Origin of the sequence: Arcobacter sp. CECT 8983 (genome assembly GCF_004118855.1) — a bacterium.
In the GTDB taxonomy this organism is placed as follows: domain Bacteria; phylum Campylobacterota; class Campylobacteria; order Campylobacterales; family Arcobacteraceae; genus Halarcobacter.
In genome coordinates, this window is record NZ_PDKF01000004.1 from 159911 (window position 1) to 275253 (window position 115343).

The following is a 115343-nucleotide window of genomic DNA, read 5'->3' on the forward strand; positions in this document are numbered from 1 at the left end:
TAATCCACATAGTATGGTAAGACATAAAGATATGCCAAAAAAAGCATTTAAAAGCCTTTGGGATACAGTTCAAAAAGGTGAGACATGGACAGGCTATGTAAAAAATGCAACAAAAACAGGAGGTTATTATTGGGTATTTGCAACAGTATATCCCTTTGAGAGTTGTGATGGTACTAAAGGGTATTTGTCTTGTAGAAGGAAACCATCAAGAGAAGAAATATCAGAAGCTGAAGTTTTATATGCAAATTGGAATAAAGAAGAAGGAAGGTAAAAAAAATGGAAAGAAATACAGTAAACAATAATGAAGAAGAAATCGTAAATTATGCTAATACAAGTGAGTATATGACATTTGAATTAGGAAAAATGAAGTATGCAATTGAATTGCCAAAAATAAGAGAAATTTTAACGTATCCTGAGTTAATTACAACATTGCCAAACACAAAAACTTGGGTAAAAGGTTTAATCAATCTAAGAGGTGAAGTTGTTCCTATTTTAGATATTAGAATCAAGTTTAAAACTGGTGAAGTAGTTTACAATGATAGTACAGCAGTAATTGCTGTAATAACTGAAGATAAAAGAATGATTGGTCTTGTTGTAGATAAAGTTGATGATGTACAAAGAATAGATATCTCATCTTTAGCGCCTGTGTCTGATATGGGATCTGCAATTCCTTCAAAATATTTAAAAGGATTTGTACGATTAGAAAATAATCAGATGCTAGTTATCATGGATGTTGAGTCTGTTGTTGCTAAAGAAGAACTAAAGTAATAAGGTAATAAATGCAAGATAAAATTGAAAAACTCAGGGCATTAAAGCTGCTTTTCGTAGAGGATGAAGATGATTTAATAGAAATTATATCTGATACATTAGATAAATTAGATACAAATTATCTTACAGCAAAAAATGGGGAAGAAGCACTTAAAATAATAGAAGAAAACCCTGATTTATCAATGGTCATAACTGATATTAATATGCCAGTAATGAATGGTCTTGAAATGATTGAAGAGTTGAAAAAAAGAGATATAAATCTTCCAATTATTGTAATGTCCGCTCATACTGAAATAGAGTATATAAATAAAGCAAAAGATTTAGGGGTAAATGACTATTTATTAAAACCTTTTGATTTTATCAAATTTATTAACTTAATAGTATCTTTGGATAGAAGTAACTAATATGCAAACAGTTGATAAAAATCTTTTAAAAAGACTAACAGTTCTTTATGTTGAAGATGATGAAAGTGTTAGAAATGAATTAGTATCTTTATTATCTAAATTTTTTCAGAATGTTTTTTCTGCTAAAGATGGAAAAGAAGGTTTAGAAATATATCAAAAAAGAAAAGATGATATTGATGTAATCATCGCTGATATTAATATGCCAAATCTAAGCGGAATAGACATGGTTAAAAAAATTAGAGAAACAGATAAAGATGTTTCTATTATTTTTGCCACTGCGTATTCTGATAATGAATTTTTAAGTGAAGCAATTAAACTAAAGGTTTTTGAGTATATTACAAAACCAATAGATATAAGAAAATTAATGTCTGTACTTAATGAGTTGGCATTAACAAAATATCAAGAGTTTTTAATTGCACAACAAACAAAAGAGTTAAAAAAGTATAAAGATATCATGTATAACAATAATATTGTTATTAGAACTGATAAAGATTTTAAAATCAAGCATGTAAATGAACTATTTTGTGATATCACTGGTTTTGATAAGGATGAACTTATTGGAAAAGATATAGATATAACAAGACATCCAGAAACTGACAAAAAAATATACGAAAAAATAAAAAAAGTAGTTCCCGTAGATAAAAAGTTTGAAGATAGAATAAAAAACCTTAAAAAAGATGGTACGTACTATATTTCAAATACTACGGTAGTAGCTGTATTAAGTGATACAGGTGAGTTTATTGGTTCATTAATGATTCAAAAAGATGAAACTCAAGAAGCAATAAAAAGAAGAGAAGTTCAAAGTCACTTGATTAAAGATAAAGGTGAAATTTTCATTAAAGGTAAAGAAGCAAGTGCTGAGTTACAACATGAAATAAATAGATTATTATATGAAATTGAAAACCTTAAAAAAGAACTAAAAACAGCAAAAAGTGATAAAGATAAATATGTTTATACTGTTGAAAAATATAGAGTAGAAAATAAAAAAATAAATCAAGAATATAAAAGACTTAAAAAAGAAACAGACACTATAGAAGAAAAACATAATCTCGTTAAAAAAGTAAATAAAGAAAATGCTGATTTAAAAATAGAGAATAGAATGTTAAATAGAAAAATAGAAAATATTGAAAGTGAGCATGAAAAAGAGTGTAAGCAAATAAAAGTTAATTTTGAAGTTGAAATTGATGATTTAGAACAAGAACTAAGTGAGTTAAAAGAAAAACTCCAAAATGTAGAGAATGCTGAAGCAATATCACAAAAGCTTTCTTATTGGAAAGAAAAAGCAAAAGCAGAAGCTAAAAAAGTAGATAGATTAGAAAAAGAGCTTTTAAATATAGCTCCTAAAGATGTGTTAGTTAGAATTTTTGGAAGCTCGTAGGCTTCCTAAAAATTAGTTTATTTCAATAGAGATAATCTTTTGTTCACTTAAAGGTTTATTTCCTTCTTCTCTTCCTGAGGTTGGTACATTTTCTATTTTTCTTACCACATCCATTCCTTCTTTAACATATCCAAAAATTGTATGTCTTCCATTTAACCAGTAAGTTGGAACTGTAGTTATAAAAAATTGACTTCCATTTGTATTTGGTCCTGCATTTGCCATTGCTAGAACGCCAGACTTATCAAAAAGTGCTTTTGATGAGAATTCATCTTTAAAAGGTTTTCCCCAAATTGATTCTCCACCTCTACCTGTTCCAGTTGGGTCTCCACCTTGAATCATGAAGTTTTTAATAACTCTATGGAAAATAGTTCCATCATAATATCCATCTTTTGCGTGTTTTACAAAGTTTTCTACAGCTTTTGGAGCAAGATCTGCTCTAAGTTCAACTTTGATATTTCCTTGTGAAGTTTTAATTGTAGCAATTTGATTATTTGCTTCTAAAAACAATACAAGCGAAAATAAAAAAAGAAATATCTTTTTCATTTAACCTTATCCTTTAGTAATTTTATAAATAAAAAGTATATTCTTTGAAGATTTAAAACATTATTAAAACTTATGCTTTAGATGACTTTAATAAATATTTGTTAAAATTCAATCAAACAATTAATAGGTTCAAAAGGATTAACTATGATGCCTCAAATGCCTCAACCAACATTTTACATTTTTAAATGTGAACAAAGTTCACCTCCTGGAATGCCAAAGCCTTCATGTGTAGATGAACAAACTCAAGATTTATTTAATCATCTTGGTCAAACACTGATGAAAAAAGGTATTATGGGACCAGTTCAAGCAATAAGAACTTCATGTTTAGGAAGATGTCAAATTGGACCAGTAATGATGGTTGAACCAGGGCATTATATGTATTGTAATCTATCTAAGGAAAAAGTAGATAAAATAGTAGACGAACATATTATAGGTGGTACTCCTGTTGCAGAATATTTAATTCCAGAACAATTCTGGGGAGAACCTATAAATTTAGCTCAATCAGAGTAAAAGGGAAAAGACAAAATGACATTTGATATGCTGTATAGTAAAATACATAGGGCAACTGTTACAGATGCAAATTTAAATTATGTTGGATCAATTACAATTGATGAAGATTTAATGAAAGCTTCAAAACTTAGAGTAGGTCAAAAAGTAGAAATTGTAAATGTAAACAATGGTGAAAGATTTGCTACATATGTTATTAAAGGTAAAGCTGGAAGTAAAGATATGTGCCTAAATGGTGCAGCAGCTAGAAAAGTAGAAATTGGTGATAAAATTATTGTAATATCTTATGCTTCTTATTCTGAAGAAGAGTTAGAAAATTATAAACCAACAGTAGTAATTGTTGATGATGAAAACAATATTAATACAATTACAAATGAATTAGTAGGAAGTGACCATGTTTGATGGAATTGATTTAAGTAAAATTAACTTAAATGATGTAATGGGACAAGTTCAAGAGATGGCTGATAAAGCTAAAGAAGATAATGCAAATAAAATCTTTACTGCTAAAGCTGGTGGTGGCATGGTTGAAATCTCAATCAATGGTAACTCTGAAGTAATTGATTTACAAATTGATGATTCATTACTTGAAGATAAAGACTCTTTACAAATTCTTTTAATCTCTTGTATGAATGATGTAATAAAACAAAGTGATGAAAATAAAAAAGCAATGGCAATGAATATGATGGGTGGATTTGGTTCTTTTGGACAAAAATCTTAACTATGAATAAACTATTACAAACTTTTGAAAATCATCTTTTAGAAAACCTTCCAAAATCTGAAACTTTTCATCCCCATTTTGAAGAAGCATTAGCAAATATGCTTCAAGCTGGGGGTAAAAGATTTAGACCTATGTTACTTCTTAGTGTAGTAAAGTCTAAAAAACCTTTATTGGTTCCAAATTCTCTTGATGTTGCATTAGGTTTAGAAATGCTTCATACTTATTCTTTAATCCATGATGATTTGCCTGCAATGGATGATGCTGATTTAAGAAGGGGTTTTGAAACTTTACATAAAAAGTATGGAGAAGTAACTGCTATATTAGTAGGTGATGCTTTAAATACAGAAAGCTTCAATAAAATAGCAAATGCACCTTTACATAATGATGTAAAAATTGAATTAATCAAAACTTTAAGTAGTGATGGTGGAATTAATGGTATGATTATCGGTCAAGCAATTGATTGTTTTTATGAAAATAAAAAACTTGAACTTAGTCAGCTAGAGTTTTTACATACAAATAAAACTGCTAAGCTTATTGCAGGAAGTTTAAAAATGGGTGCAATAATTGCCGAGTATGATTTACAAACACAAGAAAAACTATATAACTTTGGAATTGATTTAGGATTACTATTTCAAATCCAAGATGATATTATAGATGAAACTAAGTCTAGTGAAGAAGCGGGAAAGACTACACAAAATGATGAGGCAAAAAACTCTTTTGTAAATCTTTTAGGATTAACAGGTGCAAAAGAGGCAGCGGATAAATTAGCTAAAAAATGTGGAAATACTTTAAATACTTTTGATAAAGATCTAGAAGAAAATTTAGATAAACTACTTACAAAGTACCTTTATAGGCACAATTCATAAAACTTTAGTCAAATATACTCACACCTCTTGACAAATTAGCAAAAATTTTATAAAATTTGGCACTCTAAATTTTTGAGTGCTAAATTTATAAATTAAAAAAATTTATAGGAGAATTAAATGAATTTTAAACCATTAGGAAAAAGAGTTCTTGCTCAAAGAACTGAAGTTGAAGAAAAAACTGCGAGCGGAATTATCCTAGTTGATTCTGCAAAAGAAAAACCAAATACTGCAAAAGTAGTTGCTATTGGTTCTGAGGTATCAGAATTAAAAGAAGGTGACATTATTGTATTTGAACAATTTAGAGGGACTGAGCTTTCATTAGAAGGTGAAGATTACTTAGTATTAGATATTGAAAACGTTATAGGAGTTATGTAAGATGGCAAAAGAAATTACTTTTAGTGACAACGCAAGAAACAGATTATTTACAGGTGTTGATAAATTAGCTGATGCTGTAAAAGTTACAATGGGACCAAGAGGTAGAAATGTACTTTTACAAAAGTCATTTGGTGCTCCAAATATTACAAAAGATGGTGTATCTGTTGCAAGAGAAATTGAGCTTGAAGATACTTTAGAGAATATGGGTGCTCAACTTGTAAAAGAAGTTGCATCAAAAACTGCTGATGAAGCAGGTGATGGTACAACTACTGCTACTGTTTTAGCTCAATCAATCTTCAAAGAAGGTCTTAGAAACGTAACAGCAGGAGCTAATCCAATTACTTTAAAAAGAGGTATGGATAAAGCAACAGAAGCTATTTTAACGAACTTAAAAGCTTCTTCAAAAGAAGTTGCAAATAAAACAGAGATTGAACAAGTTGCTACTATTTCTGCAAATTCAGATAAAGCTATTGGTGCAATGATTGCTGAAGCTATGGACAAAGTTGGAAAAGATGGTGTTATTACTGTTGAAGAAGCAAAAGGTATTTCTGATGAATTAGATGTAGTTGAAGGTATGCAGTTTGATAGAGGTTATTTATCTCCATATTTTGTAACTAATTCTGAAAAAATGATTACTGAAATGGAAAACCCATTTATTCTTTTATATGATAAAAAAATCTCTAATTTAAAAGAGATGTTACCAATTTTAGAATCAGTTAACCAAGCTGGAAGACCATTATTAATTATTGCAGAAGATGTAGATGGTGAAGCTTTAGCTACATTAGTTGTAAATAGATTAAGAGGTTCTTTAAATATTGCAGCGGTTAAAGCTCCAGGTTTTGGTGATAGAAGAAAAGCTATGTTAGAAGATATTGCTGTATTAACAAATGGTACAGTTATTTCTGAAGAGATGGGAATGAAACTTGAAACTGCTGATTTCTCTTGCTTAGGAAGTGCTGCTAGAGTTGTTATTGATAAAGATAACACAACTATCGTAGATGGTACTGGTGAAGCTGAAAAAGTAACAGGAAGAGTAAATCAAATTAGAGCAGAAATTGAAAATACAACTTCTGATTATGATAGAGAAAAATTACAAGAAAGATTAGCAAAACTTTCTGGTGGTGTTGCAGTTATCAAAGTTGGTGCTGCTACTGAAACTGAAATGAAAGAGAAAAAAGATAGAGTTGATGATGCTTTATCAGCAACAAGAGCTGCTGTTGAAGAAGGTATTGTAATTGGTGGTGGAGCTGCATTAATTAGAGCTGCTTCTAAAGTAAAACTAGAATTAGATGGTGATGAGCAAATTGGTGCTGATATAGTTCTTCGAGCTATTAAAGCACCTATGAAACAAATTGCTACAAATGCTGGATTTGATGCTGGTGTTGTTGTAAATGAAGTTGAAAAAGCTAATAGTGATACTTATGGATTCAATGCTGCAACTGGTGAATATGTTGATATGTTTGAAGCTGGAATTGTTGACCCAGCAAAAGTTGAAAGAGTTGCAATGCAAAATGCTGTATCTGTAGCATCTTTACTTTTAACAACTGAAGCTACAGTAACTGATATCAAAGAAGACAAAGCAACTCCAGCTATGCCTGACATGGGTGGAATGGGCGGAATGCCTGGTATGATGTAAGTTGGGGTTAAAAAATCGTGAATAGTTTCACGATTTTACCCAACGCAGTCAAATATAGTTTTCAAACTTTAATTTGAAACATGTTTGACCGAAAGAAAAGGAATAAATGAAAGCCAATAGTTTGGCTTTCATCCTTTTCGCAGACTAAGGTGATGTGCTTTAGCACCACCATGTCCGTAAGGAAGTCCGAAAAAATATTAAACACAGTTTTCAAATTTTTGTTTGAAACATGTTTGACCGAAAGAAAAGGAAGAAAGTTTAACTCTTGTCCTTTTAAAACTTTAAAAATTCCCCCATAAAAAAAGGGAAAAGATTTCAAACCTTTTCCCTTCTTCTCTTATCTTTATAAATAAAACTTATATTTATAAAATTCACTTTATAGTAAATTTTTTAAGTCTTAATTTTTAACAATACTAAAATAGAAGATCCTTCGTCATTTGCACCTCCAAGATTGTTTTCTTAAGAACAATTATGCTCCTTGTAAACTTAAAAACTAATAAAATTAATTTAAAAAAACTATAGATATTTTTGAAGATTTTCAAGAGATTTTTTATGTAATTTTATATATAAAGAATCTTCTTTTCCTATATATTTGTAAAAGTCTACATTTTTCAGTGTAATAGCTTCTTCAAAGTCATCTATTTTAAGAGATTCAAATTCAAAATGTGTATTTATATATTTATCTTGATAATTTTCAAAGATAGAGTTTTTATATGAATCTATATTGATGTTTTGATTCTTTATTAAAAACTCTTTTCCTTTATTTACTTCAGGACATGTAATATCTATATAAATTTGATTATCTAAATTTGGACTAAGAGGATAAGTTCTACATACAGTTGGTCTATTTTCATAGATACTGCACATATGATCTTTTTGATAAAAACAAAACTCTTTTCCATTTGTTAAAAGTACAACTGGTTTACAATAACCAAGCTCCCCAAAAATAAATAAAATTGGAAAGTTCATATAAACTCTTTCAAACTCTTCTTTTAAAATTTGAGAATAGATAGTTCCTTTTCTTCCATCACAACAGTTAGCATTACAATTAGAACATGAATCAAAGGTAAAATTATTGTCTGAAATTGGAATAAAGCTTTTCATAGAACCTCATAATAGTAATATTAATTTTAGTGTAACAAATTTTTGTTAAAATGCCTAAAATTATTTTAATGGAAGATAAAATGAAAGAAAAACTAATAGAAATCATAAAAGAAGCAGGAACGATATTAAAAGATGGCTACTTTTCTAATAAAGAAGTTAATTTTAAAGCAAAAAAAGATTTAGTAACCAAATATGATGTGGCAGTTGAAAACTTTTTAAAAGATAAATTTACTAATGAGTTTAAAGATTTTAATGTTATTGCAGAAGAGTCTGATAATTCAAATATTGAATTTAATGATTCAATCATAGTTGATCCCATTGATGGAACTACTAATTTTGTAAATCAAGTTCCTCATACATGTATTTCTGTTGGTGTATATAAAGGTAAAAAACCATATATAGGAATAGTTTATAATCCAATATTAGATGAATTATATGAAGCTCAAATTGGACAAGGTGCTTTTTTGAATGGCAAAAAACTAGAAGTTTCAAAAGAAAATAATTTTGAAAAATCTTTAGTAGCTACAGGATTTCCATATAGTAATAGTACTAATCAAGATGATTTAAATGATGTAATTGAGAAAATAAGGACTATTCTTCCTCAATGTCAAGATATAAGAAGACTTGGAAGTGCTGCTATTGACTTGTGTTTTATTGCACGGGGAACTTATGAGGCTTATTATGAGATGAATTTGAAAGCTTGGGATGTAAGTGCAGGAATTATTATTTTACAAGAAGCTGGAGGAAAATTTACTAGTCTTGATGGAAGTAATTATAAACTTTTTGAAGATAAATATATTGTGGCATCTAATGGTTTAGTTCATGATGAGCTAATAAAATTATTAAATTAATAAAGTAACAATTTAGAACTTTTTCGGTAATATATTTGATTTTAAAAAAGTTTAAGGTAACAAAATAATGTGTGGAATAGTTGGATATATAGGAAAGCAAAATACTACAGAAATTTTACTAGATGGTTTGAAAGAGCTTGAATATAGAGGATATGATTCTGCTGGAATAGCTCTTTTAAATAAAGAAAAAATAGATGTATTTAAAGCTTTAGGTAAATTATCAAACTTACAAGAAAAAATTAATAAAGCCAAACTTGATACTTACTCAATAGGAATAGGTCATACAAGATGGGCCACACATGGTAAGCCAACAGAACTTAATGCACACCCTCACTTGGGGGAGTTTTCATATGTAGTTCATAATGGAATTATAGAAAACTACAAAGAGATAAAAGATGAACTTCTTGAAAAAGGACACAAGTTTGTGTCTCAAACAGACACTGAGGTTATAGTTCATCTTTTTGAAAACTACTATAATATTTCTAATGATGAAGATAAAGCTTTTAAACAAACTATTGAAAGATTAGAGGGTGCTTTTTCTATTCTTTTAATAACAAAAGCAAATATAGAAAAAATATTCTTTTTTAAGCATGGAAGCCCATTAATTGTAGCACGTGGAAATGAAGAAGATGAAGTTTTATTTGCTTCTTCTGATGCTCCCTTAATTGGTTTAGCTAGTGATGTTGTTTATTTAGAAGATGGCGTTGGAGGAATTGCAACTTCAAAAGGAATTGAGTTCTTTTCTGATGATTTTTCATGGAGTACTCTTCCAACTTCTAAACAATTTGCTCAAAAAGATGGATTTAGATTCTTTATGGAAAAAGAAATTTATGAGCAAAGTCATGTTGTAAGTGATTGTATGCTTGGAAGAATCCAAGATGAAGAGATTTTATTTGATGAAATTGATTCTTCAATTTTAGAAGAAGTTGAAGAGATAAATATATGTGCATGTGGAACTTCATATCATGCAGGACTTACAGCTTCATATCTTTTTGAAAGATTATCAAAAATTAGATGTAATGTAGTAATTGCAAGTGAATTTAGATATAAAGAACCACTTTTAAATAAAAATGGTTTATTTATTGTTATTTCACAAAGTGGTGAAACAGCAGATACTTTAGAAGCTTTAAAAATGGCAAAAAATGCAGGACTTAAAACTTTAGTAGTATGTAATGTTGATAATTCATCTATGACTAGACTTGCTGAATATACAATTTTAACAAGAGCAGGTATTGAAAAAGGTGTTGCTTCAACAAAAGCATTCTCTACCCAAACAGTTGTTTTATGGATGCTTTCTTTGTATTTTGCTAAGCAAAATGGTAAAATCTCAAAAGAAACTTTACAAAAAGAGATTCATGCATTAAGGGAAGTTCCTAAGTCACTTATCGTAAGTGATAAAATGCATGAAAAAACAAGAAGATTATCAAAAAGATATCTTCATGGCCATGGTTTTTTCTTTATAGGACGAGATGTCTTTTTCCCATTAGCACTTGAAGGTGCTTTAAAATTAAAAGAAATTTCATATTTACATGCAGAAGGTTATCCAGCAGGTGAAATGAAACACGGTCCAATTGCATTAGCTGATCCTGAATTATTCACGATTGCACTAATGCCTGAAAATTTATTATATGACAAAATTAAATCTAATGTTGAAGAATTAAGTGCTAGAGACTCTACTATTTGTACAATCTCTCCACTTGAATTTGAACTTAGTGATGATTTTATAAAAACTCAAATGACTGATCATTATATGTTAGAGTTTTTTGAGATGTTAGTTGTATTGCAACTTCTATCTATGGAGATTTCAGTACGATTAGGAAATGATGTTGACATGCCAAGAAATTTGGCTAAGTCGGTAACTGTTGAATAAATATTAATTTTTTATTTTTTTAGTGTAGTTTAAAGATAAAAGATAAGTATGGATTTGATGGAAAACAAAAATGGAAAACAAGATAGGAAAACAAAAATGGAAAACAAAACAAGCTACTTATTTACAAGTGAAGTTGTAAGTCCTGGACACCCAGACAAATGTGCAGATATAATTGCTGATACTATAGTTGATAAACTTATTATTGAAGACTCTAACTCAAGAGTTGCTTCAGAGGTTTTTGTAGCAGGAAAGCACGTTGTTATTGGTGGAGAGGTTAAATCAAAATGCCAACTTACACAAGAAGAATACGAAACACTAGTTAAAGATGCTTTAGCAAAAATTGGATATGACGGTAAATCTGCTTTTACAAAAGAGCAATGCCTTCATCCAGATGATGTAAAAGTACAAGTGCTTCTAAATCAACAATCTCCTGACATTTCTCAGGGTGTTGATCAAGAAACAGGTGATATTGGAGCAGGGGACCAAGGAATTATGTTTGGTTTCGCTTCAGATGAAACGGCAGATTTAATGCCTGCAGCAATTACTTATGCAAGAATGCTTTGTGATAAAGTATATAACTATGCATTAAAGCATAATCAAAAACTTGGAGTTGATATTAAAACTCAAGTTACAGTTGATTATGGTACAAAAGAGAATTTTGAGAATTGTAAACCTCAAAAGATTCATACAATTGTTGTAAGTGCTCCTTCTGTAGAAGGTATGCCAATTGAAGAGGTAAGAGAGTTAATTCAAGGTTTAATTGATGATACTGGATTACCAACTGATATGTATGACAAAGAGAATACGATTATTCATATTAACCCAACAGGAAGATATGTGTCTCACTCTTCATTACATGATTCAGGATTAACTGGAAGAAAACTTATTGTTGACTCTTTTGGTGGGTATTCACCAATTGGTGGTGGAGCACAATCATCAAAAGATTATACAAAAGTTGATAGATCTGGGTTATATGCTGCTAGATGGATTGCAAAAAATATCGTTGCAGCTGGACTTGCTAAAAAAGCAATTGTTCAAATTTCTTATGCAATTGGAGTTGCTAGACCAACATCTGTTGCAGTAGATACAATGGGTACTTATACAAAACATAATGATGATAAATTATCTCAAATTGTAATGGATTCGTACTCTTTAACTCCAAGATGGATTACAGAAAAATTTGGTTTAGATAAACCAAGTGAAAAAACTTTCCTTTATGCTGATGTAGCTTCTAGAGGACAAGTTGGTCAAAGTGATTATCCTTGGGAAAAACTTGACGAAGTTGAGAAACTAAAAAATATTTAAAAAGATAAATTTTAAGAAGGATTTATAATGGATTTAAAAAACTTATTTAGTAAAATTTCATTTGATAATAAAGAACAACAAGCAACTAAAAAAGATGCACCAACACACTGGATTAAGTGTCCAGAGTGTTCATCTTTAATGTTCTTTAAAGAGGTTGAGAATCAAAACAATATATGCCCTAAGTGTAACTTTCACATGAGAATAGGAGCAAAAAGAAGAATAGAGATTTTAGCAGATAGTGACTCATTTGTTGAGTATGATGCTGATTTAAAACCTATAGATCCTTTAAAATTTGTTGATAAAAAATCTTATAAAAAAAGAGTTGATGAAGCTGAAAAGAAAACAGGTAGAACATCTGCTGTAATAAGTGGAGAGTGTACAATCAATGGAACACCTGTACAAATAGTTGTATTTGATTTTGCATTTATGGGGGGATCTTTAGGTTCTGTTGAAGGTGAAAAAATTGTAAGAGCTGTAGATAGAGCTATGGACAAACACCAAGGTTTAATTATTGTTTCTGCTTCAGGAGGAGCAAGAATGCAAGAGTCAACTTTTGCTTTAATGCAAATGGCAAAAACATCTGCTGCTTTAAAGAAAATGGACCAAGCAAAACTTCCTTATATCTCAATTTTAACTGACCCAACTATGGGTGGTGTTTCTGCTTCTTTTGCCTTTTTAGGCGATATTATTATGGCAGAACCAGGAGCTTTAATTGGATTTGCAGGGCAAAGAGTTATTAAACAAACAATTGGAGCAGATTTACCAGAAGGTTTCCAAAGAGCTGAATTCTTATTAGAAAAAGGTTCAATTGATATGGTTGTTAATAGAAGTGATATGAAGAAAACTCTGTCTGATCTTTTAACAATGTTCTACAAAGATAGCCAAGTTAGCTAACTTTTAATAGAATCCCTTTTGGGATTTCTATTTTATCTCACATGAAAATAAATATCTACGCAATAGTAAAACCTAACAATGATGATTTTGATAAACTAAATAAAGAGTTTATTAAAATGTGTTCAAAATATGCAAAAGTCGAAGTTCATCATATCTTTGATAAAAATATTGCAAAAGCTCAAAATATATCTCAAAATGAAGCTCAAAAGTCTTATACTCAAGCTTTTGAAAAATACTTGACTGGACACTGCATTGCCCTTGATGTTCTTGGGAAAAAAGTTGATAGCTTTAAGTTCTCAAAGATGATTTCAAATGATAGTGAAGTAAACTTTTTTATAGGTGGAGCATATGGTTTTGAAAGAGATTTTTTAAACAAATGTCAAAGTGTAATTAGTCTTAGTGATTTAACTATGGCTCATAAAGTTGTAACTGTAGTTTTACTTGAACAGATCTTCCGAGGCCTAGCTATAAAGAATAACCATCCATATCATAAATAATTTATAATATTTTCAGTATAATTGCAAAATTTTTTAAATAAGGTATAATATGGCTAATGCAAAACAGATTGAAGAGTTGAAAAATATTCTTGTAGAAAGAAGAGATTTAATTACTCAAAATATTCAAGGTAGTAGAGATAGTATCGATTCTTTAAAAAACTCTGAGTGTAATGATGAATATGATTATGCAGAGGTTTCAAGTGATAGTTTCAAAGAAGGAATTATTGCTAACCAGCAAATAAAAGAGTTAAAAGAGATCGAAGATGCATTAAAGAGAATTGAAAAAGGTACTTACGGTACTTGTGAAATGTGCGATGAGTCAATTGCTATTGGAAGACTTAGAGCTAAACCTTTTGCTAAGTATTGTACTCCTTGTAGAGAGATTCACGAAAAAGAACAATAATAAAAAGGATTTTATGTGGGACTTAAAAAATATATAGGGTTTTCCCTTCTATTAATAATTGCTGTATCACTTTATATTTATAGTGTAGAAAGTGGTAGTTATGAAATTAAAGTTTTAGATTATACTATGCAGTTACCAATTGTTTTATGGGTAATAATTCCAGTTTTAGTATTATTCTTTTTTTCAGTTCTACATTTAATGTTTTATAGTTCACTAAATTTTTTAAAAGCTAGAAATTTTACAAAAGATGAAGAATCAATTGTTGAAACAATAAAATCTTTATTACTTCAAAAAGAAGAAAAAAGAAGATTTAAAACAAAAGGTTACAAAAGACTTGCATCAATTTTAAAACAATTAGATGTATCTGTAAAAGAAGGTACATTTACTTCTTCAAATGAAGAATTAAATAACATTGTATCTTCAATAAAAGATATTGAAGCAGGAAAATATGTTGCCGATAAAAGTCTAAAATTAAATCCAGATTCAAATTTAGCTAAAAAGAATTTAATAAATAAAGTAAATGAACAAATGGATTATGCTGTTGATGTATTAAAAAAACATGACAATTTTTCAGAAGAAGTTGTTAAAGCAGCATTTTATACTGTATTAGAAAATAAAAGTATGACTACTGTTAAAAAAGTTTACTCAGATGTAAAATTAACAAAAGACATGGCTTTAAAACTATTTTTAAAAGATATAGATAATCAGGAATTTGGATTATCAAAAGAAGAGATTCAAAAGATTACTAAAAGTTTAAACTATACAGAACAAGAGTTTTTAATTCTTGCAAAATTATATAAAGATGCATTAAACCCAGACAAATTATTAGACCTTTTTGAAACATTATCAAATGATAATGAAACAGCAGCTGGTGCATACTTTTATATTCTATTAGAGCTTGAAATGATTGAAAAGCTAAAGGATCTATTATCAGGATATAATGATAATGAACATAAAGCTATTAGAGCAGTATTAGATTTAAAAGATGCAGGGAAACACTACTCTTTAGAAGATATATCTAAAATAAATTAATAATGACAAAAAAAATTGACTTTAGCCAGCCACTTATTGTGCTGGCACCACTTGCAGGATATACAGACTTACCCTTTAGATCTGTTGTTAAAAAATTTGGTGCTGATATAACTATTTCAGAAATGATTTCATCAAATGCCCTTGTTTATAAATCAGAAAAAACAAGAAAAATGATTGAAAAATCACCCCAAGAAGATCCTTATATTGTACAAATTGCAGGAAATAAACCAGAACTAGTAAGAGATGCTGTTGAAATTCTTAATGATATTGAAGGAATTGATGGTATTGATTTAAATTGTGGTTGCCCAGCTCCCAAAGTTTTTAATCATGGTTCAGGTTCTAACCTTTTAGGTGATTTAAATAAGTTGGAAGAAATTTTAAGTACAGTAAAAAAATACTCTAAAAAACAATATACAAGTGCAAAAGTAAGATTAGGGGTTGATACAAAAATTCCAGTTGAAATTGGAAAAGCAGTTGAAGCTTGTGGTGTTGATTTTGTATCAGTTCATGGTAGAACTAGAGCAGGTAAATACAAAGCTCCTGTTGATTATGATGCAATTAAAGCAATGAAAGAAGCAGTTTCTATTCCAGTTATTGCAAATGGAGATATCAAAGACTACACGAAAGCTCAAGATGTATTAAAGTATACTAATGCTGATGGTGTAATGATTGGACGTGGTGCAATAGGAAAACCTTGGATATTTTATCAATTAAAGCATGGAATAGAAGACATTAGTTCAGATAAAAAAAGAGAAATTATTTTAGAACATTTTGATGCAGTAATTGATTTTCATGGTATTCATGGAGCAGTAATGTTTAGAAAACTGTTACATTCATACTCTAAAGGCTATCAAGGTGCAGCAGAATTTAGAGATATAATTAATCGTATAGATGATAAAAAAGTTATGCGAGATATGATAGAAAACTTTTTTTAAAAGCTATTTCGTTAGAATAGTTGTTATTTAAAATATAAGGAAAAAATTGACAGATTTTTATTATGAGCTAATAGTTGAACCAGAAAATGAATATGAAGTATTTCTAGATTTAGTTGTATCTTTAACTAATGAAGCAATAGAAGAGTGTAATGGAAAAATTATTGCAAGAAGTGAAGATGATTTAGAAGATATAAAAGAAGGAATTGAAAAATTCTCAAAAGCTATTAATATAAATTGCAAAATGACATTAACAAAAAAAGAGAATGAAGACTGGATAAAGCAATATCAAGAATCTGTGAAATCAGTTGAAGTTGGTAAATTTTTTATTAGACCATCTTGGGAAGAAAAACGAGATGATAAAATAGATATTATTATTGATCCAGCTTTATCATTTGGCTCAGGACATCATGAAACTACGTCATCTTGCCTTGAAGCAATTAGTTCTTATGCAAAAGAAAATTATGATGTAGTTGATGTAGGAACAGGAAGTGGAATTTTAGCAATTGCTGCTTCAAAACTTGGATGCAAAGTAGATATTTGTGATACAGATGAAGTTTGCATAAAAGATACTGCGGCAAATTTTATATTAAATAATGCAAAGTTTAATGATTCATGGGTGGGGTCTGCAAATAGTATTAAAAATAAAAAATATGATATGGTAATAGCAAATATTGTTGCAGATGTATTAGTATTTATTCATAATGATTTAAAAAAATGCTTAAAAGATGATGGTATACTAGTTATATCAGGTATTTTAGATAAACATAAAGATAAGGTACTTAAAAAATTTGAAAAACTAGAACAGTTAGAGCTTATTCATAAAAATGAGTGGATAACAGTAATATTTAAAAACAGGAGTTAATTTAAATGAAGAATCGACCAGATAAAAATGGCCAAGACAATAATAATAACAATAATAACTTTTTTAACAATAATCCATTATTAGTATTTGTTATTTTTTCAATAGTTACTATTTTTGTATTTAAAGCAGTTTTCCCTGAGGGAAATTCTCAAATGGGAAATGTTGCAAATCAAAATATAGCTTCTTATGGACAAGCTAAAAAGAAAACTGTTGCATATTCAGAACTTAAGAACTTAATTTCTGAAGGAAGTATTCAATACGTAGGAATTGGAAATACTCAAATTAAAGCAGTAAGTAAGCCAACTAATGGACAAGTTACTACTTATACAGCAAGAAGAGTAGTACCTGATGAAACATTAATTTCTACATTAGAAAAACAAGGTATTTCTTATGGTGGTATTAATGAAGAGAATTTATTAGCTGATGTATTATTTGGATGGGTTTTACCAATCTTTATATTCTTTGCAATTTGGATGTTCCTAGCAAGAAGAATGTCTAAATCTATGGGTGGAGGTTCAGGAGGAATCCTTGGAATTGGAAGCTCTAAAAAAATGATTAATTCAGAAAAGCCAAAAGTTAAATTTGAAGACATGGCTGGAAATAAGGAAGCAAAAGAAGAAGTACAAGAGGTTGTTGACTTCTTATCTGACCCAGAAAGATATGTGAAACTTGGAGCTCAAATTCCAAAGGGTGTTCTATTAGTAGGACCTCCAGGTACTGGTAAAACATTGTTAGCAAAAGCAGTTGCTGGTGAAGCAGATGTTGAATTTCTTTCTGTTTCAGGTTCTGCATTTATTGAAATGTTTGTTGGTGTTGGTGCATCTAGAGTTAGAGACCTTTTTGAACAAGCAAAAAAAGCAGCTCCTGCAATTATTTTTATTGATGAAATTGATGCAATTGGTAAAAGTAGAGCTAGTGGTGGTCCAATGGGTGGAAATGATGAGAGAGAACAAACACTTAATCAACTTCTAGCAGAAATGGATGGTTTCTCAACTGAGTCAGCACCTGTTATTGTATTAGCTGCTACAAATAGACCAGAAGTTCTTGACCCAGCACTTCTTAGACCAGGAAGGTTTGATAGACAAGTATTAGTTGATAAACCTGATTATGAAGGAAGAATTGAAATTCTTAAAGTTCATATTAAAGATGTAAAATTAGGTGAAAATGTTGACTTAAAAGAAGTTGCAAAGATGACAGCAGGTCTTGCAGGAGCAGACTTAGCAAACATTATCAATGAAGCAGCACTTTTAGCAGGGCGTGCAAAAAAAGAAGTAGTTGAACCAAGTGATTTTAAAGAAGCAGTTGAAAGACAAATTGCAGGTTTAGAGAAAAAATCAAGAAGAATTTCTCCAAAAGAGAGAAAGATTGTTGCATATCATGAATCTGGACATGCTTTAATTGCTGAGATTACAAAAGGTGCAAAAAAAGTAAATAAAGTATCTATTGTACCAAGAGGTTTAGCAGCTTTAGGATATACATTAAATACTCCAGAAGAGAATAAATACTTAATGCAAAAACATGAGTTAATTGCTGAAGTTGATACATTACTTGGAGGACGTGCAGCTGAAGAAGTATTTATTGGTGAGATTTCAACAGGGGCAGGAAATGACCTTGAAAGAGCGACTGATATTATTAAATCAATGGCTTCTATTTATGGTATGAGTGATGTTGCAGGTCTTATGGTTTTAGAAAAAAGACAAAATCAATTCTTAGGTGGTCAAACACAAAAAGATTTCTCAGATGAAATGGCTAAAAACTTAGATGATTTTGTTAAGTCATTACTAAATGAAAGATATCAAGCTGTTTTACAAGAGTTAAGAGATCATAAAGAAGCAATTGAGCAAATGACTAAAGAGCTTCTTGATATTGAAGTTATAACGGGTGAAAGAGTAAGAGAAATCATTAAAGAAAATGGTGGAGAGGTTTTTGAAGATGAAGACTTACACACAGAAGCTTTAAATGAAGATGATAGTAAAGAAAATTCAGAAGAAAAAACTGAAAATTCAGAAGAAAATAAAAAAGAAGATAATTTAACTGAAGAATCAAACTCTTCAGATACTGAAAATAATACTACTAAAGACGATACTAAATAAAATCCTTCTAAAATATATCCTGATTAAAAAGTAAGGTTTTCCTTACTTTTTATTATAAAATAAAAATATCTTTAAACTGTAAATAAACATGTTACATTTATTATGGTACTATTATCTATAAATAAATTGGATTAGCATATGATTAATAAATTAAATACAGTCCGTGATTTAATAATAGTCCTTTTATTAGGATTATTTTTTTGGGTTATTCTAGGACACTATGATGGTTTTGAATTTCTTATAGAGTATCTAAATACCCATGAAGAGTATGAATTAGATGAAGTATTTTTATTATTATTAATACTTTCACCTTTTTTAATAGTGTATGCACTTTTAAGAGTTAAAGAAGCACGCAGATTAAATAAGCAGTTAAAAGAGCTTAATAAAAACTTGACAAAAAAAGTTCAAGAAGAGTTATCAAAAAGCCAAAGAAATGAAGCTTTATTGATACAACAATCAAGATCTGCTGCTTTAGGAGAGATGATATCTAATATTGCACATCAATGGAGACAGCCCTTAAATGCAGTTAGTTTAATTATTCAAAATTTAAATTTTTTATACAAAAATAATCAATTAAATGATGAACAAATGGAAAAAAGTGTAAAAAAAGTAATGTTTCTCACTTCAAATATGTCTCAAACAATTGATGATTTTAGAAATTTCTTTAAACCTGAAAAAATTAAACATAAGTTTTCTGTAAATGATACAGTAGAAAAAGCAATAAGAATTGTCGATGCATCTTTTGAAACATTAAAAATAAAAATTGATTTTGATCCACGGAATATAAAGTGTGAAGCTTATGGTTTTGAAAATGAGTTTTCTCAAGTGATAGTAAATATTTTAACAAATGCAAAAGACTCTTTTGTAGAAAAACAGATAAATGAGCCATTGATTAATATTGACTTTTTTAATAGTGATGATGAAATTACTATAATAATTAAAGATAATGCAGGGGGAGTTGAGGATGAAATATTTCCAAAAATTTTTGATCCATACTTTTCTACAAAAGAGAATGGTACTGGTATTGGATTATATATGTCTAAAATGATAATTGAAAATAGTATGAATGGAAAATTAATTGCAGAAAATATTGATAATGGACTTAAGTTTAATATTAATATTCCTATTTCTAAGGAGAAATAAATGCTTCAAATGAAAAAAGAGTTAAGCTTTTTAAATGAGTTAAATGTCCTTTATGTAGAGGATGATAAGTTTATTCAAGAAGAGTTAGAGTTTTTCTTGTCTGGAAAAGTTAAAAATTTATTTATTGCATCAAATGGTGAAGAGGGTTTAGAAACTTATAAAAACAATAAAATTGATTTAATTATTACAGATATTCAAATGCCTAAAATGAATGGTTTAGAGATGAGTTATGCCATTAGAGAAATTAATAAAGATGCAAAGATTATTATTACAACTGCATTTAATGATACTGAATATTTATTAGAAGCAATTAAACTTAACTTAGGAAATTATCTAACAAAACCTTTAGATCTAAATTATCTTATTGAAATTATGATTGAAAGTGCAAAAAACTTAATTTTGGAAAAAGAGAATAAAAGAATTTTAAATACTTTTGAGCAGTATAAAAGTATTGTTGATGAAAGATCAATTGTATCAAAAACAGATATCAATGGAGTTATAACCTATGTAAATAAACCTTTTGAAGAAATATCAGGTTATAAGATTGGAGAACTTCTAGGTAAATCTCATAATATAATTCGTCATGAAGATACTCCAAGTGAAATATTTAGTGATATGTGGAATACAATTTTAAATAAAAAAGTTTGGCAAGGTAAAATCAAAAATAAAAAGAAAAATGGTGACTACTATATTGTGGATACTATTATTAAGCCCATAGTAAATATTGATGGGGAAATAGATGAGTTTATTGCTTTAAGAAATGATATTACTGAACTTGAAATGTCAAAAGAGTATTTTAAAAATAGAAATGAAAAGTTTACAACTAATTTAAAAGATTCAATAAGAGTTGCTAAAACTTATAAAGATATTGTTGATAAATCTAATATGATAATTAGAATAGATTTAAATAGAAATATAAGCTTTGTAAATGAAGCCTTTTGTGAAGGGAGCGGATATTCAAAAGAAGAACTTATTGGGAAACCTTATTCTATCTTAAGAAACAAAAATATGAGATTAGAAGAGTATGAAGAAGATATAGATGAAATGTTTAACGCAATGAGTGAAAAAAAAGTTTTAAAAAGAAAAATTATAAATCAAAAAAAAGATGGCTCTTTATTTTATTGTAATGCCATTTCATATCCACTTTTAGATAGAAATGGTGAAGTATATGAATATATGGGAGTTAGGCACGATATTACAGATATAGAGATACTTCATAAAGAAATAGAAGATACTCAAAGAGAATTAATTTATAGATTGGGTGAAGTAGGAGAAACAAGAAGTAAAGAGACTGGAAATCATGTAAAAAGAGTGGCAACTTATTCTAAGATACTAGCACATAAATATGGTTTGTCTCTTGAAGAAGAAAATCGTTTATTTGCTGCTTCTCCTATGCATGATATAGGAAAAGTTGGAATACCCGATGAGATTTTAAATAAACCAGGAAAACTAGATGAAGATGAATGGAAAATTATGAAAACACATTCTGAAATAGGTTATGAAATTCTAAAAAACTCAGCAAGACCTATTTTACAAGCAGCAGCAATTGTTTCTTATACTCATCATGAAAAATGGGATGGTTCTGGGTATCCTTTAGGTTTAAAAGGTGAAGAAATTCATATTTATGGAAGAATAACAGCAATAGCAGATGTTTTTGATGCACTAGGAAGTGATAGAATTTATAAAAAAGCTTGGCCTTTAGAAAAAATATTAAAGCTCTTTGAAGAACAAAGTGGAAAACATTTTGATCCTAAATTAGTAAAAATATTTTTTGATAATTTAGATGAATTTTTATATGTTAAAGAAAAATATAAAGATGAATTTGAAAGTAACAAATGAAAAATCTAAGTATTAAAATTAAATTAATACTAATATTTGTATTTATAAAAATAATACCTTTATTACTAATCTCATATTTAGCCTATAAAGGTGTTATTCAAATAGATAAGTATATTAAAAATAGTACAGATTATCTTTTTACACAGAGTGAAAATATTATTAATCAAACTGCAAAATTATCAATTGATGATAGTATAAAACACTTAGATAAAAAATCTCAAAAATCTTTAGAAAGCTTATCCCATCAAATAGCAAATAGTGTAGCACAATTTCTTTATCAAAGAGATGAAGATTTATTATTCTTATCTAAAATGAATATAAATCAAAAGCTTTTAGAAAATTTTTATAAATCTAAAAACAAAACTATTATTTTACATGATGAGTATGTTTATGATGATAATATAAATGAATGGGTACCTAAAAATGTCTCTATAAAAAATAAGCTTGATACTTCAAGAAAGATTTTAAATGAAAATAAAAAGGAGTTTAGTTTTACTGACCCTAAAGAGTTAATAAAAAGAAGTATTCCTTTATATAAAGAGATTACGTATTTTACTTTAAAAGGAAAAGAAGTTTATAAAGTCTCTTCAATTAATAAAACGTTAAAAGATATTTCTAAAAAAACAAACACATATATTAAAGCGGAAAACTATTTTGATAAAGTTAAAGAACTAAAAGAAGGGGAAATATATGTTTCTAATGTAATTGGTAAATATGTAGGTTCTAAAATAATAGGAAATTATAGCAAAATAAAAACAAAAAAATCTAATATAAAGTTTGAGCCTACAAAGTCAGCTTATGCAGGAAAAGAAAATCCTATAGGTAAAAAATTTGAAGGAATAATTAGATTTGTAACTCCTGTCTTTAAAAATGGAAAAAAAGTAGGATTTCTTTCTTTAGCTTTAGATCACGAGCATATTATGCAGTTTACTGATACGATTAATCCTACAAGTAAGAATTTAGTTCAAGACATAGTAGATGCTGGGAGTGGAAATTATGCTTTTATGTGGGATAGTAAAGGAAGAAATATCTCACATATAAGAGACTATTTTATAAGTGGTTATGATGAAAATAGTGGCAAAAGAGCAATGCCATGGATAAGTAAAGATTTAGCATTAAAATATAAGGCTTCAGGTTTAGAAATAAATGAGTTTTTAAACAAATATCCATCTTTTGATAATCAATCTTTGGATAAAAAACCAAATTTAGAACAAGTATTAAAAGATGGGAATATAGGTCTTGATTGTAGATATTTAAATTTTGCTCCACAGTGTCATGGTTGGATGGAGCTCACAAAAAATGGTGGTTTTGGTTCTTTTATAATATATTGGAGTAATGTTTGGAAGTTAACTACAGCAGCAACTATTCCATATTATACTGGGCAATATGCAAATTCAAAAAGAGGTTTTGGTTTTGTAACAATTGGAGCAAATGTAGATGAATTTCATGCTGCTGCAAATGAGACCAAAAGAAGTGTAACTAAGATTTTGAATGAACAAAAAGAGAACATGAAAAAAGTAGTAAGTCAAAATGGACTTGAAATTCATAAATTTATTTTAATGTTAATAAATGAACTCTCTATTGTTACTGTAATTATGGTTATTATGGTTGTTTTGATTGCTTTATGGTTATCTTCTTATATTAGTAAAAAAATTGAAAAGCTTTTACTTGGAACAAATAAGTTTGCAAAGAATGAGTTAGATTATAGAATAGATGTTACAAGTAATGATGAAATAGGGAAACTTGAAAAATCATTTAATAATATGGCTTCAAAAATTCAAGAACAAATTCAAAAAGAGAAGTTATTGATTGAAAGTTTAGAAAAAAAAGTTATTCTAGAAGTTAATAAACAAAGAAAACAAGAACAATTGCTTGTACAACAATCAAAAAATGCTGCTATGGGAGAGATGATTTCAAATATTGCACACCAATGGCGTCAACCTTTAAATGCTTTATCTTTAGTTATTCAAAATATAAAGTTTTCTTTTTATACAGGAACTTTAAATGAAGAAAATTTAGAGAAATCAGTAAATAAAGCTACAATGCTAACAAATAATATGTCTAAAACAATTGATGATTTTAGAGACTTTTTTAAACCCAATAAGCTTAAATTAGAGTTCTCATTAGAAAAAAGTATTCAAAAAGTTATTACTTTAGTGGAAACTAGTTTTAGTAATAGTGATATAAATATTATTAAAGATTTTCCTGATTATAGAATAAATATCATTGGTTATGAAAATGAGCTTTCACAAGCTTTACTTAATATTATCAATAATGCAAAAGATGCTTTAATTGAAAATAATACAAAAGATAGTTTTATAGAAATTAAACTATTTAAAGATAACTCTTTAATAGTTATTGAAATCTCAGATAATGCAGGTGGAATCAAAGATAAAAACAAAGATAAAATTTTTGAACCATATTTTACCACAAAAGAAGAGGGTAAAGGAACAGGAATAGGTCTTTATATGACAAAAACAATTATTGAACAAAACATGGGTGGGAAACTATATTTAAAATCAAGTTCTAAAGAGGGAAGTATTTTTAGAATAGAGTTTAAAAATTCTTAACCTTAGATACAAAGTAATTATTAAAATATAAGATGATAATATCAAACTAAAACTTTAGGGAAAAAATATGTTAAATAGTTTTATTGCAAAAGAGGGACAAAATAAAATTCTATATTTATTTGTAGCCTTTTTTATATTTTTAGTTTTAGATTGTGAGTTTCTTACTTTTGTATTTTTTGTACTAACTATAGTTTTTACATACATTTACAGAAATAAAAAACTACAAAAGGATTACGATATCTCTGATATTTTAAGTCCAGTTTCTGGTAATGTCTCATCAATAGATAAGCAAGGAACAAAAACTTTAGTTTATATTGATGTTTCATTATGGGATAATCATATATTAAGAGCACCTAAAAATGGTAATTTTGTAGTGAAACAAAAAAAAGGTTTACATACTTTACTTGATTCTTTAAAAGCAAAAAAATTAAATGAAACAGCTACTTTAATTTATTCAGATATGAAAATAGAATTAATCTCTTCATTATATGGAACTGATATTGTTTTAAATACTAATGAAGCACTAATGGGTGATAAACTTGGTGTATTTTTACATGGACAAGCAATTATTGAGATTGATAAATCAAAAGAGCTATTAATAACTCTTAATAAAAAACTAGAAGCTGGTAAAACAGTTATTGCAAGGGCAAAGTAGCTCTTGACAAAAAAATATTAAAAGATTATAATAGCTTCACAATTTTAAAGGGAGAGTACAATGAAAATATTTGATTTTTATAAAAACTATTTTATAAAAAGTGTTAACACTCTTCTACTTCTTAAAAATTTCCTCTAATATATAACATATTACAAAATAACAATCTTACGTTTTAGTTTTTCTTTTTTTAAATAAAAAAAGATATAATATTTTACATTTTAAAAGGTTACACACTATGGATAAGAATAAAATTATAGTTTTTGATACTACATTAAGAGATGGAGAACAATCTCCTGGTTGTTCAATGAACACAGAAGAGAAAATCAAAGTTGCATTACAGTTAGAAAAATTAGGTGTAGATGTAATTGAAGCAGGTTTTGCTGCTGCAAGTCCTGGAGATTTTGATGCAGTTTCTAGAATAGCAGAGCAAGTAAAGAAATCTTCAATCTGTTCTTTAAGTAGAGCAATTGAAAATGATATTAAACAAGCTGGTTTAGCAGTACAAAAAGCTCCTTTACATAGAATTCATACATTTATTGCTACTTCACCAATACATATGAAATATAAGTTAAAGATGAGTGAAGAAGAGGTTATTAAAAGAGCAGTTCATGCTGTAGAATATGCAAGAACATTTGTTGATGATGTTGAGTTCTCTTTAGAAGATGCAGGTAGATCTGAAATACCATTTATGAAAGAGGTTATGGATGCAGTTATCTCTGCTGGTGCTTCAACTATTAATTTACCAGATACAGTTGGTTATAGATTACCAACAGAATTAGGTGCAATGGTAAAAGAGTTATCTGATTTTGCAGGTGATAGAGCAAGAATCTCTGTTCACAACCATAATGACTTAGGATTAGCAACAGCAAACACTTTAGCAGCAGTTATGAATGGTGCTAGACAAATTGAGGTTACAATCAATGGTTTAGGTGAAAGAGCAGGGAATTCAGCATTAGAAGAAGCTGTTATGGCTATTAAAACAAGACGTGATGCCTTTGGTGATTTATATACAGATATTAATACTCCTGAAATCTATGCTACATCAAGATTAGTTGCAACTATTACAGGTGTAGAACCACAACAAAATAAATCAATTGTTGGTAAAAATGCCTTTGCCCATGAAAGTGGTATTCACCAAGATGGTGTATTAAAACATCAAGAAACATATGAAATTATGAGACCTGAAGATGTAGGTGTTATTAAAGATTCTACATTAATCTTAGGTAAACACTCTGGACGTGCAGCATTTAGAGATAAAATCAATCAGTTAGGATTTGATAAAGTAAGTGATGAAGAGTTAAACTCTGCATTTGAGAAGTTCAAAATTTTAGCTGATAAGAAAAAAGATGTTACAGATGATGATGTAAGAATGTTAATTACAGATGAGTCTTTAAATCAAGCTAAGATTTATGAATTAGTAGGATTACAAATCTCTGATTGTTCAAATGGTGTTCCAACAGCAGCAGTTTCAATTAAACACAATGATGAGATTTTAACTGATGCAAATATTGGTAATGGAACAATGGATGCAATCTTTAAAACAATTGACAGACTTACAGGATATAGTGGTGAATTACAAAGTTATAATGTAACTTCAGTAACAGAAGGTAAAGATGCTTTAGCAAAAGTTACTACAAGAGTTGTTTTTGATGAAAGTTCACCATCATTTGTTGGGCATGGTTTAAGTGTTGATACAATGCTTGCAACAGCTAATGCATATGTAAGTGCATTAAATTCTTATCTTTCTCAAAAACAGAGATTAGCAAAAAACACTGAGCATCAAATATAAAACAAGGGATTCTTTCCCTTGGTAAAATATATGAAAAATAGTATAGTAAATGGTTTTTATAAATTAGACTCTTCACTTAAGTATACTTCTTTTAAAGAGTTTACAAGAAATATACTTGAAAATAATCACTACAAATACAAAAAATATTTCGATTTTTGTATGATTTTCTTAGTTTTAAGTACTATTGGAATCTTAATTTATGAAGTAAATCATACAAAAGTCGATGTTTTAAATAGTTATGAATATTTTGCAATAGTTGTCTTTCTTTTCGAATGGATTGGAAGACTCTGGGTTTATAGTGATGTAAGAAAAAGAGTAATATTAGACTATGAAGAATCACTTTTTTTAGCAAAAAAATATAAACTCTCAAAATCTTTAAAAAAAGCTTTTAAAGAAAAGCTTGAATTTATTTTTTCTCCCATGTCAATAATTGACTTATTAGCAATCCTTCCTGCATATAGACCTCTTAGAGTTTTAAGAATATTTTTATTATTTAGATTATTTAAAATCATTAGATATACCAACTCTTTAAAAGAGTTTTTAAGTATTTTTGTTGAGAGAAAGTTTGAATTATATACTTTAGCAATTTTAAGTGGTATTGTAATATTTTTTGGTTCAACAATTATGTTTGTATATGAAGGTCCTTCTGGTGTAAATGACCAAGTTAATAACTTTTTTGATGCAGTTTATTGGTCTTTAATTACAATTTCAACAGTTGGTTATGGTGATATTGTTCCTATTACTCCTGAAGGAAAGTTTGTTACTTTAGTACTTGTAATAAATGGTTTTTTAGTTATTGCTTTTAGTACTTCTATTGTAACAACAGCTCTAGCACAAAGAATGGAAACAATAAAAAAGAATAGAGTTGAAAATGAAGTTAATAAACTAACTGAATTTGTGATAATTTGTGGCTACAGTATTATGGCAAAAAATTTGGTAAGAGAGCTTACAAAACATAAGAAAAAAGTTTTAATAGTTGATGATAATGAAAAGAATATAAGTTTTGCCCAAAATGATAATTTATTAGCAATTTTAGATGACCCTACAAATATGGATTTTCTAAAGAAAATTGGAGTAGGCAATGGAGCTTCTACTATTATTACTCTATATGAAGATGACGCTACAAATCTTTCTATTGTTTTAGGTGCAAGAGCATTAGATAGAAAGATTAAAATTATAACCTTAGTAAATGACCAAGAAGTAGAAAATAAATTAAGACTTGCAGGAGCTGATTTTACAATAAATTCAAATGAGATAAGTGCATATGTTGCAGGAGAATATATTGGACAACCAGTTGCATTTGAAGCAGTAGATGGTATTTTATTAAATGATGAACTTTCTGCTGAAGTTGATGAGATAGAAATTGTTGAAGAGATGGATATTATTGATAAAAGTATAAATTTAATCAACTTTGAAAACTATAATTTAACTCTAATTGGTATAATAAATAATTCAAATAGATATAATTTTATTTTTAATCCTATAAATGTAAATTATACGCTAAAAGAAAAAGATATATTAATTGTAATTGGTTTTAAAGAATCACTAAAAGATTTAAGAAGTGACTTATTATCAAAAAAATTTAAAAGAGAAAAATGAAAAAAAGTGTTGTTATCTATGGATATTCTATATTAGGATCTAAAATAGCAAAAGTCTTAGAAGAAAAGGCTTATAAAATTATTATAATAAGTTTTGAAGAAGAACAAATTATTAAAGCTAAAAAAGATGGATATGAAGTTATAACTTCAACACTTTTAAATGATAATGAATTAATAGAAATTGGAATTGGTAAAAATGTTGATTCTTTATTTTGTGTTAGCAATAGTAATAAACACAACCTTTTTGTAACTTTATCAGCTAGAAATCTAGATAAAAATTTAAAAATTATTTCAACTTCAAAAACAAAAGCCGAAGCAAAAAAACTAATAATTGCTGGTGCCACAAAAATATTAAATCCAAATGAACTTACAGCTCAAAGAATATTTAGATATATGACTAAACCTTTGATGTTAAAAGTTTTAGATGAAATTTTATTTAGTAAATCAGATTTAAATATTTCAGAAATATATGTAAAAAAAGATTCTATTTTAAATGGAAAACTTTTAAAAGATATAACTATTCATAAAAAGTACAATATTTTACTTATTGGTACAATGGATAAAGAATTAGGGGAGAAGTTTATTTTTAATTCAAAAGGAATAAATCATAAAATTGATGAAGGAGATATATTGGTTGTAGTTGGTCAAAGTACTGAACTAAATAAGTTCAGAAAGTCTATAGGGGGAGTTGAAGTATGATGCAATTTAACTTTTTTTTAAAGTTATTAAAAGAGTCATTTAGGGATTTATTACCAATAATAATAGTTATCTTATTCTTTCAATTAGCTATTATTCAAGCAGTACCAGAAGGTTGGGTATCTACTGCTATTGGTTTAGGTATAGTAGGAGTTGGACTTGCGATTTTCTTACAAGGTCTAGAAATAGGAATATTTCCTATTGGAGAAGGATTAGCTAGAGACTTTGCAAAAAATGGTTCAATGGTTTGGGTTCTTATTTTTGGATTTTTAATTGGTTTTGGTACAACAATAGCAGAACCAGCACTTGCTGTAATTGCCGATAAAGCAGCATCTATTTCAAGTGGTAGAATTGATGCTACTATTTTAAGATTAGTTGTTGCAGGTTCAGTTGGTTTTGCAATTCTTCTTGGTGTATTTAGAATCTATAAAGGTCACGGAATTCACTATTATATTATCGCAGGATATATTTTAGTTGTAGGTGTAACATTTTTTGCTCCAAAAGAGATTATTGGTTTAGCCTATGATTTAGGTGGAGTAACTACATCAACGGTAACTGTACCTTTAGTTGCTGCACTTGGAATTGGATTAGCATCTTCAATTAAAGGAAGAAATCCTGTAATTGATGGTTTTGGTTTAATTGCTTTTGCTTCATTAACTCCAATGATATTTGTACAAATTTATGGAATTGCAGTTTATAATCTTGTGGATGCTAAAGAAGTTGCACAAGTTGTTATTGAAGCTAATGTATCAGTTTCTACTACTATAACTATTGAGTCTATAATTCATGGCTTAGGCTCTGTTATAAAAGATGTTGCTCCTATTTTATTAATTATTCTATTTTTCCAATATGGAGTAATTAAAAAAAGAATTGATAACTTAAAAACAGTAATATTTGGATTCGCATTAGTAGTTGTTGGTTTATATGCTTTTATCCTTGGGTTAGAAATGGGATTATTCACCCTTGGTGAAACAATGGCTTACCAACTTACAAAAAGAGATTCTGTTTTTGTAATTTATGCTTTTGCTTTTGCTATTGGTTTTTCAACAACAATGGCAGAACCAGCACTTATGGCTATTGCAAAAAAAGCAAAAGAGATAAGTGATGGTAAAATCAACGATTTTGCTTTAAGAATTTTTGTTGCTTTTGGTGTTGCAATAGGTATTGCTCTTGGTGCATTTAGAATTGTTGATGGTGGACATATTCACTACTATATTATTTTTGGATATATATTAGTTATTACATTAACGTGGTTTGCACCAAAATATATTATTCCAATCGCTTATGATAGTGGTGGGGTTACAACTTCAACTGTAACAGTTCCACTTGTTGCTGCACTTGGTATTGGACTTGCAACAAATATTGAAGGTAGAAGTCCTTTAATTGATGGTTTTGGGCTTATAGCTTTTGCTTCACTTTTTCCAATGATAACAGTTATGCTATATGGAATTATCACTGAAAAACTTGGTGTTAAATCTGATACTGAAATAGAAGCTGCAAATATCTTAAAAGATGCACTTATTGACGCAGAAAATATGGATTTAGCAACTGTAAATATTGATGGAAGTGATAGAAGACACTCTTTACCAATGGACTTCTCAGCTGTTGTAATTATTGTACCAAAAGATAAAAAAATTGATGCAATTCAAGCTGCAAATAAAGCAGGTGCTCCTGGTGTTACAGTTCTTAGAGCAGATGGAATTGGTTTAGGACAAATTGATAACTTCTATAGAACATCATTTGAAGCTAATGATGCCTTATTACTATTCTTATTACCTCAAAGTTTAGTAAACCCAGTTATTAAATCTATTATTCATTCTTTACATATTACTACAACAGGAAAAGGTATAGCTTTTGCTTTCCCATTAACTCATATGAAAGGGATTAGTTTAAGTAGGCATGACATTTTTGTAAATAGAAAAGATCATAAAAATCCTGAAAATGATGTAGAAAAACTAATCAAAGAAGAAGAAGAGAAAGTATTAGAAAAAATTAAAGAACACAAAAAAGTAGCCAATGAAGAGTCTTAATAGTTTGGAAGAAACTAAAAATATAATAAGTACAGTTGATGCTGTACTTATATATTTTTCAGGTGAAAATTGTTCAGTATGCAAAGCACTTAAACCTAAAATAGAACAACAAGTAAATCTTCACTTACCTAAAATTGAAACTTATGAAGTAAAAGCTGACATTTATAAAGAGATAGCAAGCAATTTTTCGGTATTTTCTATACCAACTATTTTGGTATTTTTTGACTCAAAAGAGTTTAAAAGAGAGGGAAGGAATATCTCTGTTTTAAATTTTATAGAGGAGTTAAAAAGACCATACAATTTATTTATGGATTAGGAAGTATGAAAAAAACGCTTTTAATATTCTTAGTAGTATTTATTGTAATACAATTTATACAAACAGATAAAATAAATAGTGAAACAAACCCCAATTTAGAGATGAAGACTCCATCAGAAATAAAAACTATCTTTAAATCTGCTTGTTATGATTGTCACTCTAATTCTACAAATTGGCCTTGGTATTCACATATTGCTCCTTTTTCTTGGATAATTGATTCTCATGTTACAAATGGTAGAAAAGCACTTAATTTCTCAATTTGGGAAACATACAGTGATGAGAAAAAAGAAGAAAAAATGAAAGCTATTTTTAGAACAGCATATGCTTCTATGCCATTAGCTTCATATATAAAAGCTCATGAAGATGCAAATTTAACAAGAGAACAAAGAACATTAATTAGAGACTGGACTGGAGTGAAAAAATAGTTTTGAGAGAAGAAGTTCAAGCCTTATTAGACGAAAAGAAAACCTTACTTACCATTACTTACTTTAAGCTTCAACGGCTTTTTGAAAAAAAGTATGGAGAAAATACTGTAGTACTTATGGAAATAGGTACCTTTTTTGAAGTATATGAAGTAAATAATGATGAAGAACAAATAGGGAAAGCTAAAGAGATAGCTGAACTATTAAATATTCAATTAACTAGAAAAAATAAATCTATTTTAGAAAACTCTGCTGAAAACCCAATTATGGCAGGAGTACCTGCAATCTCTTTAGAAAAACATCTTGCAAGAATCATTGCAGAACAAAAGTACACAGTAGTAATCATAAGACAAAAAGGACTTCCTCCAAAAGTATCTAGATACCTTGATACAGTTGTAAGTCCAGGTACTAACTTTGATTTTGTACTTGACCAAGATGAAAATAATATCACTTCCCTTGTTGTAGATCAAATAAAAGGTATTTATCTAGTAGGTTATTCTGCAATTGATGTAACAACAGGAAAGTGCTATTACAATGAAGTACATGGTACAAGTGAAGATAAATTTTATGCATTAGATGAAGTATTTAATTATATGAATATGCATCGTACAAATGAAGTAGTCATAACTTTTGCAGATAAAAATATAAATCAAAAAGAGGTAATAGATTACCTAGAATTAAAATTAAAGACTTTTCATATTGGAACATTTATTCCAAAGATTAATTATCAAAATGAACTGTTTAAAAATGTTTTTGCAGTAGAATCATTACTTACGGCAATTGAACATCTTGATATGGAAAGAGTTCCCCTTAGTTCTCAAAGTTTAGCAATACTTATTGATTTTGTTATAGGGCATGATTCAAATATTGTTCAAAAGCTTTCACTTCCAATAAAACTTGATGTTTCAAAATATATTTACTTAGGAAACAATGCATTAGAGCAATTAAATATTATAGAGACTTCTCACAATCCAAGTTTGATAAAACTTATTAACAATACGTCAACTGCAATGGGAAAAAGACTTTTAAAAGAAAGACTTACTCATCCTGTAAAAGATAGTAAAGAGTTATTAAGAAGGTTTGCTTTATCAAAAGAGTTATTTGATTATCATGGACCTATTGAAAATGAATTAGCAAATATTTATGATATAGAAAGACTAACAAGAAGAATAAAACTTGCAAGACTTCATCCTTTTGAATTAAACTATTTATATGACTCTTTACTTAGTATAAAAGAAGTAGTAGCCTTCATGGAAAACTATAAGTTTATAACTCCACCTTGTAGTTTGGCTCAACTTCAAATGTTTATAGATTCTATTGAATCAACTTTTGATTTAGCTATTTCTGGAAAATATATGCTTAAAGATGTTGAGTCAAATATGGTTTGTGATGGAATAAACCATGAAATAGATGAACTAAATAAACAAAATGAAGTATTATATTCAAAACTAGAATTAATAAAGAATCATATTTTAAATATTTTAAATGCAAAAGACTCAAACTTTGTAAGTATAAATAGACTTGATAAAGAAGGTTTTTATTTAAGTCTTACAAAGAATAGATATAACCTAATAAAAGATGAGTTGTCAAACTCACATATTATCATTGATGATGATTTACTTCTTTTCAAAGATTTTAACTATAAAGTACAAACTACTTCGGTAAAAATCTCTTGTAAACTTACAGATGAAATTTCAGATAAATATGTGCATAACCTAAGAAAAATCATTGAACTAAACAAACTGGTATTTAAAGAGAAACTAAATGAATTTGAAAAGAAGTTTGCAACACTACTTGAAGAGTTAGTTCAGTTTATTGCTGAGGTTGATTTAACAGTTTCAAATATCAAAACAGCAAAAAAATACAATTATGTTTGTCCAAAGATAGTTAAAACTAAAGATGATGAAAACTTTTTAGAGTTAGTTGAACTTAGACATCCAATTATTGAAGCAAATGAAGAGCAGGGGATTTATGTACCAAATGATATTATCTTAGGAGAATTATCCCTTGCAAAAGATGAGTTAAAAGATAATGTGATTATCAAAAACTCAAATCCTATAAATATGTTCGATAATAAAATGCATGGTATTTTACTTTATGGAATAAACTCTTCAGGTAAATCTTCACTTATGAAATCAATTGGGATTGCAGTTATTTTAGCTCAAGCAGGTTTTTATGTACCAGCAAAATCAATGAGATTCTCTATTTTTGATTCTGTATTTACTAGAATTAGCGGAGCTGATAATATAGCAAAAGGGCTTTCTTCTTTTGCAGTTGAAATGCTTGAACTTAAAAATATTTTTAATCGTGCATCAAAAAGGTCACTAATCTTAGGGGATGAAATCTCTCATAGTACAGAGACAATGAGTGGTTTATCTATTGTGGCAAGTGCTATTTTAAAACTAGCAAAATTAGAATCAATCTTTGTTTTTGCAACACACTTACATCAACTTCCAGAAATAAAAGAGATAGAAAACCTTAAAAATATAATTTCACTTCACTTATCTGTAATGTATCAAGATGAAGAAGATAAACTAATCTTTGATAGAAAACTAAAACATGGAAGTGGTTCTTCTATGTATGGTTTAGAGTATGCAAAATCACTTCATATGGATAGAGAGTTTTTAAGTGTGGCAAATGATATTAGAAAGCGTTTAACTGATGATTATGATAAAGTTGAAAGACTAACTCATAAGAAGACTTCAAAATACAATAAAGATGTTTTTGCTTCTACTTGTGTTATTTGTGGAAGAGCTTGTGATGATGTTCACCACATAAAAGAACAAGCAAGGGCAAATAAAGATGGCTTTATAGGACATATAAACCAAAATCATAAATACAACTTAATACCTTTATGTAAATTACATCATAAAATGGTACATGAAGGGAAAGTAAATATAAATGGTTTTGTAGCTACAAGTAAAGGTTTGGAGCTACATTATACTATGACAGAAGAGCAAGAGTAAAGTTTAAACTTTACTCTTTAGTAGTCAGCCTTTTCACCATTTTTTAGTATCTCTTTTGTAAATCTAATTACCTTATTTCTTCCTGTTTCTTTTGCCTCATAAAGACAAAGGTCTGCATATTTAATAGATTTCCAGAATTGATCTGTATCTGCAGGGAAGAATGAGTATCCAATACTTACAGTTTTACTAAATGATTCGTTATTAAAAGTAAATACAATTTTTGCAAACTCTTCATTTATTCTTTTTGCTAATTCTTGAGCACTCTCTTCTGTTGGATTTTTCATAATAATTAAGAATTCTTCTCCACCGAATCTTATAATAAATTCATTAGGAGAAATATTTTCTTGCATTGTCTTAGAAAGTTTTTGCAAGATAGCATCACCAGCATCATGTCCATAAGTATCATTTATCATTTTAAAGTAATCAATATCTAAGAACATAATTGCATAAGTAGTATCTTGCGCAAGCTCATTTGGCATAGTTTTTTCTACAAATTCATCAAGATACTTTCTATTATAAAGTCCAGTTAATCCATCAACTAAGTTTCTTTGTCTTAGAACATCCATTAACATTCTACTTTCTAAAATAGGCTTTGTCTCTTCAAGATATTTTTTGATAATACCGATTTGGTATTTATTATGTTTAGAACACTCTTTATTATCACATAAAATGTGAATAGTGATTGATTTTTGTTCATTTATTGTAAATGGTATGCATGTGTATTCTATAGAGTTTTCACATTTTGCTATTCTACATATTTCAGGGAAATTCTCTGAACATATGATATTAGAAGTTCTTTCTGCTCTACAAAGCTCTTTAATATCGTTTCTTAAATCACAACATGGTTTTATATCTTTTGGACCATAAATTATTTTTCTTTCATCTTTTTGTATATCATTTTCAAAGATATAAAAATCTTTAACTTTTAGTTTATCTTTTAAAACTTGTATTAATCTATAATAAATATCTTCTTTTGATAAATCTGTCTCAATAGTCTTTTTAAAGTTATAAATTTCTGATATGTCTTCAATTATCTCTTTTGCCGTAAGAAGTTTGTCATTATTTAAGTTTGTTGACCTATTATGTACAAAGGCAGTAAGATTTTTTTCAATTCCTGTTAAAACAGTTTCTAGTTTTTCAATGATTTCATTTAACCACATAAAGGCTTCTTTATCTTCTTTAAGTATTCCTTTAGGTGCTCTTACTGAATAATCACCTTCATGTACTTGTTTTAAAGTATGTGTTATTGAGTCAAATGAAGTAGTATAAGGTTTAATTTTTTTGCTAATAAAAATTAAAATAAAAATTAAAAATAGAATGACAATAGCAATAATATTAAGTAAAATAGCGATATTTGATATTCTATCTTCTTGTATATCAAGTTTTATAGATATTGCACCTAAAACATCACCTTCTTTTGCATTATGGCAACTTAAACAGTTTGGTTTATCCATTGCTGAAGCCACATAAGGTATTGTTATTCTTAATGATGCGTTTTTTAAGCTTTCATCAATTACAACTTCTTCTTTTCCTGTTTTTAAAACTTTCTTATCTATTTCGTCCCTTGGAAGCTCATTAGTTGCTTCAGTACCAAATTGTTCAGATATTTTTGGAGATCTAGTGACCCATAATTCGTTTAATTCAACCATTCTTTCTAAACTATCTAAAAATACATCTCTTTGATGCATATTTCCATTTACCATATGAGAAGTTAAACTACTTTTTACAATCTCCGCTGTTAAATAAGCTCTTTTTTTAGCTCCCGCATAGCCACTTTCTCTTGAACCTATTGCAACTAATGCCACAATAATAAGTGTTAAAAGTGTAACCATTGAAAAAATAATAAGAGTTATCTTTTTATTAGAATTCATTTGTCTTCCTAGGGACTTAAATTATTTTTATGTATATTAGCATAAACTATTTTATTAACATATTACTTTAAGGAAGAAATTATACTTTTTTACATATTTTATTTTGAATTTTATGAATTTACTTAAAGTTAGAACCTAAAAGCGATTAATCTTCTTGGACTTCAGGAAGTTTTTTTGCTAAATAAATAGCCAATAATCCTACAAAAGATAAAAACAGAATAATTCCTCCAACACCAATAAGTGAACTAAGACTTCCAATTAAACCACTTAGAAGTAGGATAAAACCTATTAAAGTATTACTTACAGCTACATAACTTGTTCTTTTATTTCCTTCGGCTAAATCAGTAATGTAAGTTTTTCTTCCTATTCTTATACCTTGATATCCAATACTTAAAATAAAATAGATAATAGGCATAACCCAAATAGTTGTAAAAATTTCTTTATAAAAAATATCTAGAAAAGATACTAAGAAACCAACAATAGTTGCAATAGTTGCTCCAATAATCATAACTTTTTTACTAGAAACATCAGAAAATTTACCCCAAAAATTTGCAGATAATAAATCAGCTAAACCACTTGACAGAATAAATAGTCCTAAAAGATAAGCATTTGAATCACTGTTTTGTTGAGCTATAATTACAAAAAAAGGTGCAGATAAAACAGAACAAAGAAATAAAGCCCTTGTAATAACAAAAAGTCTAAATGGCTTATCTGTTTTTAAAATAGAAAGTTCTTTTATAGCTACTGTAAAAGCATTTCCTCCACCAGCTGTTTCTCCTGGATACTCTTTTATTTGTCCATAAGTAATAGAAGCTAATATCCAAAAAAAGCCTGCAAGTGAAAGTAAAACTCCAAAGTGTTGAGCCATAAAAGGTTTTTCACCATTTAGTAAAAAGTAAACGCCTAAGACAACAACAAGTAAACCAGCAAGCATTCCAGACAAACCATTTAATGCTCCACGTCTTGTTTTTGGAATAGTTTTTCCAAGAACGTCTTTTGCTGCAACAGAGCATAAACCTCTTGATAAACTTAAAGCTGTAAGTAAAGCAATGATTGCAAAGCCAGCACTTAAGCCTTCCATATTCCAAGCAACAAGAGCTATACCAAACATACATAAAGCTTGTAAAAAAGTTCCTAATGACCAAACCCATTTTCTAATAGGAAGTTTTCTAATAAAACTTGCTATAAATAGTTGAGGAATGAGTGAACCAGACTCCTTTATTGGGACTAAAAAACTTATTAAAAAGACAGGAACATTTAAACTTTCCATTATCCAAGGTAAGACAACTTTTGCATTTGCTATTGCATCTGCAAGTTTATTAAAAAAGTAGCTAATAATTGTAAGAAGAAAATTACCAGGCACAACTTTACAAGCATTTTCATCTATTGCTTTGCAAACTCTGGCATCTTCTTCATTTACAATTTTATTGTAAATATTATCAGGATTGAATTTTTTTAAAGGCATTTTTGTTTTCTACAAAGCTTTAAATCCTTCTTCTAAGTCAAGGGTACCTTCATAAAAAGCTTTTCCAACGATTACACCTGCAATATTTCCATTTGCTTTGCAAGAAGTTATATCGTTGATATCTTTTACTCCACCAGAAGCAATAGTTTCAACACCGCTTGCTAGTGCAATCGATTCTGTAAACTCTACATTTACTCCACAAAGCATTCCATCTTTAGAAATATCAGTACAAATAATTGCTTCAACACCAGCATTTGCAAATTCACGAGCAAGATCAGTTGCTTTCATAGTTGATACTTCTGCCCAACCTTCAACTGCAACCATTCCATTCATAGCATCAATTCCAACAGCAATTGGATATTTTGAAGCCATATCTTTTACAAACTGTGGATCTTTTACAGCAATCGAACCTAAAATTAGTCTATCAATTCCAAGTTCAACATACATCTTGATAGTTTCTTCATCTCTGATTCCACCACCAACTTCAATTTTTAGATTACAATTTTCTTTGATCTTTTTGATTTGTTCTAAGTTTGCTGGACTGCCTTTAAATGCACCATTTAAATCAACAACATGAACCCATTTACTTCCTAATTCTTCAAATCTTTTTGCTACTTGCCAAGGCTCATCTGAATAGATTTTTGCACTATCCATAAGTCCTTTACTAAGTCTTACAGCTTTTCCATCTTTAAGATCAATTGCTGGTAAAATGTCCATTTTAATAAGTTCTCCTATTTAATATTCATAAAATTTTTAAGTATTTTTAATCCATTATCGTGTGATTTTTCTGGATGTGGTTGAAACCCATAAACGTTCTGTTTGTGTACGGCACTTACAAAGTCATATCCATACTCTGTAGTTCCAATTACATTTTTAGGATCTGTAACTGCATGGTATGAGTGTACAAAATATAAATATGGATTAGTTAAGCCTTCAAATAGTGTGTGTTCATTTGAAGTTTTAATTACATTCCAACCCATATGAGGAACTTTTGTATCTTCATGCATTTTTGATTTGTCAAATTTTACAACTTTCCCATCTATTAAACCTAAACCTTCATTATTTCCAAACTCTTCAGAACTTTCAAAAAGAAGTTGCATTCCAAGGCAAATACCAATCATAGGTTTTCCACTTTTTGCAAATTCGTAAATTGCTTCTTTCATACCTGTTTCATTTAGGTTTTGCATTGCATCACCAAAAGCACCAACACCTGGTAAAATAATTCTATCAAAGTTTTTTAATTCATTAGGGTCTTTTACAAAAGTGGCTTTTTCATCAAGTAGATGACAGGCATTGTAAACTGAAGCAAGATTTCCCATATTATAATCGATAATTCCAACCAAAATTATATCCTTTAAAAAAATGAGATTATACTAAATTTTTGCATCAGCTAGGGTTAAAGAAAATAAAACTTGATTGTTTTTTTCTTCACAAGCCTTTTTTGCTTCAAGTATTGTTGTTCCTGTTGTTATTAAATCATCTATTAAAATTATAGTTTTATTTGATACTTTAATATCAAATTTCCTTTTATTTTTCTTTCTAAATTTTAAATTTCGACCTGCATATTTGACTATATTTGTTGCTTTACATTTTCCATATAGTGGTTTTATATATTCTGATTTTAGATGTTTTGATAAAATGGCAGTTTGAGAAAACTCATGCCTAGTGTGCTCATCTATAGCTATAGAATAAACCAATTGCTCAAATTTGAAATTTTGTGCAAATCTTTTAAAAGATAGTTTGCCTAAAGTATTAAATACTCTATCTCCATGAAAATAATATTTTGAAGTTAAAAAATCTTCAATCTCTGTAAAAGAGTAAAAAGAATAATTATAAAAACCATCTTCTAGTTCTCTTTTATGAAAAGAGGGTGTTAATAGCTTCTTTTGACAAGTTTTACATATAATATTTAGACTAAAGGTTTCACAAGATATACATTTCATAATAATTTATATTATTAATATTTTCTTTATAAACTAATTAAGTTTTAAGTTTATATTACATATGATTGCTTATTCATATGTACATATAAAGGAATTTAAAATGAGTAATGAGTGTTGTGACCATTCAAATGAAGTAAAAAAAGTAAAGAAAACATTGATTAATGAAGAGACTTTATATGATGTTGCAGAACTTTTCAAGGCATATGCTGATACAACAAGAATAAAAATTATTTCAGTATTAAAAGAAGAAGAGTTATGTGTTGGAGCTATAAGTGAACTTATAAATGTAAGTCAGTCAGCGGTTTCCCATCAATTAAGAGTATTAAAAAATTCAAAAATTGTTAAACCTAGACGTGAGGGAAAACAAATGTACTATTCACTTGACGATGAACACATCAAAAAAATATACGATATGGGCTTAGAGCATATAGTAAAAGGTTAAGAGGAATAATTATGCAAAAAGTAAAATTACAAAATTTAGATTGCGCTAATTGTGCAGGTAAGATAGAAAAAAGATTAAATGAATTAGATGAATTATCAAATGTAAGGCTTAATTTCTCAACATCAACTTTGAGTTTTGAGCAAAATACAAGTGAAAACTTATTAGACAAAATAGAAAAAGAGATTCAAAATATAGAGAAAGAAGTAGTTATTTCAAGAGATGAAGATAAAAGTCAAAGAACTTTTTGGCAACTACTTGATAAAAAGCTTTTAGTTATTACCTTAGTATCTATTGTATTAACATATATTTCTTATAACTATATTCAAAATGAGATTTTACAGTTAGCAATTTATCTATTAGCATATTTTTTAGTTGGATGGGATGTATTATCTAAAGCAGGGAAAAACTTACTTAGTGGAAAACTATTTGATGAACACTTTTTAATGTCAATTGCAACAATTGGTGCCTTTGGGTTGGGAGAGTATGTTGAAGGTATTGCTGTAATGATCTTTTATCAAGTAGGTGAAATGTTCCAAGCCGTTGCAGTTAATAATTCAAGGGATAGTATAAACTCACTTATTGATATAAAACCAGAATTTGCAAATGTTAAAGAGGGTGAAAATGTAGTTCAAAAATCTCCAGATGAAGTTAAAATTGGTGATACTATATTAGTAAAAGTGGGGGAAAAAGTTCCAGTTGATGGGGTACTTTTAGATAGCTCTTGTTCTTTTGATACAAGTGCTATTACAGGAGAGTTTAAACCTAAAACTGTAAAACAAGATGATCAAGTTTTAAGTGGTTTTATAAATCTTTCAAATGCTACTTATGTAAAGGTGCAATCTTTATATAAAGACTCTACAGTTGCAAAGATTATTGAGATGATTGAATCAGCTAGTTCTAAAAAAGCAAAAGCAGAAAAGTTTATAACTAAATTTGCTTCAAGATATACTCCTATTGTAGTAATTCTTGCAGTGATGTTAGCCTTTATTCCTCCTATGTTTATAGAAGGAGCTTTATATTCTGATTGGATTGAAAGAGCATTGGTATTTTTAGTTATCTCTTGTCCTTGTGCCTTAGTTGTATCTATTCCTTTATCATTTTTCTCTGCAATTGGAGCAGTATCAAAAAGAGGTGTTTTAGTTAAAGGTGCAAACTATATAGAAAAATTAACAGAGATAGAAAATATTATTTTTGATAAAACAGGAACTCTTACTCATGGAGTATTTGAAGTAACAAAAGTAAAAGCCTTTGGTATAGATGAAGATGAGCTTTTAAAAATTGCAGCATATGCAGAGAGTTTTTCAACTCATCCAATTGCAAAATCAATAGTTTCTTCATATGGCAAAGAGATTGATTCAAAAGCAATAGGATTGCATGAAGAATTAAGTGGTTTAGGAATAAAAGCACAAATTGATTCAAAAGAAGTTTTAATTGGTAATGATAGATTATTAGAAAAATTTGGCATAAAAGTAGATAAAAATATAGAAGAAGAATTAAATGTAGTATTTATTTCTATTGATTCAAATTTTGCTGGATATATTGTAGTAAGTGATATTATAAAAGTAGAAGCAAAAGAGGTAATAGCAGAACTTAAAAACTTAGGCATTGAAAAAACATATATGCTTACAGGAGATAAAAAAGATGTTGCACTTAATGTTGCAAATCTTTTAGGAATAGATGAAGTTAAATATGAACTTCTTCCTCAAGATAAATTATCAAATTTTGAAGCTATAAAAAAAGATACAAACAAAGCAACCGCTTTTGTGGGAGATGGAATAAATGATGCTCCAACACTAGCAAATTCAGATGTAGGTTTTGCTATGGGTGGAGTTGGTAGTGATATTGCTGTTAAATCTGCTGATGTTGTAATTTTAAATGATAATATTAAATCAATAAGTGATGCAATTAAAATTGCTAAAAAAACAAAATTGATTGTATATCAAAATATTGTATTTATTATGGCTATTAAAGTTGCTTTCTTAGCTCTTGGTGCTGGAGCAATGATTAGTATGAAAGAAGCTATATTTGCAGATGTTGGAGTTGCATTATTGGCAATCTTTAACTCAATGAGAATACTAAGAACTATAAAAGATAAACCAAAAGAATCTGTATGTGAAGATAACTCTTGTAGTGATAATAGTTGTTCAAGTGAAGAAAAGTTTAAAGAGAAAAAAGAAGTTAAAACAAATTGTTGTAGTGGAAGTTCTTGTTGTTCTTAATATACAATAGTAATATTAATTATAAAAAAAATATTTAGTTTTGTAACATTAGCTCAAATAAATATTTAATCTAATAAGATAGTTCAAAAGGAGTTGACATGAAAACAAAATTAGTTCTTAGTATTCTTTTCTTATTTGCATCTTTATCATTAAATGCATATGAGTTAAATGGTGATTTAAAAGTAGGTTGGATAGGATATAAAACAGACAAAAAAGTTGGTGTATCTGGTACATTTAAAGACGTAGAGTTAAAAACTACAAAAAGTGATGATTTTGTGAAGTTTTTAAAAAGTGCAAAAGTAAAAATTAATACTTCAAGCTTAGATTCAGGTTTAGAAGTAAGAAATAAAAGTATGGTAAGTACACTTTTTTCTTTAAAAAGTTCAGAAAAAATTTTAGCTTCAATATCTAGTGTTGATGAAAAAATGAGTAAGTTAACACTTAATTTAACAATGAATGAAGTAACAAAAAATATTCCTATGGAATATAGTGTAAAAGATAATAAAGTAGCAGCAAGTGGAGTCATTGATATCTTAGATTATAGTATGAGTGAATCTTTTGCAAAATTTGCAAAAGAGTGTTTTGATTTACATAAAGGGAAAACTTTTTCAGAAGTAACTATCTCTTTTGAATTACCTTTTAAAAAATAGTAAATAACTATAACAAGCAGTATCTTTTCTGCTTGTTATATCTTCCAAATTTCCTCTAGACTTTTTACTTTCTATTAAGAACAAGCAAACTTTTTTAGTTTTATAACTTCCATATCTAATATACAACAAAATTTATAAACATAAGAACATATCAGTACTAATAATAATTATCAAAATTAAGTATCTGTTAAGTAAAATTTGCTACTATTCTGCCTTTGCAAAAAGTTTACAAGAAATAAATACAAGGAAAAATATGCACAAAAAAGTTTTTTCGATATTAGCAGCATCTTTTATATTGGCTCCTAATATAATGCTTTCAGCTGGAACAAAAACTGATAATGTTTCTTTATCTGATGTAACAATTGTAAGTGATTCAGATGAGAATAAACAGTCTTACTACAAAACAGAAGCTACTTCTGTTACTCGAACAAATACTCCCCTTTTAGAAACATCACAATCTGTTCAAATAGTTACAGATGATATCTTAAATGATATGGGGATGGTAAGTCTTGATAATACATTAGACTATGTTAGTGGGATTTCAAGACAAAATAATTTTGGGGGAGTATGGGATAACTTTTCTATTAGAGGTTTTTCAGGGCATGAAAATACAGGAATAAGTATGCTAAAAAATGGTTTTGCTGATAATAGAGGATATAATGCTCCTCGTGATGCAGCAAATATTGAAAGTATTGAGGTTTTAAAAGGACCTTCTGGATCTCTTTATGGAAATACTGAACCTGGTGGAACAATAAATATTGTTACAAAACAACCAAAATTTACCAATGAAAATTCTATTACAACTATGGTTGGAAGTGATGATTTTTATAGACTATCAGCAGATTTAACAGGACCTTTAAGTGAATCTTTTGCTTATCGTTTAAATGTAGCAGCTGAAAATAAAAAAAGTTTCCGTGATCATATTGAGAGTGAAAGATATGTTGTAGCACCTTCATTTCTTTGGCTATTAAATGACAATACCCATTTAACATATATGGGTGAATATATTAGACAAGAAGCTCCTTTTGATAGAGGGATAGTTGCCTTTGATGGTGATTTAAATGGTGTTGATCATAAAACATTTTTTGGTAATCCAAAAGATGATAATATGGTACTTGAAAATTTTACACATCAATTAAAGCTAGAACATGATTTTTCTAATAATTGGAGTACAAAAATTGGTTTAGCCTATAAAACTGGAGATTTTAAAGGAACTGGTGCTGAGGTAAAACCTTTTGTAAATGTTACTACTGATTCTTTGATGCTTGTTCTAGATATAAAGACTTTGAGTCAGATGATATTTCTTTGCAAGCAGATGTAAAAAATGTTTCAACTATAAAAGGTTTAAAAAATACTCTTTTATTTGGTATGGAAACATATCGTTATGAGTTAGATTTTGCTTTATATAATTTAAATAATACAGTAAGAATGGATAATATAAGAGGTAATCCAACATATACTACTTTAGCTACAGGAAAAGGTAATATTATAAGAGATGAAAATCAAGTGCAAAGAGGAATGGCGTTTTTTGCACAAGATGAATTAGCTTTATCTGATTCATGGAGATTACTTGTTGGTTTAAGATATGATAAAATTGATACTCAATTAGAAGAATATAAAAAAGGTATCACTTATTCTCAAAATGATTATGCCTTATCTCCTAGAATAGGCTTAACTTATCTTATTAATCCTAATTGGTCTTGGTATGCTACTTCTGGAAAATCATTTAGACCAAACACTGGTTTAGATAAAAATGGAAATACCTTTGAAGCAGAAGAAGGAATCTCTTTAGAAACAGGTCTGAAATTTGAATCAGATAATAAAGACTTAGGAGCAAGTTTAGCTTTATATAGAATAGATAAAGAGAATGTATTAACAGGTTCTGATCCTAGTGGTGTTTATTCTATTGCAGCAGGTGAAGTAAGAAGTCAAGGTATAGAGTTTGATATATCTGGAAAGTTAAACTCTCATATAAAAATCAATGCAAACTATACTTATACAGATACTGAAGTTACTAAAGATACTGGTGGTGCTGTTGATTGGGCAACTGGAGAAGTTGTAAACTTAGAAGGTAAAGCTTTATCAAATGTTCCTAAACACAGTGGAGCACTTCTTTTAATGTGGGAAGATGATTTATCAAATAACTCTTCTTATGGTATTGGAAGTAATGTTATATATGTAGGAAAAAGAGAAGGGAATTATATTAATACTTTTAAATTACCTGATTATACTACAGCTGGATTACTTTCTTATTGGCAAGTTAACAAAAATTTAAAATTGAAATTAAATGTTAATAATATTTTTGATAAAGAATATATTGCAAGTAGTTATGACCGTTCGTGGGTTGTACCTGGTTCACCAAGAAGTTTTGCATTAAGTATGAATTATAAGTTTTAAAAAATAAAGATTTGAATTTGATGCAAGTTTAGTGTAAAAAAGGAGTTTAAATAAATAGACTCCTTTTTTATTAAATATTAGATTTTTAAAACTGCCATGAAAGCTTCTTGTGGTACATTAACTTTACCAATAGCTTTCATTCTTTTTTTACCAGCTTTTTGTTTTTCTAAAAGTTTTCTTTTTCTTGTAATATCACCACCATAACATTTAGCAGTAACATTTTTACCTGTAGATTTAACAGTTTCTCTAGCAATAATATTAGTACCAATACTAGCTTGTACAGCAACTTCAAATAGTTGTCTAGGAATTAATTCTTTAAGTGCTTTAATAAACTCTCTACCTTTTGATAATGCTTTGTTTTCAGGTACGATAATTGATAGTGCATCAACAACTTCCCCAGCAACTTTAATATCAAGCTTTTGTAAAATACCTGGTCTAAATCCAACTGGTTCATAATCAAATGAAGCATAACCTTTTGTAGTAGATTTCAGTTTATCATAAAAGTCCATTACAATTTCATTCATAGGAATATCATATTCTAAAAGAACTCTTTTTCCAAGATAGTCCATTTTATTTTGGATACCTCTTTTGTCATTTAGAAGCTTGATAACATTTCCTAAAAACTCATCTGGAACTAAGATTGTAGATTTTACATATGGCTCAAAAATAGTATCAATATGATTTGGCTCAGGAAGTTCAGATGGATTTTGAATCATAATTCTTTCTCCATCGTTTTTAAGTACTTCATATACAACCGTTGGAGCAGTTGCAATAAGGTCAAGATTAAACTCTCTTTCAAGTCTTTCTTTAATAACTTCCATGTGAAGCATACCTAAGAAACCAGCTCTAAATCCACTTCCAAGAGCAGCTGAAGATTCAGGTTCAAATGAGATAGAAGAGTCATTTAATTGAAGCTTAGTTAAGGCTTCTCTTAAGTCTTCAAATTTATCTGTTTCAATAGGATAAAGTCCTGCAAAAACAAATGGTTTTGCTGGTTCAAATCCATCAATTGCTTCTGGTGTTGGATTTTTTGCATCAGTCATAGTATCACCAACTGCAATTCCATCAAGAGTTTTAAGTCCTAATACAACTATACCAATTTCACCTGTTTTTATCTCTTTTGTTTTTTCTCTTTTAATAGGATGTGGATACATTAAGTCTAATACTGGATGCTCAACTTTTGTATTCATCATCTTAAGTACTTGACCTTTTTTGATACTTCCATCATATACTCTTACAAGAGCTAGTGCTCCAAGATAGTTATCAAACCATGAATCATAAATAAGTGCTTTAGTAGGAGCTTCTTCGTCTCCTTGTGGAGCAGGAACTCTATCTACAATAGAATCAATTAACTCTTTTACACCAAGACCAGTTTTAGCAGAGATTAGATTATGTTCAGTACAGTCTAAGCCAATAGCCTCTTCTGTTTCTTCTAAAACCCTCATTGGATCAGCGCTTGGTAAATCAATTTTATTTACAACTGGCAGTAGCTCTAAGTCATTGTCTAAAGCAATATACACATTAGCAATAGTTTGTGCTTCAACACCTTGTGTTGAATCAACAATAAGTAGTGCACCTTCAGATGAAGCTAAAGATCTACTTACTTCATATGAAAAGTCAACGTGACCTGGAGTGTCTATAAGATTTAAGATATACTCTTCGCCATCTTTTATGTATTTTAATCTTACACTTTGAGCCTTAATAGTAATACCACGTTCTTGCTCAATATCCATAGTATCCATCATCTGTGAAGATAATTCTCTATCAGTAACAGCTCCACACTCTTGGATAATTCTATCAGCAAGTGTAGATTTCCCATGGTCGATATGAGCAATAATACTAAAGTTTCTAATATTTTTTTGCAAAATTAAATTCCTATATTTATAATAATTTCGCGATTATATCTAAAGTTTTGTAAGTTTATAGTTAAGTTTTAAGTTTAGTAGAATAAAGTACAGGAAGACCCTGTACTTTGATAAGATTATTATCTGTAAATTGAACCTTCAACTCTTCTGTTTTGTGCTCTACCTTCAGCAGTTTCATTTGTTGCTTTAGGTTTTGTTTCACCATATCCAGTTGAGTTAAATCTTGATTTATCAACACCTTGTGCCTCAAGTGCTTTAACAGTAGAAGCCGCTCTTCTTTCTGATAAGTCTTGGTTATATTCTTTTGTACCAATTGAGTCTGTATGTGCTTCAATTTTCCCTTTTACAGAAGGGAATTTTTTCATGAAATCAGCAAATTTTTTGATTTTAGAATCATATTCATTGTTAATTCTTGCACTATCAAAGTCAAAGTTGATATTTAAGTTTACTTTTAAAGAACATCCATTTTGGTCAACAATATCACCTTTTGGTGTGTCAGGACATTTATCATTAATATCTGCAACACCATCACCGTCACTATCAACTTGTTTTTCAGTTACAGGTGTTGGTTCAGGAGTAGGCTCTTGTTTTTTTGGAGTAGGAGCTGCTTTTTCACCAAATGGAATAGCTAGACCCACAGTATAAACTAAGTTATTGTCTCTATCATTAGTATTAACTAAATGTCTAATGTCTGTTTTAAGTGCCATATCATTAGAGAACTCATATCTTAAACCAATACCATAGTTTCCAAATAAAGCAGTCTTGTTTCCAAGCTCTTCATTTTCGAAGTGCTCTAAACCAAAACCAACTAATCCATATAAAGAAGTATTATCAGTTAGTTCATAATTCTTTACAAAGTTAGTAAATAATCTTGTAATATCAGTATCTTCATTTATTCCATCATAGTCAACTTGCTCTAATGAACTTAAAATACCTATTTCAATTTGGTCATAAATTGTGTCATCAAAGTTTACACCAAAACTTAAACCACCAATTGCGTAGTGGTCATCATCTAAGTTTAAATTACCTTCTGCAACATTACCACCAATCATTGGAGTAATTTCATATTTGTAATCACTATTGGCTGCAAATGCAAGAGATGCACATAAGGCCGCAGATAAAATTATCTTTTTCATATTATTTCCTTTTGTGTTTATTACTATGATAACTAATAAATAATTAATTTAGAATTTAAATAATTATTTAATTTTAACTAGTCAATAAAAATTGAGTTAACTGATTCGTTATGAGTAATTCTTCTAATAGTTTCACCCATAATTTTAGCAGCACTTAATACTGTAATCTTTTCACTTTTTCCATGCATTGGAATAGTATCAGAAATAATTAATTCATCTAATGTTCCATTATTAATTCTATCAAATGCAGGTCCTGAAAGCACACCATGAGTACAGCAAGCCATAACTGATGTTGCACCTTTTTTCTTTAATACTTCAGCAGCTTTTACTAAAGTACCAGCTGTATCAACCATATCATCTACTAAAATAACATCTTTCCCTTCTACATCCCCAATGATATTCATAACTTCAGCAACATTAGCTTTTTCTCTTTTTTTATCAACTATTACTAAATCATATCCTAATTTATCAGCATATGATCTTGCTCTTGCAACTCCTCCAATATCCGGACTTGCAATAATTGGGTTTTTAAGGTTTTTATTTCTTAAATGACTTACGAATAAAACAGAACCATATAAGTTATCAACTGGAATATTGAAAAAACCTTGAATTTGAGCAGCATGTAAATCAATAGTAATCATTCTATCAATTCCAGCAGCTTCTAACATATCAGCTACTAATTTCGCAGAAATTGGAACTCTAGGAGCGGCTTTTCTATCTTGTCTAGCATATCCATAATATGGTATAACAGCAGAAATAGAAGCAGCACTACTTCTTTTTAATGCGTCAATCATAATTAAAAGTTCCATTAAGTGGTCATTAGTTGGAGCACATGTTGGCTGAACGATAAATACGTCTTGTCCTCTTACACTCTCTTTGATTTGTACAGAGATTTCACCATCACTAAATTTATTAATCGAAGCTTCTCCAACTTCAACGTTTAGGTATTTCCCAACTTTTTTAGCAAATTCAGGGTTAGCAGTACCACTAAAAAGCTTATATTTTGACATTAGATTTCCTTATGTGTAGTAAGTATTATTGTGTGATTTTATCCAAAATGTTCTTATATTGAATTTACGTAGAATAAATATTACAAATATAGAATAATATACTTGATTATATAAGTAGAGTAAAGCAGTAACTAAGAGCTAAAACTCTTAGTTTTTGATTATGAAGAAGATTTAATCCAAGCACTTCCCAGAACTTTATCATCTTCATAGAAAACAGCTAACTGTCCAGCTGCAACTGAAAAGGCAGGCTCTTTTAAAGAAATCTTTGCTTTATTATCTTCAATTGTTACTTTACAAGGAACTGATACTGATCTATATCTTAGTTTTACTGTACAGTCAAACTCTTTTTTATCAATAAACATATTTACATTTTCAGCTTCTACATTATTAATTGCTAAGGCTTGTTTTTTACCAACAACAATTGTATTATTCTTTGGGTTTAGTTTTGTTACAAAATGAGGTTCTTGAGCTCCATAGACTGTAAAACCTCTTCTTTTACCAATTGTATAGTGCATATAACCTTTATGCTCTCCTACAATATTGCCACTATCATCTAATACTTTTCCTGGCATATCAATATTTGCATGTCTTTTTACAACATCTGTATAAACAGTTTCAACAAAGCAGATTTCTTGGGATTCATTTTTTTCTGTAATTTTTTTATATGCTACATCAAGTTTTGCGCCAAATTTAATGATGTCTTCTTTTTTATAAGTACTTAGTGGAAACATCATATATGGTAAGGCTTCTTTATCTACTTGTGATAAAAAATAGCTTTGATCTTTTGTATTATCATCAGCTTCATAGATAAATTTCCCATCTGTTTTTGCATAATGACCTGTAGCTAAATATGAAGCATTATGTTCTTTTGCAAAATCAAGCATAGCTCCAAATTTAATTTGTCTATTACATTTTACACATGGGTTTGGTGTTGTACCTTCTAAATATGAATCAACAAAATAGTTATATACTTCTTCTTCAAATTTATGGGTTAAATCTAATACATGGTATTTAATATTTAAGAACTTTGCTACATCTTCTATATAACTTAAGTTTTGCTCATGATAACCATCGGTTCTATTGTGAAGTTTTAAATAACAACCTTCAACTTCGAAGCCTTCTATTTGAAGCATGTAGGCAGTAACGGAAGAATCAATTCCTCCACTCATACCTACCATTACTTTTTTCATTTTATTTGTAGTCACTTATAAAACCACCACCAAGACAATACTGTCCATCATATAAAACAAGACTTTGTCCTAAAGTTACAGCTCTTTGAGGTTTATCAAATTTAACTAAAACTTTATCTTCATTTACTTCAACTACTGTACAAGCTTGTTTTTGTTGTCTATATCTTATTTGAGCTACTAATTTATCACCAACTTTTGGTGCCTCTTCTAGTACCCAATGCATATGAGAAGCTTCAACTGTTTGGCTCATAAGTAGTGGATGGTTTGTATCTTGAACTACTGTTAAAGTATTGTTTTTTATATCTTTTTTAGCAGCATACCATGATTTGTGAGTGTTGTTTTCACCTTCAAGTCCTTTGATTCCACCAAGACCAATACCTTTTCTTTGACCTAATGTGTAACAAATAAGACCTTTGTGTTTTCCTAAAACTTTTCCATTTTCATCTATCATGTCACCAGGGATTGCTTTAAGATGTTGAGTAATAAAGTCATCAAATCTTTGATTTCCAATAAAACAAATACCTGTACTATCTTTTTTATCACTTACAGGTAGGTTATTTTCTCTTGCTATTTCTCTAACTTCTGTTTTAGTTAAATCTCCAAGTGGAAACATTGCATGAGATAGTTGTTCACTTGAAAGAGCATGTAAGAAATATGATTGGTCTTTTGAACTATCTTTTGGAGTATCTAATACAAAATGGTCTTTATATTTAGCAATCTTTGCATAATGACCAGTTGCTATCATATCTACACCCATTTTCTTTGCTTCATTTAAAAATACATTAAATTTAATTTCTCTATTACAAAGAATATCAGGATTAGGAGTAAGACCTTTTTTTAAACCTTCTAAAAATACATCAAATACTTTTGTTCTGTACTCTTCAACAAAGTCTTTACCTTTTACTTCAATACCTATTATTTCACCAACTCTTTTTGCATCTTCGAACTCTATTCTATTAGGACATTGGCTACCTTTGATTCCATATTCCCAATTTCTCATAAATAAGCCTACTACATCATAGCCTTGTTGTTTTAATAATAATGCTGTAACAGAAGAGTCAACACCACCTGACATTCCAACAACAACTTTCTTTTTCATTATTTAACCTTTCTAAAATTCTTAGAACAAAAGATAATATCTTTTTATTAAGTATTTATCTATATATTCTTTTTTATAATCTATTCATATAATTTAAAGGAATAATCACTGATTCTCTATTTGCCCAGTCTTTATGAGGAATAATAAGTTTTTTTGTATTTAATTTTTTATTATCAAAAAATATTATATCAATATCTAAGGTTCTAGGCGCATCTTGAAAGGACCGCTTTCTTCCAAATCGATTTTCTAATCTTTGCATATGTTTTAAAAACTCATTTGGTGCTAGATTAGTTTTAAGTATTATTATACCATTTAAAAATGGTTTTTGTTTTAAATATCCAAAAGGAGGATTTAAAAGTAAAGGAGAAGTCATAAGTAAATCAAATTTTGTATTTTGATTTAAACATAAGACTAGTTTATTAAATAATTTTTTTGTGTCCCCAATATTTCCCCCAATACCTATAGTTACAAGGTGTTTTTTATTTGTAAAAGTATTAAAAACTTTTGGAAAGTTAGTAGAATAAAAAAGTGTAAGTTCTTTTGATAATATTTTTTTCATAATTTCCTTTTAAAATATAAAACTTATTAAGTTAGTCAAGATTTTATTTTTAATATTTTTTATTTATAAAATCTCTGCTTTTCCATTTTTCATAACAACTGTATCTTCAATTCTAACTCCAAATTTATTTGGAAGATAAATACCTGGTTCTATTGTAAATACCATATTATTTTCAATAATTACATCAGATTTACTATTAATATTTGGGAATTCATGAATATCAAGCCCTACACCATGACCAGTACTATGTACAAAATATTTTCCAAAACCTGCTTTTTCGATTACATCTCTAGTAAGTTTGTCAATTTCACTAGCTTTCATTCCCACTCTTGCTTTAGAAATAGCATTAAGTTGAGCTTTATATACCAAGTCATAAACTTTTTGTTCTTCTTTATTTTTAAACTTTTGTTCCCTTTTAAAATTAAAAGTTTCAAAATCAACATGAGCTGTACAAGTTCTATCAGAACAATATCTTTTGTATTTTACTCCTGCATCTACTAGAAGTAAATCATTTAATTTTAGTTTCTTTTTAGTTGGCAAGGCATGGGGTTTTGCTGCATTTTCGTTTATTGCAACAATTGGATCAAAACTTAAATCATATTTTCCAGTTTGTGACATTTTTTCTATTGCTTTAAAATGTAAGAAGTTTTCTTCTTCTTTGAAACCATTTTTTCTAATATATTTTGCTAGTTTTTTAAAACCTTTTTTGCCTATCATTGAAGCTTTTTTTAGAAACTCAATCTCTTCATCTGTTTTAATTATTCTTTTTAGTTTTGAGAAGTTTTCTCTTTGAATAAACTCTATTTTTAAATTATCTGTTAATTTTTGGTATAAAGAGTATGTAAAATCATTTGGGTCAAAAACTATTTTTTTAATTTTTGAATTTTTTAATATTTTTTGTGCATCTTTAACTAAATCAGAGCTTTCTATAACTTGACAATTTTTTGCAAACTCTTTAGCTTCTATTGTGTATCTTGCATCTGTAATAAAAAAGCTATCTTTTTCTAGCTTTATAAATATTACATTGTCACAAGAAAAACCACACTCATAGTAGATGGCGTTTTCATCTAATAATAAATAATTTTTCATAATTCATCTTTCATTAACTAAATTTTAAATATAATCTTACCCAAAAATCATAAAAGGAATATAATATGAAAATTGCAGTTATTCAAGGTCCAAATTTAAATATGTTAGGTGTTAGAGAACAACATATTTATGGTCCTATGTCTTTAGATCAAATTCATGAACAAATGAAAGCTAGTGCAGCACAAAATGATGTTGAATTAGAGTTTTTTCAATCAAATTTAGAAGGTGAAATTGTAGATAGAATTCAAGAGTGTTTAGGTACAGTTGATGGTATTTTAATTAATCCAGCAGCATTTTCTCACACATCAATTGCTATTAAAGATGCACTAAGTGCAGTAAATCTTCCAACTGTAGAAGTACATATTTCAAATATTTACAAAAGAGAAGAGTTTAGACAAAAATCAATCACTGCAGCTGCATCAACTGGTGTTATCACAGGATTTGGTCCATTCTCTTACCACTTAGGACTTATCTCTTTAACTCAAATTATTTCAGAAGTAAAAGCAGCTCATCAAGCACAACAAGAAGCAGCAGCTAAAGCTAAAGCACAAGTACAAGAGAAATAATTAATGAAAATTCTAAGTGCCTCATGGATAATAACTTGCAATGAAGATAGTACCATCATAAAAGATGGTGCTATAGTTTTTGATGAAAAAATTATTGATGTAGGTACTAAAGAGTACATTGAAAATAAGTACACAGGAATTGAAATTGAGTTTTTAGGCGAAAACTCAGTTTTAATGCCAGGACTTATAAACTCACATGTACACTTAGAGTTTTCTTCAAATGCAACTACTTTAAAGTATGGAAACTTTATGCAATGGCTAAACTCTGTTATTGCATCAAGAGAAGAGTTAGTTGAAAAAGCAACTAGTAAACTTATTTCTAAAAAGTTATCTAAAATGCTTAAAAGTGGTACTACTACAATAGGAGCTATCTCTTCATACTCTTTAGATATAGAACCATGTGTAAAATCTCCTATTAATACAGTATTTTTTACTGAAGTAATTGGAAGCAAAGCTGATATGATAGATAACTTGTTTGCAGATTTTAAAGCAAGACTAAATACAGCAAAAAAGAATGCGAGCAAAAGCTTCATTCCAGCAATTGCAATACACTCGCCATATTCAGTTCATCCATTTTTAATAAGGGAGACTTTAAATCTTGCAAGAAAAGATAAACTTGCAGTTAGTTCTCACTTTTTAGAATCACCAGAAGAGTTTGAGTGGTTACACCGTGATGAAGGTAGTTTCTTAGAGTTTTTTAAGAACTTTTTAGGGCAAGAAAAAAGTGTTACAAAACCAATGGAATTTTTAAATCAATTTAAAGATATAGACAATCTTTCATTTACTCATTGTGTTGAGGCAAGTGATAATGACTTAAAAAAGATAAAAGAGCTTAATGCTTTTATAAATCATTGTGTAACTTCTAATAGATTATTAAATAACACAAAATTAGATATTGACAGATTAATTGATTTAAAAGTGCCATTTACAATTGGTACAGATGGACTTAGTTCAAATAACTCTTTATCGATGTTTGATGAGTTAAGAAATTGTTTAATGGTGCATGTAGATAAAAATCCAATTTCCTTTTCAAAAAACCTACTTGAAGCAGCAACAAAAAATGCAGCAAAAGCTTTAAGTTTACAAAAAGGTGAGTTAGAAAAAAATAAAGATGCAGATATAATAGTAATTACTTTACCAGACACTATTAAAGATGAAGAGGATTTATGTATGAATGTTATATTACATACTAAGTTTGTAAATAAAGTTTTTATTGGAGGACAAAATGCTTAATTTTTTTAAAAAACTTTTTTATCCTATTATTGCTATTTTAGATTTTATTACGAAATATTTTAAAACAATAGTATTTTTAACAATTGTTTATTACTTTGTATCAACTTCAAATGAAGCAAATATAAATGAAGGAAGTTTTGAAAGTGCAAATCTACAAAAAATAGAACTATTTGGTCCTATTTTAGATTCGCAAAAAGTTTTAGCTCAAATTAATGAAGCTAAAAAGAATAAAAATATCAAGGGAGTATTGCTTGATGTAAACTCTCCAGGTGGTGCAGTTGCTCCATCAGTTGAAATTGCTTATGCAATTAAAGAGTTAAATGATTTAAAGCCAGTTGTAGCTTATGCAAGTGGTGTTATGGCAAGTGGAAGTTATTATTCATCAATTTGGGCAAAAGAGATTATTGCTAATCCAGGAAGCATGGTTGGTTCTATTGGAGTTATTTTCCAAGGTACAAACCTAGAAGAGCTAATGGATAAGATTGGAGTTAAAACTCAAACAGTAAAAGCAGGTAAATATAAAGAGTCAGGAACTCCAACAAGGCAATGGGCTGATTATGAGAAGCAAGAATTAGAAAAGGTAATAGACGATACATACAATATGTTTATATCTGATGTAGCAAAGGCAAGAGGTTTAAAAGTTCAAGACCATAAGAAATTTGCAGATGCTCATATTTTTACTTCATCTCAAGCAAAAAAAGTTGGTTTAGTTGATGAGGTTAATACTTTAACCTTTGCTCAAAATAGAGTAATTAAATTATCAGGTGTAAGTAAACCATCTTGGAAAAAACAGGATAAATTTGATAAGTTCTTTGATAGAATAATCCAAGAAGCAGTTACAAATTTTTCTGTTCTATTTGAAGGTGGACTAAAAGCTTATTAGAAGATAGAATTTTTTAATTCTATCTTTTTTTAAGCACTTTTTATAATTTGTGCTATAATACGAAAAAATTATAGTAAAAATCTGCATATTCTTCATTAATCACGAATTACTTTTTTAAACTACTAATATATCAAAGGTTATATATGTCATTTTCAAAATTAGGATTAAATCCTAATATTTTAAAAGCGATTAAAGAGCAAGGTTACACAAAACCTACTTTAATTCAAGAACAAGCTATTCCTAAAATCTTAGAAAAAAAAGATTTACTAGCAGCAGCACAAACAGGTACAGGTAAAACAGCAGCTTTTACTTTACCTCTTTTAGAGTTTATGAGTTTAAAACCTCATAGAAAAGATCAAAAAGCTTATATTAAAGCATTAATTTTAGTTCCCACAAGAGAACTAGCCTTACAAGTTTTTGAAAATATTCAAGCTTATAGTAAATATCTTCATTTAAAAACAGCAGTTATTTTTGGAGGAGTTGGAATAAACCCACAAAAAGCAAGCTTAAGAAAGGGTGTTGATATTGTAATTGCAACACCTGGAAGACTTTTAGATCATATGTCTCAAGATACTATAGATTTATCAAGGGTTGATTTTTTAGTTCTTGATGAAGCTGATAGAATGTTGGATATGGGATTTATTCATGATATAAAAAAAGTTGTAGCAAAAGTTCCAACTCATAGACAAACATTACTTTTCTCAGCTACTTTTTCTGATGAAATAAAGAAGTTATCTAACTCATTTTTAACCAAGCCAGAAACTGTTGAAGTTGCAAGAAGTAATACTTTATCTGAGCAGGTTTCACAGGTTGTTCATTATGTAAATAAAGACAAAAAGAAAAATCTTTTATCTTTTTTAATACATACACAAGATTGGAATCAAGTTTTAGTTTTCACTCGTACTAAACATGGAGCAAATAGATTAAGTGAATTTTTAAATAAAAATAATATTTCCTCTTTAGCAATTCATGGTAATAAATCACAAGGTGCAAGAACAACTGCTTTAAAAGATTTTAAAGCGAAAAAAATAAGAGTACTCGTGGCAACTGATATTGCTGCACGTGGTATTGATATTGAACTTTTACCCCATGTAGTTAATTATGAATTACCAAATGTACCAGAAGATTATGTTCATAGAATAGGAAGAACAGGTAGGGCAGGTAATATTGGTGAAGCTTTATCTTTAGTTTGTGATGAGGAGGCTCAATATTTAGAAGATATTGAAAAATTAACAAAAACAACTATTCCTGTTAGAGATATAGAAGGTTTTACAATTAGTGCATTAAAAAAGCCTCAAAAATCTTCTAATACAAAGAGTAGAAATAATAATAAAAGAAACTCTTCTAATGCCAAAGAAAGAAGACCTAAGTCAAATACAAGAATTAAAAATAGTAGTGAAAAAAAGGATTTCAAAAAAGAAGTAGATGATTTCATTGAAAATAGAAAAAAACAAACTTCTAAAAGAAATTCAAATAGAAAAATTACAGGTAATTATAGAAAAGGATTAGGTAGTAATAATAAATAAAAAAAGGCAAGGTGTGTGATTCCTTGCCTTTTTCCTTTTCCCTAGTATAAATCTTGAGTAATATTTTACTCAAGACCTTTAACGATTTTGTATGTATCACTTGCGATAACATACTCTTCGTTTGTTGGTATAACAAAAATTCTTGCATCAGAACTATTTGTTGCAATATCTCTTGCTTTGCTAGATCTTTTATTATTTTTAGTTGGGTCAATATTTAATCCCATTCCATCAAGTCCAGCACAAACAATTTCTCTAATTAAAGCAGAGTTTTCTCCAATCCCACCAGTGAAACATAATGCATCTACACCATCTAAAGCAGCAACATATGAACCTACATATTTTTTGATGTTATAAGCAACCATATCAACAGCTAATCTACATCTATCATCACCATTTTGCATTCCATCAAGAACTTCTCTTAAGTCTGATGATTTTCCAGAAATACCTAAAATACCTGATTTTTTATTCATTAAATCAAGTGTTTCATCTATAGACATACCTTCTTGACTCATCATAAATGAAATTGCACCAGCACCTACATCTCCAGCTCTTGTTCCCATCATTAGACCTTGAACAGGAGTTAGACCCATTGAAGTATCAATACATTTACCATTTAATACTGCACTTACAGAAGAACCATTCCCTAAGTGACATACGATAATTCTAGTATTATGTTTTTTATCTAGCATTCCTCTTGCTTCGTTAGAAACAAAGAAGTGAGAAGTTCCATGGAAACCATATTTTCTAATTCCATGTTTTGAGTATTGATCATACGGTAAAGCATACATATAAGCATAATCAGGCATAGTTTGGTGGAATGCAGTATCAAATACAGCTACGTTAGGTTTTCCTGGCATTAATTCTTTACAAATTTCCATTCCCATAATATTTGCTGGGTTATGTAAAGGTGCTAAAGGAATTAATTTTTTCATAGTTTCAATAACTTTATCACTTACCATAACAGAAGAAGCAAACTCTTCTCCCCCATGTACTGCTCTATGTCCAATTGCTTCAATATCATCAATAGAGTCAATTACTTTACCTTCACCTTCTGTTAGCGTTCTTAATACTAATTCAATAGCCTCTTTATGAGTAGGCATTGAAACATCAATTTTTAATTCTTGATCATTTCCAAACTCATGTTTTAATACACCATCAATTCCAATTCTTTCACAGATACCAACAGCTAAAACATCTTTTGTTACTGGGTTCATTAATTGGTATTTTAATGATGAACTTCCTGCGTTTAAAATAAATACTAACATATATCTTTTCCCTCTTTCTTTATAAATTTTAAATTAACATTGTGTAGCAGTGATAGCAACTAAGTTAGCGATATCATCAACTGAACAACCTCTTGATAAGTCATTAACAGGTTTTGCAAGACCTTGAACAACTGGGCCATGAGCAGCAGCTCCTGCAAATCTTTGTACTAATTTGTATCCAATGTTTCCTGATTGTAAATCTGGGAATACAAGTACATTAGCACGTCCAGCTACTTTTGAATCTGGTGCTTTTTTAGCTCCTACTGCTTCAACAATTGCAGCATCTGCTTGCAATTCACCATCAAATTCAAAATCAACATTTCTTTCAGTTAATAAATCAACTGCATACTGTACTTTATCAACTAATGGGTGATTAGCACTTCCTTTTGTTGAGAAAGATAACATTGCAACTCTTGGGTCTAAACCAACAACTGATTTAGCTGTAGCAGCTGTAGCACTAGCAATATCAGCTAATTGCTCTGCATTTGGTTCTGGAATAACTGCACAATCTGCAAAAAGAATTAATCCATTATCACCAAATTTACCATCAGTTGTTTCCATAATAAAAGCAGATGAAACTGTATTTATTCCTGGAGCAGTTTTGATAACTTGAATAGCAGCTCTTAGTACATCTGCAGTAGGTGAGTTTGAACCAGCAACAAGTCCATCTGCTTCACCAAGCCTTACCATCATACAACCAAAAAATCTTGGTTCTGTAGTCATGATTTGAGTAGCTTCTTCTTTAGATAAGTTTTTTGATTTTCTTAACTCTACTAATTCGTCAACATATCTTTCTATATCATCAAATTTCTTTGGATCAATAATTGTTGCACCTTCTATTGAAGCTCCACATGCAGCTGCATCTGCTTTAATTTGTTCTTCATTTCCAATTAAAACTACATTTGCAGTTTTTTCTTCTAAAACCTTTTGAGTAGCTTGTAGTACTCTTTCGTCTTCAGACTCTGGAAGAACAATAGTTTTAAGTTCTTTTTTAGCATTTTCTTTAATACTTTCTATTAAACCCATCAAGCGTCCTTTTTTATAAAATCAGTAAAAATTATATTATTCAAGTGTAGCATTAAAGTAGCATTACAGAGGCTAAAATGAAAAAGTTTTATACATAATTATTATATGTGTATAAAAGTAGTACATATGTTTTACATAAGGATAAATTTCTGTGTATTTTTCTTAAGTGTTAGAAGGTGGTTAGTAAAAGCATTATGCTTTTACTAACTTATAAGTATCTTGTGCGATAACAAATTCTTCATTAGTAGGAATAACAAATATTTTTGTTTTTGAATCTGTTTTATTGATTTCTCTATTAGTTTTTTCTCTTATTTTATTTTTATTTTTATCTATCTCAACTCCAATAAATTCAAGACCAGAACAAACTTTTTCTCTAATGATATCTGCATTTTCACCAATCCCTGCAGTAAAACAAATAGCATCAACTCCACCTAAAACACCAGCATAAGAACAAATATATTTTCTGATTCTATTACACATCATCTCAATACAAATATTTGCTCTTTGGTCTCCATCCTTTGCCGCTTTAATAACTTCTCTTAAATCTGAAGAAATTCCAGAAACACCTAGGATTCCTGATTTTTTGTTTAAGTAATCAATAATTTGATTTGCATCCATATCTTTTTTTTCTAATAAGTATGGAATTACACCTGCATCAATATCTCCAGATCTTGTTCCCATCATAAGACCTTCAAGCGGAGTTAATCCCATAGTTGTATCAATTGATTTTCCATCTTTTACTGCACAAATAGAAGAACCATTCCCTAAATGACATACAATAACTTTTGATTGCTCTTTTTGTAACATTTTGATTGCTTCATTTGATACATAATAGTGACTTGTTCCATGGAATCCATACTTTCTTAATTTATGTTCTGTATAATCTTCATGTGGAACTGCATATAAGTAGTTTTCTTCAGGCATTGTTTGATGAAATGCTGTATCAAATACTGCTACATTTGGTTTTTCTGGCATTAATTCTTGACAAATCTTAATACCTAAAAGATGCGCAGGGTTATGTAGTGGAGCTAGAGGAATAAGTCTTTCAATTTTTTGAATTACATTCTTATCTATAATTGTTGATTCTTTAAAATATTCTCCCCCATGAACAACTCTATGTCCAATTGCTGAAATCTCATCAATATTTTCTATTACTTTAGTATCATTTTGAGTTAAAATATTTAGCATAAACTCAATTGCTTCTTTATGAGTTGGCATTGGATGGTCAATAGTAAGTTTTCTATTTTCTGCAATTTCATGTTTCATCACACCATCAATTCCAATTCTTTCACATAAACCATTAGCTTTTACTTCAGCTGTTTCAACATCAATTAATTGATATTTTAACGAAGAGCTTCCTGCATTTAAAACAAGAATTAACATTAACACACCTTATTTTGAATTTGTTATATTATATCAAAAAAATATGTCAATGATATGTAGTTACTTTATTTTTACTTTTGCTTGATTTTTTAATTTTAAAAACATCATTGCAGTCATTATGGCATCATTGTAGGCATCATGCTTTCCTAAAGAGGGAATTTTCAACTCTTTTAAAATTGTGTCAAACCTTAAATCTATATTACTTTGTGGAATAGCTTCAATTTTCCAATCATGATAAATAGCAGATACTTCGTAAGCCTTATTTGGCAGTTTTATACCTAGTTTTGGTTTTAGATATTTATTTATCATGGAAATATCAAACTCTAAATAATATCCCACAAGTTTTCTATTTCCAATAAATTCTAAAAACTCTTCTATTACAGTATCAATATCTTCAGCTTCAAGTAAATCACACTCTCTTATATGGTGAACTTTAATTGCTTCTACTTGAAGTTTGGTTTCTGGTTTTACAAATCTTACAAATTTTTTACTTGAAAGGATTGTATTATTTTTTATAATAACTGCACCAATAGATATAATATCGTCTTTTAAAGGATTTAATCCTGTAGTTTCACAATCAAAACAAACAAATTCATCATCTATAGATTTATCAAATAAATAAGAGAACTTTTCATTGTTTAGATTTTTTTTATTAAAATAGTTTTGTATTTTTTTAAACATAATTCAACTTATAATGATTTTCTAATTTTTTCTTTAATTTATTTACAATTTTGAAACTATCTTTTAATAAATCTTTTTCCATTATAGTTAAAGTATCAGGATCAATATAATTATCAATTACTTGCCCTGAATCTAATTTTTCAATATTTGATTTTAATTTCAAAGAACATAAGTAGTTAAATGCTTCTGTTAGTTCATCTGCAAAATCTTCAGTGAATACTTTTTTATCTGTTAACTCTTTTATTCTTTTAAGAGTATTTGCACGCATAAGTTTATTTTCTAATGAAAGTGCTCTAATTCCTTGAACAACAATAAAAATACCACCTCTTTTTATATCTAATTCATGTTCATGCTCTTTATTTTTTGAATCAAAAACAAAGCCATCAAAGAATCCTAAAGGAACATCAAAGTCCATAACTATTTTTGCAAAATGCATAAAGAAACTTTTTGAGTCAGAACAAACTTTGAACATAAATTGTTTTAATTCATCTAAAAGTTCTCTATCTCCTGAAGCACATATTGCATCATAAAAAATTGCTAAATTCATATAACTATCTGGTTCTGGCTTGTTGATCCAGTCATAAATTAAGTCTTTGAACTCTTGTTGTGTTCTGCACCAGTAAGAGTTTGAAAGCATAATATTACCTTCACATCTAGGAAAACCAAAATCAACTAATGTTTCAGTATATGAAGATGTAAATTTTTCTAATTCTTCTTTTGTGATACTACACTCATCTGAAATAATTAAGGCATTATCTTGGTCTGTTTTTAAAACTTGTTCACCTCTACCTTCACTTCCCATAACAATAAGTGAAGATTTTCCTATTAGCTCTTTTGGTGCTGTCATAATAAAAAGTTTATTCATAACTTTTCTATTTAATTGGTTGATTAATTTAGATATAAATGAAACCTTCACACCTTTTGCGTATAAAGATTTTATAATTTTTAATAACGATTGACTGGCAATCTTTAGTTCTTCAATAGTATTTGCTCTTGTAATTTCATTTGATACAGAAAAAGTATGAGTTGCAAAGAAAGAAGATAATGATATCTGGTCTAAAATACCAACTATTTCGTTATTATTATCTTTAACAACTAATCTTTTTAACCCATGTTTTGTCATTAGTAATTGGGCATTAAATAAAAAGTCATTTTCATTTACATATTTTAATCCAGAATTAGATATTTTTCCAACACTATCATCAAAACTCATTCTATTTAAAATCACTTTTTCTCTAAAATCTGAATCAGTAACTATATGAATCTCTTTGTTTTCATCTTCAAGTAAAAGTGTAGGAACCTTTGCTTCTTTTAATTTTGTAACAGCTTCAAAAATAGAAGTCTCAAAAGGTAAAATTAGTGCTTCATGTACTCTTGCATCTTTAACTTTTGCAATCATTAAATTTGCTAACTCTTTATTTTTTTCGTGATGAATATTTCCATTTAATTTTTGAGAAATTGATTGAAAGAAAAAGCTTTCTAAAGTAGGATTCTCATGTAAAACTTTAATAAATACTTCTCTAGGTAGGGTATAACAAATAGTTTCTTCTTTTGTAACAAATTTATGTTTAGAAAAGTTTTCAATTAATGAAACAGAATCAAAAAATTCTTGGTTCGAATAAAATGCTAAAACCTCTTTTTCTTCATTCTTTTCTTGAACTATACCTTTTATAATAAAATATAAAAACTCTGGTTCTTGTGAAAAGTTTTGGATTATTTCATCTTTTTTTAAATAGACAATATCAAGGTTGTCTGCGAAGTACTCTAATTGAGATTTTGTAAGTTTATCAAAGGGATGAATCGCTTTTAAAAAGTTTACTTGTTCTTGTATGCTCATATTTAAGTCTCTATTATTAATTTATTAATTCATTATATTTGAAATTAATAATAAAAACCTTTAAAATCAAAGAGAAAATCTCTTTGATTTTAAGTATTAGTGATCAACTGCTCCAGCTGCACCAATACCAGTATTTGCTCTAATATTTTGAGCTCTAAATAATTCTTTTTCTGCTTTTCCTCTTTCACTACTATCAGTCTTAGAGAAGAACCAGATTGAAATAAATGCAACTGTTACAGAGAATAGTGCAGGGTGTTTATAAGGGAATAAAGCTTCTTCATTTCCTAAAATTTGTACCCATACAATTGGTCCAACTATTACAAGAGTAACAGCAGTAATAAGACCAGTTAATCCACCTAAGAATGCACCTCTAGTTGTTAATCCTCTCCAATAAATAGATAAGAATAAAATTGGGAAGTTTGCAGATGCTGCAATACCAAATGCAAGCCCTACCATATATGCAATATTTTGTTGTTCAAATGCAATACCAAGTAATACTCCAACAAAACCAACAACTACAACAGTAATTCTAGAGATTTTTACAACTTGTTCATCTGTAGCATTAGGATTAATTACATTAGAGTAAAGGTCATGAGAAATAGCTGATGCTCCACTTAAAGTAAGACCAGATACAACTGCTAAGATTGTAGCAAATGCAACTGCTGAAATAAATCCTAAAAATGCATTTCCACCTAGCATATGTGATAAGTGAATAGATGCCATATTGTTTCCACCAAATAGTTTACCATCTGTAAAGTATTGTGCACCTGCATCAGTATTTAAAAATGCAATTGCTCCAAATCCAACGATAGTAATAATAATCCAGAAGTAACCAACAAAACCAGTTGCATAAACAACAGATTTTCTAGCTTCTTTAGCATTTCCAACTGTAAAGAATCTCATAAGTACATGTGGTAAACCAGCAGTACCAAACATAAGTGCCATACCTAAAGAAATAGCTGAAATTGGGTCAGAAATAAATCCACCAGGACTTAGAATTGACTCTTTATCTTTGTGGTTTTCACTTGCAGCTACAGCTAAGCTTTCAAAGTTGAAGTTAAAGTGATATAAAACCATAACAGCCATAAAAGAAACCCCAGAAAGAAGTAAACAAGCTTTTATAATTTGTACCCAAGTAGTTGCAAGCATACCACCAAAAGTTACATAGATAATCATCATTACACCAACTAAAATTACAGCAAATTCATACTCCATCCCAAAAAGTACTTGAATTAGCTTTCCAGCCCCAACCATTTGTGCAATAAGATATAAAACAACAACTGAAAGTGTCCCGAATGCAGCTAATGTTCTAATCTCTTTTTGTGATAATCTATAAGCAGCGATATCAGCAAAAGTAAACTTACCAAGGTTTCTTAGTTTTTCAGCCATAAAGAAAAGAATAATTGGCCAACCAACTAAAAATGAAACAGCATAAATAACACCATCATACCCTTTTAAGTATATAAGTCCTGAAACTCCAAGGAATGCAGCAGCAGACATATAGTCACCTGCAATTGCTAAACCATTTTGGAAACCTGTAATTCCTCCACCTGCTGTATAAAAATCACTAGCAGATTTTGTTCTTCTTGCAGCCCAAACTGTTAATCCTAAAGTAAAAACAATAAATGCAAAAAACATTATAATTGCAGGAATGTTTAACTCTCTTTTTGTAGCCTCAAAGCTTGCATCACCAGCTGCAAATGCAGATAGTGCAATAATTGAAATAAGTGCTAATACTCTTAACATTACATTACATCCTTTACATCATCTTTTATGTCATTAATTAAATCTTCAAACTCACCATTTGCTTTTTTTACATAAACAAGTGTAGTTAAGAAACTAATGATTAAAATTGCTAATGCAATAGGGAATGCTATTGTAGTTACACCATCTCCTATTTTTGTTGCCAGTATTTCTTTGTTAAATGCAATTGTTAAAATATATGCATAAAACATAACTAGAACAAAAATCCCTAGTTTGATTCCTAAGCTGTTCTTTTTTGAAACCAATTCATCGTATTTAGGATTGTTTTCAATCCTTTCAACTAATTCATCCTTCATCTTTTCCCCTTCTATCAATCTACTCTTATTAAAACTAATAAGATAAATTAATACTTATAATTTGTTTAGCAATAAGCTATGGTAATGGGTAGCATCAACATAGCATAATAAACAATTAAAATTATACATATAAAAAAATTAATTTAAACAAAAATTGTACATTAAAAGTAAGAAAAGATAAAAGATTAGAAAAAATATGATGTTTAAAAATGACCACTTTTTGGGCTTTATGGAAGTTTATTGTTCAAAGAAGGCTTTTAAACCCTCTTTGATGTACTATAATTGTACAAAATGTACTTTTAGTGATCAACTGCTCCTGCAGCTCCAAAACCAGTTTGCGCTCTAATATTTTGAGCTTCAAAAGCTTTTTCTTCATCTTTTGCTCTTTGAGACTTATCTGTAATTGAGAAGAACCAAATTGCAATAAATGCTGCTGTAACAGAGAATAGTGCAGGGTGTTTATAAGGGAATAAAGCTTCTTCATTTCCTAAAATTTGTACCCATACAATTGGTCCAATAACAACTAAAATAACAGCAGTTGCTAAACCAACTATTCCACCAATGAATGCACCTCTTGTAGTTAATTTTCTCCAATAAATTGATAAGAATAAAATTGGGAAATTTGCTGATGCTGCAATAGCAAATGCAAGTCCTACCATAAATGCAATATTTTGTTGCTCAAAGGCAATACCTAATACAACACCAACAATACCAATTACAATAACAGCAATTTTAGAAACTCTAATTTCTTGTTCTTCTGTAGCATTTGGATTAATAACTGATGCATAAAGGTCATGTGAAATTGCAGAAGCTCCAGCAAGTGTAAGTCCAGCAACAACTGCTAAGATTGTAGCAAATGCAACAGCTGAAATAAATCCTAAGAAAATATTACCACCAACAATATGTGATAAGTGAATTGCAGCCATATTATTTCCACCAAATAGTTTTCCATCAACAAAGTATTGAGCACCTGCATCTGAATTTAAGAAAACAATTGCCCCAAGACCAATAACAGCAATAACTAAGTAAAAATAACCAATAAATCCAGTTGCATAAACAACAGATTTTCTAGCTTCTTTTGCATTACCAACTGTAAAGAATCTCATAAGTACGTGTGGAAGACCAGCAGTACCAAGCATTAATGCAAGTCCTAAAGAAATAGCTGAGATTGGGTCAGAAATAAAGCCACCAGGAGCCATAATAGCTTGACCTTTTTCATGTGATTCAACAGCTTTTGTTGCTAATGCTTCAAAAGAGAATCCAAAATGACTTAATACCATGAATCCCATAAATGATACACCAGAAAGTAGTAAAACAGCTTTGATAATTTGTACCCAAGTAGTTGCAAGCATACCACCAAAAGTTACATAAATAATCATCATTACACCAACTAATAATACTGCATACTCATACTCTAATCCAAATAATACTTGAATAAGTTTACCTGAACCAACCATTTGTGCAATAAGATATAAAGTAACAACTGCTAATGAACCAAATGCAGCAAGTGTTCTAATCTCTTTTTGACCTAATCTAAATGCAGCAATATCTGTAAATGTAAACTTACCTAAGTTTCTTAATCTTTCAGCAAGTAAAAATAAAATTACAGGCCATCCAACTAAAAATCCAACTGCATAGATTAAACCATCATAACCACTTAAATAAACAAGTCCAGAAATACCAAGGAATGAAGCTGCAGACATATAGTCTCCTGCAATTGCCATACCATTTTGGAAACCAGAAATACCACCACCAGCAGTATAGAAATCACTAGCAGATTTTGTTTTTTTAGCTGCCCAATAAGTGATACCTAAAGTAGCACCAACAAAAATAAAGAACATTATGATTGCTGGAATATTAAGTTCTCTTTGTGTTGCTTCAAAGTTAGCATCACCTGCTGCAAATACTGAAACAGCAAAGATTGATAGAAGTGCTAATATTTTAAACATTATAACTCATCCTTTACATCTTTTCTTACTTTCTCAATTAAGTCTTCAAACTCACCATTTGCTCTTTTTACATAAATTAATGTTGTAAAAAAACTAACTATAATAATAGCTGCTGCAATAGGAAATGCTATTGTCATTACACCTTCTCCTGTTTTCATTGCTAAAACAGCTGGTTCAAATGCAATAGTTAAGATGAATGCATAAAAAATTACAAGTACAAAAATTGCAAGTTTTAATGCGAAACTAGATCTTTTTTTTACTAAGTTTTGGTAATTAGGATTAGCTTTAATTTTAGCCACTAATTCGTCATTCATAGTCGTCCTTTCTAATAAAAATATTTAAATATTATACATGAGATTATAAATAGAACAATATTTTAGTTGACTATTAAGTCAATTTTAAGTGAAGAAAAGCCCATCGTAACGATTTGTTACATGTAAAAGTAGCAATAAAATAGCATGCTATTTTATTGCTATGTAATTGATATTTATCCTGTATAGAATGTAGAATTGGCAGGAGCTAAATCTCGTAATTTTAGAAAAATCATAGAGGTCATTATTGCATCATTTAAAGCATCATGTTTTCCAAGTTCTGGAATATCAAGTTCTTTTAAAATTGTGTCAAATTTTAAATCAACAAATTCATAATCTGAGCTTCTTTTTTTTCTTTTAAAATACATTGATGAAACTTCAACTTGTCTATTTGGAAGTGATACTCCAATAAGTTCTTTTGTATATTTTGATATCATAGCAATATCAAATTTTATGTAATATCCTACAATAGGACGATTACCAATAAATTCAAGAAGTTCAAGTATTGCTTCTTTAGGATCCTTACCATTTTCTAAATCAATAGGTCTTATTTGATGTATTTTGATTGATTCTTCAGTAATTTTCATTGATGGCTTAACAAAAATATTTAATGTTTTTCTCATTAAAATTTTATTCTTTTTGATATGTACTGCTCCAATTGAAAGAATTTCATCTTTTTTTGGATTAAGTCCTGTAGTCTCACAATCAAGACATACATATTCATCTTTTGGTGGTTCATCAAATAAATACTCATACTTCCTATCTAGAAGTTTTTTCTTTTTCCATGAATTAATTAATTTTTGAAACATTATGAAATCTTATCAATTTTAAATGTGTATGTTATAAACTTTTTAAAGCTATTAACAATTTTGAAACTATCTTTTAGTAAATCTCTTTCAATTTTTCCTAAACTATGTGTATCAATTTCATTGTTAATTTCTTTGCCATCTTGTAGTTTTTGTAAGTGAGCTTTTAGTCTTAAAGTATTTAAAACTTCAAATGCTTCTAAAAGTTCACTTGCTTTTTCCTCTTCTAATACTTTCATATCTTGTAAAATTTTAATTCTTTTTACTGTTGTTGTTTCTCTAATTCTTTCTCTAAGACATAAACTTCTTATTCCTTGAACAATAGGGAAAACTCCTGTTTTTTTTACATCTATATTGTAAGTTTTTGTCATCAAGTTTGCAACTGTACTTGGAGTATCAAAAGTTAACGTAGCTTTTGCAAAATATGCCATAAATACATCTTTATCATGTAATTTATTGAATAAATCATCTTTTAAATTAATTAATAACTTTTTATCCCCTGCAACTGCAAATGAGTCAAAGAAAATTGCTAAGTCCATATAGTTTTGCATATCAGGTGCTTCAATCCATCTTGCAGTTTCTCTTTTATACTCTTCTACAGTTTTACACCAAAATGGATTTGATACCATAATATTACCTTCACAAGGAGGATAACCAAAATCTATTAATGTATCAGTTATCTCTTGCATATATTGTCTATATTGCTCTACATCAACACCATTTCTTACAACTAATGCATTATCTTGGTCAGTTTTTATAATTTGTTCGTTTCTTCCTTCACTTCCCATAACTATAAGACAAGCGCTATTTTGCAACTCTTCGGGAACTATAAACTTATAAATTTTTTTATAAACTTTAGTATTTAATTGTCCTATTAAACTTGAAATATGATTTACTTTTACACCTTTAGCATTTAAAGTTTTAACTGTATCAACTAACTCTTCACTTGCTTGTTTTAAGTCTTTTAGTGTTTTTGCATTTTTAATTTTAGAGTCAACTACATAGGTATGATTTGCAAAATGAGATAATACATCAATTTGTTCTAAAATTCCTAAGATTTCTCCTTTAGAATTTACTACACCAACTCTTTTAATATTCTTCTTAATAAGTAATGTTAATGCTTCAAAAAGATAGTCATCAAGATGTACACTTAATATTGGGAAAATAGCTATCTCTTCAACTGGAATATTTAAATTTCTACCTTCTAATAATACTTTGATTTTTAAAAGTGAGTCAGTAATAATTCCATATTGGTTATTTTCTCCTCTTACAATAATAGTTGAAGTATTTCTTTGCATTGATTCATCTATTGCATCAATAAGTTTTGTTCCTTTTTCAACTATACAAGGAGGATGTAAAATTGTATCTTCAACTTTTGCAATCATAAATGATGAAAGTTCAGAAGCATACTCTTTGTCTTTAAGGCTTTGAAACTTATTAACTAAATTATTTAAAAAGAAGTTTTTAAAGCCATCATTTTTTTCAATAAGTTCAAGAAATACTTCTTTTTCAATTTCATAGCAGATTAGGTCTTCATATACTTTAAAAGAGTTCTTTGTTTTACTATAAATTAGTGAATTAGCATCAAAAGAGTCTTGATAATGAAAGTCCATAAGAACTTGATCTTCATTGTATTCATGAACTATTCCTTTAATAATTACGAAAAAATGATTAGGTATCTTTTCTGGTGTTATTAAAACCTCACCTTTTGCATAATATGCAATATCCATATGTCTAATACAATAGTCCATTTGTTCTTCTGTTAATAATTCAAAAGGGTGAATATTTGATAGAAAAGCTTTTTGATCTCGAAGACTCATATGAGAATCCTTTATAATATTTTTTTACATTATTATATTGTATGACACTATCTCTTATAGTAATGTAAAAAAATATTTTATTTTTAGAGTAAAAAAAAAGTCAACCCGAAGGTTGACTTTTGAAGGCTTAGTGATCGTGTGCCTCACCAGCATTATTCGGAAGTCTAATTTGTTCAACTAGTTCTTGAATATGTTGTGGTGGCTCAGGAGTCATTCTAGATACTACAAGAGCAACAATTAAGTGTAAAATTGTACCAATTGTACCAATACCTGTTGGGTGAATTCCTAAGAAATAATCTTCTGGTTTTCCACCTAAGAATACAAAGTAAATAATGTATCCGAATGTGAAGATTAAACCAGTTAAAATACCAGCAATCGCACCTTCTTTGTTCATTCTCTTATCAAATATCCCTAAGATAATTGTTGGGAAGAATGCTGCTGCAGCTAGACCGAATGCAAATGCAACAACCTGTGCAACGAAACCTGGAGGGTTAATTCCTAAGTATCCTGCAATACAAATTGCAACGATAGCTGAAATTCTAGCCCACATTAATTCTGATTTCTCAGTTAATTTAGATTTTCCTGTGTCAGGATCTCTAAAGATTACTTGACCCATTAAGTCATGTGAAATTGCTGATGCAATTACAAGTAATAGACCTGCTGCTGTAGATAATGCTGCTGCAAGACCACCAGCTGCAATGAATGCAATTACCCAGTTAGGTAAGTTAGCAATTTCAGGGTTAGCAAGTACCATGATATCTCTATCTACATAAAGCTCATTTTCAATTTTTCCAGAGTTAGCTGCTGGTTTACCATTAGTTGTAACTCTTTGACCATGTTCACCAACTTTTTCACCATCGAATGCTGGTTTACCTTTTGGTCCATCAAATGCTGCACCTGGTGCATATTGGATTTTTCCATCACCATTTCTATCAGTCCAAGCAATTAATCCACCATTTTCCCAAGTTTTAAACCAGTTACCATTATTTGGAGTTCCATCTGCATGTTTTAATTCTCCGTTAATAAATGCTGAGTATTCAACATTTTGAACGTTTTTGATTAAGTTTAATCTTGAGAATGCTGCTACAGAAGAAATAGTTGTATACATAATTGCAATGAATACTAATGCCCAACCAGCAGAAATTCTAGCATCTTTAACAGTTGGAACTGTAAAGAATCTAACAATAACGTGTGGAAGACCAGCAGTACCAAGCATTAATGCTGTAGTTAACATAAACATGTTCCATAAGTTACCTGGTTCAGTATATGCTTTAAATCCTAAGTCTGTTATAGCAGAATCAAGTGCATGTAATAGATAGGTTCCTTCAGGAATAGTTTTTACACCATCATTGAATTCAAATACAGTTGTACTAAAAATACCTAATTGAGGTAAGAATGTATCAGTAACTTGTAATGATAAGAAAATTGCAGGAATCATATATGCAAAAATCATTACAACATATTGAGCAACTTGTGTATAAGTAATACCTTTCATCCCTCCAAGTACTGAGTAGAAGAATACAATTGCCATACCAATGATAACACCTGTATTTACATCAACTTGTAAGAATCTAGAGAATACAATACCAACACCTCTCATTTGTCCAGCAACATATGTGAACGAAACGAAGATAACTGAGATTACCGCAACAGTTCTAGCTACATTTGAGTAGTATCTATCACCAACGAAATCAGGTACTGTAAATTTACCAAACTTTCTTAAATAAGGAGCTAATAACATAGCAAGTAGAACATATCCACCTGTCCAACCCATTAAGTAAGCACCACCATCAGAACCTTTAAATGCGATGATACCAGCTAATGAAATAAATGAAGCAGCTGACATCCAGTCTGCAGCAGTTGCCATACCATTTGCTACTGGGTGAACACCTCCACCAGCTACATAGAAATCTTTAGTAGATCCTGCTTTTGCCCAAAGTGCAATACCAATATATACTGCAAATGAAATACCTACAAATAGGTAAATTAATGATTGTAATTCCATCTTATAAATCTCCTATTCGTGTACGCCATATTTTTCATCAATCGCTGTCATTTTTGCAACATATACAAAAATAAGGATTACGAAAACATAGATAGACCCTTGTTGGGCAAACCAGAAACCTAATTTAACACCACTGATTTCAATAGTATTAAGTTCATTTATGAATAAAATTCCACAACCGAAAGAAACAACAAACCAAACTACTAATAACTTAAGAATAGTAGAAATGTTCTCTTTCCAATAAGCTTGAGCTTTTTCTGGACTCATAAGTACTCCTTTATAAGTTTTACTAAAAAGTAAATCCTTTTCAGTAATTCAACATTGTAAGTATAATAACAGTTTGTAGCAAAAGGGTAGCAATTAAAAAAAAATCATAAAAAAATTTATATTTCGTAGGATTAACGTAGCATTTAGGCTCTTTAAGAGCCTATTAAAGGGGTTTGTTAAACAGAATAATATCTGTCAATTTTATAGCCTAAACCTCGGATATTTTTAATAAAATCCTCTTTTAGTGCTTTTTTTAGTCTTGAAATCTCTGCTCTAATAGTAGGATTATCAATATTTTCCCCGCCCCAGATATCAACTCTAAATCTTTCGAAATCTACAATCATGTTGATATTAAGAGCCAAAATATGGATAATCTCTAGTTGTTTTTTTGTTAATGTTTGAGGTTCTCCATTAAAATAAAGAGTTTTTTCATTTTTTGAATATGAGTAGTTTTCTGAAAATCTCATATGAGATGTAGAACTTTGATCTTTTTTAAGTATTTGGTTTATTTTAATTCCAAGTTCTTCTAGATGGAAAGGTTTTTTAATATATTCTCTACAACCTAAATCATACGCTCTAGAAATATCCTCAATATCTAATAAGGCTGATATATATATGGTAGGTATATACATCTTTTTATTATTGAGTTCTTGTAATATCTCAAAACCATCTTTTTTTGGAACATTGATATCTAAGATAAGTAAATCATAACTAGAATCAACATTTTCAATAACATCTTCACCATTTGTGAAACTTTCAACCATGTGTCCAATATCTTTTAAATATTCAGATATTGCATTGTTTAACATTATTTCATCTTCAAGAAGTAGTATTTTCATTTATTCTAAACCTATACGTAAATTTTGTATCTTTATCGTTTGAATCAAGATTAATTATAACTAAATTTTTATCACATATCTCTTTTACAATCCTAAGCCCCAAACCAAAGCCACCACGAGAACTATTCTCCCTATAAAAATCACTAAAAATCTTATCTTTATTTTCAATTTTTTCTGAATTTGTTTTTACTGAGAATTCAACAATATCATCATTAAAGTAAGATAGTCTTATATAAATAGGTGATTTTGGTTTTGAGTATTTAATTGAATTAGAAATATTATTATCAACAATTCTTTGTAGTTCTGTATTGTTAAATTTGATATAAATATCTTCTTCAATATTGTTAATAAAGTATAAATCATTAGCTTGCGCAATTGAATCAAAAAAATTAAGTCTTTCAATTAAGTATTGTGAAAAATTAATATACTCTTTTGGATACTCAACTCTATCTTTTTTGATTAAGTATGATAAATCATCATAAATATATTGAATGATTTTTGCTCCACTTTCTATATTTGCAATATATTTATTTGATGGAGTATTTCTTTTTAATAAATCAATATTAGTTCTAATAATAGAAAGTGGTGTATTTACTTCATGTACTGAATTTTTTAAAAACCTTTTTTGCGATTCAACTAAATCACTTAAGGCTTTTGTTTGTTCATCTACTTTATCTTCTAAGTGTTTATTTAAGCCTTCAAGCATTTGATTTTTATCTTTTATATTATGCATTGCATCATAGGCATAGTTTGCAATTACTTTGAACTCTCCAAATATAAGTCTATTTTGACTTATTCTAGTATCTGACTTTTGTGTTTCTTTTAAATATTTACCTATCTCTTTTACATCATTAACAATTAAAATTGTGGCATTTTTATAAATAAAAATTGAGTAAAGAACTAACATAATAGTTAGTGATAGTATTTGTAGAATGTAGTTTGAGATTTTTTCATCATGCTCTTTCTTTTTTTCATTAATAAGTGCATCAATTTCATCTAAATATATACCTTTTCCTATTGTCCAGTTCCAAGGTTTATATGATAAAGCATAAGAAATTTTAAGAGCTTCATCTTTTAATTTTGGTTTATACCAGATATATTTTACAAAGCCACCATCTTTTTTCTTTGAAATATCAATTAACTCTTTTATAACTCTTTTACCTGTTGGGTCTTTAAATTCATAAAGGTTTTTCCCTATATTACTACTTGAAATAGGGTAGTAAAGTGAAGTTCCTTTAAAGTCATATATAAAAAGATAGTCATCAATGCTATTTTTATCTCTCATCATTTCTATAGCATTTAAAATATCATCTTGTATTTCTTTCTCACTTTTTTTATTTTTATATTTGTTGTGATAATAGTCTATAAATTTAAGTGTTTTTTTTATGTCAGATTGAATAAGGTCTTTTTGCTTTGAAAAGTAATCATTCTTCATAATTTGAATTTTTTCATTAAAATCATCAAAAGCATTGTCAATAATAATAAATGTAAAAGATGAAGTTAAAAAGATAATGAAAACAATACTATAAAGAATTAAGTGGTATAAAGATTTAGCTCTTATCATTAATTTTAATATTCCTCAATTTAAATAACAAAAAAGGATAGCTAAATAATAATAAATATTTTATAAAATAGTGTATGAATTGTGTAAATAAGAAGTGGCGCGGTTGACGAGACTCGAACTCGCGACCTCCTGCGTGACAGGCAGGCATTCTAACCAACTAAACTACAACCGCACAACTTAAAAATGGTGGTCGATAGTGGACTCGAACCACTGACATCTACCTTGTAAGGGTAGCGCTCTACCAACTGAGCTAATCGACCAAAGTGATGGTGACCCCTAGGAGACTCGAACTCCTGTGGCATGGATGAAAACCATGAATCCTAACCGCTAGATGAAGGGGCCAACACAATAAAATTTTAAATAACTGGTGACCCGTGAAGGATTCGAACCTTCGGCCACCTCCTTAAAAGGGAGATGCTCTACCAGCTGAGCTAACGGGTCATTTTACCATTTTTTGAATCGTTGTTCTCAAAATGGACTGGAATTATAATAGGTTTTTTTTTATTTGTCAAGGGTTTTTAGAAAAAATTTTGAAATTTTTTCTAAACTTTTCTCTGCTGCTTTATTTTGAACTTCATTTCTAGAACCTAAAAAGTGACAAATTTCAATATCTTTACCTTCATTAATTCCCATAATACCGATTACTACTGTACCAACTGGTTTGTTTTTTGTTCCGCCATCAGGTCCAGCGACTCCACTTACTGCAATGGCATAGTCTGCATCAAACTTTTTAATGACACCTTCTAACATCTCTTCAACGACTTGAACACTAACAGCACCAAACTTTTCTAAAGTTTCTACTTTTACATTTAATTCTTGAGATTTTATTTTATTTGAGTATGAAACAATTGCACCATTGAATATATTTGAGGAACCTGCTATTTCAGTTATTTTTGAAGCTATAAGTCCACCTGTGCAACTTTCAGCTGTTGTAATAGTCTTTTTATGAAGTTTAAGCAGGTTTTGCAGTTCCTGCATATCTTTTTGAGTAAACATTGTATTTATATACTATTATATATGTATATATTAAAGAAAACTAATAGGAAAATCCTATTAGTTTTCTCTTTCTGTTAATTCGTCTAAGAATTTATCTTCATCAAATGTTAGATTTAAATAATCTGCAACAATTTTGATATCTCTTTCTGCATTTCCTAAACAAGATGTAGCACCAGGACTTGGAGTCATATTAAATAAGATTCCTCCACCTGGGTTAATTGAAGCTTCACCTAACATAAGTTTTTGTTCTTTTTTATCAAGTACTTGTGGTCTTACTCCACCAAAGCCTTTTGCATACTCAATATCTTCTGTACTTAAAGAAGGAACAATTTTTTGTGCATCTTTAACAAAAAGACCTTTATTGATTCCTGGAACTTCAAATAAGAAGTTTCTAAATACATAATTTCTAATTTCAGAGTCTTTTAATAAATCCCAGAAAATTTTAATAGTATCTCCACCAATGTTCATTGTTTTTAAACATTCTAAGAAAGATTTACCACCTTTATATCTTTCAAGTACTGCAAGTGCAAGGGCAGTTGGTCCAAATCTAGTTTTTCCATCACAAAGAATATCTGGGTCTCCATGAAGTGCTGCAAATGGAAGTTTTGGATTTTGTACCATGTAAACTTTTCCATTTAAGTATTTATCATTAGTAATATAGAAAGATCCCGCCATAGAAAGTGAACCCATGTGTTTTCCATATCCCATTTTATGTGCAAGGTGTAATGAGTGAGCACCTGCATTTACTACAACAAAGTCAGCAGTATAAACTGAACCACTTGTTGTTGTAATTTTATATATATCACCTACTTTTTCAATTTCATCTACTCTAGCGTTGAAATAAACGTCAGTTTCAACACCTTCTTGTTCTTGTGCTGCTTTAACTAATTCTTTAGTCATTTCTCCAAAATCAACAGTTGTGTACTCACTTTGAGTTCCCATTGCTAAAATTGGTTCTGGTCTATCTTTTGTTCTTTCTTTATCTGCATATACTAATAAAGGTTCTTTTTCTCTTAAATCTTCTTTATCCCATAATTCTAAGTAAGGGAATAGTTCTTTAAATTCTTCATATCTATTTTTTATAAATTCAACTTCTTTTTCACCTACACCTAAAGCCATCTTTTGATGAGCAAACATGATTTTATCTTGAAGTCCATATTGTAAACAGAACTTTTCAATCATTTTTGCAGTTCTTTTTGTGATTTTTGCTTTATCTAAAGTATAATTAGTTTCAATATCTCCTACGTGGATAGTTTGAGAGTTACTAGTTCCTTTAGAGTTTAATGTTGCTAAATCTTCATACTTTTCTAGCATACATACACTTTTTGCATCTGTATATCTAGCGATTTCATAAAAAAGTGCAGCACCAGAAATTCCACCACCTACAATTGCAACTTGATAATGTTTTGTACTCATATTTATTTATTCCTATCATAGTTAATTTTTGCAAAAATTTTAACACATTTAACTTCAGTTTATATTATAATTTTTAGCAAAGAGACTTTTCTTAAAGAAAATATGCGTAATAGTAACATTTTATTGATTTTTCTTCAATTTATTTTATACTCAAAATATGTACAAGTGATATAAAATATATGTTTTTTGTTTAATAAATTTTTTATATGTACATTTTTTGTACAAAAAATATCTTTTCATATTTATAAGTCTATATTATAAAAATAAATCTTATTGATTTTTGTAAAATTTTTAACTTAGTCAAAATTAAATATCCTTTAGATATAATCTGCGATTTATACAAAGATAATAGAAATTGAGTTAAAAGGCTACAAAGATGGATTATAAAGAGAGTTTACTTTTACCAAATACAAAGTTTCCTATGAGAGGTAACTTACCACAAAACGAACCAAAAAAATATAAACTTTGGGATGAATCTAAAGTTTATGAAAAAATGAAGAAAAATAGAAAAGATGCACCTTCATTTACTTTACATGATGGACCACCATATGCAAATGGGCATATTCATATAGGACATGCATTAAATAAAATATTAAAAGACATTATTGTTAAGTACCATTATTTTGATGGAAAATCAGTTAGATATGTTCCAGGTTGGGATTGTCATGGTCTACCAATTGAACAAAAAGTTGAAGAAAAAATTGGAAGCACAAAGAAAAAAGAACTACCAAAGTCAAAAATAAGAGAACTTTGTAGAGAACATGCTGCAAGATTTATTGATATTCAAAGAGATGAGTTTAAAAAACTTGGTGTAATAGGGGATTGGGATAATCCTTATTTAACTATGGATTTTAAATTTGAAGCAAATATTTATAGAGAACTTTGCGCAATTGCAAGTCAAGGTTTATTAGTTCAAAGATCTAAGCCAGTTTATTGGTCATGGGCAGCTCAAACTGCATTAGCTGAAGCAGAAGTTGAGTATGAAGATAAAACATCTGCTTCTATTTATGTTGCATTTAAACATGAAAAATTAGATGCAAGTTTAATTATTTGGACAACTACACCATGGACATTGCCAGCTAATACAGGTATCTCTTTAAATGGTGAAGAAGAGTATGTTTTAACAAGTGATAAATTTATTGTTGCAAAAAAATTATATAACTCTTTAATTGAAGAAGAAGTTATCAAAGGTGATATTGTAGATTCTATTAATCCAAAAGATTTAGAAAACTCTCACGCTATTAATCCATTAAATGGAAGAGAATCTAAAATTATCCTTGGTGAACACGTTGAAATGGATGCTGGTACAGGTGCAGTTCATACAGCAGGTGGACATGGTGAAGATGACTACAAAGTTAGTTTAAGATATGGACTTGATGTTATTATGCCTGTTGATGCATATGGTAAATATGATGAGACAATTGTAAGAGAAAAATTATTCCATGATACAGATAAATATTTAGGTGTACATGTATTTAAAGCAAATGAGTTAATTTTAGAAGATTTAGGTGATGCATTATTAAAACATACAGATATAAGACACTCTTATCCTCATTGTTGGAGAACTCATAAACCAATTATCTTTAGAGCAACAAAACAATGGTTTATTTCAATTGATGATGAGTATGGAGAAAAAAATAAAACTCTTAGAGAAAATGCACTTGAAGTAGTTGAAAATCTTACTTTCTATCCAGAGTGGGGAAGAAATAGATTAAGATCTATGCTTGATGGAAGACCTGATTGGTGTATCTCTAGACAAAGAGATTGGGGTGTGCCTATTGCATTCTTTAGAAATAAAAAGACTGATGAAATAATCTTTGATGAAAAAGTTCTTAACTTTACAGCAATGATTTTTGAGCAAAAAGGTTGTGATGCTTGGTATGATTTACCAATTGAAGAATTATTATATCCAGGAAGTGGATTAAATCCAGAAGATTTAGAAAAAACTATGGATATTTTAGATGTATGGTTTGATTCAGGTTCTACTCAAAATGCTGTATTAAGATCTAGAAATTATGATGCTGGAACATTCCCTGCTGATATGTATTTAGAAGGAAGTGACCAACATAGAGGTTGGTTCCAATCTTCACTTTTAACAACACTTGCTTCAAGTGAAGTTGCACCTTATAAGTCGATTTTAACACATGGATTCACTATGGATGAAAAAGGTGAAAAAATGTCTAAATCTAAAGGAAATGTTGTTGACCCTGCAAAAGTTATGAAGCAATATGGTTCTGAGATTTTAAGACTTTGGGTTGCAATGAGTGATTATCAAAATGACCAAAAGATTTCAGATAATATTTTAAAGCAAAATGCAGAACTTTATAGAAAAATTAGAAATACAGCAAGATTCCTTTTAGCAAATATTGATGATTTAGATGCAATTGTTGATGTTGAAAAAATGGGTAGCTTAGATACATGGATTTTAAGTAAAGCAAAGAAAGTATTTGATCAAATAGATGAAGCATTTTCTGTTTATGAGTTCTCAAGAGGACTTAATAGATTAAACAACTTCTTAGTAGTTGATTTATCAGGTATTTATTTAGATGTTTGTAAAGATAGACTATATTGCGATGATAAAAATGATATTCATAGAAGAAGTTCTCAAAGTGCAATGGCAATTATTGCTAAAAAATTAATTTCAACTCTTTCTTGTATTTTAACTTATACAATGGATGAGTTATTAGAGTTTGCACCAGAAGTAATTAAAGGTGAAACTAATGATATCTTTGATTTTGAAAAACAAATATTACCAACAGTTGAAAGTAAACTTAATGAAGAAGTTTTATTAAAAGCAAAAGAAAAGTTTTCTGAAGCAATTGATACACTTAAAAAAGATAAAACTATTAAGTCAACACTTGAACTTCAAATAGTTACTTCTTGTGAAGATGTTTTATCATTAGGACAAGCAGAAGCTAGTGACTGGTTCTTAGTAAGTGATGTTACAAGTGAAGCTTCATCAACTGAAGAATTAGCAAGTTTTGAAGTAGATGATATTAAATTTACTGTTTCAAAAGCAACACTAGAAAAATGTCCTAGATGTTGGAAGTTTACATCTGTAGATGAAGAAACACTTTGTTCTAGATGTGAAAGTGTGTTGAATTAATGTTTGAATCTGAAGTAACATTGAACTTTATATTCTCTACAATAGCAGTAGTTTTATTAGTTACTGCTATTGGAGTTGTTTATGTTAATAAAAAGAGTAAAAAAGGTTAATAAATTATGATGCCATTTTCAGATGAGGATTTAAGACCACCAGTAAGCAATATTATAGAAACTAAAGTTTCGCCAATGTTAGCACGGGATGGTGGAGCAATAGAATTATTAGATATTATTGATGGAAGGGTATTTGTACAATTACAAGGTGCCTGTGTTGGATGTAGCGCAAGTTCTAGTACTCTAAAATTCATTGTTGAAAAAGAGTTAAAAGCTGCAATACATCCAGAACTACAAATAGTAAATGTACCACAAGGTATGGAAAATAATTTACAGGAGCTTTAATGATAAATGAGAATAGATTATTCAATGAGGCTAATAGATATTTTTTAGATAAAAAGTTTGAAAAAGCCTTATTTATATATTCACAACTATCATCAAATTTTCCAACAAATAAAGAGTATAAAATCTATGCTCTTTTTTGTGATATCGCAAGTGAAGATGAACAAAAAGCAATGTCTTTATATGACTACTTCTCTGTAGCCAAAGATGAAAACTTAGAAGAAGCAATAGCATATGTAGAAGATGTAATAAATGCATATGATGGTGATATGGATAAAATGATGGACATTTTACAAGAATTAAGTTCATCAACTATTGATTCATTAGATGCTATTAAATATGAAGATTTTAAAAGACTTATTGATTCAAGGGGTTCTTTTAAAGTAGCTTTTGAAGATATTATGTTTTCTACAAAAGTTGCCATTGAATCAAAAGAAGATTTTTTTGATTTTGTTGATAAACTAATAGAAAATGATTTTAATAGTACAGCTTATTCATACCTAGATGGATTTAATGACTATTTTTCATATGATTCAAAAATAGAAGAGCTATATAAGAAATTAGAAGAGAAAAAACTTGCAACTAATCATAAATAATAAAATATATACTGACAACTCAAAAGAGGCAGTTTCTGGAACGGTTTTTGTACAATCAAAACAAAATGAAAAGTTTGTAGATGATGCAAAAGCTAATGGTTGCGAAAAAGTAATTAAAGCAACTGAACTTAAAGAACATTTTGATATGAGTTCTATAAAAGTAATTGGTATTACAGGAACAAATGGAAAAACAACAACAGCAGGAGCTATTTATTCTATTCTTTTAGACTTAGGATATAAAGTAGCACTTCAAGGTACAAGGGGCTTTTTTATAAATGATGAAAGAGTTGAAGAATATACTTTAACTACTCCTGTACAACTTGGAAATTTTGCTCATATTCAAAAAGCAATTGAAAATGAGTGTGAATTTTTTGTTATGGAAGTAAGTTCCCATGCAATTGAGCAAAAAAGAATTGAAGGTTTGGATTTTGAGCTTAAAATTCATACGAATATTACAAGAGATCATCTAGATTATCATAAAACAATAGAAGAGTATATCAATATTAAAAACTCTTTCTTTGATGATGATAGTAAAAAGCTAATAAACAAAGATGATAAAGTAGTTAAGTTTAATCCTACAAATACTTTAACATACTCTTTAGAAAATCCATCAACATATAAAGTAAATGCATACTCTTTTAAAAATGGAACTAATGTAATGTTCTCAAAAATAGAAGAGATGTATTCATATTCATCTTCTTTAATGGGAATATTTAATATCTATAATCTAACTGCTGCAATTGCAGCAGCTGATATGGTTACAGAAAAAAGTTTAGATGAGATTTGTGCTGTAGTTGAAAACTTTGCAGGGGTTAGTGGAAGAATGGAAACAATTAGTACAGACCCTTTTGTTATAGTTGATTTTGCCCATACTCCTGATGGAATGAAAGAGGTTTTTGAAAGCTTTAATCATAAAAACATAATTGCAGTATTTGGTGCAGGTGGAAATAGAGATAAAGATAAAAGAGCAATAATGGGACAAATGGCAGCAAACTTTGCTAAAACTATTATTGTTACTAGCGATAACCCAAGATTTGAAGACCCTGATTTAATTATTGAAGATATTTGTAAGGGAATTCAAAATAAAAATAATCTTTATGCTGAGGTTAATAGAAAAGAAGCTATTAAAAAAGGTATAGAATTAGCTAAAAAAGATAAAGATTCTGTACTTTTAATTTTAGGAAAAGGTGATGAACCTTATCAAATCATCTATGATCAAAAAATGCCTTTAAGTGATAAAGAAGAGGTTTTAAAACACTTAGGCTAAAAGTAGAAATTATCTACTTTTAGTTTGAAGTTCTTTTATTAATTTATTTGTATTTCTTATACTAATAAAAATAGTTGCAAAAAGAAGGATAAATGCAATTGCAATTGATATTGTAACTGCTTTACTTGATGAAATTGTTGCATTCATTCTTTTTGAATTATTGTTTTTCTTTACTTTTTTTTCTTCTTTAATAAATCCTTCTTTAGGAGGAATTCCTTCTTTTATAACAGTATGCCCTGGTCCTCCATCAAGTAAAACTTGATATTTTATTTTAGGAATTTTTATAGTTAACTCATTTGAGTCAGGTAGTCTTTTTTCAAAAAGTATTTCTCCTGAGTTTAGAGCTTGCAGTTTTACAAAAGCTCCAGCTGCACTTTCTCCTGTATTAAACATTCCTTCAACTGTAATTGTTCCATCATTATTATCAAATACATTTAATAGCAATGAGTGGGAATATAAAGTAGCAGGAACGAGAAAAATAAGTATTAATTTTACTATTTTATTCATTTTTTTCCTTTCATTTTCCAAAATTGTTTTGCTTCTTGTCTTTCTAAAGGAAGCTTTTTTGCAATATATATTAATAAAGCTCCAAATAAAATCAATCCTATATCTACCCCTAAAATATTGTCCATATTATTAAAAATTAATGTAGTAGGATGAAAACCTGAATTTATAAAATGCACAATGCTAGATAAGATAAATAAAATACCTCCTACGTATAAAAACTCTTTTGCTGCTTTATATGAGTTGATTCTATAAAAAGACCAAAAAAGAGTAAATAACCAGATATTATAGAAAATTCCTTTTTGCCATAAAACTCTATCTTGCAAATCAAAAGGCATTGTCCATTGAAGTACAAATAAAGTAGCAGTTGCAGGAATTACTCCTATCATTGAAGCTAAAGAAAATTTCCCAAGCCAATGATAAAATGTAATTTTACCGTCATATTTTTTTGCCTTTTTTTCTAAATAAAGCATTGTTCCAAAACCAATTGCAATAGCACATAAGGACATAATAATTGCTACAGCTATTCTTGAAAAGATATCAATACCAAATAAAAAGTGTAAAAAGAAAATTCCTTCAGATAAAAATACTGGCCAGACATTGTCAAGTACTTTTTTTTCTTTTATTAGTTCAGCAGTAACTGCACTAAATGTTAAACTTGGTTTATTAAATATTCCACCATTTAAAAATGGCTTATAAGGGTTATATCCAACAATTTCTACTTGTGCTGTTTTATCCTTCCAATTAATTAGTTTAACTTCTTTTAAATCTAATTGAGGGTTAATCTCCTTTGCTTTTTTTAGTAATTGATTTATTGGAAGCATTTTTTCATCTATATTTGCTTTCTTTATAGGTTTTGCTTGAGGAAATAAAACAGTGCCTACAACTGCATCTATAGCGTTTGCTTCTCCTTTAGATAAAATCTTTGACATTGGACCTGAACTAATTAAACCAACATTCATAACAGCACCACTAAGAGTAATTAAGAAAAAAGGAAGAAAAGCCCAAGTAAAAACTTGTACATGAATTTTTGAAAAGACTGCTTGTTGGGTTTTACCTTGATTTTTGAATTTCATTATTGTTATAAGAATAAGTCCAGTTATAATTAATACCATCGTTCCAACAGCAACAAAACCAAAAGATAATCTTCCTATTAGTTTTAAAGGTTGTCCATAATGAAGTTCATTTAAAAAATCAGCTAAATTACTTTGTTCTTTAGTTTCATTCTTTATCATTTCTTTAGTTAAAGGATTAAAAACAAGTGGCTTTGCAAATCTATGAGAGATTATAACAGCTGGGTCACCCATATTTCCTGGTAGCTTAATTAATAAATTGTTTTTAGGGTAATTAGGTGTTGCTAAAGCTTTGTTTATCATCTCATTATAATCAATTTTTGTGATATCAACTTTTTCAATATGTCGTGATGGCTTTTCCCATGTTTTAATATAGGGTAATAAAATAGCAAATACACCGAAAAAAATTGCGATATACATTATAATAGAAAAAGTCATCCCTGCTGCAATATGTATTCTAAATAGTCTTTGTTTAAATAGTTTTGATTTTGATTCTTCCATTTTGATACCTTAATATAAAATAATTAGTGTTATTGAGAAAATAGTTGTAGGTACAATAAATCTATATAAAGCTTGAAACCTTGAAATTGAAAGGGCAATCCATGTTGTAGCTAATGCCCAGGTAAAAGTATTAATCATAATAGATATAATTGCTGCTTCTTTTACTTCCATTGGAGCTACTAGTGCAAAGGTAGTCATTCCTAAGTAAGCAACAATAAATCCTCCAAATATAGAACAAAATATTCTAAAAAGACCTATTCTTTTACCATCTTTTTCAGGGATTATTAAATAGTTGTATATTTTTTTAAACATTGTTTACCTTTATTTCCCAAAGAGAAAACTCTTTGGAAAAATAATTAAAATTTGTAGCTAATTGTTGCCATAATAGTTCGTGGAGTACCTGCATATACTCTTGGAGAACTAATAGCTCCTTCAACATACTCTTCATCAGTTAGATTTTGTGCAGTTAAACTTGCTTTCCAGTTACCTTTTTTATATCCTACTGTTGCATTATAAATAATTTCAGAATCAAGTTTTAAATCATTTGAATTCGTTGTATATCTACTTCCTAAAAATCTAGCTCCCCCACCAATATATGTATTTGGTAAATTAAACGAACTTAAATGATAAGTTGTAAAAATATTTGCAGTATGTGTTGGAATATTTTTTAGTCTATTATTGTCATTGTCTAAATCTTTTGTTTTTGTATATCCATATGAAGCTACAATTGCTAAATTAGGTGTTATTTGACCTGCTAAATCAAATTCAATACCTTGTGATTGTTGTTTACCACTAGCTTTATAATAAGTATTTGGAGCAAGTCCTTGAACTAAAGGAACATTCTCTTTTTCAATTTTAAAGATTGCAGCAGTTAGATTCAACTTGTCATCTAAGAATTTTTGTTTAATACCTAATTCATATCCTTTTCCTTCTTCTGGGTCAAGAATATTGTCTTTTTCATCCATGTTTGTACTTGGGGTAAAAGATTCTGAGTAGTTGGTATAAATTGAGGTATTATCAGTAAGTTTATATACTAAACCTAATGAAGGAGTAGTGGCATCACTTTTCTGTCCATCTTTTGGTTTTGATTCACTATATCTTAATCCGGCATTAAAAATTAGATTTTCAGTTAAATGAATACTATCTTGTAAAAAAATACCCCAAGACTTGGTATATGTTTTATCTCCTGTCATATCTCTAGCTCCTGGATGATCAGATAAAGAAGTTAAATCTTCATAATCAGGATGGCTTAAATCAATAAAATATGGATTTGCAGGATCATAATGCATAAATGTTTGGCTATATGCTTTGTTATAATCAGCACCTAAAGAAATATTGTTCTTTACATTAAATATATTTAGCTCTTTGTTTAGAGTATATTGTAAAGCATGTTCTGAAAACTCTTGTTTTTGATAAGCATAAACTCTTTTTACTCTATTAGTAGTTTCATCATATGATTGTGGCATGTGAACATCACCATTTGTTCCAACATAATCAATATATCTATACTTAAAATTTGAATTCCATGTATCAAAATTGCTATTTAAATCAAAGCCTACTATTTTTTGAGTCTTTTTAAATTCCTCATCGGGATGTGAACTAAGATTTTCAACTGGTGCTATAAGGTCTCCTTTGCTATTTATAAAAGTACCAAAAGAAGAGGGTGTTTTTTCTCTTAAATATTCAGCCATAATAGAAAAGGTATGGTTATCATTTAAATCATATGCAAGAGTTGGTGCAATAAAAAATCTATTTATATCTGTATTTGAGTTAGTATAATCTTCTCCATGTTTAATACTTGTAACAACTCTATATCTAAGTGAAGCATCACTATTTATACCTCCACCAAAATCTGCATTAGTAGTATAAGCTGTATGTTCGTCAACTTTAAATTGAACTTCTGCATGGTCTTGTTTTTGTGGCTTCTTTTTTACAAGATTAACAATTCCTCCAGGGCTTGATTGTCCATATTGTAAAGAGCTTGGACCTTTTAATACTTCAAGTGATTGTAAATTATAAATTTCTTGATTTATAGTACTATTTGTAATTTTCATACTATCAATTAAAATTGGAACATTAGAAAATCCTCTCATTCCAATTTGAATACTTCTTCCATGACTATTGCCTTCATAAGTTGTATTCGAAGACATTTTAATAATATCTTCTAAACTTTGAGGTTGATAATCTTCAAGAAAATCTTCATTAAAAACTTGGATTGATTTAGCACTATCTTCTAGATCAATATTTGTTCTATTTATAGAAGGTTTATCAAAGCTTACATAGTTTGAAGCTTCTGAACCAACAACAGTAACTGTGTCTAATTTTTTTATTTCTTCTTTTTTTGTGTCCGCGAATAATGACGTACTAGCAAGTAGTAAGCTAGAAAGGTAGATTGATAGATTTTTTTTTGAAAAATAAAATCCCATTAATTTGCTCCTTGTAATAAGTAGCCGAATATTACTATTAATGATTATGATTATCAATATATTAAAGTCAAAAAAGGGAAAAATTTATCTATAAAGGGGAAAATTAATTGAATTGTTTTTTATATTTACTAGGAGTGATATTGAAATGTTCTTGAAAATTTTTACTAAAATTTCCTACATGTTTATATCCAACTCTTGAACAAACTTCTTTTACACTATGTTCTTCTTGCAATAATTTTTTTGCTACAGCTAGTCTTCTTTTTTGAAGCATTTCATAAACAGTCATTCCAAAATATTGTTTAAAGTCTTTTTTTAAATAACACTCGTTAATAGCAGATTTATAAGCAATCTCTTTTATAGTAAGGCTTTCATAATAGTAATTATTTATAAGTTCTTTTGCTTTTTCAAGTGAGTTTATAATAGTTTTATCTATATTATATGTTGCATTTATATTTGAAACAATTTTCTTTATAGTATATTCTATAAGATTTATTGTTTTTGATTCAAGATGTAAATCTGTTAATAGAAACTCATTTAAATCTTTATCTTTAAAAAACTTAAGTATCTCATTTTGTTCTGGGTCTATTTTTCCTCCAGTTAAAATTGAGTAACCCTTTTTATTGGCTTCTTTCATCTTTTCATTTAAGTTTACCAAGTCATGGGTTAGTTCTAAAAACAGAGCTTCTTTTATTCCTATATTTAAAGTACAATAGTGTTTGTCTTTTTTATATTCTATGTCAACAGTAAAATCATCAGATGAAAAACCTAGATAATATTCATCTTTTTTTACTGTATAACTTTTTCCATCTTTATAAAAGTGTGTTGTTTCATTTTCTAAATTAAAAATTAAAATAGCACCAGCAACATTGGATTTTAAAGTAGCTATAGTATCTTTTGTGAATTTTAAATTTGTTGTTGAGGTAGCTATACCACTTCCTGAGTCATACCAAGCAAAAGTTCCAATTCCAAATTCAGGTTTAAGATTGGAAGTAAAGTTTTCTCTTGAAAAAGGTTTTTTAACCTTTTTAATATCTTCCATTAAGTCAAGATAGTTGACTTTTTTAAAAGACTTCATTATTTACCTTCAGTAGTATAAAAACCTTTTATTATAATACCTTTATTGTCTTTTGAAGATTTTACATAATAATTTGTAGGAGTTACTACTGCATAATCATTTAAATTTTCTCTAATAAACGAAGCAGTCTCAATTACTCTTTGCCTTGAGAAACCTCTAATTAAATACTCTTTAACTCTATTTTGAACAGCTTTAGGTTGCTTATTAATATCATCTTTTATTTTATTAAATACAACATTATCTGCATTTGCAACTACTGCAATAATTTCAAGCCTTGTTAAATTTTTTGTATTTTTTACAAAATCAGTGATTTTTTGTTGACAAGTAGGTGTTAATAAAGAGCTATTAGCTTTAAAATCATAACACTTAACAACTTTTGCTTTTTGTGTATAGTAGAACTTTCTAAAGTTTTTATTATCTAAGTCAACAATTTTAGTCTCAACTTTTGTTACAACTTTCTCTTTTATTACTTCAACTTCTTTAGGTTCTATAACTTTTTTTATAATCACTTCTTTTTTTATCTTTGGTTCTACAGGTGGGACTACTTGTTTGTCTTTTTCAAGTAGTAAATAAATTATTGTTGATAGGGTAATAATTATGATTAGACATAAAGAATAAATAAGATAGTTTATAAACCTCATGTCATTTGTGTTTTTTATTTTTGGCTTTGCCTGCGGTGTAACTTTTGGAATTGAAAGTTCAGGGTTTATACTTTTGGCTTTTTTAGAACTAGAACTACTTTTTGGTTTTGTTTTATTAGTTTCATTAGGTTTTTCATTAGAGTTCTCTTTTAGTTTCTTTTCAATACCCTCTTGTGATATAGTTTGACTTAATACTTCTTTTAATTTTTCTGTATTGTTTTTTTCCAAAAAGTCCCTTTACTCTCTATTTTTCATATAAATTAGCATAATTAAAGATATGATAGCTAAAAATAATGGATAGAAAAATAAATAGTTTTTTAATATTATCTTATTATTTTCTATTTTACTTTTTTCAAGCTTATTAATTTCTTCATAGATTTCATTTAATTTTTCTTTTGAGTTTGCATTAAATGATTTTCCATTTGTTTGTGTAGCTATTTGATTTAAAATAATTTTATTTGAATTTGCAATACTAATAGTATAAACCTTAATTGCATATTTATTTAAAAGTTTTAATGCAACTTCTAAAGGAATAGTACTAGAGTTGTCTGCTCCATCACTTAATAAAATTATTACTTTTGATTTTGCTTTAGAGGATTTCAAAATATTTGTTGAGGAAACAAGAGAATCTATAAGTGCAGTTTTATCTCCTACTACACCTACATCTAAATAATCAATTATTTCTAATTGGGCATTTTTATCAAAACTAAGAGGAGTTGCCATCATAACAGATGTTCCAAAAACTACAATTGAAATATTGTCATTTACTCTTTTAGGAATAAACTCTTTTACAATATCTTTTACAACAGTAAATCTACTCTCCATTGGATTTAATGGATTAAAACCAAGCTCTTTCATAGAACCACTTGTATCTAAACTTAGAACTATATCAATACCATCATTTTTAATAAGTTGGGTTTTTAGTTCTGTATAGGGTGATGCAAGTGCAACTACTAATCCAACAATAGATAAATATTTTAATACAGCCTGAAAAATATTTGTACTTATTTGATTTTTAACAAAAATATTTAAGTGTGGAACAATATATGTTGGAGTTTTTGCTTTACAAAAAAGTGAGCAAAAAACAAAAAGTAAAATCAATAATAAAAGATATGGATATTCAAATTTTATTGAAAGTAAATAATCAAACATCTACACTGTCCATAAATCTAGAAAATAGTATTTTAATATCTTCATCTATTTGTTTTACATCTTTTTTATATTTATATTTTTCAAGTTCATCAATTAACTCTTCTGCTAATTTTTTTTCTCTTTGAGAAACTGCTAATAGTCTTGAATATTTTGTTATTGTATATGCAGTTTTTTTAGAATCTTCAAAATCTATTTCTTCTAAAATCTTATAGTAATCTTTTCTAAAATCTTTTTTTCTATTTCTGATTATCTTGTATATTAAAAAAAGCAGTAAAAACACTAGAAAAACAGCAACACTTATAAGTAAAATATAAATATAAATAGAAAAATCAGGTATATCAACTAAAGATTTAATATCATGAATTTTAATATTTTCCATCATTGCATTAGCCTTAATAGTTTTGCTAAAGGTTCTTCATGAGTGTATATTTTGATAGACTTTATAGCACATTTTTGAAGATGCTCAAAAAATAAGTGATCATTTTGTTTTACTTCTTGTTTATATTTTTCTATGAGTGAATTATTAATATTACCATTAAAATTATAGTTTGTTGTTGGATCTATAAGATTTACATTTCCTAAGACTTCAGGAGATTCTTCAAATTTATCCCTTACTATTATTACAACAACTTCATGTTTTCTACTAAGAACTTTTAAATCTAAATTTTTAATATCAAAAAAGTCTCCTATTAAAAAAATGGTTGATTTTTTTTTAATTTTTAATAAAAGTTCATCTATTATATTTTTAAAGTTTTGATGTTTTCCCATACTATTGTAGTTAAAAATCTCTTCAGCCATTTTATTTACAGCAAAATGTCTTTTTGATTTTTTAGTACAAAGGTTCACTTTTTCATTTGCAATATAAGAAGTAAAAGGGTCACTTTGCTTAATACAAGAGTAAGCTAATATTGTAGATATTTCAGTAATAAGTTCTTGTTTAAACTTTTTTGTTCCAAAATGAACAGAACCAGATAAAATAGGAACTATTGAAATATTTAATTCCCTTTGAGCATGAAATACTTTTACATAAGGCTTTTTAAACTTGGCACTAATTACCCAGTCTATATTTTTGATATCTTCTCCATATTCATACTCTTTTAATTCTAAAAAGTCATAACCTTCACCTTTTAGTAAGCTTGAGTTATTTCCTATATTTTCTGAAAAGATTTGTCTTCTTGTTTTGATTAATATTTTTTTTAAAGAGTGATTCATTTATGGGATTTGTATTTTTTCCATTATTTTTTGAATTAACTCATCTGTTGAGATTTGCATTGCTTCTGCCTCATAGGATAAAATAATTCTGTGTCTTAAAATATTTTTTACTACAAGAGCAATATCAACAGGGCTTACAAAATCATTTCCTCTAATAAATGCCATTGCTTTTACTGCTTTAAACATATCAATAGTTGCCCTTGGACTTGCTCCAAATTGAATATAATCAGCTATATCTTCTAAATCATACTCTTTAGGTTCTCTTGTTGCACAAACAATATCTACTATATATTTTTCTAATTCCTCATCAATATGAATATTTGAAACCTCTTTTTTAATCTCTTCAAGAGTTTCTTTATCTAATATCTTATTTAGTTCAATATTTTCACCTGAAGTTACTTTTTTCGCTATTTCAAACTCTTCTTGCTTTGTGTTATACCCAACTACAATTTTAAACATAAATCTATCTAGTTGAGCTTCTGGAAGTGTATAAGCACCTTCTTGCTCAATTGGGTTTTGAGTTGCAAGAACTAAAAAAGGAGAATCAATTTTAAAACTATCTTCTGCAATTGTTACTTGTCTTTCTTGCATCACCTCAAGTAATGCTGATTGAACTTTTGCAGGAGCTCTATTTATCTCATCAGCAAGTAAAAGGTTTGTAAAAACAGGACCTTTTTTTATTTTAAATTCACTTGTTTTCATATCATAAATTTGTGCACCAATGATATCACTTGGAAGTAAGTCAGGAGTAAATTGAACTCTTTTAAAGTTTAAGCTAATAATATCTGCTAAAGTTTTAACAGTAGTTGTTTTAGCAAGACCTGGAACACCTTCTAAAAGAATATGACCATTTGTAAAAAGACCTATTAATAAGGCATCAATCATTTCACTTTGACCTACAATAACTTTTGAAAGTTCTTCTTTTACACTTAATACTTTATTTTGTAAACTCAATTATATTTTCCTTCAATTTGATAGTGCAATTTTAACAGATGAATTTAAAACTCAATCTTAAAAACAGCTCCTTTTTCATATGAATATGTTATTTGTCCATCTAATTGAAATTTTGAGATAGAGTTTATAAGTTTTAAACCTAATGTTTCAGAAGTTTCTAAATCTATTTGTTTGCTTAATCCTTTACCATTATCTTTATGTATTAAAAGAAGAGTGCCTTTTTCTGTTTTTTTCATGGAAATTTCTAATTTAGGTTTAGGATTATCTTTAAAAGCATATTTAAAAGAGTTTGTAATAAGTTCATTTAAAATCAAAGCACAAGGCATAGCTATTTCTATATTTAAAACTATCTTTTCAATATCTATTTTATATTCTACTTTTTTTTCAATATCATAGGTATAAGATATATCCTCAAGTAAGTTTTCTACATACTCTTTAAAGCAAATAGAGTTTAAATTTGAAGATTCGTAAAGTTTTCTATGAAGTAGTTCCATTGTATAAATTCTTTCTTGGATATCATTTAAAATTGTTTGAGTATTTTTATCTTTTATTTTATTTTCTTGAAGTTTTATTAAGCTTATTGTTAATGCAAGATTATTTTTTACTCTATGATGAATCTCTTTTAATAATATCTCTTTTTCAAGTAAAGAGTTCTGAAGTTCTTTAGTTTTTTCTTCTACTTTTGTATCTAAAATTTTTATATTTTCTTCAAATGAGTTTAGCATACTATCAAAGGCACGACCAAGGTTCCCAATATCATCATTACCACTTACTAAAGAGCGAATCTTTTTATTACCTTTATTTACTTCTTTTGCTGTATATGTCAGAGTGTTTATTGTTTTAAATAATCTTTTAAAAAGAAAAAAAGCTAATAATAAAGCTAATATTAGTGCGATAAAAGTAGCAGGAAGAATTTTCTTTAATGTGGAATCAACATTTTTTAATAAATCTTCTTTATATACAGTTTTGATTAATAAAAGAGTGTAGTTTTTATATTTATCTCCATATAAATCTCTTACCCATGAAATAGCAGCTTTATTTTTATGTTTGTGTTCTACAAAGTTTTTTTTACTAGCTTGCATTATTTGTTTTGCAGTTAAATTTCCTGTGAAAATATTTGAAACATTAGAAATATTGCTTATTGTGTATTTTTTTTCTTTTTTACTTTTCTTTTTTTGAAATAGTGGCTCAGAATCATCTTCTAAATATTTTGAATTAAGCCAAAATAAATATGTTTTACCTTTGTGTAAGTTTGCAGTTGTATCAAAAGTTTTCTGCACATATTTTTTGATTTTCTTTTCAAAATCTTCATGATTTGGATTTAAGTCTTCTTCTGTACAAAAAACACTAAAAATATAATTTTTGATTTTGCTTGAATATGAATAATATTTTATATGACTACTATATGTTCTATCTAAATATTTTGTATTATATTTTTGCCAAGTATCAAAGCTTTTGATTTTATGTTCTTTGTAGATAAATGAATTTTGGTTTGTAAAAACATCTTTTTTATATTTTATTGAAAAATAGTAATTATTCAGCTTTTTATTTTTTTTAAGAGTCATTTTTATTTCATTAAAATCTAAGTTTGAGTTTATAATCTTATTTTTTAATTTTTCAATTTCATTTTCAATATCTTTTTTTATAAGTTCTGTTTCAAGTTCACTTTGAATAACAATTGCTTCTCCTGCAAGTTTAATTTGTTCTTGGGTTATTGATAAAACTTTTTCTATTTCATTAATAGTTTTTTCATAAGCTTCTTTTTGCATTTTTGGAATAATAAGAGCCAAGAGTATGGAAATTAGAATCAATGCAAGTAAAAAAAGAGAAGCTGAAATTTTTGCATTAAAAGATAAATGTTTAAAAGTTAAAACTTTTGTCATCTAACTTTTAACCTTAAGTTTATATCCATGTTCATACATATTTTCAAAAAGATTTGTTCCAAGTTTTATTTTTAGTCTATAAATCAAAGTTCTTAGTTTTCCTAAATCATAAATGTCCTCTCTCCAAATATATGAAGAGATAATTTGAAAACTTATGATTTCACCAGGGCTTTGACTAAGTATGTAAAAAAGTTTTTTTTCATTTTTTGTTAATTTTATTTTTTCATTGTTTTTATAAAGTTCACTATTTGCATAATCATATTTTAAATCATCCTCTAAAAATAGAAAATTTTTCTCTTCTTTTTGAAGATATTTTCTATTTGTAAAAAAATATTTATGTTTGTGTATTGCCATATTAATAGCTGCTTTTAATTCTGCATCTTTACAAGGTTTTATTAAATATCCATATGGCTCACAACAAAGGGCTTCTTTAATAGTCTTATCATTTGAATAAGATGTTAAAAAAATAATTGGAATTTTAAATCTTTTCCAAATCATATTTGCAACATCAATTCCTGTTTGTTTTGATTTTAGATTTATATCCATTAAAACTAAGTCAGGAAATCTATTTTGAACATGAGTTATAGCTTTATTTGGATCTTTTTCTATTCCTGTAACATTAAATCCCATATTTAAAAGACTTTGTTCTATAGCCATTGCTAAAACGATTTCATCTTCTACAATCATTATATCAATTTCATTTATATTTAATTTTATATTAGGTAAATTTCCCATCGCTACTCCATTAATATAAGAATGATACTAATTATCAATTTAATAAATCTTTAATTTATCTCAAAAAATTCAATAATGTGATTATTTTGTGATTATATATGAGTATGATTCTCAATATTAAGATTAAAAGGAAGTAAATGAAAAATTATACTAGATATTTTTCTTCGTTATCATTGGCAACATGCTTGGCTTTAACAAATGCAGTTGCAAATGAAAAAGATACAAATAGCTTAGGAGAAGTTTCAATTATTGAAACAACAATTGATTCACATGTAAAAAGTATTACTTCTAAAAAGCTAGAAAATCTTCAAGCAAGTGATATTAAAGATATTTTAAAATCTATGCCAAGTGTTGTAGTAGATGGAAATGCTAGATATTCTCAAAAAGTTTATGTAAGAGGTTTAGAGGATAAATCTTCAAATATTACAATTGATGGTGCAAGAATCTCAGGACAACTTTTTCATCATTCAGGGGATCAAACTATTGATGCGCAAATGTTAAAAATAGGTTCAATAGAACTTGGACCAAACTCTGCTTTAAGTGGACCAGGGGTTATAAATGGGTCTTTTGTTTATGAAACTAAAGACCCAAGTGATTATTTACAAGAGGATGAAACTTTTGGTGGACAAGTTGGAGCTTCATATCAAAGTGCTTATGGAAGAAAAGGTTTTGATGTAGCAGTTTTTTCTAAGGTTAATGATAAATTAGAATTTGTTGGAATAGGTAATATTTCCGATGATAATAAACTTGAAATTCCAGGGGTGGAAGATATTGAATCAAAAGAGAGCACTTTAAAAAGTGGTTTAGTAAAATTAATTTTTAAACCAAATAATGAAAATATTTTTAAACTATCTTATAATAAATATGAAGATGGTGGAGATAGACAATTAGCAGGGGAGAAAGTGGGTAGTAATTCACCTACTGTTGATCCACATAATGAAATTTCAAGGGATTCATACTCTTTAAATTATAATTATAATCCTAAAAGTGATTTAGTAAATCTTGAAGCAAAAGTTTATAAAACAACTCAATCTTTAGAAATAGAAGGTGATAATAATATCGATGGTGCATATTGGTTATGGGAAAAAGGTGTAAATCAAATAACAGATGAACCAACAATGAATTTTGAAAATAGATCAAAAGGAATTGATTTAAGAAATACTACATTTTTATCTAATCATAAAATTACATATGGTGCAAGTTATGATAATGATGAACAAGAAGCAATTGCAGATGGTTTAGCAAGATATGTTACAGGACCAAAAGCTGGACAAACAGTTGACCTATCAGTTTCAGGAGGAGAAACAAAAGAGTATGCCTTATATTTAGAGGATGAAATACAATTAGATAAATTTCTTTTAACTTTTGGTGCCAGATATGATGTTCATAAATTAAGTGGTGTTTATTCAGGGAGAAACTCTCAAGTATCTCCTAAATTTAAAGGTGAATATCAAGTAACAGATAATTTAAAATTAAGAACTGGTTATGGAAGAATTTTTAAAGGTCCTTCTTTGGGAGAAACTATGCTTCTTGTATATGGTGTTTCAAAAAATACTCATCATGCCCAAGCACAAACTGGTAATAACTTTGAACTTGGATTTGATTATGACTTATCAAATATTTTAGGAGCAGATAACTCAAGTTTTGGCTTTACAGCATATAAGTATAATGTTGATAATTATATGCATCCAACTAAAAACTTAAAATTAACAAATCAAAATGACATAAAAATCTGGGGTATCGAGTCTGTATTTAGATATACAAAAGATGATTTATCTTTAAGTTTAAGTCATACTTATACTGATGGTGAAGCAGAAGACCTAGCAACAGGTGAAAAGTATGATCACTTCACAAGCAATATCCATACTTTTAAAGTTGATGCAGATTATGAAGTAAATGAACAACTATATTTAAACTATAATGCAGAGTTTGTTCCTGGAAATAAAATAAAAAACTCTTTTCAAACAAAAAAAGAAAAAAGATCAGGATATGGAGTACATAACATAGCAACAACATATTCTCTGAAAACTTTAAAAGGTGCAAAGTTAAGTTTAGGAATTGATAATATCTTTGATAAAAAATATACTAGACATACAGCTTTTGGAGCATATTGGGGAGAACCTGATAGTGGTTCTTATGAAGTAGGAAGAAACTTTAAAGTTAAACTTTCTTATAAATTTTAGTAAAGGCAAGTTTTTACTTGCTTTTATTTTTTCATAGAAAAATAAATAAACAAAAAGCTAATTAAACTTAAATTAATCTAACCTTAGATAAAATCACGACTCTATTTTTAAAATAGAAACCTCACATGTGTCAATCCTGGTATGGGTTGTGACAAGTTAATTGTACTTGCCATTAAGGGGCACAGAGGCTAAACCCTAAAAAAATTAAAACAAGGAACAAAACATGGTTACTATGAAAGACCTATTAGAGTGTGGTGTACACTTCGGACACCAAACAAGAAGATGGAATCCAAAAATGAAAAAATTCATTTTCGGTGTTAGAAAGAATATTTATATTATTGACTTACAAAAAACGTTAAGATATTTCAGATATACATACAATGTAGTTAGAGATGCAGCAGCAGAAGGTCAAACAATGATTTTCGTTGGTACTAAAAAACAAGCTAGTGAAGCTGTTAAAAGAGCTGCAGAAAATTGTGGTATGCCATATGTTAACCACAGATGGTTAGGTGGTATGTTAACAAACTACGGAACAATTAAAAAATCTATTAGAAAATTAGAAGTTATTAAAAAGATGAGAGAAGAAGGACAATTAGACCTTCTAACTAAAAAAGAAGCATTAATGCTTACAAGAAAAGAAGAGAAGTTAGAATTATACCTTGGTGGTATCAAAGAAATGAACAAACTTCCTGATTTAATGTTTGTACTTGATGCAGTAAAAGAAAAAATTGCTATTAAAGAAGCTAGAAGACTTGGAATTAAAGTTGTAGCTCCATTAGATACTAACTGTGACCCTGATTTAGTTGATTTCCCAATTCCAGGAAACGATGATGCAATTAGATCAATTCAATTATTCTGCAACGAAATGGCAGAAGCAATTAATGAAGGTAAAGCTGCATTAGCTGACGAAGCTGGTGAAGAAGAAGCACCTGTATCTTCTGAAGAAGCTGCAGAGGTTGTTGCAGAAGCTGTTGCTGAGGGTGAAACTGAAGCAGTTGAAACTGAAGAAACTAAGGAAGCATAATTATGGCAGGAGCAACTCCAAAACTAATTAAAGAATTAAGAGAAAAATCTGGTGCAGGTATGCTTGATTGTAAAAAAGCATTAAATGAGTGTGATGGAAACATTGAAGAAGCACAAACTTGGTTAAGAGAACAAGGTCTTGCAAAAGCTGCTAAAAAATCAGGTAATGTTGCTGCTGAAGGTTTAGTATCTATCTTAGTTAATGAAGATAATACTAAAGCTACAATGACTGAACTTAACTCACAAACTGACTTCGTTGCTAAAAATGATCAGTTTATTGCGTTAACTAAGCAAATTACAACTCACGCACAAGTAAATAACTTAAATGATGCAGAAGCTTTAGCAGGATCTTCAATTGATGGTCAAGAGTTTACTACATTCTTAAATGAAAAAATTGCAGTTATCGGTGAAAACTTAGTTGCAAGAAAAGTTATCAATGTTGAAGGACCAGTTGTTAATGGTTATGTTCACATGGGTAAAGTTGGTGTTATTTTAGCTGCAAAATGTGATGATGCTGCAAAAGAAAAAACTGCTGAATTACTTAAAAAAGTTGCAATGCACGCAGCTTCTATGAAGCCAACAGTAATTTCTTATACAGATTTAGACCCAGCATTCATCGAATCTGAAAATAAAGCAATTATTGCTGATATTGAAAAAGAGAATGAAGAGTTAGTTAGACTTGGTAAACCTCTTAAAAACATTCCTCAGTTTGTTTCTAAACAACAATTAACTGAAGATGCAGTTGAAGCTGCAAGAAATGAAATGAAAGAAGAGTTAATCGCTCAAGGTAAACCTGAAAAAATTATTGACAACATTGTTGCTGGTAAAATTAACAGATGGATTGAAGATAACTCTCAATTAGATAAAACACATGCATTATTATCTCAAACTTATGTTATGGATGATTCAATGACTGTTGAAGAAGCTATTAAAGCTGTTGACGCATCAATTGAAATCGTTGAGTATGTAAGATTCGAGCTTGGTGAAGGTATCGAAAAGAAAGAAGAAGATTTCGCTGCTGAAGTAGCTGCTCAAATGGGTAACTAATTAGTATCTCACTAAATGATAATAAAGATGAAGTAATGGGTGAAAAAGTAGAAAACAATTCACCCATTGCTGAACAAAAACCTAACTTGCTTGACGCAAAAAATATTTCCCACGAATTTGATTATAAACTTTTTGAAAATATAACTTTCTCAATACAGCCAAAAGAATCAATCTCTATTATTGGTATGAGTGGAAGTGGAAAATCAACTTTACTTAATATTTTATCCTCTTTATTAACCCCTAAATCAGGTGAAATTATTTACAATAATAAAAATCTATATGATTTAAAGAAAAAAGAACTTTTAAATATAAGAAGAGAAGATTTTGGTATAATATTTCAAGCGCATTATTTGTTTCGTGGTTTTTCTGCAAGTGATAATTTAAAAATAGCTACACTACTAAGTGGAAATGATGTAGACCAAGAGCTTTTAAAAAAGCTAAATATTGAGTTTGTATTAAAACAAAGTGTAGGAGAGTTAAGTGGGGGACAACAACAAAGACTCTCAATTGCAAGGGTTTTAACTAAAAAACCTAAAATTATATTTGCAGATGAACCAACTGGTAACTTAGATAAAGATACAGCTCAAATAGTTATGGACACGCTTTTTGAGTATATTAAAGAAAATAATGCTGCCTTAGTTTTAGTAACACATGAAAATGATTTAGCTAAGCAGTGTGATAAAGTATATAAACTAGAAAATCTTCAATTAAAGGAGTTGAAATAAAAATGAATTTGGTACTAATTACAAAAACTCCTATAATTGAAAAGATATTTAGATTAGTATGTAAGAAGTTAAATTTAACAATAAATGTTAAACAAAACTTATCCTTTGAAAAAGAAGAAATTGTAGATTTAATTATTGTTGATGAAGAGTATATTAATGATGATTTCAATAGTTTAAAGAGAAATACTAAAAAATTAGCTGCTATTACAAGTGAAGAACTTCCTTTTGAAAAATCAAGAGACTTTATAATAACTAGACCATTCTTACCAACAGTATTAGAAGAGCTACTTAAAGAGCAAGTAGAATACATAAAAGAAGATGATACTACAAAAGAAGATATTAGGAATGCTGCAAATGAAGAGGAAATAGTTTCAAATTATGTTGAATCTTTAGCCGATGATGTAGCTTATAATATAGAAGAAGAAAATGATGAATCAATTGTAAGTATTGCTTCTTTAAGAGATGGTGGAATATTAGATAATAGTGAATTAACTAAAATTACTGAAATTTTGCATGATGAAGAGATAGAACGAGAAGTTTTAGTTACAGAAAATGACTGGAAAGATATCAATGAAATCATTGATGATGCTTTAAGTGAAGTAAATGAATATGAGTTTGATTTAGGTGAAAATGATGGAAAAGATTCAAATACTCCAATAAAAGTATTATTGAATAACTACTCAATAGAAGAGTTAAAACCATTTTTACAAAAGTTCAATCAAAACGTAATTGATAGATTATCAAATGGCGAAGATATAGATGTTAGATTAAGTTTAAAGGTAGATAATTAATATGGATAAAAAAGGTGCTATTTTAATACTTTCAGGACCTAGTGGATGTGGAAAATCAACTCTTTTAAAAAAAGTATATGAACAAATAGATGATTACTATTTTTCAATTTCAACAACTACAAGAGACCCAAGAGAGGGTGAAAAAAATGGAGTTGATTATTTCTTTGTAAAAAAAGAAGAGTTTGAAGAAGATATTAAAAATGGTCAATTTTTAGAGTGGGCAGAAGTTCATGGAAATTATTATGGTACATCATTAAAACCTATTAAAAAAGCTTTAGTTGAGGGTAAACTTGTTATCTTTGATATTGATGTCCAAGGACATGAAATAGTAAGAAAAAAGCTTGATAACGTAGTAACTTCAGTATTTATTACAACACCTTCTTTAGATGAGTTAGAAGCAAGACTTAAAAATAGAAATACAGATTCTAGCACTGTTATTGCAAGAAGAATAGAGAATGCAAAACATGAAATAAAATCATTTCAAAAGTATGATTATTTTATTGAAAATGATAATTTAGAAAAAGCAAGCTCTGAATTAATTTCTATTGCTAAAATAGCAAGAATTAAATCAAAACTTTTTGAAAAAGAAGAATTAATTAAGAACTGGTTAGGTTACTAAGTCTTAATTAATCTCATCAAAGCTAAGTGGTGCATCAAAGTAGTACCCTTGGCAATAATCTACACCAATCTCTTTTATTTGTTTATAAATCTCTTCACTAGAAACAAACTCTGCAACTGTTGCAAAACCAAATCTCTTGGCAAATTCTGTAATTGTTTTTACAATGATTTTTTGATTTTCAGATGAATCAATATTTTTAATTAAACTTCCATCTATCTTTACATAAGAAATTTTTAGATTAACTAGCATATTAAAGTTTGAATATCCTGCTCCAAAGTCATCTACTCCCACATTACATCCATAAGATTTTACTCTCTCAATAAATTTAAATACTTCAGAGAAATCTGAAATTTCTTCAGACTCTAAAATCTCAAATTCTAAAAGATTTGCATACTCTTTATTCTCTTCAATAGTAGAGTAAATATAAGACATAGTATTTTCACTAGCAATATCTTCAAATGAAATATTAACAGCAACTCTTTTACCTTTTTTTATAATTAAATTAAAGGCTTCATTAATCATGATTTTGATGATATTTGGATAAAGTTTAGCTTTTTTTGCAATATCTAAAAATTTAAATGGAGATACAACTGTTCCATCTTCTTCTATGTATCTTACTAATGCTTCATATTTGTAAACTTCTTTTGTTTGAGTATTTACAATTGGTTGAAAATACCCTTTAAAGTTGTCATTTTTAACACCATTTTTAATTTTTTTAATCCATTTTATATTTTCTTCAAAAGATTCTTGAATATTAAATGAATCATCATAAATTAATATTGGTTCAAACTTTCTTCTAGCATAAGAAACAACTCTTTGCGCATATTTATAAGCATTTGAATTTTCACTTTTTGCAATACCAATTGTGATATTTAAATCAATCTCATGTTCATCAATATAAACAGGGTCTTCTTCAATATAGGTTTCAAACTCTTTACAAAGTTTATATAATTCTTGAATATCTCTATTAAAATCATTTGAAACAATTAAAAACTTATCTGCTTCAATTCTATATATTCTAAAGTCTTCTTTTTTGAAAAATTGCTTTAATGAGTCAGCAAACTCAATAAGAATTTTATCTCCGTTTGTTTCTCCAAATAAATCATTGATAGTTGAAAACTTATCAATATTTACCATTGCCATAAGACCTTGTTCTGATGTTTCAAGATCTTTTTTTAGTCTATTTCTATTTGGAAGATGAGTTAAGTTATCAACATATAAATCTTTTAGTTCATGATAAAGTAGAGATTGACTCATAAGCTGTAAGAGTTTTTTCATATCAATAGGTTTTAAAACATATTTGTCAACTCCTATATCAATTGCTTCAAGTAAATATTCAGTGTTTGAAAAAGCTGTTGCTACAATAATTGGAATATTTGGATTTATTTTTTTGATTTCTCTAATCATTTCAAGGCCATTCATAATAGGCATATTAACATCAGTGATAATAATATCTATTTCTGATTCATGTTCTTTAAAGAGTTCTAACCCTTGCGCTCCGTTTTCTGCAACAAGTTGTTTTTTAGTAAAGCCTTTTAAGATATTGAGTGTTATTTCTCTAAGTGCTGCTTCATCTTCAGCATAAAGAATTGTGATATTTTTTAAGATTGAGACATTTTCTATCATTAAGACTTACTCCATATATATTACGATATAATATAATACTATATATTAGATGAATATTATATGTAACCAATAAATAATATTATTTTAGGAATTTTAGTGTCTAAAACAAAGTGTAACCACTGCCATTTAGAGTTTGATGACAGTGTAATGATAAAAGAAAAAGATTTAAATTTTTGTTGTAAAGGTTGTCAAGGTGTTTATCATCTTTTAAAAGATGATGGATTAGACTCTTTTTATGACAAACTTGGAAATAAAACTATAAATCCTCCTATTGAAGTTGATGATGATATTAACAGATTTGATACAAAAAGTTTTGAAGAGATGTTTATTCATACAACTGAAGACGGCTTTAAACAAATCGATTTGATTATTGAAGGAATTCATTGTGCTGCATGTGTTTGGTTAAATGAAAAAGTTCTTTATGATACAGATGGGATTATTGGTGCAGATATTAACTTTACAAATAACAAAGCTAAAATAATTTGGGATGAGTCAACTGTTAAACTATCAGATATAATCAAAAAAATAAGAAGTATAGGCTATAACGCATATGCATATGATGCAAGTGTTGCAGATGAACAAGCTATAAAGTCAAAGAGAGATTACTTTATTCGTATGATGGTTGCAGTGTTTGCAAGTATGAATATTATGATGCTTTCTGTTGCAAAATATACAGGCTTTTTTACAGGAATGGATGAAGAAGTAAGAAGTTATGTTCATTTAGGTGAATTTATTCTAGCTACTCCTGTATTGTTTTATTCTGGCTGGATTTTCTTTCGTGGTGCTTATTATGGATTAAAAAACCGCATTTTAAATATGGACTTCTTAGTAAGTTCTGGTGCTACATTAACTTATATTTATTCACTGTTTATTCTTTTTGGAGCAAAAGGCGAAAGCTATTTTGACTCTGTTGCTATGATTATTACCTTTGTATTAGTTGGAAAATATCTAGAAGTCATTGGTAAAAAAAGTGCTGTTGATACTTTAGACAAAATTAAAGGAACACTTCCTTTAGAAGCTACAATTGTAGAAAATGGAATTAAAAAATCAATTCCTTTAAATAGTATCAAAGTAGGGGATATTATTGAATTAAGATCAGGTGAAAAAGTTTGTATTGATGGTTTTATTATTAGTGGAGAAGGAAACTTTGATGAATCTAGTTTAACAGGAGAGTCTTTACCTATTTATAAAAGACAAGGTGAAAAAGTATTTAGTGGAACAATAAATAGTGACAGTGTTATTAGATATGAAGCTAGTAAAACATATAAAGATTCTACTTTAAACTCTATTGTAACTTTATTGGAAGATTCTCTTAGTTCAAAACCAAAAATTGAACATAAGGCTAATGAAGTATCAAAAGGTTTTACAATTACAATTCTTTCTTTATCTGTACTTACTTTCTTAGTTTGGTATTTTTTAGGAATAGATTTAGGTTTTAATTATGATGGAACAAATCATTTTGAAAAATCTTTTATTGTCGCTATTTCTGTTATTGTTATTGCTTGTCCTTGTGCCTTAGCCCTTGCTACTCCAATTGCTAGTTTAGTTGGTATCTCTGAACTTGCTAAAAAAGGTTTACTTTTTAAAGAAGCAAAATATATAGAATCAATGGCAAAAGCAGATACTTTAGTTATGGATAAAACTGGAACTATTACAAAGGGTGAATTAAAAGTAAAAAAAATGAGACTTTTAGATGACAATATTCACAAACTAAATCTTTTATATTCTGTATTAGAAGCTTCAACTCATCCTGTTTCTATCTCTGTTAAGAAACATCTTGAAAAAGAGTTATCTTTAGAAACAAAAGAGATTTTTGATGTAAAACAAGTTGAAGCAAAGGGAATAAAAGCAAAATATAAAAATGTAGATGGAAAACTGTTTCATCTTATGGGTGGAAACATTGAACTTCTAAAAGACAGTGGAATTAATTATAAATTTGATTCAAACAATACTGTATATCTGTTCGCAATAAATAGAAAAGTTATTGCAACTTTTGAATTAGTAGATGAGATAAAAGAGGGTGCAAAAGAGCTTATTAATGATGCTTATTCAAATGGCTTAGATATTATTATGCTCACAGGGGATAATGAAAAAGTAGCCTCAAAAGTGGCATCAAAAGTAGGTATTAAAACTTTTGTAGCTGGAATTAATCCAATACAAAAAGCAGAATATATAAAACAATTAAAAGAAGCAGGAAAAACAGTTATCATGGCTGGAGATGGTATAAATGATTCTATTGCTTTAGCAAAATCAGATGTGGCTATTGCAATGGGTAATTCTTCTGATGTGACTATTTCTGTATCAGATGTTGTTTTATTAAATAACTCTTTAGAAAGTTTATTAAAAGCTTTTAAAATATCTAGAAGAACATATAAGTTTATAAAACAAAATTTAACACTTTCTTTGGTGTATAATGCTATAACTATTCCTTTAGCAATGGCAGGTTTTGTAATACCTTTAGTGGCAGCTTTATCTATGAGTTTAAGTTCACTTCTAGTAGTTGCAAACTCTATGAGAATAAAACAAAAATATTAATAGGAAAAAAGAATGATAAATGACACTTTATTAATGATGTTAATTGTAGGGCTTGTTGTATCCTTCGCAATTTTAGGTGTATTTATTTGGGGTGCAAAAAGTGGTCAATTTGATGACAGTAGAAAAATGATGGATGGTTTATTATTTGATGGAACTGATGATTTGAATGATGCTATTAAAAAAGATGAAAAGATAAAAAAAGCAAAAGAGAATAAAAAAAGTGAATCACAAAAGAAGTGACTCACTTTTTTATTATATGAAAAATTAATTAGAATGCAGCGATTTGCTTAGCTAAATCTTCAATATCAGCATCAGAAAGTCTTGCAACTTGACCTTTCATAACACCTTTCATAGCTCCACCATAAGAACCATCTTTGTAACCTTTAAGTGCAGCAACAGTTTTTTCAACTGGCCAACCTTTAATTACTTTAGATTTTCCTAATGCAGATTTCTCTGCAGTAGCCCCATGACATCCAGCACATGGTGCCCAGTTAGCAGCCATTAATGAAGCAGCAGCAATCATTGTTCCTAAAACAATCTTTTTCATTTAATCTCCTTATTTATGTAAAACTAAATTTTATCACTTTTTTCTTTCATTTAACTTATGAAATTCTTGAATATTAGGTCATTTTAGAGATAAAACTATAATGAAATCTAATATATATCCAACTTTATTATTTAATCTTACTTTTGCCTTCATATAGAACTTATAGGTTTTAAATGATAAAATTACAAAAAATAAAGGAACTATTATTAAGCTAGAACCTTGTAGACACTGCAAAAGAGAAATTGAAACAAAAAAAAGACAATGCCCATATTGTGGAACGCTAAATCCAACAGTTAAAATAAAAGAGATAATAATAGGAATTGTAGCAGTTACTGTTGTAATGTATCTTGTAACTATTTTTATTAATATAAATTAATAAAGAATAATAGTTTTAGGAACTATTTTCTAATAGCTGCTAATAAAAATCCAATACCTAAACCAATAAAGTGTGAATTATTTAGGATGTTTTTTTATAATGTAATCGACAAATGTTTCATCGAATTTAGCATCTGTTAAATCTGCACCAGTAAAATCTGAATTCTTAAATTTTGAATTTCTAAAATCTACATTGTTCATATAAGTGTTTTGAAAATTAGAATAATTTAAATCTGCATATTCAAAATTTGAATCTCTCATATATGAATTATAAAATATTCCGTAACCCATATCTTCTTTTTGATAAAAAGAAAGAGCATTTTGAATTCGGCTGTCGATAAATTCATCTATATCCACATCACCCATATAAACATTTAACAAGTTTGCATCTTTTAAATTTACACCATGTAAAGATACATTTTGTAAAATTATATTTTCAAAATCAGTATCTGAAAAATCTTGATATGAAAAGTCTAAAAATATTTTATCACTGCTAAGTATTTTCATATATGTTAATACTTTATTTTTTCTAAAATCGTTTGTAATAAAATTTTCTTCATTTTCTAATATTTTTAAAATTGACCAAAAACCTAAGAATGTATTTGCACTTTTTTCTAAAGGATTTTTAATTCCTGTTATATTAATAAGGAAATCTGTTTCCAGGAATCCATCAAATAAATTTAATAATCTATTTTTTAAAAATTCATTTCGGTTATCTTCTTTTTTATTAAAAATTTCATCTAAATATTCAATTAATTCATTAGACAATGTATTTTCAGAAAAAAGAGCATAGAAAATATTTAATACATCTTCTTCCTTTTTATAAAATTCTTCCTCTTCTTTATTATAATCTGTAATTGATATAATATCAGAATACATTTTTTCTGCTGTCATATACTCTTGTAATGATTTATGTAAAAACTCAATAGCATAATCATTCATATCTTCATCATCTACATCTTGATTATTCTTTTTTACTTCATCCAAATAAAAAGCAATCATAACTGTTTTTAAAGAGTCAAAAATATTTTCTCTATTTAATGAATCATAAAAATCTTTTAATATTGGGGATTTTAGCAGTTTTCCTTTATTAATATAACCATTTCCTGTTAAATAAATCTCAAAAGCTAAATTTTTTATAAATTTTCTTAACTTTTTTTCATTCATATCTTGAAGGTTCTTAATTTGACCTGTTTTTTCCCAATTTCTTTTAATTAAGGAATCAAACAATTTTTCATAAATATCCGTTCTACTTGTAGATGATAATAAGTTATTATTACTTTTTACAATCAAATATAATATTATAGGTTGAGTAATTAATTCTTTTATATGCTTATATTTATATCTTTCTTTATTTATTATCTTAATATCTGATATTGATAAAGAACAATCATCATAAAAACTTTTATATTTTGTTAACCATTCAATTTGTTGTTCAGTGTTAAACTCTTCAAGCTGAATTAATAAAGGATTTTTTCTCTTTAATTTGTCTATATTTACATAATTTAATCGTGAAGTAATTATAAATGAAAAATTTTGATTTTCTGAAACTTCATCAATAAAATTATTACATAAATCTTCGATATCTGTTAGTTTTAGATTATCTTTCATATATAATTCATCTAGCCCATCTAACACTAAAAAAGAGTTTCTAAGTTCAAGTTCGGTTACTTCAATATTGTAAGTAGTCTTAATAAACTTTGTAAGTGTTCCAATAGGGTCTGCTACTAAATCAGAGATATTTTTTATATTTCTAAAAGTTAAAAAGAAAAAATTTGAATTACAATCTTTATTGACTATCTCATATGCTAATCTTTTCGTAAATGAACTTTTACCTTGTCCAGGGAATCCAAATAAAAATATGGCTCTGTTATTACTTGATAAATAATCATAGTCATACTCTTTGAAAATTATTTTATCAAGAAAAGTGTGTAAATTAAACTCTTGTTTTTCTTCCAAGATTTTATTTATATTTATAAAGTTTTTAGTTGAATCATCAATAATAATTTTTTCTGTATTTATACTTGATGTATGAATTAAATATTCAGGCAAAATATAGATATCATTTAAGGTTATTCCTTCTTCATCATTTAACACTACTTTATTATATAAATTGGCATATTCACTTAATAGTTTTGTAATTCTGTTTTCTTTATTTTCAATAGAAAACATTTTTGAATTTAAGTATTTACTATATGATTTAAATAGAATAGGTTCACTATCTAATAAAATATAATACTCTTTTTCAATATTACTTTTTAGATAATTAATTATATTATTCTTAATTTTAGTATTATTAATTATTAAACTATTTATATGGTTTTCAGCAAAACTTGAAATATTTGAATAAAAATTATCTAAACTAAAATCTTTTGTTTGAAACTTAACTGTATTATTTTTTAGATAATCATCTTTTTTTAACTCAATTTTAGGAGAATATCTTTTTATAGCTCTTATCAAAGTAAAAAAGTAAGCTAATAATAAAACTTTATTATGTGCTTCTTCAATATCTTCAATATCTTTTTTTTTCTCATATATATATTTTGCAAGTTTCCCAAAAGGAATTGAAGAATATAAATCGTCATTTTCAAAAAAATCTAATTTATCAATTGTATTTATACTTAAATCAAGAACTTGCTCAATAACTGATGATATATTTGCTTTATCTAAAAACTTCATTTTAATCCATTATATTAAAAATAATCACTTATAATATCATTTTCTTTAAAAGAGAATAATAAAGCTTTAGTTCCTTAACACAGCAAATTATATTATTTTATATGAATTTTTTACATAAATAAAATTTTTTTATTGAATAAATTTAATATATATCTTTTTGTAATATTTATGCCTTTATACTCTATAAAAGGGAAGTATTATTTATTTTCTAATAGCTGCTAATAAAAATCCAATACCTAAACCAATAAAGTGTGAATACCAAGCAATTGGAAGTCCAATAAGAATAGGTGCAACTGAAATTATTAAAACCCAAGTAACAATGGCTTTCCTTTGAAATCTATCAACATAAGCAATATATCCCATTAGTGCACAAATAGCACCAGAAGCCCCAACTAAATTTACAAAATTATCTAAGTAGTAAATATATAAAAAACTAAGAATTGAAGTTGCGAGTCCAGCTATAAAGTATGCAAGTACAAACTCTTTTTTCCCTCTATACATCTCAATGGCATTCCCAAATTGATATAAAACAAACATATTCATAGCTAAGTGACCTAATCCACCATGGGCAAACATAGTTGTTAGTGGTTGCCAATAAAAACCACTTTCTATAAAGTACATATTAAGACCTAAATATAGACCTCCATAACTTATATTTGTTTGTACAAGGTACATTAAGATAGTTATTCCAATAGTGATATTTGTTAGTGTAAAATTAGATCTAGTTCTGAACATAGTTTTTATATACCTTTAATGAGCAATCAACTCTTTGCATAATAGCGTTTTTATACATAAATTTAAAATCACTTTGCATAAAAAATATCTCTTTTGAGTTAATTCTAAATGATGTTATTACTGTTCCTGCGTTTAATTTGTCTTTGGAACTCTCTATTATTTCATATTTTATCTTTAAATACTTTTGTAAATTTTCTTTTGGTTTAATCTTAAGTAAGCTTTTAATGTAATTGTCTATCTCTTTAGTAGTAAGAACTTTTTCAATTTGAGAATTTTCTTCTAATTTTAATAATGAACCTTCAATTTTGTAATAACCTTTTTCAATGGCATTAAAAGACTTTTTCACTAATTCATGATTTTTTACAGTTACTTTTGTATTATTCTCTTTTTGACAAGGTATTTTTTCAATTTTAGAAAGGGAGTCTTCTTTTTTTTGAGGCTTTACTATAAAATTAGTATATAAAACAATTGTTATTGAAACCATAACAATTGTTGCGAAGGTAAAAAGATTGTTTACGATAATACTATCATTAGGTCTAGTTCTTTTTACCTTCATTTTTTTGTTAGATTAATGCTTCTTTTAAAACATCTTCTATAGTATCTACTGCTTTAATTTCCATATTCTCTTTTACTTCTAAAGGAATATCATCTAAGTCCCTTTGGAAGTTTTTTCTAGGAATTAATGCAAGTTTCATCTTTGCTTTATGTGCTGCAATTAGCTTCTCTTTTAAACCACCAATTGGTAAAACTTTTCCAGTTAAAGTTAGCTCCCCTGTCATAGCAAGATCTGATTTAACTTCTTTATTACTTAAAATAGAAGCAATAGTTGTAGCCATTGTAATACCAGCACTTGGTCCATCTTTTGGAGTAGCACCTTCTGGAATATGTAAGTGAATATCAAATCTTTTGTAAATTTCACTTGGGTCTAATTTTATTTTATCTTCTATTTCTTTAGCTGTTTTTGGAATAAGCTCTTGGTCTATTTTTAATCTTTTATTATCAATTAAAAGTTTTACAACTGAGAAAGAAATTCTAGATGACTCTTTCATTACATCACCCATATTTCCAGTAACACTTAAAATACCTTTTCCTTTAAGTTTTACAGCCTCAGTTTTTAAAACATCTCCACCAACAGCAGTCCAAGCTAAACCATTTGTAACTCCTACTGAGTTTTTCTTCTCAGCTGGGTCAATTTCAAAAATAGGGTTTTCTAAAAACTCAGCTAAGTTTTTAGTTGTAATAGAAACTTTTTTTGTTTTTTCATCTTTAAGTAATATTTTAACTACTTTTCTAAATAGTTTTGCAAATACACGTCTAAGATTTCTAACACCAGCTTCTCTAGTATATTTAGAAATAATAGTTTCTATAGTTGTTTTTGATAAAGATATTTCACTTTTTTTAAGACCATGTTTTTCTAATTCTTGAGGAATTAAATAGTCTTTTGCAATATGATATTTTTCATTTGGTGTATATGAAGAAATCTCAATAAACTCCATTCTATCTCTTAAAGCAGGAGGAATTCTTCTTGCATCATTTGCAGTTGCTACAAAGATACATTGTGATAAATCAATTGCAAAATTTAAATAAAGGTCTCTAAACTCATTGTTTTGTTCTGGGTCTAAAACTTCAAGCATAACAGCTGTTGGATCACCTCTATGGTTTGCTCCAAGCTTATCAATCTCATCTAAAACAACAACTGGATTCATAGTTTTAGCATCACATAGACCTTTTACTATTCTTCCTGGCATTGCTCCAACATAAGTTCTTCTATGACCTCTTAATTCATTTACATCTTCCATTCCACCTAAAGCTACTCTTACAAGTGGTCTTTGAAGTGCTTGTGAAATAGAGTTTGCAAGTGAAGTTTTACCAACACCAGGAGGTCCTACAAAACAAAGAACAGTACCTTTTGACTTAAGATTTTCAATATTTCTTCTCTCAAGCATCTCTTTTACTGCAAAGTATTCAGAGATTCTTTCTTTTGGTTTGTCTAAAGAGTAGTGGTCATTATCTAACTGCTCTTCTACACTTTTTACAGAGATATCATTGTGTGCATAGGTTCCAAAAGGAATTTCTAAAACATTTTCTATATAAGTTTGAAGTAGGGCACTATCTGGTGAATCTTGGTGCATTCTACTTAATTTATCAATTTGTTTTTTAGTCTCTTTATAACCATCTTTTGGCATGTGAGCTTTAAGTTTTTTAAGTTTTTTCTTATAAGCTCTAATCTCTGAATCTTTTTGATTATCTGCCCCAAGCTCTTTTTGAATAGCTTTGATTTGTTCTTTTAAGAAATAGTCTTTATGTGTTTTTTCAATTTTAGAGTTTACTTTTTGAGTAATCTCTTTTTGAATTTTTAAACTCTCAATCTCTTTTTTGATAGTTTCAATAATATTTAAAAGTCTTTGCTCCAAATTTGTTTCAGCAAATAGTTTATAAGCTTCATCTTTTTTTACTTTTAAAACAGAAGAGATTAAATCAGCAATTCTTGTAGGATCATTATTTTCTTCGATTGTTTTAATTAAGTCTGCTGGAAATTTAGAGTTAACAGCTGAAAGCTTTTTAACTTGCTCTCTTAAAACATCAATAATAGAATCAATACTTTCTTGTGAATATTCTTGATCTTCTAATTTATCAACAAAAGCAAATTCTGAACTTTCTTCGTTAAAGCTAGTGATTTTTCCTTTTGCTAAACCTTGGAAAAGAACTTTAATTTTTCCATCTGGTAAAGATACTTTTCTCATAATATTACCGATAACTCCTACATCATAAAAGCTATCTTTATCTCTTTTCCCTTCGTGACCTGGTTTACTAACAGCTACGATTACTAATTTATTATGCTCAATAGAATGCTCTACTGCTTTTAAGTTCTCTTCGCTTCCTAAAAACAATGGAGCAATCATAAATGGGTATAAAAATACTTCATCTTCAACTATTAAAGGTATTTCTTGAGGAAAAGAATCATAATTCTCTAATTCCATATATATTAACTCCTAAAATCTATTAATATTTTTTAAAATATGTTTTTTTCAAATGGATATTTGTAAAAAGGTGTCTCTACTGGTTCAATTTCTTTTTCATCAACCCAAGACTCTTTTACTTTTTTGTTATAGTATTCAGCCGCTTTTGGCTTATCTATTCTTCTATATAAATCTGCAATCTCTTTATCTAAAGAAGCTTTTGCCATATATAGTCTTGCACTCATAGTATTTACTAAAGGCATATATTTAGAGTTTGAGAATAAATTTCTATACTCTTCAATCTCTTTAATTGTATCTTCAATAAGTTGTTGATCTCTTAATTCATTTGAGAAACCTAAGAAGTTAGCTTTGATTTTTAAGTATCTAACATAGTCAACATTTTTACTTAATGCAAACCTTTTAATATATTCATCTAAATAAAAATTTGCAAGTTGATACTCTTCATTGTCAATATGTGCATTTGCTAAAATTAAAAGTGCAGTTGGTATTAATGGTGAATTTCTATGTTCACTCTCCAATGAAGTATATACATCATCAGCTTCTTCTAAATATCCTGTAGAGATTTGTTTAAGCATATCGTTGTACCAGTAAAGTGCTGGCTTATCATACTCTTGTACTCTATCAGATTTTTGAGAACAAGCTGTTAATACAAAACCTAAACCAATAATTAATACAAAATTTTTGAACTTTAAATTGTTAATCATTTGAGTTATCCTTTTTCATAAAGTAAGTATTTTATCTTATGTATCCTTGCTATTCTCTTACTTTTTATTATTTTATTTTTCTAATATTATAATTAATTCGTTATAATGAATTAAATAATTTTTAAAGGTAGCTAATATGAAATTAACATTAATTGGAAATGGCTTTATGGCGCAAGCTTTAGCAAGAGGACTTGTAAACAATTTCGAAGTAGAAATTATTGGAAGAGATGAAAAAAAATTAAATGATATTAAAACTAAAATTCCAAATATTGAAGTAAAGGTTATGAGTGATGCGGAAAACATCAATGATAAAAATATAATCTTTTGTGTAAAACCTTATGCTTTACAAAGTGTTGCAGCAAGACTAGAAGGTCAAGCAAATATTCTTTTCTCTATTTTAGCAGGGACTACAATTGATAGTTTAAAAAAACAGATAAAATCAAAATTTTACATTAGAAGTATGCCAAATGTAGCTGCTTCAGTTTTAGGTTCAACTACAACTATTACAGGTGATAAAGAAGCAAAGAATTTAGCATTAGAACTATTTAATCATATTGGAAAAGCAGTATGGGTAAATACTGAAAACCAACTTGACATAGCTACTGCATTAGCAGGAAGTGGACCAGCATTTTTAAGTTTAATAGCAGAAAGTTTAAGTGATGGAGCAGTAAAAGCAGGTCTTGAAAGACAAATTAGTAATGAATTAGTTCAAGGTTTACTATTAGGATATGCAAAGCTATTGGAAACTTCTCATCCAGCACTTATAAAAGATTCTGTGATGAGTCCAGGGGGAACAACATCAGCTGGAATGGCTAAATTAGAA

At 28.4% G+C, this 115343-nt stretch carries 103 protein-coding genes and 4 tRNA genes (1 of these 107 cut by a window edge); 53 read left to right on the forward strand and 54 right to left on the reverse strand.

Features of this window, described 5'->3' with window-relative positions:
• The 4 genes from CRV01_RS03640 to CRV01_RS03655 form a co-directional block, all read left to right on the forward strand.
• The coding region (locus CRV01_RS03640) for a PAS domain-containing protein (RefSeq protein WP_129007512.1) at positions 1 to 271 on the forward strand (271 nt) is incomplete at its 5' end.
• A gap of 5 nt (positions 272 to 276) precedes the next feature.
• Positions 277 to 768, forward strand: a complete 492-nt coding sequence (locus CRV01_RS03645; RefSeq protein WP_129006889.1) for a chemotaxis protein CheW — start codon at positions 277 to 279, stop codon at positions 766 to 768.
• A gap of 11 nt (positions 769 to 779) precedes the next feature.
• Positions 780 to 1172 carry a response regulator transcription factor gene (locus CRV01_RS03650; protein WP_129006890.1) on the forward strand — a complete coding sequence of 131 codons (393 nt, stop codon included), beginning with the start codon at positions 780 to 782 and terminating at the stop codon, positions 1170 to 1172.
• Between the two features lies 1 nt (position 1173).
• On the forward strand, positions 1174 to 2550 hold the full coding sequence (locus tag CRV01_RS03655) for a response regulator (RefSeq protein WP_129006891.1): 1377 nt from the start codon (positions 1174 to 1176) through the stop codon (positions 2548 to 2550).
• A 12-nt stretch (positions 2551 to 2562) separates the two neighbouring features.
• Here CRV01_RS03655 and CRV01_RS03660 read toward each other — a convergent pair whose 3' ends face one another.
• Positions 2563 to 3093, reverse strand: coding sequence for a peptidylprolyl isomerase (locus CRV01_RS03660; protein WP_129006892.1), 531 nt, complete (start codon positions 3091 to 3093; stop codon positions 2563 to 2565).
• Between the two features lie 144 nt (positions 3094 to 3237).
• Between CRV01_RS03660 and CRV01_RS03665 the strand changes: the two genes are divergently transcribed.
• From CRV01_RS03665 to groL, 6 genes are all read left to right on the forward strand, one after another.
• Positions 3238 to 3603, forward strand: a complete 366-nt coding sequence (locus CRV01_RS03665; protein WP_129006893.1) for a ferredoxin — start codon at positions 3238 to 3240, stop codon at positions 3601 to 3603.
• Between the two features lie 15 nt (positions 3604 to 3618).
• On the forward strand, positions 3619 to 4002 hold the full coding sequence (gene panD, locus CRV01_RS03670; RefSeq protein WP_129006894.1) for an aspartate 1-decarboxylase: 384 nt from the start codon (positions 3619 to 3621) through the stop codon (positions 4000 to 4002).
• A complete protein-coding gene (locus CRV01_RS03675) occupies positions 3995 to 4318 on the forward strand; it encodes a YbaB/EbfC family nucleoid-associated protein (protein ID WP_129006895.1) in 324 nt (107 codons plus the stop codon). The genes panD and CRV01_RS03675 overlap by 8 nt, the downstream gene beginning before the upstream one ends.
• Before the next feature lie 2 nt (positions 4319 to 4320).
• On the forward strand, positions 4321 to 5184 hold the full coding sequence (locus CRV01_RS03680) for a polyprenyl synthetase family protein (protein ID WP_129006896.1): 864 nt from the start codon (positions 4321 to 4323) through the stop codon (positions 5182 to 5184).
• A 117-nt stretch (positions 5185 to 5301) separates the two neighbouring features.
• On the forward strand, positions 5302 to 5559 hold the full coding sequence (groES, locus tag CRV01_RS03685) for a co-chaperone GroES (RefSeq protein ID WP_129006897.1): 258 nt from the start codon (positions 5302 to 5304) through the stop codon (positions 5557 to 5559).
• Position 5560: 1 nt separating this feature from the next.
• Positions 5561 to 7195, forward strand: a complete 1635-nt coding sequence (gene groL / locus CRV01_RS03690; RefSeq protein ID WP_129006898.1) for a chaperonin GroEL — start codon at positions 5561 to 5563, stop codon at positions 7193 to 7195.
• A 516-nt stretch (positions 7196 to 7711) separates the two neighbouring features.
• Here groL and CRV01_RS03695 read toward each other — a convergent pair.
• On the reverse strand, positions 7712 to 8299 hold the full coding sequence (locus tag CRV01_RS03695) for a YkgJ family cysteine cluster protein (protein ID WP_129006899.1): 588 nt from the start codon (positions 8297 to 8299) through the stop codon (positions 7712 to 7714).
• An 80-nt stretch (positions 8300 to 8379) separates the two neighbouring features.
• Here CRV01_RS03695 and CRV01_RS03700 point away from each other — a divergent pair, with 80 nt between their 5' ends.
• From CRV01_RS03700 to CRV01_RS03800, 21 genes are all read left to right on the forward strand, one after another.
• Positions 8380 to 9150, forward strand: a complete 771-nt coding sequence (locus tag CRV01_RS03700; RefSeq protein ID WP_129006900.1) for an inositol monophosphatase family protein — start codon at positions 8380 to 8382, stop codon at positions 9148 to 9150.
• A 67-nt stretch (positions 9151 to 9217) separates the two neighbouring features.
• Positions 9218 to 11020 (forward strand): glutamine--fructose-6-phosphate transaminase (isomerizing), encoded by a 1803-nt coding sequence (gene glmS / locus CRV01_RS03705; protein ID WP_129006901.1) that lies wholly within the window; start codon positions 9218 to 9220, stop codon positions 11018 to 11020.
• A 96-nt stretch (positions 11021 to 11116) separates the two neighbouring features.
• A complete protein-coding gene (gene metK / locus CRV01_RS03710; RefSeq protein ID WP_258238305.1) occupies positions 11117 to 12325 on the forward strand; it encodes a methionine adenosyltransferase in 1209 nt (402 codons plus the stop codon).
• 27 nt (positions 12326 to 12352) lie between these two features.
• On the forward strand, positions 12353 to 13219 hold the full coding sequence (accD, locus tag CRV01_RS03715; protein WP_129006902.1) for an acetyl-CoA carboxylase, carboxyltransferase subunit beta: 867 nt from the start codon (positions 12353 to 12355) through the stop codon (positions 13217 to 13219).
• Positions 13220 to 13260: 41 nt separating this feature from the next.
• Entirely contained in the window at positions 13261 to 13716 is a 456-nt protein-coding gene (locus CRV01_RS03720) for a 23S rRNA (pseudouridine(1915)-N(3))-methyltransferase RlmH (RefSeq protein WP_129006903.1), read from the forward strand.
• Between the two features lie 49 nt (positions 13717 to 13765).
• Positions 13766 to 14119: an RNA polymerase-binding protein DksA gene (dksA, locus tag CRV01_RS03725; protein ID WP_129006904.1), complete on the forward strand. Its 354-nt coding sequence runs from the start codon at positions 13766 to 13768 to the stop codon at positions 14117 to 14119.
• A 15-nt stretch (positions 14120 to 14134) separates the two neighbouring features.
• Complete coding sequence (locus CRV01_RS03730) at positions 14135 to 15151, forward strand: hypothetical protein (protein ID WP_129006905.1); 1017 nt, start codon at positions 14135 to 14137, stop codon at positions 15149 to 15151.
• A gap of 2 nt (positions 15152 to 15153) precedes the next feature.
• Positions 15154 to 16086, forward strand: a complete 933-nt coding sequence (locus tag CRV01_RS03735; protein ID WP_129006906.1) for a tRNA-dihydrouridine synthase — start codon at positions 15154 to 15156, stop codon at positions 16084 to 16086.
• Between the two features lie 46 nt (positions 16087 to 16132).
• Complete coding sequence (locus CRV01_RS03740) at positions 16133 to 16948, forward strand: 50S ribosomal protein L11 methyltransferase (protein ID WP_129006907.1); 816 nt, start codon at positions 16133 to 16135, stop codon at positions 16946 to 16948.
• Between the two features lie 5 nt (positions 16949 to 16953).
• A complete protein-coding gene (gene ftsH, locus CRV01_RS03745; RefSeq protein ID WP_129006908.1) occupies positions 16954 to 19041 on the forward strand; it encodes an ATP-dependent zinc metalloprotease FtsH in 2088 nt (695 codons plus the stop codon).
• Positions 19042 to 19179: 138 nt separating this feature from the next.
• The gene (locus CRV01_RS03750) at positions 19180 to 20184 is read left to right on the forward strand and encodes a sensor histidine kinase (protein WP_129006909.1); all 1005 of its coding nucleotides are present in this window, start codon (positions 19180 to 19182) and stop codon (positions 20182 to 20184) included.
• Complete coding sequence (locus CRV01_RS03755) at positions 20185 to 22023, forward strand: PAS domain S-box protein (protein ID WP_129006910.1); 1839 nt, start codon at positions 20185 to 20187, stop codon at positions 22021 to 22023.
• On the forward strand, positions 22020 to 24593 hold the full coding sequence (locus tag CRV01_RS03760) for an ATP-binding protein (RefSeq protein WP_129006911.1): 2574 nt from the start codon (positions 22020 to 22022) through the stop codon (positions 24591 to 24593). The genes CRV01_RS03755 and CRV01_RS03760 overlap by 4 nt, the downstream gene beginning before the upstream one ends.
• Before the next feature lie 67 nt (positions 24594 to 24660).
• Positions 24661 to 25248: a hypothetical protein gene (locus tag CRV01_RS03765; protein ID WP_129006912.1), complete on the forward strand. Its 588-nt coding sequence runs from the start codon at positions 24661 to 24663 to the stop codon at positions 25246 to 25248.
• A gap of 235 nt (positions 25249 to 25483) precedes the next feature.
• The gene (locus CRV01_RS03770) at positions 25484 to 27037 is read left to right on the forward strand and encodes a 2-isopropylmalate synthase (RefSeq protein WP_129006913.1); all 1554 of its coding nucleotides are present in this window, start codon (positions 25484 to 25486) and stop codon (positions 27035 to 27037) included.
• Positions 27038 to 27067: 30 nt separating this feature from the next.
• Positions 27068 to 28636, forward strand: coding sequence for an NAD-binding protein (locus CRV01_RS03775; protein ID WP_129006914.1), 1569 nt, complete (start codon positions 27068 to 27070; stop codon positions 28634 to 28636).
• Entirely contained in the window at positions 28633 to 29334 is a 702-nt protein-coding gene (locus CRV01_RS03780; protein WP_129006915.1) for a TrkA family potassium uptake protein, read from the forward strand. The genes CRV01_RS03775 and CRV01_RS03780 overlap by 4 nt, the downstream gene beginning before the upstream one ends.
• Positions 29331 to 31361: a DUF1538 domain-containing protein gene (locus CRV01_RS03785; RefSeq protein ID WP_129006916.1), complete on the forward strand. Its 2031-nt coding sequence runs from the start codon at positions 29331 to 29333 to the stop codon at positions 31359 to 31361. The genes CRV01_RS03780 and CRV01_RS03785 overlap by 4 nt, the downstream gene beginning before the upstream one ends.
• Positions 31348 to 31677, forward strand: coding sequence for a co-chaperone YbbN (locus CRV01_RS03790; RefSeq protein ID WP_129006917.1), 330 nt, complete (start codon positions 31348 to 31350; stop codon positions 31675 to 31677). Before CRV01_RS03785 ends, CRV01_RS03790 begins: the two co-directional genes overlap by 14 nt.
• Before the next feature lie 5 nt (positions 31678 to 31682).
• A complete protein-coding gene (locus CRV01_RS03795; RefSeq protein ID WP_129006918.1) occupies positions 31683 to 32102 on the forward strand; it encodes a heme-binding domain-containing protein in 420 nt (139 codons plus the stop codon).
• 2 nt (positions 32103 to 32104) lie between these two features.
• On the forward strand, positions 32105 to 35065 hold the full coding sequence (locus CRV01_RS03800) for a DNA mismatch repair protein (RefSeq protein ID WP_129006919.1): 2961 nt from the start codon (positions 32105 to 32107) through the stop codon (positions 35063 to 35065).
• Between the two features lie 17 nt (positions 35066 to 35082).
• Here CRV01_RS03800 and CRV01_RS03805 read toward each other — a convergent pair whose 3' ends face one another.
• From CRV01_RS03805 to CRV01_RS03825, 5 genes are all read right to left on the reverse strand, one after another.
• Positions 35083 to 36936, reverse strand: a complete 1854-nt coding sequence (locus CRV01_RS03805) for a GGDEF domain-containing protein (RefSeq protein ID WP_129006920.1) — start codon at positions 36934 to 36936, stop codon at positions 35083 to 35085.
• A gap of 145 nt (positions 36937 to 37081) precedes the next feature.
• The gene (locus CRV01_RS03810) at positions 37082 to 38401 is read right to left on the reverse strand and encodes an MFS transporter (RefSeq protein ID WP_129006921.1); all 1320 of its coding nucleotides are present in this window, start codon (positions 38399 to 38401) and stop codon (positions 37082 to 37084) included.
• A gap of 9 nt (positions 38402 to 38410) precedes the next feature.
• Positions 38411 to 39118, reverse strand: coding sequence for a 1-(5-phosphoribosyl)-5-[(5-phosphoribosylamino)methylideneamino]imidazole-4-carboxamide isomerase (hisA, locus tag CRV01_RS03815; RefSeq protein WP_129006922.1), 708 nt, complete (start codon positions 39116 to 39118; stop codon positions 38411 to 38413).
• Positions 39119 to 39132: 14 nt separating this feature from the next.
• Entirely contained in the window at positions 39133 to 39744 is a 612-nt protein-coding gene (gene hisH / locus CRV01_RS03820) for an imidazole glycerol phosphate synthase subunit HisH (protein ID WP_129006923.1), read from the reverse strand.
• 30 nt (positions 39745 to 39774) lie between these two features.
• A complete protein-coding gene (locus tag CRV01_RS03825) occupies positions 39775 to 40344 on the reverse strand; it encodes a phosphoribosyltransferase (RefSeq protein ID WP_129006924.1) in 570 nt (189 codons plus the stop codon).
• Positions 40345 to 40444: 100 nt separating this feature from the next.
• On the opposite strand from CRV01_RS03825, the gene CRV01_RS03830 reads away from it, so the two are divergent.
• The 5 genes from CRV01_RS03830 (at position 40445) to CRV01_RS13830 (ending at position 46052) form a co-directional block, all read left to right on the forward strand.
• Positions 40445 to 40786 (forward strand): helix-turn-helix transcriptional regulator, encoded by a 342-nt coding sequence (locus CRV01_RS03830; RefSeq protein WP_129006925.1) that lies wholly within the window; start codon positions 40445 to 40447, stop codon positions 40784 to 40786.
• Between the two features lie 11 nt (positions 40787 to 40797).
• Positions 40798 to 43005, forward strand: coding sequence for a heavy metal translocating P-type ATPase (locus tag CRV01_RS03835; RefSeq protein ID WP_129006926.1), 2208 nt, complete (start codon positions 40798 to 40800; stop codon positions 43003 to 43005).
• 98 nt (positions 43006 to 43103) lie between these two features.
• Complete coding sequence (locus CRV01_RS03840) at positions 43104 to 43655, forward strand: YceI family protein (protein ID WP_129006927.1); 552 nt, start codon at positions 43104 to 43106, stop codon at positions 43653 to 43655.
• Between the two features lie 253 nt (positions 43656 to 43908).
• Positions 43909 to 44976 carry a TonB-dependent siderophore receptor gene (locus tag CRV01_RS13825; protein WP_258238306.1) on the forward strand — a complete coding sequence of 356 codons (1068 nt, stop codon included), beginning with the start codon at positions 43909 to 43911 and terminating at the stop codon, positions 44974 to 44976.
• On the forward strand, positions 44961 to 46052 hold the full coding sequence (locus CRV01_RS13830; RefSeq protein WP_258238307.1) for a TonB-dependent siderophore receptor: 1092 nt from the start codon (positions 44961 to 44963) through the stop codon (positions 46050 to 46052). The genes CRV01_RS13825 and CRV01_RS13830 overlap by 16 nt, the downstream gene beginning before the upstream one ends.
• A gap of 77 nt (positions 46053 to 46129) precedes the next feature.
• Here CRV01_RS13830 and lepA read toward each other — a convergent pair whose 3' ends face one another.
• The 7 genes from lepA to CRV01_RS03880 form a co-directional block, all read right to left on the reverse strand.
• Entirely contained in the window at positions 46130 to 47917 is a 1788-nt protein-coding gene (gene lepA / locus CRV01_RS03850; RefSeq protein ID WP_129006928.1) for a translation elongation factor 4, read from the reverse strand.
• A 119-nt stretch (positions 47918 to 48036) separates the two neighbouring features.
• The gene (locus CRV01_RS03855; RefSeq protein ID WP_129006929.1) at positions 48037 to 49053 is read right to left on the reverse strand and encodes an OmpA family protein; all 1017 of its coding nucleotides are present in this window, start codon (positions 49051 to 49053) and stop codon (positions 48037 to 48039) included.
• A gap of 77 nt (positions 49054 to 49130) precedes the next feature.
• Positions 49131 to 50063: a ribose-phosphate pyrophosphokinase gene (locus CRV01_RS03860; protein WP_129006930.1), complete on the reverse strand. Its 933-nt coding sequence runs from the start codon at positions 50061 to 50063 to the stop codon at positions 49131 to 49133.
• A 158-nt stretch (positions 50064 to 50221) separates the two neighbouring features.
• A complete protein-coding gene (gene mnmA / locus CRV01_RS03865) occupies positions 50222 to 51253 on the reverse strand; it encodes a tRNA 2-thiouridine(34) synthase MnmA (RefSeq protein ID WP_129007514.1) in 1032 nt (343 codons plus the stop codon).
• Position 51254: 1 nt separating this feature from the next.
• Complete coding sequence (gene mnmA, locus CRV01_RS03870; RefSeq protein WP_129006931.1) at positions 51255 to 52352, reverse strand: tRNA 2-thiouridine(34) synthase MnmA; 1098 nt, start codon at positions 52350 to 52352, stop codon at positions 51255 to 51257.
• 73 nt (positions 52353 to 52425) lie between these two features.
• The gene (folK, locus tag CRV01_RS03875; protein WP_129006932.1) at positions 52426 to 52911 is read right to left on the reverse strand and encodes a 2-amino-4-hydroxy-6-hydroxymethyldihydropteridine diphosphokinase; all 486 of its coding nucleotides are present in this window, start codon (positions 52909 to 52911) and stop codon (positions 52426 to 52428) included.
• 63 nt (positions 52912 to 52974) lie between these two features.
• A complete protein-coding gene (locus CRV01_RS03880) occupies positions 52975 to 54000 on the reverse strand; it encodes a M24 family metallopeptidase (protein ID WP_129006933.1) in 1026 nt (341 codons plus the stop codon).
• Positions 54001 to 54065: 65 nt separating this feature from the next.
• Between CRV01_RS03880 and aroQ the strand changes: the two genes are divergently transcribed.
• The 4 genes from aroQ to CRV01_RS03900 all read left to right on the forward strand — a co-directional run bounded on the left by aroQ (position 54066) and on the right by CRV01_RS03900 (position 58208).
• Positions 54066 to 54566, forward strand: a complete 501-nt coding sequence (aroQ, locus tag CRV01_RS03885; protein WP_129006934.1) for a type II 3-dehydroquinate dehydratase — start codon at positions 54066 to 54068, stop codon at positions 54564 to 54566.
• A gap of 3 nt (positions 54567 to 54569) precedes the next feature.
• Positions 54570 to 55799: a metal-dependent hydrolase gene (locus CRV01_RS03890; protein WP_129006935.1), complete on the forward strand. Its 1230-nt coding sequence runs from the start codon at positions 54570 to 54572 to the stop codon at positions 55797 to 55799.
• On the forward strand, positions 55792 to 56682 hold the full coding sequence (gene sppA / locus CRV01_RS03895; RefSeq protein WP_129006936.1) for a signal peptide peptidase SppA: 891 nt from the start codon (positions 55792 to 55794) through the stop codon (positions 56680 to 56682). The genes CRV01_RS03890 and sppA overlap by 8 nt, the downstream gene beginning before the upstream one ends.
• 143 nt (positions 56683 to 56825) lie before the next feature.
• A complete protein-coding gene (locus CRV01_RS03900) occupies positions 56826 to 58208 on the forward strand; it encodes a DEAD/DEAH box helicase (protein WP_129006937.1) in 1383 nt (460 codons plus the stop codon).
• A gap of 65 nt (positions 58209 to 58273) precedes the next feature.
• On the opposite strand, the gene CRV01_RS03905 is transcribed toward CRV01_RS03900, so the two are convergent.
• The 21 genes from CRV01_RS03905 to CRV01_RS04005 all read right to left on the reverse strand — a co-directional run bounded on the left by CRV01_RS03905 (position 58274) and on the right by CRV01_RS04005 (position 78433).
• Complete coding sequence (locus CRV01_RS03905) at positions 58274 to 59473, reverse strand: acetate/propionate family kinase (protein WP_129006938.1); 1200 nt, start codon at positions 59471 to 59473, stop codon at positions 58274 to 58276.
• A 33-nt stretch (positions 59474 to 59506) separates the two neighbouring features.
• Positions 59507 to 60499, reverse strand: a complete 993-nt coding sequence (pta, locus tag CRV01_RS03910; protein ID WP_129006939.1) for a phosphate acetyltransferase — start codon at positions 60497 to 60499, stop codon at positions 59507 to 59509.
• Positions 60500 to 60691: 192 nt separating this feature from the next.
• Complete coding sequence (locus tag CRV01_RS03915) at positions 60692 to 61882, reverse strand: acetate/propionate family kinase (RefSeq protein ID WP_129006940.1); 1191 nt, start codon at positions 61880 to 61882, stop codon at positions 60692 to 60694.
• A gap of 60 nt (positions 61883 to 61942) precedes the next feature.
• On the reverse strand, positions 61943 to 62563 hold the full coding sequence (locus CRV01_RS03920; RefSeq protein WP_129006941.1) for a 3'-5' exonuclease: 621 nt from the start codon (positions 62561 to 62563) through the stop codon (positions 61943 to 61945).
• The gene (locus CRV01_RS03925; RefSeq protein ID WP_129006942.1) at positions 62556 to 64400 is read right to left on the reverse strand and encodes a putative nucleotidyltransferase substrate binding domain-containing protein; all 1845 of its coding nucleotides are present in this window, start codon (positions 64398 to 64400) and stop codon (positions 62556 to 62558) included. Before CRV01_RS03925 ends, CRV01_RS03920 begins: the two co-directional genes overlap by 8 nt.
• Positions 64401 to 64496: 96 nt before the next feature.
• Positions 64497 to 66146, reverse strand: a complete 1650-nt coding sequence (locus tag CRV01_RS03930) for a cation acetate symporter (protein WP_129006943.1) — start codon at positions 66144 to 66146, stop codon at positions 64497 to 64499.
• Positions 66146 to 66460, reverse strand: coding sequence for a DUF485 domain-containing protein (locus tag CRV01_RS03935; RefSeq protein WP_129006944.1), 315 nt, complete (start codon positions 66458 to 66460; stop codon positions 66146 to 66148). Before CRV01_RS03935 ends, CRV01_RS03930 begins: the two co-directional genes overlap by 1 nt.
• 299 nt (positions 66461 to 66759) lie before the next feature.
• The gene (locus CRV01_RS03940) at positions 66760 to 68409 is read right to left on the reverse strand and encodes a cation acetate symporter (protein ID WP_129006945.1); all 1650 of its coding nucleotides are present in this window, start codon (positions 68407 to 68409) and stop codon (positions 66760 to 66762) included.
• Complete coding sequence (locus tag CRV01_RS03945) at positions 68409 to 68723, reverse strand: DUF485 domain-containing protein (protein WP_129006946.1); 315 nt, start codon at positions 68721 to 68723, stop codon at positions 68409 to 68411. The genes CRV01_RS03940 and CRV01_RS03945 overlap by 1 nt, the downstream gene beginning before the upstream one ends.
• Positions 68724 to 68896: 173 nt before the next feature.
• Positions 68897 to 69529, reverse strand: coding sequence for a 3'-5' exonuclease (locus CRV01_RS03950; protein ID WP_129006947.1), 633 nt, complete (start codon positions 69527 to 69529; stop codon positions 68897 to 68899).
• Positions 69529 to 71346 carry a DUF294 nucleotidyltransferase-like domain-containing protein gene (locus CRV01_RS03955; RefSeq protein WP_129006948.1) on the reverse strand — a complete coding sequence of 606 codons (1818 nt, stop codon included), beginning with the start codon at positions 71344 to 71346 and terminating at the stop codon, positions 69529 to 69531. The genes CRV01_RS03950 and CRV01_RS03955 overlap by 1 nt, the downstream gene beginning before the upstream one ends.
• Positions 71347 to 71473: 127 nt before the next feature.
• A complete protein-coding gene (locus tag CRV01_RS03960) occupies positions 71474 to 73351 on the reverse strand; it encodes a sodium:solute symporter family protein (protein ID WP_129006949.1) in 1878 nt (625 codons plus the stop codon).
• 12 nt (positions 73352 to 73363) lie between these two features.
• A complete protein-coding gene (locus CRV01_RS03965) occupies positions 73364 to 73618 on the reverse strand; it encodes a DUF4212 domain-containing protein (RefSeq protein ID WP_114838478.1) in 255 nt (84 codons plus the stop codon).
• 176 nt (positions 73619 to 73794) lie between these two features.
• Entirely contained in the window at positions 73795 to 74457 is a 663-nt protein-coding gene (locus tag CRV01_RS03970; protein ID WP_129006950.1) for a response regulator transcription factor, read from the reverse strand.
• Entirely contained in the window at positions 74438 to 76021 is a 1584-nt protein-coding gene (locus tag CRV01_RS03975; protein ID WP_129006951.1) for a cache domain-containing protein, read from the reverse strand. Before CRV01_RS03975 ends, CRV01_RS03970 begins: the two co-directional genes overlap by 20 nt.
• Positions 76022 to 76116: 95 nt before the next feature.
• A tRNA-Asp gene (locus tag CRV01_RS03980) sits at positions 76117 to 76193 on the reverse strand.
• A gap of 12 nt (positions 76194 to 76205) precedes the next feature.
• A tRNA-Val gene (locus tag CRV01_RS03985) sits at positions 76206 to 76281 on the reverse strand.
• A 7-nt stretch (positions 76282 to 76288) separates the two neighbouring features.
• A tRNA-Glu gene (locus tag CRV01_RS03990) sits at positions 76289 to 76363 on the reverse strand.
• A gap of 23 nt (positions 76364 to 76386) precedes the next feature.
• Positions 76387 to 76462 (reverse strand) — tRNA-Lys (locus CRV01_RS03995).
• Between the two features lie 60 nt (positions 76463 to 76522).
• Positions 76523 to 77017: a CinA family protein gene (locus tag CRV01_RS04000; RefSeq protein WP_129006952.1), complete on the reverse strand. Its 495-nt coding sequence runs from the start codon at positions 77015 to 77017 to the stop codon at positions 76523 to 76525.
• Positions 77018 to 77074: 57 nt separating this feature from the next.
• On the reverse strand, positions 77075 to 78433 hold the full coding sequence (locus CRV01_RS04005; protein WP_129006953.1) for an FAD-dependent oxidoreductase: 1359 nt from the start codon (positions 78431 to 78433) through the stop codon (positions 77075 to 77077).
• A gap of 376 nt (positions 78434 to 78809) precedes the next feature.
• Here CRV01_RS04005 and ileS point away from each other — a divergent pair, with 376 nt between their 5' ends.
• The 4 genes from ileS to CRV01_RS04025 all read left to right on the forward strand — a co-directional run bounded on the left by ileS (position 78810) and on the right by CRV01_RS04025 (position 83794).
• Positions 78810 to 81539: an isoleucine--tRNA ligase gene (gene ileS / locus CRV01_RS04010; RefSeq protein WP_129006954.1), complete on the forward strand. Its 2730-nt coding sequence runs from the start codon at positions 78810 to 78812 to the stop codon at positions 81537 to 81539.
• Positions 81540 to 81655: 116 nt separating this feature from the next.
• Positions 81656 to 81934, forward strand: coding sequence for a NifU family protein (locus CRV01_RS04015; RefSeq protein WP_129006955.1), 279 nt, complete (start codon positions 81656 to 81658; stop codon positions 81932 to 81934).
• Positions 81934 to 82527 (forward strand): hypothetical protein, encoded by a 594-nt coding sequence (locus tag CRV01_RS04020; RefSeq protein ID WP_129006956.1) that lies wholly within the window; start codon positions 81934 to 81936, stop codon positions 82525 to 82527. The genes CRV01_RS04015 and CRV01_RS04020 overlap by 1 nt, the downstream gene beginning before the upstream one ends.
• Complete coding sequence (locus CRV01_RS04025; protein ID WP_129006957.1) at positions 82508 to 83794, forward strand: UDP-N-acetylmuramoyl-L-alanyl-D-glutamate--2,6-diaminopimelate ligase; 1287 nt, start codon at positions 82508 to 82510, stop codon at positions 83792 to 83794. The genes CRV01_RS04020 and CRV01_RS04025 overlap by 20 nt, the downstream gene beginning before the upstream one ends.
• Positions 83795 to 83803: 9 nt before the next feature.
• On the opposite strand, the gene CRV01_RS04030 is transcribed toward CRV01_RS04025, so the two are convergent.
• The 12 genes from CRV01_RS04030 to CRV01_RS04085 form a co-directional block, all read right to left on the reverse strand.
• A complete protein-coding gene (locus CRV01_RS04030; protein ID WP_129006958.1) occupies positions 83804 to 84301 on the reverse strand; it encodes a hypothetical protein in 498 nt (165 codons plus the stop codon).
• Positions 84298 to 85872 (reverse strand): PepSY-associated TM helix domain-containing protein, encoded by a 1575-nt coding sequence (locus CRV01_RS04035; RefSeq protein WP_129006959.1) that lies wholly within the window; start codon positions 85870 to 85872, stop codon positions 84298 to 84300. Before CRV01_RS04035 ends, CRV01_RS04030 begins: the two co-directional genes overlap by 4 nt.
• A gap of 9 nt (positions 85873 to 85881) precedes the next feature.
• Positions 85882 to 86184, reverse strand: coding sequence for a hypothetical protein (locus CRV01_RS04040; RefSeq protein WP_129006960.1), 303 nt, complete (start codon positions 86182 to 86184; stop codon positions 85882 to 85884).
• Positions 86185 to 86228: 44 nt separating this feature from the next.
• Positions 86229 to 88298 carry a TonB-dependent siderophore receptor gene (locus CRV01_RS04045; protein ID WP_129006961.1) on the reverse strand — a complete coding sequence of 690 codons (2070 nt, stop codon included), beginning with the start codon at positions 88296 to 88298 and terminating at the stop codon, positions 86229 to 86231.
• Between the two features lie 103 nt (positions 88299 to 88401).
• On the reverse strand, positions 88402 to 89373 hold the full coding sequence (locus tag CRV01_RS04050; protein WP_129006962.1) for an AraC family transcriptional regulator: 972 nt from the start codon (positions 89371 to 89373) through the stop codon (positions 88402 to 88404).
• On the reverse strand, positions 89373 to 90242 hold the full coding sequence (locus tag CRV01_RS04055; RefSeq protein WP_129006963.1) for a hypothetical protein: 870 nt from the start codon (positions 90240 to 90242) through the stop codon (positions 89373 to 89375). Before CRV01_RS04055 ends, CRV01_RS04050 begins: the two co-directional genes overlap by 1 nt.
• Positions 90243 to 90251: 9 nt before the next feature.
• A complete protein-coding gene (locus tag CRV01_RS04060; protein WP_129006964.1) occupies positions 90252 to 91166 on the reverse strand; it encodes a VWA domain-containing protein in 915 nt (304 codons plus the stop codon).
• Complete coding sequence (locus CRV01_RS04065; protein ID WP_258238308.1) at positions 91159 to 91545, reverse strand: hypothetical protein; 387 nt, start codon at positions 91543 to 91545, stop codon at positions 91159 to 91161. The genes CRV01_RS04060 and CRV01_RS04065 overlap by 8 nt, the downstream gene beginning before the upstream one ends.
• The gene (locus CRV01_RS04070; RefSeq protein ID WP_129006966.1) at positions 91545 to 92378 is read right to left on the reverse strand and encodes a DUF58 domain-containing protein; all 834 of its coding nucleotides are present in this window, start codon (positions 92376 to 92378) and stop codon (positions 91545 to 91547) included. Before CRV01_RS04070 ends, CRV01_RS04065 begins: the two co-directional genes overlap by 1 nt.
• Positions 92379 to 93332, reverse strand: coding sequence for a MoxR family ATPase (locus tag CRV01_RS04075; protein WP_258238309.1), 954 nt, complete (start codon positions 93330 to 93332; stop codon positions 92379 to 92381). It abuts the gene before it with no gap.
• Between the two features lie 44 nt (positions 93333 to 93376).
• Positions 93377 to 95215, reverse strand: a complete 1839-nt coding sequence (locus tag CRV01_RS04080) for a sensor histidine kinase (protein ID WP_129006967.1) — start codon at positions 95213 to 95215, stop codon at positions 93377 to 93379.
• Positions 95216 to 95950, reverse strand: a complete 735-nt coding sequence (locus CRV01_RS04085; protein WP_129006968.1) for a response regulator — start codon at positions 95948 to 95950, stop codon at positions 95216 to 95218. It lies immediately after the preceding gene.
• 137 nt (positions 95951 to 96087) lie between these two features.
• Here CRV01_RS04085 and CRV01_RS04090 point away from each other — a divergent pair, with 137 nt between their 5' ends.
• From CRV01_RS04090 to gmk, 6 genes are all read left to right on the forward strand, one after another.
• Positions 96088 to 98133 carry a TonB-dependent siderophore receptor gene (locus CRV01_RS04090; protein WP_129006969.1) on the forward strand — a complete coding sequence of 682 codons (2046 nt, stop codon included), beginning with the start codon at positions 96088 to 96090 and terminating at the stop codon, positions 98131 to 98133.
• A gap of 223 nt (positions 98134 to 98356) precedes the next feature.
• Positions 98357 to 99157 (forward strand): 30S ribosomal protein S2, encoded by an 801-nt coding sequence (gene rpsB / locus CRV01_RS04095; RefSeq protein ID WP_129006970.1) that lies wholly within the window; start codon positions 98357 to 98359, stop codon positions 99155 to 99157.
• Between the two features lie 2 nt (positions 99158 to 99159).
• Positions 99160 to 100203, forward strand: a complete 1044-nt coding sequence (gene tsf / locus CRV01_RS04100; RefSeq protein ID WP_129006971.1) for a translation elongation factor Ts — start codon at positions 99160 to 99162, stop codon at positions 100201 to 100203.
• A gap of 35 nt (positions 100204 to 100238) precedes the next feature.
• Entirely contained in the window at positions 100239 to 100928 is a 690-nt protein-coding gene (locus tag CRV01_RS04105; RefSeq protein WP_129006972.1) for an ABC transporter ATP-binding protein, read from the forward strand.
• A 2-nt stretch (positions 100929 to 100930) separates the two neighbouring features.
• Positions 100931 to 101719, forward strand: a complete 789-nt coding sequence (locus CRV01_RS04110; protein ID WP_129006973.1) for a hypothetical protein — start codon at positions 100931 to 100933, stop codon at positions 101717 to 101719.
• A gap of 1 nt (position 101720) precedes the next feature.
• The gene (gene gmk, locus CRV01_RS04115; RefSeq protein WP_129006974.1) at positions 101721 to 102338 is read left to right on the forward strand and encodes a guanylate kinase; all 618 of its coding nucleotides are present in this window, start codon (positions 101721 to 101723) and stop codon (positions 102336 to 102338) included.
• 3 nt (positions 102339 to 102341) lie between these two features.
• On the opposite strand, the gene CRV01_RS04120 is transcribed toward gmk, so the two are convergent.
• The gene (locus CRV01_RS04120; RefSeq protein WP_129006975.1) at positions 102342 to 103964 is read right to left on the reverse strand and encodes an EAL domain-containing protein; all 1623 of its coding nucleotides are present in this window, start codon (positions 103962 to 103964) and stop codon (positions 102342 to 102344) included.
• Between the two features lie 96 nt (positions 103965 to 104060).
• Here CRV01_RS04120 and CRV01_RS04125 point away from each other — a divergent pair, with 96 nt between their 5' ends.
• Positions 104061 to 106499, forward strand: a complete 2439-nt coding sequence (locus tag CRV01_RS04125; protein WP_129006976.1) for a heavy metal translocating P-type ATPase — start codon at positions 104061 to 104063, stop codon at positions 106497 to 106499.
• Between the two features lie 12 nt (positions 106500 to 106511).
• On the forward strand, positions 106512 to 106739 hold the full coding sequence (gene ccoS / locus CRV01_RS04130; RefSeq protein WP_129006977.1) for a cbb3-type cytochrome oxidase assembly protein CcoS: 228 nt from the start codon (positions 106512 to 106514) through the stop codon (positions 106737 to 106739).
• 28 nt (positions 106740 to 106767) lie between these two features.
• Here the strand turns inward: ccoS and CRV01_RS04135 are convergent, their stop codons facing one another.
• From CRV01_RS04135 to CRV01_RS04160, 6 genes are all read right to left on the reverse strand, one after another.
• On the reverse strand, positions 106768 to 107046 hold the full coding sequence (locus CRV01_RS04135) for a c-type cytochrome (RefSeq protein WP_129006978.1): 279 nt from the start codon (positions 107044 to 107046) through the stop codon (positions 106768 to 106770).
• Between the two features lie 453 nt (positions 107047 to 107499).
• Entirely contained in the window at positions 107500 to 110100 is a 2601-nt protein-coding gene (locus CRV01_RS04140; RefSeq protein ID WP_129006979.1) for a pentapeptide repeat-containing protein, read from the reverse strand.
• Between the two features lie 201 nt (positions 110101 to 110301).
• On the reverse strand, positions 110302 to 110835 hold the full coding sequence (locus CRV01_RS04145) for a rhomboid family intramembrane serine protease (protein WP_129006980.1): 534 nt from the start codon (positions 110833 to 110835) through the stop codon (positions 110302 to 110304).
• The gene (locus CRV01_RS04150; protein ID WP_129006981.1) at positions 110822 to 111391 is read right to left on the reverse strand and encodes a hypothetical protein; all 570 of its coding nucleotides are present in this window, start codon (positions 111389 to 111391) and stop codon (positions 110822 to 110824) included. The genes CRV01_RS04145 and CRV01_RS04150 overlap by 14 nt, the downstream gene beginning before the upstream one ends.
• A 7-nt stretch (positions 111392 to 111398) precedes the next feature.
• Complete coding sequence (lon, locus tag CRV01_RS04155; protein ID WP_129006982.1) at positions 111399 to 113816, reverse strand: endopeptidase La; 2418 nt, start codon at positions 113814 to 113816, stop codon at positions 111399 to 111401.
• Between the two features lie 32 nt (positions 113817 to 113848).
• Positions 113849 to 114520 (reverse strand): outer membrane protein assembly factor BamD, encoded by a 672-nt coding sequence (locus CRV01_RS04160; protein WP_129006983.1) that lies wholly within the window; start codon positions 114518 to 114520, stop codon positions 113849 to 113851.
• A gap of 136 nt (positions 114521 to 114656) precedes the next feature.
• Between CRV01_RS04160 and CRV01_RS04165 the strand changes: the two genes are divergently transcribed.
• Positions 114657 to 115343, forward strand: partial view of a pyrroline-5-carboxylate reductase gene (locus CRV01_RS04165; protein WP_129006984.1) — the 5' portion only. It continues 78 nt past the right edge of the window; only the first 687 of its 765 coding nucleotides appear in the window; the start codon lies at positions 114657 to 114659; the stop codon falls past the right edge of the window.

What these genes read in the sequence shown, in the direction of transcription:
- CRV01_RS04020 (WP_129006956.1), top strand. Translation starts at nt 81,934, where the DNA reads ATGATAAATGAGAATAGATTATTCAATGAGGCTAATAGATATTTTTTA.
- ileS (WP_129006954.1), top strand. Translation starts at nt 78,810, where the DNA reads ATGGATTATAAAGAGAGTTTACTTTTACCAAATACAAAGTTTCCTATG.
- CRV01_RS04105 (WP_129006972.1), top strand. Translation starts at nt 100,239, where the DNA reads ATGGGTGAAAAAGTAGAAAACAATTCACCCATTGCTGAACAAAAACCT.
- CRV01_RS03920 (WP_129006941.1), bottom strand. Translation starts at nt 62,563, where the DNA reads ATGTTTAAAAAAATACAAAACTATTTTAATAAAAAAAATCTAAACAAT.
- CRV01_RS03660 (WP_129006892.1), bottom strand. Translation starts at nt 3,093, where the DNA reads ATGAAAAAGATATTTCTTTTTTTATTTTCGCTTGTATTGTTTTTAGAA.
- CRV01_RS04040 (WP_129006960.1), bottom strand. Translation starts at nt 86,184, where the DNA reads ATGTTTAAAAAAATATACAACTATTTAATAATCCCTGAAAAAGATGGT.
- CRV01_RS04090 (WP_129006969.1), top strand. Translation starts at nt 96,088, where the DNA reads ATGAAAAATTATACTAGATATTTTTCTTCGTTATCATTGGCAACATGC.
- aroQ (WP_129006934.1), top strand. Translation starts at nt 54,066, where the DNA reads ATGAAAATTGCAGTTATTCAAGGTCCAAATTTAAATATGTTAGGTGTT.
- CRV01_RS03795 (WP_129006918.1), top strand. Translation starts at nt 31,683, where the DNA reads ATGAAAAAAACGCTTTTAATATTCTTAGTAGTATTTATTGTAATACAA.
- CRV01_RS03810 (WP_129006921.1), bottom strand. Translation starts at nt 38,401, where the DNA reads ATGCCTTTAAAAAAATTCAATCCTGATAATATTTACAATAAAATTGTA.
- CRV01_RS03650 (WP_129006890.1), top strand. Translation starts at nt 780, where the DNA reads ATGCAAGATAAAATTGAAAAACTCAGGGCATTAAAGCTGCTTTTCGTA.
- CRV01_RS03970 (WP_129006950.1), bottom strand. Translation starts at nt 74,457, where the DNA reads ATGAAAATACTACTTCTTGAAGATGAAATAATGTTAAACAATGCAATA.
- CRV01_RS04110 (WP_129006973.1), top strand. Translation starts at nt 100,931, where the DNA reads ATGAATTTGGTACTAATTACAAAAACTCCTATAATTGAAAAGATATTT.
- CRV01_RS03675 (WP_129006895.1), top strand. Translation starts at nt 3,995, where the DNA reads ATGTTTGATGGAATTGATTTAAGTAAAATTAACTTAAATGATGTAATG.
- CRV01_RS03830 (WP_129006925.1), top strand. Translation starts at nt 40,445, where the DNA reads ATGAGTAATGAGTGTTGTGACCATTCAAATGAAGTAAAAAAAGTAAAG.
- CRV01_RS04080 (WP_129006967.1), bottom strand. Translation starts at nt 95,215, where the DNA reads ATGACAAAAGTTTTAACTTTTAAACATTTATCTTTTAATGCAAAAATT.
- lon (WP_129006982.1), bottom strand. Translation starts at nt 113,816, where the DNA reads ATGGAATTAGAGAATTATGATTCTTTTCCTCAAGAAATACCTTTAATA.
- panD (WP_129006894.1), top strand. Translation starts at nt 3,619, where the DNA reads ATGACATTTGATATGCTGTATAGTAAAATACATAGGGCAACTGTTACA.
- CRV01_RS03890 (WP_129006935.1), top strand. Translation starts at nt 54,570, where the DNA reads ATGAAAATTCTAAGTGCCTCATGGATAATAACTTGCAATGAAGATAGT.
- CRV01_RS03665 (WP_129006893.1), top strand. Translation starts at nt 3,238, where the DNA reads ATGATGCCTCAAATGCCTCAACCAACATTTTACATTTTTAAATGTGAA.
- rpsB (WP_129006970.1), top strand. Translation starts at nt 98,357, where the DNA reads ATGGTTACTATGAAAGACCTATTAGAGTGTGGTGTACACTTCGGACAC.
- CRV01_RS03765 (WP_129006912.1), top strand. Translation starts at nt 24,661, where the DNA reads ATGTTAAATAGTTTTATTGCAAAAGAGGGACAAAATAAAATTCTATAT.
- CRV01_RS03960 (WP_129006949.1), bottom strand. Translation starts at nt 73,351, where the DNA reads ATGGAATTACAATCATTAATTTACCTATTTGTAGGTATTTCATTTGCA.
- CRV01_RS03855 (WP_129006929.1), bottom strand. Translation starts at nt 49,053, where the DNA reads ATGAAAAAGATAATTTTATCTGCGGCCTTATGTGCATCTCTTGCATTT.
- CRV01_RS03860 (WP_129006930.1), bottom strand. Translation starts at nt 50,063, where the DNA reads ATGTCAAAATATAAGCTTTTTAGTGGTACTGCTAACCCTGAATTTGCT.
- CRV01_RS04135 (WP_129006978.1), bottom strand. Translation starts at nt 107,046, where the DNA reads ATGAAAAAGATTGTTTTAGGAACAATGATTGCTGCTGCTTCATTAATG.
- CRV01_RS03700 (WP_129006900.1), top strand. Translation starts at nt 8,380, where the DNA reads ATGAAAGAAAAACTAATAGAAATCATAAAAGAAGCAGGAACGATATTA.
- CRV01_RS04150 (WP_129006981.1), bottom strand. Translation starts at nt 111,391, where the DNA reads ATGAAGGTAAAAAGAACTAGACCTAATGATAGTATTATCGTAAACAAT.
- groES (WP_129006897.1), top strand. Translation starts at nt 5,302, where the DNA reads ATGAATTTTAAACCATTAGGAAAAAGAGTTCTTGCTCAAAGAACTGAA.
- sppA (WP_129006936.1), top strand. Translation starts at nt 55,792, where the DNA reads ATGCTTAATTTTTTTAAAAAACTTTTTTATCCTATTATTGCTATTTTA.
- CRV01_RS04060 (WP_129006964.1), bottom strand. Translation starts at nt 91,166, where the DNA reads ATGTTTGATTATTTACTTTCAATAAAATTTGAATATCCATATCTTTTA.
- mnmA (WP_129007514.1), bottom strand. Translation starts at nt 51,253, where the DNA reads ATGAAAAAAGTAATGGTAGGTATGAGTGGAGGAATTGATTCTTCCGTT.
- CRV01_RS03775 (WP_129006914.1), top strand. Translation starts at nt 27,068, where the DNA reads ATGAAAAATAGTATAGTAAATGGTTTTTATAAATTAGACTCTTCACTT.
- CRV01_RS04145 (WP_129006980.1), bottom strand. Translation starts at nt 110,835, where the DNA reads ATGTTCAGAACTAGATCTAATTTTACACTAACAAATATCACTATTGGA.
- CRV01_RS04045 (WP_129006961.1), bottom strand. Translation starts at nt 88,298, where the DNA reads ATGGGATTTTATTTTTCAAAAAAAAATCTATCAATCTACCTTTCTAGC.
- CRV01_RS04030 (WP_129006958.1), bottom strand. Translation starts at nt 84,301, where the DNA reads ATGAATAAAATAGTAAAATTAATACTTATTTTTCTCGTTCCTGCTACT.
- CRV01_RS04015 (WP_129006955.1), top strand. Translation starts at nt 81,656, where the DNA reads ATGATGCCATTTTCAGATGAGGATTTAAGACCACCAGTAAGCAATATT.
- CRV01_RS03935 (WP_129006944.1), bottom strand. Translation starts at nt 66,460, where the DNA reads ATGAAGGATGAATTAGTTGAAAGGATTGAAAACAATCCTAAATACGAT.
- CRV01_RS04070 (WP_129006966.1), bottom strand. Translation starts at nt 92,378, where the DNA reads ATGAATCACTCTTTAAAAAAAATATTAATCAAAACAAGAAGACAAATC.
- CRV01_RS04140 (WP_129006979.1), bottom strand. Translation starts at nt 110,100, where the DNA reads ATGAAGTTTTTAGATAAAGCAAATATATCATCAGTTATTGAGCAAGTT.
- folK (WP_129006932.1), bottom strand. Translation starts at nt 52,911, where the DNA reads ATGAAAAAAATATTATCAAAAGAACTTACACTTTTTTATTCTACTAAC.
- CRV01_RS03805 (WP_129006920.1), bottom strand. Translation starts at nt 36,936, where the DNA reads ATGAATTCTAATAAAAAGATAACTCTTATTATTTTTTCAATGGTTACA.
- tsf (WP_129006971.1), top strand. Translation starts at nt 99,160, where the DNA reads ATGGCAGGAGCAACTCCAAAACTAATTAAAGAATTAAGAGAAAAATCT.
- CRV01_RS03880 (WP_129006933.1), bottom strand. Translation starts at nt 54,000, where the DNA reads ATGAAAAATTATTTATTATTAGATGAAAACGCCATCTACTATGAGTGT.
- CRV01_RS03930 (WP_129006943.1), bottom strand. Translation starts at nt 66,146, where the DNA reads ATGTTAAGAGTATTAGCACTTATTTCAATTATTGCACTATCTGCATTT.
- glmS (WP_129006901.1), top strand. Translation starts at nt 9,218, where the DNA reads ATGTGTGGAATAGTTGGATATATAGGAAAGCAAAATACTACAGAAATT.
- CRV01_RS03680 (WP_129006896.1), top strand. Translation starts at nt 4,321, where the DNA reads ATGAATAAACTATTACAAACTTTTGAAAATCATCTTTTAGAAAACCTT.
- CRV01_RS03735 (WP_129006906.1), top strand. Translation starts at nt 15,154, where the DNA reads ATGACAAAAAAAATTGACTTTAGCCAGCCACTTATTGTGCTGGCACCA.
- CRV01_RS03900 (WP_129006937.1), top strand. Translation starts at nt 56,826, where the DNA reads ATGTCATTTTCAAAATTAGGATTAAATCCTAATATTTTAAAAGCGATT.
- CRV01_RS03760 (WP_129006911.1), top strand. Translation starts at nt 22,020, where the DNA reads ATGAAAAATCTAAGTATTAAAATTAAATTAATACTAATATTTGTATTT.
- CRV01_RS03955 (WP_129006948.1), bottom strand. Translation starts at nt 71,346, where the DNA reads ATGAGTCTTCGAGATCAAAAAGCTTTTCTATCAAATATTCACCCTTTT.
- ccoS (WP_129006977.1), top strand. Translation starts at nt 106,512, where the DNA reads ATGATAAATGACACTTTATTAATGATGTTAATTGTAGGGCTTGTTGTA.
- CRV01_RS03750 (WP_129006909.1), top strand. Translation starts at nt 19,180, where the DNA reads ATGATTAATAAATTAAATACAGTCCGTGATTTAATAATAGTCCTTTTA.
- dksA (WP_129006904.1), top strand. Translation starts at nt 13,766, where the DNA reads ATGGCTAATGCAAAACAGATTGAAGAGTTGAAAAATATTCTTGTAGAA.
- ftsH (WP_129006908.1), top strand. Translation starts at nt 16,954, where the DNA reads ATGAAGAATCGACCAGATAAAAATGGCCAAGACAATAATAATAACAAT.
- CRV01_RS03905 (WP_129006938.1), bottom strand. Translation starts at nt 59,473, where the DNA reads ATGTTAGTATTTATTTTAAACGCAGGAAGTTCATCATTAAAATACCAA.
- CRV01_RS03825 (WP_129006924.1), bottom strand. Translation starts at nt 40,344, where the DNA reads ATGAAATGTATATCTTGTGAAACCTTTAGTCTAAATATTATATGTAAA.
- CRV01_RS03945 (WP_129006946.1), bottom strand. Translation starts at nt 68,723, where the DNA reads ATGAATGACGAATTAGTGGCTAAAATTAAAGCTAATCCTAATTACCAA.
- CRV01_RS04065 (WP_258238308.1), bottom strand. Translation starts at nt 91,545, where the DNA reads ATGGAAAATATTAAAATTCATGATATTAAATCTTTAGTTGATATACCT.
- pta (WP_129006939.1), bottom strand. Translation starts at nt 60,499, where the DNA reads ATGGGTTTAATAGAAAGTATTAAAGAAAATGCTAAAAAAGAACTTAAA.
- CRV01_RS03770 (WP_129006913.1), top strand. Translation starts at nt 25,484, where the DNA reads ATGGATAAGAATAAAATTATAGTTTTTGATACTACATTAAGAGATGGA.
- CRV01_RS03790 (WP_129006917.1), top strand. Translation starts at nt 31,348, where the DNA reads ATGAAGAGTCTTAATAGTTTGGAAGAAACTAAAAATATAATAAGTACA.
- metK (WP_258238305.1), top strand. Translation starts at nt 11,117, where the DNA reads ATGGAAAACAAAACAAGCTACTTATTTACAAGTGAAGTTGTAAGTCCT.
- CRV01_RS04160 (WP_129006983.1), bottom strand. Translation starts at nt 114,520, where the DNA reads ATGATTAACAATTTAAAGTTCAAAAATTTTGTATTAATTATTGGTTTA.
- CRV01_RS03720 (WP_129006903.1), top strand. Translation starts at nt 13,261, where the DNA reads ATGAAAATAAATATCTACGCAATAGTAAAACCTAACAATGATGATTTT.
- CRV01_RS04005 (WP_129006953.1), bottom strand. Translation starts at nt 78,433, where the DNA reads ATGAGTACAAAACATTATCAAGTTGCAATTGTAGGTGGTGGAATTTCT.
- hisA (WP_129006922.1), bottom strand. Translation starts at nt 39,118, where the DNA reads ATGGACATTTTACCAGCAATTGATCTTAAAGATGGAAAAGCTGTAAGA.
- CRV01_RS03780 (WP_129006915.1), top strand. Translation starts at nt 28,633, where the DNA reads ATGAAAAAAAGTGTTGTTATCTATGGATATTCTATATTAGGATCTAAA.
- mnmA (WP_129006931.1), bottom strand. Translation starts at nt 52,352, where the DNA reads ATGAAAAAGAAAGTTGTTGTTGGAATGTCAGGTGGTGTTGACTCTTCT.
- CRV01_RS03755 (WP_129006910.1), top strand. Translation starts at nt 20,185, where the DNA reads ATGCTTCAAATGAAAAAAGAGTTAAGCTTTTTAAATGAGTTAAATGTC.
- CRV01_RS04035 (WP_129006959.1), bottom strand. Translation starts at nt 85,872, where the DNA reads ATGGAAGAATCAAAATCAAAACTATTTAAACAAAGACTATTTAGAATA.
- CRV01_RS03645 (WP_129006889.1), top strand. Translation starts at nt 277, where the DNA reads ATGGAAAGAAATACAGTAAACAATAATGAAGAAGAAATCGTAAATTAT.
- CRV01_RS03655 (WP_129006891.1), top strand. Translation starts at nt 1,174, where the DNA reads ATGCAAACAGTTGATAAAAATCTTTTAAAAAGACTAACAGTTCTTTAT.
- CRV01_RS03940 (WP_129006945.1), bottom strand. Translation starts at nt 68,409, where the DNA reads ATGTTTAAAATATTAGCACTTCTATCAATCTTTGCTGTTTCAGTATTT.
- CRV01_RS03695 (WP_129006899.1), bottom strand. Translation starts at nt 8,299, where the DNA reads ATGAAAAGCTTTATTCCAATTTCAGACAATAATTTTACCTTTGATTCA.
- CRV01_RS04000 (WP_129006952.1), bottom strand. Translation starts at nt 77,017, where the DNA reads ATGTTTACTCAAAAAGATATGCAGGAACTGCAAAACCTGCTTAAACTT.
- CRV01_RS03975 (WP_129006951.1), bottom strand. Translation starts at nt 76,021, where the DNA reads ATGATAAGAGCTAAATCTTTATACCACTTAATTCTTTATAGTATTGTT.
- CRV01_RS03785 (WP_129006916.1), top strand. Translation starts at nt 29,331, where the DNA reads ATGATGCAATTTAACTTTTTTTTAAAGTTATTAAAAGAGTCATTTAGG.
- CRV01_RS13825 (WP_258238306.1), top strand. Translation starts at nt 43,909, where the DNA reads ATGCACAAAAAAGTTTTTTCGATATTAGCAGCATCTTTTATATTGGCT.
- CRV01_RS04085 (WP_129006968.1), bottom strand. Translation starts at nt 95,950, where the DNA reads ATGGGAAATTTACCTAATATAAAATTAAATATAAATGAAATTGATATA.
- CRV01_RS03965 (WP_114838478.1), bottom strand. Translation starts at nt 73,618, where the DNA reads ATGAGTCCAGAAAAAGCTCAAGCTTATTGGAAAGAGAACATTTCTACT.
- CRV01_RS04050 (WP_129006962.1), bottom strand. Translation starts at nt 89,373, where the DNA reads ATGAAGTCTTTTAAAAAAGTCAACTATCTTGACTTAATGGAAGATATT.
- CRV01_RS04120 (WP_129006975.1), bottom strand. Translation starts at nt 103,964, where the DNA reads ATGATAGAAAATGTCTCAATCTTAAAAAATATCACAATTCTTTATGCT.
- CRV01_RS03925 (WP_129006942.1), bottom strand. Translation starts at nt 64,400, where the DNA reads ATGAGCATACAAGAACAAGTAAACTTTTTAAAAGCGATTCATCCCTTT.
- groL (WP_129006898.1), top strand. Translation starts at nt 5,561, where the DNA reads ATGGCAAAAGAAATTACTTTTAGTGACAACGCAAGAAACAGATTATTT.
- gmk (WP_129006974.1), top strand. Translation starts at nt 101,721, where the DNA reads ATGGATAAAAAAGGTGCTATTTTAATACTTTCAGGACCTAGTGGATGT.
- CRV01_RS03950 (WP_129006947.1), bottom strand. Translation starts at nt 69,529, where the DNA reads ATGTTTCAAAAATTAATTAATTCATGGAAAAAGAAAAAACTTCTAGAT.
- CRV01_RS03835 (WP_129006926.1), top strand. Translation starts at nt 40,798, where the DNA reads ATGCAAAAAGTAAAATTACAAAATTTAGATTGCGCTAATTGTGCAGGT.
- accD (WP_129006902.1), top strand. Translation starts at nt 12,353, where the DNA reads ATGGATTTAAAAAACTTATTTAGTAAAATTTCATTTGATAATAAAGAA.
- CRV01_RS03840 (WP_129006927.1), top strand. Translation starts at nt 43,104, where the DNA reads ATGAAAACAAAATTAGTTCTTAGTATTCTTTTCTTATTTGCATCTTTA.
- CRV01_RS03915 (WP_129006940.1), bottom strand. Translation starts at nt 61,882, where the DNA reads ATGTTAATTCTTGTTTTAAATGCAGGAAGCTCTTCGTTAAAATATCAA.